This window comes from Gilliamella sp. CG22 (assembly GCF_046635725.1).
Lineage (GTDB): Bacteria > Pseudomonadota > Gammaproteobacteria > Enterobacterales > Orbaceae > Gilliamella > Gilliamella apicola_I.
This window is the reverse complement of record NZ_JBIDFK010000007.1, coordinates 1-104,009: the sequence shown is the minus strand read 5'-3', so window position 1 is coordinate 104,009 and position 104,009 is coordinate 1. Positions and strand designations below refer to the sequence as shown.

General features: G+C 34.5%; 105 protein-coding genes, 3 tRNA genes and 1 pseudogene. 60 read left to right on the top strand and 49 right to left on the bottom strand.

From position 1 onward, the window contains the following. The first annotated feature begins 176 nt into the window (after positions 1-176). The 6 genes and pseudogenes from ACGH46_RS08080 (at position 177) to ACGH46_RS08055 (ending at position 5,041) form a co-directional block, all read left to right on the top strand. Entirely contained in the window at positions 177-740 is a 564-nt protein-coding gene (locus ACGH46_RS08080) for a pseudouridine synthase (protein WP_411605196.1), read from the top strand. A gap of 161 nt (positions 741-901) precedes the next feature. Beyond that, positions 902-1,825, top strand: a pseudogene (ftsY, locus tag ACGH46_RS08075) (signal recognition particle-docking protein FtsY); the annotation flags it as partial. Positions 1,826-1,834: 9 nt separating this feature from the next. Next, positions 1,835-2,488, top strand: a complete 654-nt coding sequence (ftsE, locus tag ACGH46_RS08070; protein WP_411605194.1) for a cell division ATP-binding protein FtsE — start codon at positions 1,835-1,837, stop codon at positions 2,486-2,488. Between the two features lie 5 nt (positions 2,489-2,493). Then, positions 2,494-3,456: a permease-like cell division protein FtsX gene (gene ftsX, locus ACGH46_RS08065; RefSeq protein ID WP_411605192.1), complete on the top strand. Its 963-nt coding sequence runs from the start codon at positions 2,494-2,496 to the stop codon at positions 3,454-3,456. 197 nt (positions 3,457-3,653) lie between these two features. Beyond that, a complete protein-coding gene (rpoH, locus tag ACGH46_RS08060; protein WP_065558060.1) occupies positions 3,654-4,514 on the top strand; it encodes an RNA polymerase sigma factor RpoH in 861 nt (286 codons plus the stop codon). Positions 4,515-4,735: 221 nt separating this feature from the next. After that, positions 4,736-5,041 (top strand): hypothetical protein, encoded by a 306-nt coding sequence (locus ACGH46_RS08055; RefSeq protein WP_267350052.1) that lies wholly within the window; start codon positions 4,736-4,738, stop codon positions 5,039-5,041. A 214-nt stretch (positions 5,042-5,255) separates the two neighbouring features. On the opposite strand, the gene ACGH46_RS08050 is transcribed toward ACGH46_RS08055, so the two are convergent. Continuing rightward, positions 5,256-5,957: an aspartate/glutamate racemase family protein gene (locus ACGH46_RS08050; RefSeq protein ID WP_267350050.1), complete on the bottom strand. Its 702-nt coding sequence runs from the start codon at positions 5,955-5,957 to the stop codon at positions 5,256-5,258. Positions 5,958-6,104: 147 nt separating this feature from the next. On the opposite strand from ACGH46_RS08050, the gene ACGH46_RS08045 reads away from it, so the two are divergent. Genes ACGH46_RS08045 through cobB form a run of 3 tightly spaced genes read left to right on the top strand, consistent with a single transcriptional unit; the run spans position 6,105 to position 8,478 of the window. Continuing rightward, positions 6,105-6,944, top strand: coding sequence for a VanW family protein (locus tag ACGH46_RS08045; RefSeq protein WP_267350048.1), 840 nt, complete (start codon positions 6,105-6,107; stop codon positions 6,942-6,944). Continuing rightward, positions 6,928-7,743 (top strand): hypothetical protein, encoded by an 816-nt coding sequence (locus ACGH46_RS08040; protein WP_267360513.1) that lies wholly within the window; start codon positions 6,928-6,930, stop codon positions 7,741-7,743. Before ACGH46_RS08045 ends, ACGH46_RS08040 begins: the two co-directional genes overlap by 17 nt. Positions 7,744-7,788: 45 nt before the next feature. Next, a complete protein-coding gene (gene cobB, locus ACGH46_RS08035) occupies positions 7,789-8,478 on the top strand; it encodes a Sir2 family NAD+-dependent deacetylase (RefSeq protein WP_267360511.1) in 690 nt (229 codons plus the stop codon). Between the two features lie 507 nt (positions 8,479-8,985). On the opposite strand, the gene ACGH46_RS08030 is transcribed toward cobB, so the two are convergent. The 3 genes from ACGH46_RS08030 to ACGH46_RS08020 all read right to left on the bottom strand — a co-directional run bounded on the left by ACGH46_RS08030 (position 8,986) and on the right by ACGH46_RS08020 (position 12,443). Then, positions 8,986-9,834 (bottom strand): HNH endonuclease signature motif containing protein, encoded by an 849-nt coding sequence (locus ACGH46_RS08030; protein WP_267360509.1) that lies wholly within the window; start codon positions 9,832-9,834, stop codon positions 8,986-8,988. 5 nt (positions 9,835-9,839) lie between these two features. After that, positions 9,840-10,712: a phosphorothioated DNA-binding restriction endonuclease gene (locus ACGH46_RS08025; RefSeq protein WP_411596978.1), complete on the bottom strand. Its 873-nt coding sequence runs from the start codon at positions 10,710-10,712 to the stop codon at positions 9,840-9,842. Between the two features lie 1,655 nt (positions 10,713-12,367). Then, positions 12,368-12,443, bottom strand: a tRNA-Phe gene (locus tag ACGH46_RS08020). Positions 12,444-12,600: 157 nt separating this feature from the next. Here ACGH46_RS08020 and ACGH46_RS08015 point away from each other — a divergent pair. The 3 genes from ACGH46_RS08015 to groL all read left to right on the top strand — a co-directional run bounded on the left by ACGH46_RS08015 (position 12,601) and on the right by groL (position 15,169). After that, positions 12,601-13,038: an FxsA family protein gene (locus ACGH46_RS08015; RefSeq protein ID WP_411605189.1), complete on the top strand. Its 438-nt coding sequence runs from the start codon at positions 12,601-12,603 to the stop codon at positions 13,036-13,038. Between the two features lie 146 nt (positions 13,039-13,184). After that, positions 13,185-13,478: a co-chaperone GroES gene (locus ACGH46_RS08010; protein ID WP_034915350.1), complete on the top strand. Its 294-nt coding sequence runs from the start codon at positions 13,185-13,187 to the stop codon at positions 13,476-13,478. Between the two features lie 47 nt (positions 13,479-13,525). Next, positions 13,526-15,169 (top strand): chaperonin GroEL, encoded by a 1,644-nt coding sequence (gene groL, locus ACGH46_RS08005; protein WP_065558075.1) that lies wholly within the window; start codon positions 13,526-13,528, stop codon positions 15,167-15,169. A gap of 197 nt (positions 15,170-15,366) precedes the next feature. Here groL and ACGH46_RS08000 read toward each other — a convergent pair whose 3' ends face one another. The 3 genes from ACGH46_RS08000 to ACGH46_RS07990 are packed head-to-tail and all read right to left on the bottom strand — an operon-like array spanning position 15,367 to position 17,829. Next, entirely contained in the window at positions 15,367-15,942 is a 576-nt protein-coding gene (locus ACGH46_RS08000; RefSeq protein WP_411605187.1) for a manganese efflux pump MntP family protein, read from the bottom strand. A 59-nt stretch (positions 15,943-16,001) separates the two neighbouring features. Then, positions 16,002-16,616 carry a hypothetical protein gene (locus tag ACGH46_RS07995; RefSeq protein ID WP_411596979.1) on the bottom strand — a complete coding sequence of 205 codons (615 nt, stop codon included), beginning with the start codon at positions 16,614-16,616 and terminating at the stop codon, positions 16,002-16,004. 31 nt (positions 16,617-16,647) lie between these two features. After that, positions 16,648-17,829, bottom strand: a complete 1,182-nt coding sequence (locus tag ACGH46_RS07990) for a bifunctional tRNA (adenosine(37)-C2)-methyltransferase TrmG/ribosomal RNA large subunit methyltransferase RlmN (protein WP_411599394.1) — start codon at positions 17,827-17,829, stop codon at positions 16,648-16,650. Between the two features lie 91 nt (positions 17,830-17,920). On the opposite strand from ACGH46_RS07990, the gene ACGH46_RS07985 reads away from it, so the two are divergent. Further along, positions 17,921-18,667: a M15 family metallopeptidase gene (locus tag ACGH46_RS07985; protein ID WP_411605185.1), complete on the top strand. Its 747-nt coding sequence runs from the start codon at positions 17,921-17,923 to the stop codon at positions 18,665-18,667. Between the two features lie 25 nt (positions 18,668-18,692). Here the strand turns inward: ACGH46_RS07985 and ACGH46_RS07980 are convergent, their stop codons facing one another. Together ACGH46_RS07980 and ACGH46_RS07975 are read right to left on the bottom strand one after the other, a co-directional pair. Beyond that, the gene (locus ACGH46_RS07980) at positions 18,693-19,994 is read right to left on the bottom strand and encodes an ATP-binding protein (RefSeq protein WP_267350021.1); all 1,302 of its coding nucleotides are present in this window, start codon (positions 19,992-19,994) and stop codon (positions 18,693-18,695) included. A gap of 18 nt (positions 19,995-20,012) precedes the next feature. Next, on the bottom strand, positions 20,013-20,693 hold the full coding sequence (locus ACGH46_RS07975) for a response regulator transcription factor (protein WP_065558131.1): 681 nt from the start codon (positions 20,691-20,693) through the stop codon (positions 20,013-20,015). A 333-nt stretch (positions 20,694-21,026) separates the two neighbouring features. Here ACGH46_RS07975 and ACGH46_RS07970 point away from each other — a divergent pair, with 333 nt between their 5' ends. The 3 genes from ACGH46_RS07970 (at position 21,027) to ACGH46_RS07960 (ending at position 22,634) form a co-directional block, all read left to right on the top strand. Next, positions 21,027-22,331: a serine dehydratase subunit alpha family protein gene (locus ACGH46_RS07970; protein ID WP_411605183.1), complete on the top strand. Its 1,305-nt coding sequence runs from the start codon at positions 21,027-21,029 to the stop codon at positions 22,329-22,331. A gap of 124 nt (positions 22,332-22,455) precedes the next feature. Then, positions 22,456-22,531: transfer RNA gene (locus ACGH46_RS07965), tRNA-His, on the top strand. A 26-nt stretch (positions 22,532-22,557) separates the two neighbouring features. Further along, positions 22,558-22,634 (top strand) — tRNA-Pro (locus ACGH46_RS07960). Positions 22,635-22,730: 96 nt separating this feature from the next. Here ACGH46_RS07960 and ACGH46_RS07955 read toward each other — a convergent pair. Beyond that, on the bottom strand, positions 22,731-23,591 hold the full coding sequence (locus ACGH46_RS07955; RefSeq protein WP_411605182.1) for a hypothetical protein: 861 nt from the start codon (positions 23,589-23,591) through the stop codon (positions 22,731-22,733). Between the two features lie 403 nt (positions 23,592-23,994). Here ACGH46_RS07955 and ACGH46_RS07950 point away from each other — a divergent pair, with 403 nt between their 5' ends. The 9 genes from ACGH46_RS07950 (at position 23,995) to asd (ending at position 31,450) form a co-directional block, all read left to right on the top strand. Further along, entirely contained in the window at positions 23,995-24,717 is a 723-nt protein-coding gene (locus tag ACGH46_RS07950) for a GntR family transcriptional regulator (protein WP_411605180.1), read from the top strand. Continuing rightward, entirely contained in the window at positions 24,714-25,397 is a 684-nt protein-coding gene (locus tag ACGH46_RS07945) for a GntR family transcriptional regulator (protein WP_411605178.1), read from the top strand. The genes ACGH46_RS07950 and ACGH46_RS07945 overlap by 4 nt, the downstream gene beginning before the upstream one ends. An 11-nt stretch (positions 25,398-25,408) precedes the next feature. Next, entirely contained in the window at positions 25,409-25,876 is a 468-nt protein-coding gene (locus ACGH46_RS07940; protein ID WP_411605177.1) for a PTS sugar transporter subunit IIB, read from the top strand. A 17-nt stretch (positions 25,877-25,893) separates the two neighbouring features. After that, the gene (locus ACGH46_RS07935; RefSeq protein WP_411605176.1) at positions 25,894-26,730 is read left to right on the top strand and encodes a PTS mannose/fructose/sorbose/N-acetylgalactosamine transporter subunit IIC; all 837 of its coding nucleotides are present in this window, start codon (positions 25,894-25,896) and stop codon (positions 26,728-26,730) included. Further along, positions 26,711-27,532, top strand: coding sequence for a PTS system mannose/fructose/sorbose family transporter subunit IID (locus ACGH46_RS07930; RefSeq protein WP_411599405.1), 822 nt, complete (start codon positions 26,711-26,713; stop codon positions 27,530-27,532). The genes ACGH46_RS07935 and ACGH46_RS07930 overlap by 20 nt, the downstream gene beginning before the upstream one ends. Before the next feature lie 13 nt (positions 27,533-27,545). Continuing rightward, positions 27,546-28,631 (top strand): SIS domain-containing protein, encoded by a 1,086-nt coding sequence (locus ACGH46_RS07925; RefSeq protein WP_411605174.1) that lies wholly within the window; start codon positions 27,546-27,548, stop codon positions 28,629-28,631. Beyond that, positions 28,628-29,626 carry an SIS domain-containing protein gene (locus tag ACGH46_RS07920; RefSeq protein WP_411599408.1) on the top strand — a complete coding sequence of 333 codons (999 nt, stop codon included), beginning with the start codon at positions 28,628-28,630 and terminating at the stop codon, positions 29,624-29,626. The genes ACGH46_RS07925 and ACGH46_RS07920 overlap by 4 nt, the downstream gene beginning before the upstream one ends. Before the next feature lie 12 nt (positions 29,627-29,638). Then, the gene (locus ACGH46_RS07915) at positions 29,639-30,073 is read left to right on the top strand and encodes a PTS sugar transporter subunit IIA (protein ID WP_411605172.1); all 435 of its coding nucleotides are present in this window, start codon (positions 29,639-29,641) and stop codon (positions 30,071-30,073) included. Between the two features lie 273 nt (positions 30,074-30,346). Next, entirely contained in the window at positions 30,347-31,450 is a 1,104-nt protein-coding gene (gene asd / locus ACGH46_RS07910; protein ID WP_267350001.1) for an aspartate-semialdehyde dehydrogenase, read from the top strand. Between the two features lie 66 nt (positions 31,451-31,516). On the opposite strand, the gene ACGH46_RS07905 is transcribed toward asd, so the two are convergent. The 3 genes from ACGH46_RS07905 to nagB are packed head-to-tail and all read right to left on the bottom strand — an operon-like array spanning position 31,517 to position 34,743. After that, positions 31,517-32,746, bottom strand: a complete 1,230-nt coding sequence (locus tag ACGH46_RS07905) for an ROK family protein (RefSeq protein ID WP_267349999.1) — start codon at positions 32,744-32,746, stop codon at positions 31,517-31,519. A 36-nt stretch (positions 32,747-32,782) separates the two neighbouring features. Then, positions 32,783-33,925 carry an N-acetylglucosamine-6-phosphate deacetylase gene (nagA, locus tag ACGH46_RS07900; RefSeq protein WP_267349997.1) on the bottom strand — a complete coding sequence of 381 codons (1,143 nt, stop codon included), beginning with the start codon at positions 33,923-33,925 and terminating at the stop codon, positions 32,783-32,785. Between the two features lie 11 nt (positions 33,926-33,936). Continuing rightward, positions 33,937-34,743 (bottom strand): glucosamine-6-phosphate deaminase, encoded by an 807-nt coding sequence (nagB, locus tag ACGH46_RS07895; RefSeq protein WP_267349995.1) that lies wholly within the window; start codon positions 34,741-34,743, stop codon positions 33,937-33,939. 250 nt (positions 34,744-34,993) lie between these two features. On the opposite strand from nagB, the gene nagE reads away from it, so the two are divergent. Continuing rightward, positions 34,994-36,493, top strand: a complete 1,500-nt coding sequence (gene nagE, locus ACGH46_RS07890; RefSeq protein WP_267349993.1) for an N-acetylglucosamine-specific PTS transporter subunit IIBC — start codon at positions 34,994-34,996, stop codon at positions 36,491-36,493. 268 nt (positions 36,494-36,761) lie between these two features. Here nagE and tusC read toward each other — a convergent pair whose 3' ends face one another. Genes tusC through fkpA form a run of 3 tightly spaced genes read right to left on the bottom strand, consistent with a single transcriptional unit; the run spans position 36,762 to position 38,340 of the window. After that, the gene (gene tusC, locus ACGH46_RS07885; RefSeq protein WP_267349992.1) at positions 36,762-37,115 is read right to left on the bottom strand and encodes a sulfurtransferase complex subunit TusC; all 354 of its coding nucleotides are present in this window, start codon (positions 37,113-37,115) and stop codon (positions 36,762-36,764) included. Between the two features lie 17 nt (positions 37,116-37,132). Next, positions 37,133-37,498 (bottom strand): sulfurtransferase complex subunit TusD, encoded by a 366-nt coding sequence (tusD, locus tag ACGH46_RS07880; RefSeq protein ID WP_411597052.1) that lies wholly within the window; start codon positions 37,496-37,498, stop codon positions 37,133-37,135. An 8-nt stretch (positions 37,499-37,506) separates the two neighbouring features. Beyond that, positions 37,507-38,340, bottom strand: coding sequence for an FKBP-type peptidyl-prolyl cis-trans isomerase (gene fkpA, locus ACGH46_RS07875; protein ID WP_267349990.1), 834 nt, complete (start codon positions 38,338-38,340; stop codon positions 37,507-37,509). A gap of 221 nt (positions 38,341-38,561) precedes the next feature. Between fkpA and fabZ the strand changes: the two genes are divergently transcribed. Genes fabZ through rnhB form a run of 4 tightly spaced genes read left to right on the top strand, consistent with a single transcriptional unit; the run spans position 38,562 to position 41,601 of the window. After that, the gene (fabZ, locus tag ACGH46_RS07870) at positions 38,562-39,008 is read left to right on the top strand and encodes a 3-hydroxyacyl-ACP dehydratase FabZ (RefSeq protein ID WP_065558097.1); all 447 of its coding nucleotides are present in this window, start codon (positions 38,562-38,564) and stop codon (positions 39,006-39,008) included. 45 nt (positions 39,009-39,053) lie between these two features. Next, complete coding sequence (lpxA, locus tag ACGH46_RS07865) at positions 39,054-39,833, top strand: acyl-ACP--UDP-N-acetylglucosamine O-acyltransferase (RefSeq protein ID WP_411605169.1); 780 nt, start codon at positions 39,054-39,056, stop codon at positions 39,831-39,833. Continuing rightward, positions 39,833-41,017: a lipid-A-disaccharide synthase gene (gene lpxB, locus ACGH46_RS07860; protein WP_411599417.1), complete on the top strand. Its 1,185-nt coding sequence runs from the start codon at positions 39,833-39,835 to the stop codon at positions 41,015-41,017. The genes lpxA and lpxB overlap by 1 nt, the downstream gene beginning before the upstream one ends. After that, positions 41,008-41,601, top strand: coding sequence for a ribonuclease HII (rnhB, locus tag ACGH46_RS07855; RefSeq protein WP_411605167.1), 594 nt, complete (start codon positions 41,008-41,010; stop codon positions 41,599-41,601). The genes lpxB and rnhB overlap by 10 nt, the downstream gene beginning before the upstream one ends. Here rnhB and ACGH46_RS07850 read toward each other — a convergent pair. Beyond that, positions 41,598-42,203 carry a YiiX family permuted papain-like enzyme gene (locus ACGH46_RS07850; protein WP_411605166.1) on the bottom strand — a complete coding sequence of 202 codons (606 nt, stop codon included), beginning with the start codon at positions 42,201-42,203 and terminating at the stop codon, positions 41,598-41,600. The two genes, rnhB and ACGH46_RS07850, sit on opposite strands and share 4 nt — an antisense overlap. 125 nt (positions 42,204-42,328) lie before the next feature. Continuing rightward, complete coding sequence (locus tag ACGH46_RS07845) at positions 42,329-43,618, bottom strand: NAD(P)/FAD-dependent oxidoreductase (RefSeq protein WP_411590447.1); 1,290 nt, start codon at positions 43,616-43,618, stop codon at positions 42,329-42,331. Between the two features lie 335 nt (positions 43,619-43,953). Between ACGH46_RS07845 and ACGH46_RS07840 the strand changes: the two genes are divergently transcribed. The 5 genes from ACGH46_RS07840 (at position 43,954) to rraA (ending at position 48,899) form a co-directional block, all read left to right on the top strand. Beyond that, a complete protein-coding gene (locus ACGH46_RS07840) occupies positions 43,954-44,925 on the top strand; it encodes an HlyD family secretion protein (RefSeq protein WP_065558101.1) in 972 nt (323 codons plus the stop codon). After that, complete coding sequence (locus tag ACGH46_RS07835) at positions 44,907-46,046, top strand: ABC transporter permease (protein ID WP_065558102.1); 1,140 nt, start codon at positions 44,907-44,909, stop codon at positions 46,044-46,046. The genes ACGH46_RS07840 and ACGH46_RS07835 overlap by 19 nt, the downstream gene beginning before the upstream one ends. A 16-nt stretch (positions 46,047-46,062) precedes the next feature. Then, entirely contained in the window at positions 46,063-47,226 is a 1,164-nt protein-coding gene (locus ACGH46_RS07830) for an ABC transporter permease (protein ID WP_411605198.1), read from the top strand. Positions 47,227-47,421: 195 nt separating this feature from the next. After that, on the top strand, positions 47,422-48,318 hold the full coding sequence (locus tag ACGH46_RS07825; protein ID WP_267349975.1) for a 1,4-dihydroxy-2-naphthoate polyprenyltransferase: 897 nt from the start codon (positions 47,422-47,424) through the stop codon (positions 48,316-48,318). Positions 48,319-48,407: 89 nt separating this feature from the next. Continuing rightward, the gene (gene rraA, locus ACGH46_RS07820) at positions 48,408-48,899 is read left to right on the top strand and encodes a ribonuclease E activity regulator RraA (RefSeq protein WP_065558104.1); all 492 of its coding nucleotides are present in this window, start codon (positions 48,408-48,410) and stop codon (positions 48,897-48,899) included. 81 nt (positions 48,900-48,980) lie between these two features. On the opposite strand, the gene dprA is transcribed toward rraA, so the two are convergent. Next, complete coding sequence (gene dprA / locus ACGH46_RS07815; protein WP_411605165.1) at positions 48,981-50,084, bottom strand: DNA-processing protein DprA; 1,104 nt, start codon at positions 50,082-50,084, stop codon at positions 48,981-48,983. Positions 50,085-50,233: 149 nt separating this feature from the next. On the opposite strand from dprA, the gene def reads away from it, so the two are divergent. Further along, on the top strand, positions 50,234-50,746 hold the full coding sequence (def, locus tag ACGH46_RS07810) for a peptide deformylase (protein ID WP_267349971.1): 513 nt from the start codon (positions 50,234-50,236) through the stop codon (positions 50,744-50,746). 203 nt (positions 50,747-50,949) lie between these two features. On the opposite strand, the gene fliR is transcribed toward def, so the two are convergent. The 13 genes from fliR to fliF form a co-directional block, all read right to left on the bottom strand. Then, the gene (gene fliR / locus ACGH46_RS07805; protein ID WP_411605164.1) at positions 50,950-51,744 is read right to left on the bottom strand and encodes a flagellar biosynthetic protein FliR; all 795 of its coding nucleotides are present in this window, start codon (positions 51,742-51,744) and stop codon (positions 50,950-50,952) included. 5 nt (positions 51,745-51,749) lie between these two features. Continuing rightward, the gene (fliQ, locus tag ACGH46_RS07800) at positions 51,750-52,019 is read right to left on the bottom strand and encodes a flagellar biosynthesis protein FliQ (protein ID WP_065558107.1); all 270 of its coding nucleotides are present in this window, start codon (positions 52,017-52,019) and stop codon (positions 51,750-51,752) included. Between the two features lie 37 nt (positions 52,020-52,056). Further along, on the bottom strand, positions 52,057-52,809 hold the full coding sequence (fliP, locus tag ACGH46_RS07795) for a flagellar type III secretion system pore protein FliP (protein WP_411605161.1): 753 nt from the start codon (positions 52,807-52,809) through the stop codon (positions 52,057-52,059). 6 nt (positions 52,810-52,815) lie between these two features. Then, a complete protein-coding gene (gene fliO, locus ACGH46_RS07790; RefSeq protein WP_411605159.1) occupies positions 52,816-53,259 on the bottom strand; it encodes a flagellar biosynthetic protein FliO in 444 nt (147 codons plus the stop codon). Continuing rightward, on the bottom strand, positions 53,259-53,639 hold the full coding sequence (gene fliN, locus ACGH46_RS07785; protein WP_267360979.1) for a flagellar motor switch protein FliN: 381 nt from the start codon (positions 53,637-53,639) through the stop codon (positions 53,259-53,261). The genes fliO and fliN overlap by 1 nt, the downstream gene beginning before the upstream one ends. Beyond that, on the bottom strand, positions 53,632-54,669 hold the full coding sequence (fliM, locus tag ACGH46_RS07780; protein WP_267349963.1) for a flagellar motor switch protein FliM: 1,038 nt from the start codon (positions 54,667-54,669) through the stop codon (positions 53,632-53,634). The genes fliN and fliM overlap by 8 nt, the downstream gene beginning before the upstream one ends. Before the next feature lie 5 nt (positions 54,670-54,674). Beyond that, on the bottom strand, positions 54,675-55,142 hold the full coding sequence (locus ACGH46_RS07775) for a flagellar basal body-associated FliL family protein (RefSeq protein WP_411605156.1): 468 nt from the start codon (positions 55,140-55,142) through the stop codon (positions 54,675-54,677). Positions 55,143-55,321: 179 nt separating this feature from the next. Then, complete coding sequence (locus tag ACGH46_RS07770; RefSeq protein WP_411605154.1) at positions 55,322-56,470, bottom strand: flagellar hook-length control protein FliK; 1,149 nt, start codon at positions 56,468-56,470, stop codon at positions 55,322-55,324. Beyond that, positions 56,460-56,924 carry a flagellar export protein FliJ gene (gene fliJ / locus ACGH46_RS07765; RefSeq protein WP_267349957.1) on the bottom strand — a complete coding sequence of 155 codons (465 nt, stop codon included), beginning with the start codon at positions 56,922-56,924 and terminating at the stop codon, positions 56,460-56,462. Before fliJ ends, ACGH46_RS07770 begins: the two co-directional genes overlap by 11 nt. Positions 56,925-56,933: 9 nt before the next feature. Beyond that, the gene (gene fliI / locus ACGH46_RS07760) at positions 56,934-58,310 is read right to left on the bottom strand and encodes a flagellar protein export ATPase FliI (RefSeq protein ID WP_411605151.1); all 1,377 of its coding nucleotides are present in this window, start codon (positions 58,308-58,310) and stop codon (positions 56,934-56,936) included. A 1-nt stretch (position 58,311) separates the two neighbouring features. Continuing rightward, a complete protein-coding gene (locus ACGH46_RS07755; protein ID WP_267378486.1) occupies positions 58,312-59,079 on the bottom strand; it encodes a flagellar assembly protein FliH in 768 nt (255 codons plus the stop codon). Next, entirely contained in the window at positions 59,063-60,061 is a 999-nt protein-coding gene (gene fliG, locus ACGH46_RS07750) for a flagellar motor switch protein FliG (RefSeq protein WP_220216119.1), read from the bottom strand. Before fliG ends, ACGH46_RS07755 begins: the two co-directional genes overlap by 17 nt. After that, positions 60,058-61,800: a flagellar basal-body MS-ring/collar protein FliF gene (gene fliF / locus ACGH46_RS07745; RefSeq protein ID WP_411605148.1), complete on the bottom strand. Its 1,743-nt coding sequence runs from the start codon at positions 61,798-61,800 to the stop codon at positions 60,058-60,060. The genes fliG and fliF overlap by 4 nt, the downstream gene beginning before the upstream one ends. Positions 61,801-61,978: 178 nt before the next feature. Here fliF and fliE point away from each other — a divergent pair, with 178 nt between their 5' ends. Next, the gene (fliE, locus tag ACGH46_RS07740; RefSeq protein ID WP_267378490.1) at positions 61,979-62,290 is read left to right on the top strand and encodes a flagellar hook-basal body complex protein FliE; all 312 of its coding nucleotides are present in this window, start codon (positions 61,979-61,981) and stop codon (positions 62,288-62,290) included. Between the two features lie 92 nt (positions 62,291-62,382). Here fliE and fliT read toward each other — a convergent pair whose 3' ends face one another. Genes fliT through fliD form a run of 3 tightly spaced genes read right to left on the bottom strand, consistent with a single transcriptional unit; the run spans position 62,383 to position 64,570 of the window. Continuing rightward, positions 62,383-62,730, bottom strand: a complete 348-nt coding sequence (fliT, locus tag ACGH46_RS07735; protein ID WP_267349948.1) for a flagellar protein FliT — start codon at positions 62,728-62,730, stop codon at positions 62,383-62,385. A 13-nt stretch (positions 62,731-62,743) separates the two neighbouring features. Then, the gene (gene fliS / locus ACGH46_RS07730) at positions 62,744-63,124 is read right to left on the bottom strand and encodes a flagellar export chaperone FliS (RefSeq protein ID WP_065558120.1); all 381 of its coding nucleotides are present in this window, start codon (positions 63,122-63,124) and stop codon (positions 62,744-62,746) included. A gap of 12 nt (positions 63,125-63,136) precedes the next feature. Next, positions 63,137-64,570: a flagellar filament capping protein FliD gene (gene fliD / locus ACGH46_RS07725; protein WP_411590463.1), complete on the bottom strand. Its 1,434-nt coding sequence runs from the start codon at positions 64,568-64,570 to the stop codon at positions 63,137-63,139. A 333-nt stretch (positions 64,571-64,903) separates the two neighbouring features. Here fliD and ACGH46_RS07720 point away from each other — a divergent pair, with 333 nt between their 5' ends. The 8 genes from ACGH46_RS07720 to flgL all read left to right on the top strand — a co-directional run bounded on the left by ACGH46_RS07720 (position 64,904) and on the right by flgL (position 72,381). Then, positions 64,904-65,716: a flagellin gene (locus ACGH46_RS07720; protein ID WP_267349944.1), complete on the top strand. Its 813-nt coding sequence runs from the start codon at positions 64,904-64,906 to the stop codon at positions 65,714-65,716. A 181-nt stretch (positions 65,717-65,897) separates the two neighbouring features. Next, complete coding sequence (locus ACGH46_RS07715) at positions 65,898-66,614, top strand: RNA polymerase sigma factor FliA (RefSeq protein ID WP_267349942.1); 717 nt, start codon at positions 65,898-65,900, stop codon at positions 66,612-66,614. A gap of 191 nt (positions 66,615-66,805) precedes the next feature. Continuing rightward, positions 66,806-67,126 (top strand): flagellar transcriptional regulator FlhD, encoded by a 321-nt coding sequence (gene flhD, locus ACGH46_RS07710; protein ID WP_411590504.1) that lies wholly within the window; start codon positions 66,806-66,808, stop codon positions 67,124-67,126. A 13-nt stretch (positions 67,127-67,139) separates the two neighbouring features. Further along, positions 67,140-67,742, top strand: a complete 603-nt coding sequence (gene flhC, locus ACGH46_RS07705) for a flagellar transcriptional regulator FlhC (RefSeq protein ID WP_065558124.1) — start codon at positions 67,140-67,142, stop codon at positions 67,740-67,742. A gap of 59 nt (positions 67,743-67,801) precedes the next feature. Then, positions 67,802-68,686, top strand: coding sequence for a flagellar motor stator protein MotA (gene motA / locus ACGH46_RS07700; protein ID WP_065558125.1), 885 nt, complete (start codon positions 67,802-67,804; stop codon positions 68,684-68,686). Between the two features lie 2 nt (positions 68,687-68,688). Further along, the gene (gene motB, locus ACGH46_RS07695; RefSeq protein WP_267360993.1) at positions 68,689-69,585 is read left to right on the top strand and encodes a flagellar motor protein MotB; all 897 of its coding nucleotides are present in this window, start codon (positions 68,689-68,691) and stop codon (positions 69,583-69,585) included. Positions 69,586-69,766: 181 nt separating this feature from the next. Next, positions 69,767-71,410 (top strand): flagellar hook-associated protein FlgK, encoded by a 1,644-nt coding sequence (flgK, locus tag ACGH46_RS07690; RefSeq protein WP_411605145.1) that lies wholly within the window; start codon positions 69,767-69,769, stop codon positions 71,408-71,410. Between the two features lie 14 nt (positions 71,411-71,424). Beyond that, on the top strand, positions 71,425-72,381 hold the full coding sequence (gene flgL, locus ACGH46_RS07685) for a flagellar hook-associated protein FlgL (RefSeq protein WP_267349934.1): 957 nt from the start codon (positions 71,425-71,427) through the stop codon (positions 72,379-72,381). Positions 72,382-72,544: 163 nt separating this feature from the next. Here the strand turns inward: flgL and flgJ are convergent, their stop codons facing one another. From flgJ to flgB, 9 genes are read right to left on the bottom strand one after another with little or no spacing between them, the layout of a single operon-like run. Further along, a complete protein-coding gene (gene flgJ, locus ACGH46_RS07680; RefSeq protein WP_411605143.1) occupies positions 72,545-73,588 on the bottom strand; it encodes a flagellar assembly peptidoglycan hydrolase FlgJ in 1,044 nt (347 codons plus the stop codon). 16 nt (positions 73,589-73,604) lie between these two features. Continuing rightward, the gene (locus tag ACGH46_RS07675) at positions 73,605-74,714 is read right to left on the bottom strand and encodes a flagellar basal body P-ring protein FlgI (RefSeq protein WP_411605141.1); all 1,110 of its coding nucleotides are present in this window, start codon (positions 74,712-74,714) and stop codon (positions 73,605-73,607) included. Between the two features lie 11 nt (positions 74,715-74,725). Continuing rightward, on the bottom strand, positions 74,726-75,406 hold the full coding sequence (locus ACGH46_RS07670; protein ID WP_255556776.1) for a flagellar basal body L-ring protein FlgH: 681 nt from the start codon (positions 75,404-75,406) through the stop codon (positions 74,726-74,728). 21 nt (positions 75,407-75,427) lie between these two features. Next, positions 75,428-76,210: a flagellar basal-body rod protein FlgG gene (gene flgG, locus ACGH46_RS07665; RefSeq protein WP_267361001.1), complete on the bottom strand. Its 783-nt coding sequence runs from the start codon at positions 76,208-76,210 to the stop codon at positions 75,428-75,430. 15 nt (positions 76,211-76,225) lie between these two features. Then, the gene (locus ACGH46_RS07660) at positions 76,226-76,981 is read right to left on the bottom strand and encodes a flagellar basal body rod protein FlgF (protein ID WP_411605138.1); all 756 of its coding nucleotides are present in this window, start codon (positions 76,979-76,981) and stop codon (positions 76,226-76,228) included. A gap of 14 nt (positions 76,982-76,995) precedes the next feature. After that, positions 76,996-78,207, bottom strand: a complete 1,212-nt coding sequence (gene flgE / locus ACGH46_RS07655) for a flagellar hook protein FlgE (protein ID WP_267378592.1) — start codon at positions 78,205-78,207, stop codon at positions 76,996-76,998. A gap of 16 nt (positions 78,208-78,223) precedes the next feature. Next, on the bottom strand, positions 78,224-78,943 hold the full coding sequence (locus ACGH46_RS07650; RefSeq protein ID WP_220216102.1) for a flagellar hook assembly protein FlgD: 720 nt from the start codon (positions 78,941-78,943) through the stop codon (positions 78,224-78,226). A 13-nt stretch (positions 78,944-78,956) separates the two neighbouring features. Then, positions 78,957-79,361, bottom strand: a complete 405-nt coding sequence (gene flgC, locus ACGH46_RS07645; RefSeq protein WP_411605136.1) for a flagellar basal body rod protein FlgC — start codon at positions 79,359-79,361, stop codon at positions 78,957-78,959. A gap of 5 nt (positions 79,362-79,366) precedes the next feature. Further along, complete coding sequence (gene flgB / locus ACGH46_RS07640; RefSeq protein WP_267349920.1) at positions 79,367-79,777, bottom strand: flagellar basal body rod protein FlgB; 411 nt, start codon at positions 79,775-79,777, stop codon at positions 79,367-79,369. Between the two features lie 153 nt (positions 79,778-79,930). Here flgB and flgA point away from each other — a divergent pair, with 153 nt between their 5' ends. From flgA to flhA, 5 genes are all read left to right on the top strand, one after another. Next, positions 79,931-80,590: a flagellar basal body P-ring formation chaperone FlgA gene (gene flgA, locus ACGH46_RS07635; RefSeq protein ID WP_267349918.1), complete on the top strand. Its 660-nt coding sequence runs from the start codon at positions 79,931-79,933 to the stop codon at positions 80,588-80,590. 72 nt (positions 80,591-80,662) lie between these two features. Continuing rightward, entirely contained in the window at positions 80,663-80,959 is a 297-nt protein-coding gene (gene flgM / locus ACGH46_RS07630; RefSeq protein WP_220216098.1) for a flagellar biosynthesis anti-sigma factor FlgM, read from the top strand. Between the two features lie 26 nt (positions 80,960-80,985). Continuing rightward, positions 80,986-81,420 (top strand): flagella synthesis protein FlgN, encoded by a 435-nt coding sequence (locus tag ACGH46_RS07625; RefSeq protein WP_294827565.1) that lies wholly within the window; start codon positions 80,986-80,988, stop codon positions 81,418-81,420. A gap of 142 nt (positions 81,421-81,562) precedes the next feature. After that, positions 81,563-82,702, top strand: a complete 1,140-nt coding sequence (gene flhB, locus ACGH46_RS07620) for a flagellar biosynthesis protein FlhB (protein WP_411605133.1) — start codon at positions 81,563-81,565, stop codon at positions 82,700-82,702. An 8-nt stretch (positions 82,703-82,710) separates the two neighbouring features. Then, entirely contained in the window at positions 82,711-84,798 is a 2,088-nt protein-coding gene (gene flhA / locus ACGH46_RS07615; protein ID WP_411605130.1) for a flagellar biosynthesis protein FlhA, read from the top strand. 107 nt (positions 84,799-84,905) lie between these two features. Here the strand turns inward: flhA and ACGH46_RS07610 are convergent, their stop codons facing one another. Continuing rightward, positions 84,906-85,541: an NAD(P)-dependent oxidoreductase gene (locus ACGH46_RS07610; protein ID WP_411599454.1), complete on the bottom strand. Its 636-nt coding sequence runs from the start codon at positions 85,539-85,541 to the stop codon at positions 84,906-84,908. Between the two features lie 189 nt (positions 85,542-85,730). Between ACGH46_RS07610 and ACGH46_RS07605 the strand changes: the two genes are divergently transcribed. From ACGH46_RS07605 to ACGH46_RS07595, 3 genes are all read left to right on the top strand, one after another. Continuing rightward, on the top strand, positions 85,731-86,066 hold the full coding sequence (locus ACGH46_RS07605; protein WP_220216094.1) for a winged helix-turn-helix transcriptional regulator: 336 nt from the start codon (positions 85,731-85,733) through the stop codon (positions 86,064-86,066). 211 nt (positions 86,067-86,277) lie between these two features. Next, a complete protein-coding gene (locus ACGH46_RS07600; RefSeq protein WP_411605127.1) occupies positions 86,278-88,707 on the top strand; it encodes an McrB family protein in 2,430 nt (809 codons plus the stop codon). Continuing rightward, positions 88,704-89,795: a 5-methylcytosine restriction system specificity protein McrC gene (locus ACGH46_RS07595; protein ID WP_267378576.1), complete on the top strand. Its 1,092-nt coding sequence runs from the start codon at positions 88,704-88,706 to the stop codon at positions 89,793-89,795. The genes ACGH46_RS07600 and ACGH46_RS07595 overlap by 4 nt, the downstream gene beginning before the upstream one ends. Positions 89,796-89,970: 175 nt before the next feature. Here ACGH46_RS07595 and ACGH46_RS07590 read toward each other — a convergent pair whose 3' ends face one another. Continuing rightward, positions 89,971-90,519 (bottom strand): hypothetical protein, encoded by a 549-nt coding sequence (locus tag ACGH46_RS07590; RefSeq protein ID WP_411605124.1) that lies wholly within the window; start codon positions 90,517-90,519, stop codon positions 89,971-89,973. Positions 90,520-90,725: 206 nt separating this feature from the next. Between ACGH46_RS07590 and treR the strand changes: the two genes are divergently transcribed. From treR to ACGH46_RS07555, 7 genes are all read left to right on the top strand, one after another. Further along, a complete protein-coding gene (gene treR, locus ACGH46_RS07585) occupies positions 90,726-91,694 on the top strand; it encodes a trehalose operon repressor TreR (RefSeq protein ID WP_411605122.1) in 969 nt (322 codons plus the stop codon). 173 nt (positions 91,695-91,867) lie between these two features. After that, entirely contained in the window at positions 91,868-93,295 is a 1,428-nt protein-coding gene (treB, locus tag ACGH46_RS07580) for a PTS trehalose transporter subunit IIBC (RefSeq protein WP_411605120.1), read from the top strand. Positions 93,296-93,370: 75 nt separating this feature from the next. Further along, complete coding sequence (treC, locus tag ACGH46_RS07575; protein WP_411605118.1) at positions 93,371-95,077, top strand: alpha,alpha-phosphotrehalase; 1,707 nt, start codon at positions 93,371-93,373, stop codon at positions 95,075-95,077. A gap of 581 nt (positions 95,078-95,658) precedes the next feature. After that, positions 95,659-96,495, top strand: coding sequence for a PAAR domain-containing protein (locus ACGH46_RS07570; RefSeq protein WP_411605116.1), 837 nt, complete (start codon positions 95,659-95,661; stop codon positions 96,493-96,495). Beyond that, positions 96,482-96,919: a hypothetical protein gene (locus ACGH46_RS07565; RefSeq protein ID WP_411605199.1), complete on the top strand. Its 438-nt coding sequence runs from the start codon at positions 96,482-96,484 to the stop codon at positions 96,917-96,919. The genes ACGH46_RS07570 and ACGH46_RS07565 overlap by 14 nt, the downstream gene beginning before the upstream one ends. A 290-nt stretch (positions 96,920-97,209) precedes the next feature. Continuing rightward, positions 97,210-97,896 (top strand): JAB domain-containing protein, encoded by a 687-nt coding sequence (locus ACGH46_RS07560; RefSeq protein WP_411605114.1) that lies wholly within the window; start codon positions 97,210-97,212, stop codon positions 97,894-97,896. A gap of 164 nt (positions 97,897-98,060) precedes the next feature. Next, positions 98,061-99,689, top strand: coding sequence for a TIGR04141 family sporadically distributed protein (locus ACGH46_RS07555; RefSeq protein WP_411605112.1), 1,629 nt, complete (start codon positions 98,061-98,063; stop codon positions 99,687-99,689). A 200-nt stretch (positions 99,690-99,889) separates the two neighbouring features. On the opposite strand, the gene ACGH46_RS07550 is transcribed toward ACGH46_RS07555, so the two are convergent. The 3 genes from ACGH46_RS07550 to ACGH46_RS07540 form a co-directional block, all read right to left on the bottom strand. After that, a complete protein-coding gene (locus tag ACGH46_RS07550; protein ID WP_411605109.1) occupies positions 99,890-102,199 on the bottom strand; it encodes a helicase-related protein in 2,310 nt (769 codons plus the stop codon). Next, positions 102,169-103,065, bottom strand: coding sequence for a Hachiman antiphage defense system protein HamA (locus ACGH46_RS07545; protein WP_411605108.1), 897 nt, complete (start codon positions 103,063-103,065; stop codon positions 102,169-102,171). Before ACGH46_RS07545 ends, ACGH46_RS07550 begins: the two co-directional genes overlap by 31 nt. 506 nt (positions 103,066-103,571) lie before the next feature. Then, on the bottom strand, positions 103,572-104,009 hold a 438-nt coding region (locus ACGH46_RS07540), incomplete at its 5' end, for an EF-Tu/IF-2/RF-3 family GTPase (RefSeq protein ID WP_411599499.1).

Here is a 104,009-nt window from a genome sequence, read left to right as displayed (position 1 = left end):
AGAAGTGAAACGCCGTAGTGCCGATGGTAGTGTGGGTATTACCCATGTGAGAGTAGGGTGCCGCCAGACTTTTAAATAAGAGCGAGAGCCCAGCAGAGATGCTGGGCTTTTTTGCTATTTACAGAATAACAAATTAAAATCAATCAAACTGACGACTGAACGGGATATGATTTGAAATGAGCTCATTAATCGCTTTTAATAAACCATTTAATGTGGTGTCTCAATTTTCAGCACATGAAAAATATCCAACATTGAAAGATTTTATCTCATTACCCAAATTTTATCCTGCTGGACGATTAGATACTGACAGTGAAGGATTACTTTTATTAACAAACGATGGTAAACTACAAGCTAAAATTAGTTCACCAAAATTTAAGCTACCAAAAACGTATTGGGTTCAAGTTGAAGGATCAATTACTCAACAAGCAATAGATAAATTAAAGCGTGGTGTCCAATTAAAAGAATTTTATACTGCACCTGCACTAGCAACTATTTTGCAAGAACCAACACTCCTATGGCAAAGAGTGCCTCCTATTAGAGAACGTAAAACTATTCCGACATCATGGATAAGTATCACTATAACAGAAGGTAAAAATCGACAAGTTCGAAGGATGTGTGCTGCAGTTGGTTTTCCATGTTTACGATTGATTAGAGTCCAAATAGGTCAATATAATTTATTCAGCCATAATTTACCTTTAGGTGAATGGAAAACAATAAACCTAAATAATCTTTATCTATAAAATAACTAGCAGATAATTAAGTACTATTTTGTAGAGAATTTTTGAATAAACTAGATCAATATATTCATCTATTTGTACTGAATAAATTGGGCTTTATACTAAAATAAGATAAAATGATCTTTATCATGATCATAGGATAACTATTTATGGTAGAACAAAAAAAAGAGGGTTTTTTTTCTCGTCTAAAACAAAGTCTCTTTAAAACAAAACAAAATATTGGATCAGGTTTTTTAAATTTATTTAGAGGAAAAAAAATAGACGATGCTTTATTTGAAGAACTTGAAGAACAATTATTAATTGCAGATGTTGGTTTTGAAACTACGCAAAAAATTATTTCAGCTTTAACTCAACAAGCTTCTCGCAAAGCGTTAAAAGATGCTGATGCTTTACATGAACTATTAAAGCAAGAAATGAAATCTGTATTAAATGGAGTTGATAAACCGCTGGATATTTCAACTCATAAACCATTTGTGATATTAATGGTTGGTGTTAACGGTGTCGGTAAAACAACAACAATAGGTAAATTAGCTCGTCAATTTCAACAACAAGGTAAATCTGTTATGCTTGCCGCAGGTGATACATTTCGTGCTGCAGCGGTTGAACAATTACAAGTATGGGGAGAACGAAATAATATTCCGGTAATTGCACAGCATATTAATGCAGATTCGGCTTCAGTTATTTATGATGCCATTCAAGCTGCCAAAGCTAAAAATATTGATGTTCTAATAGCTGATACTGCAGGTCGTTTACAAAACAAATCACATTTAATGGATGAACTAAAAAAAATTGTTCGAGTGATAAAAAAACATGATGAAACTGCACCACATGAAATCATGTTAACAATTGATGCAGGCACTGGACAAAACGCAATTAGCCAAACTAAATTATTTAATGAAGCAGTTGGATTAACAGGCATGACCTTAACTAAATTAGATGGTACCGCAAAAGGAGGTATTATCTTTAGTATTGCTGATCAGTTTAATATCCCTATCCGTTATATCGGTGTTGGCGAAAAAATTGAAGATTTAAGACCTTTCAACGCTGATGATTTTATTAACGCACTGTTTGATGAAACAGATGAATAGAGAGAGGCTATGATCCAATTTCAACATGTGAGTAAAGTTTATTCGGGCGGAAGACCTGCATTGCAGAATATAAACTTTATATTATCAACAGGTGAAATGGCATTTTTAACAGGTCATTCGGGTGCTGGCAAAAGCACCTTAATGCGTCTTATTTGTGGTTTGGAAAAAGCGAATGATGGTAAAGTAATGCTTAATAACATTGATGTGTCAACGTTACGAAAGCAGGATATGCCTTTTTTACGGCGAAAAATAGGTATGATCTTTCAAGATCACCAATTACTTATGGATCATACTGTTTATGACAATGTTGCTATTCCTTTAATCATTTTAGGTAAACCAGTTGAAGAAATCCGACGACGGGTTTCTGCATCGCTTGATAAAGTTGGATTAATCAATAAAGCTAAATTCTATCCCATTCAGTTATCTGGTGGAGAACAACAAAGGGTAGGGATTGCAAGAGCGATTGTTAATCGTCCCAGTGTGTTATTAGCCGATGAGCCTACAGGTAATCTTGATGATAAACTTTCAAAAGATATCTTAAAATTGTTTGAAGAATTTAATCAAGCTGGCGTAACGGTATTAATGGCAACGCATAATATTGGGCTTATTCGTCGAAAACACCACCGAATACTTCATTTAAATCAAGGGCGTTTAGAGGGCTAATATTAATGATAAACGCTAATGTCAGATCAGCCAAAGCAACTTCTAAAAATAAAAGTCACTTTTTGGGTCGTTGGAAAAGACAAATAAGTTATGCATGGCAAAATGTTTTTAATCATTTTAAACAAAATATTTTAACATCACTACTGACAATTTTAGTTATAGCAATTTCAATAAGCTTACCAACAATTGGCTATTTATTATGGAAAAATGCGAATCAAGCTGCACATCGGTGGTCTCCAACGCCAAATTTAACGGCATATATAAGCAAGACATTTAATGCTGAACAAACTAACGAATTAATTGAAAAAATCAAATCTCTTTCAGAGGTGGAAAAAGTTAATTATCTTTCACGCGATGATGCTAAAGAAGAATTTATTTCATGGTCTGGATTCAGTAGTGCATTAGATTTATTAGAAGAAAATCCACTGCCGGCGGTAGCAATTATTATTCCTAAACCAGAAGCAAAAAAGACAGAAATACTTCATAAATTACAATCAGAAATTTTCAAAATTGATGGTATCGATGATGTAAAACTAGACGATAGCTGGTTTACTCGTTTGACTGCTTTAACTGATATGGTTAAGGCAATAGTTTGGGTTATTGCAATATTTATGATTATTGCAGTATCACTGGTTATTGGAAATAGTATTCGTTTAAGTATTTTTGCCCGAAAACAAACAATTATTGTCATGCAATTAATAGGCGCTACCGAAGGTTTTATTTTACGCCCTTTTCTGTATAGTGGAATGTTTATTGGATTTATAAGTGCTTTATTTTCTGTCGTTTTATCGGAAATATTTATTTTTCAGATAGAATCTATTATATTAAATGTTTCAAATGAATTTGGAACAGTATTTTCACTAGAAGGGTTATTGTGGGATGAAGTCTTGCTAATTGTATTAATTACAATTGTGATAGGATGGTTATCATCACTTATTACAACAAAAAGATATTTAAAAATTAGTTAATTAAGATAGTTCTTCTTAATAGTATTAAGTAGAAAAGATGATTAATATTTTTATAAATATTTTTTTATTTTAAACCCAATTGTGAACTAAATTACATTTTAACTGTCTAATATTAAAAGTTTAAAACTGTATAAAGTTTTATATTGTTGTAATCAAAAATAAATACAACAAAAAAGTTTAAATAAAGGGGGAATTAAATGAGTACTGATTTAAAAATGCAAGTAGGTGCTTTAATCCCACAAGGCAATATTGAATCTTACCTTCGCATGATTAATACCTATCCTATGCTAACTGCTGAGGAAGAAAAATCTTTAGGCGAAAGACTTTACTATCATGATGATGTTGATGCAGCAAGACAATTAATTTTATCGCATTTACGTTTTGTTGCGCACATCGCCCGTGGTTATTCTGGTTACGGTTTACCACAAGCAGATTTGATACAAGAAGGTAATATTGGTCTAATGAAAGCAGTACGTCGCTTTAATCCTGAAATGGGCGTTCGTTTAGTGTCATTTGCAGTACATTGGATTAAAGCTGAAATTCATGAGTATGTGTTAAAAAACTGGCGTATTGTTAAAGTTGCAACGACTAAAGCACAAAGAAAATTATTCTTTAATTTAAGAAAAAATAAACAACGTTTGGGTTGGTTTAATAGTGCTGAAGTTGATATGGTTGCTGATGAATTAGGTGTTAGCCGTAAAGATGTGCTTGAAATGGAATCGCGTATGTCTGCACAAGATATGTCCTTTGATGTTGATAGCGATGATGATGATAACGCAGTTGTTGCGCCGGCATTATATTTAGAAGATAGTAATTCAGATTTCTCTAAATCAATTGAAAATGATAATTGGGAAAATGATGCAACCGACAAGTTACATGATGCTTTATCACAATTAGATGAACGTAGCCAAGATATCATTAAAGCTCGATGGTTAGATGCTGATGATAGTAAATCAACGTTGCAAGTTTTGGCTGATAAATATAGTGTTTCGGCTGAACGAATCCGCCAACTTGAAAAAAATGCTATGAAAAAACTACGTGTTGCGATAGAAGCATAAGCTTTTTGTTAACTGCTACTTTTATAAGCCTTGCTGGAAAAGCAGTAAGGCTTTTTTTATGAATAAAATTTTTAAATTACAGTTAATAGGGGTTTAAAATACTGTTATCAAAATTCATCCAAAAAACATATAAATATGTTATAAATAAAAAACCATCTTTATTTTTGACCGTATTGCATAAATATATTTATGTAAATGACTTACTAATTTAGGAATAAGAAATGTTGAAAAAAATTACTAAAAGTATTTTATTAAGTTTTCTGTTTGCAAATCTTGTTGCTTGTAATGAAAAAAATAAACATGACCTAGGAACTATCAAAATAGATACTGGTGCAGTTGAATGTGATCGCTATATTGCATTGATTTTGGATTTACAAAATACATCACAACTGCCTGCCGAATCTGAAGAGTCAGTTAAAAAAAGTATTGAGGAGTTTAGACAGATGGTTGAAAAAAATCCAGATGCGATTAAAGGTGAATGTAATGCGGCCTATTCTGCGATGCGAGGCGCTATAGAGGAACGCTAATTTCAATGAAACATTAAACAAGGATTCTTTAGCGTATCCATTCAAAAGAATTTTTATGTGCTTATAATAACTGATTTCAAAGCGCACAATAAAAAGTTAATTAGTTTTTGTTGAAAATGCATATTATTCACATCAGTTAAAATCAAGAATTTTTTCGTAGCGATTTTATATTAAAGGCAATCGGTAAGTATTTAGATTGCCATCTGCTATAGGATTAAAAACAACCTTTATTTATTGCGCTTAATGCTGCTTCTTGAGCATGTAACAGAGCTGTATCAAAAAAAGGGATCTTGTGATCTGCTTGAGAAATTAATAAACCAATCTCCGTACAACCAAGTATCACTCCTTGGGCTCCTTTTATAACTAGCTTATCAATGATATTAAGATAGGTTTGTTTCGATGTAGGGTTAATGATACCATGGCAAAGTTCATCATAAATAATTTGATTGATGATCATTCTACCTTGCTCATCGGGAATCAGCACTTTTAAACCTCTATTAATCAGTTTTGATTTATAAAAGTCTTGTTCCATCGTATATTTTGTTCCAAGCAAAGCAACGGTTTGAATATTTTCTTTAATTAAGTGCTGTGCCGTAACATCAGCAATATGAAGAATGGGAATATCAATGGCTGCTTGAATCTGATCTGCGACTTTGTGCATAGTATTGGTACAAATCACGATAAAATCTGCACCAGCTTGCACTAACCTTTTCGCTGCATCAATTAAAATAAGCGCACTTTTATCCCACTCACCATTGGCTTGGCAATGTTCAATTTCTTGAAAATCGACACTATATAAAAGTGTTTTCGCTGAATGTAATCCTCCTAATGATTGTCCTACCTTTTGATTGATAACTTGATAATAAGTCACGGTACTTTCCCAGCTCATCCCGCCGATTAAACCTATTGTTTTCATTTTATTCATCCTTAACGTACTAAATCATAATATAACTTCTTTAAGATATCTTTTAGTTTATTATTAAAAGTTTATGTATCTCTTCTCTCAAAAAATAGTACTAATGTTATAATTTATCTTATTGGAATTTAAGATAAAAAACAATTAATGTCTAAACCGTTATCAAGTTATCATCCCTTACTTTATTGGTTAAGGGTAAATCAGCGTCGTTTGTTTCGTCATTTGTTCTGGTATTGTTCTTCGCGTCAATATAGCTTAGAACGTAGTCATGATTTACGTTTACCATATCGATATAAAAAACATACATCCAAATTAATACGTCGATTGGGTAACAGCGATATTCAGCTTCAATACAATAAAGTCACAAATCTAAAAATTGCAGTGGATTCGTTAAATGGAATCTTAATTAAACCAGGTGAATATTTTTCGTTTTGCCGATTAGTCGGAAAACCAACTAAAAAGCGAGGATTTTTGAATGGAATGGAACTTTCATTTGGTGTAGCTCGTTCCGGTATTGGCGGTGGTATATGTCAGATTAGTAATCTAATTCATTGGTTAGCTCTCCATTCAGAACTCCAAATAGTCGAACGAGCAAATCATAGCTTTGATCCTTTTCCTGATGATGGTCGAGTGTTGCCTTTTGGTTCGGGTGCCGCTATTTTTTATAATTATATTGATCTTATTATTTATAATCCTACCGATAAAACGTTTCAAATTATGCTTCATGTTGGAGAGCACCAACTAGAAGGTGAGCTATTATGTGATGAAGAAAGACAATACAGCTATCATGTTTATGAAAAGCAGCATGCCTTTATTAAAAGGCAAGGTGTTATCTATAGAAAAAATGAAATCTGGAGAGACACCATGACCAAAAACAATGTCGGTGGCGCCCCGGCATGTATTCGTTCAGAAATGATGTATAAAAATAATGTAATTGTAAAATACGAAGTGAATGGAGAATTGATAACAAATGAAGAAAACGAGTAAATATCTATTATTAATGCCATTAATGTGTTTAGTTTTATCTTTTTCATGTTTTGCTGATCCCAAAGTGATTCATGTCGTTGTTGCATTATGTGATAATAAGTATCAAGGCATTGCACCAGTTCCGGCTGCAATCGGTAATGGTCAAGATCCAAAAAATAATCTTTATTGGGGGGCGGCCTATGGTTTTAAAACCTACTTTGGTAAACAAAAAGAGTGGCAAGTAGTACAAATCAATAAACCTGATGATGATAAAATATTAGAAGAGATTATATATAAGCATCGAAGCAAAGATGTTTATCTGATTGCTCAGGCATATAATGGCAAATACATAGATGATACTATTGATGATTTTATAGAATATTCAGCAGGCAAAAAACAATCATCATTTACGATAGATAACAAGAAAATAACGGCTGGAGGTAAAGCTGATTTAGTCGTTTATATTGGTCATAATGCTTTAATGGAATGGTCTTGGCATAAATTTTTGCCTGATAGCTGGCGTTGGGAAACACTTTCAAATGACGCACGAGAACAACAAAAATCGAGATATGCGGCCGTTTTTGCTTGTAAAAGTCAGAAATATTTTTCGAAGCCGTTATCTCGTTTGGGGATTTCGCCCTTGATTTTAACTATGCATCTTATGGCTCCGGAAGCATATAGTGTGCACGCTATGATTGACGCTTGGTTAAAAGGCGAAAGTAAAGCTAATATTCGATTGAAAGTGGCTACTGCCTATAGCAAGTATCAGAAATTAAACAAACCCGCGTTGAACATGTTTACTACGGAATATAGTCAATAGCATCGTAGTTAAATCGGCTTAATTTTGAATACTAGAGTCTAAAATATGATCAAAACACCTAAAATTGTTATTTTAACTGGTGCCGGTATTTCGGCTGAATCTGGGTTATCGACATTCCGTGCGCAAAATGGATTGTGGGAAGGGTATGATGTTAACGATGTTGCAACCTATGAAGGTTATAATCGTAATCCCATTGCGGTTCATTCCTTCTATAATATGCTACGAAGAAAATTACAAAGTCCTGATGTAAAACCGAATTTAGCTCACTTTGCTTTAGCTGAACTGGAACACAAATTGGGCAGTGAAAATGTATTAGTGGTCACACAAAATGTAGATAATCTACATGAAATAGCAGGTTCTAAAAATATTATTCATATGCACGGAGAATTACTTAAAGTGCGCAATGAACAAACAGGGCAGATTATCGATTGTCTGGAAGATGTCGATTATCAACAAAATAAATTTATTCGCCCTCATATAGTATGGTTTGGAGAAATCCCATTACAAATGGATAAAATCTACGATGCACTTTCACAGGCTGACTATTTCATTTCTATTGGGACATCTGGTAATGTTTATCCTGCCGCAGGATTTGTAAAAGTTGCCAATCAATCGGGAGCTAAAACTGTTGAGCTTAATTTAGAGCCAAGTTTAAGAGAAAGTTTATTTCAAACCAAAATTTACGGCCCAGCAAGTCAAGTTGTGCCTGAATTTATTAAAAAATTTATTGTTTAATTTATGTTTGAAAAAAATTAAATAAAGAATTTTTAATCTATAATATCATTTAAAGAGCTTAATTGCAAAAAAAGAATAAGTGGTTATTTGGAAAAAATAGATTTTTTATATTAAATTTATCGATAAAATACTATTTTTGTAATTTAATCATATGATTTAAAGCATTAATCAATTCCGATTATTTTAATCTAAGCTTTCTTTTAAGATAATTGACAGAGCTTCTTTCATATTCTTAATATATTTAAAAATTTTTTACTAATGCCATTTTAGTTTAATATTATTTATTTTAAAAAGTGCTATAGTTTAGAAATTTATGTGGGAGAAATGTTTTATTGGTTTCTTAACTATTCTCTTTATTAAAACTTAGTAATCAGCTTATTGAACACATAATCGATATCAAATTAGATAATGCTGCTAGTAATCTACTTTTTTAATTTCACATTACCAGGTTGAGCAAAAAAATATTTCCCTTCACTGGTAATTACGGAAGCAATAATATGAATAAATTTATTTGTGTTTAGTGGCTGCTTTTGCTCTTAATTTGGCAATTTTTTTTAATTTTGTAATATCGTTATCATTTTTAACAATATGCATTTTACGGTGGCAGTTAGGACATAATGCAACCGTATTTTCTATTGAATCTTCGCCACCTTCAGATAACCAGATTATATGATGACACTCTAGATAAGGAATATTATCCTTTGTCAAGAAAGGTGCTGGATTGTCACAAAGATCACATTTTCCTTTAGCTTTACGTTTTGTAAATTCAGCTAACTCAGCACTTCTTATATATTGAGGCGTAACAATGTCTCGTTTACCTGGTTTTTTATTTTGCTTAATTATTTTACTGAGTAACTTATCTACTTTGTATTTGTGAACTTGTTCTTCTTTTGCTTTTTTATAATTAGAAAAAATTCTATTTGGTAACTTATTCTCAGTAAGTTTTAGTGGAAAAACCCAAACTTTACGTAATACTTGATTAGCATCGTGTTGCTGAGTTTGATAGGGTGAAGCAGCTTTAATTAAACGTCCTGAATAGGTATATTCTTTTTCCTTAAACACTTCAAAATAATGTACACTAATGCCATTAGATTCAATTTCATTAAGTGTTTTATTTTGCATAAAATCTAAACTTTGATCACCTGTTTGTCCCATTCCTGTATAATGAAGTACATCATCATTCCAAACATCAGAATAAACTGACTCTACATGATTCGTAATTAGAACTAGAGTATGAGTAGTATTAGATTTTCGCATTCCACCTTGTGGACTACATTTAAAAATATCACATAATTGTTGATTATTTAAAACTGTACCAGGTATTAATTGTTTAATTTGATTGTCGATTTTGGCCATCGTTATTAGTTCCTAAACACTTCTCTCAAATGCCATTCAACAAACCGATCATGTAAATAATCTTCCTTCGATCTAGGTTGCTTAATATCTTTTCCGTCAAAATCCCAAAATAGTCTCTCGACAATTTGATTACCGTTAATACCATTCGATATTTTAATTTTTAAACTACTATCAAGCCCAATTACTCCCATATCAAAAGCCGAATGATGTAATGAACAAAGCGCTAAACCATTATTGATAACACAAGGACCGCCATGCTGTTTCCATTTTACATGGGCTGCTTCAAGACCAATGGATACTGAATCATACCTTAAATCAAAACCACAAATTGCACATTGGTAATTGTAAGCTCGTAAGACTAACTGTCTGAACTTTGGATCGCGTTGGCGATGAAAATCGGTTAAACTAAAATCAAGTCGATTGATTAAATTTTCTTGCACACTTTCAGGAAAATGCTGACTTAAAATCTGTTCTGCTATTTGATCGATAGCAGATGGATTTTTTATAAGACATTGAAAGGATGGTTCATCAAATCCCCCATAAACTTGTGATGAGGCTAGCTGTTTGCTGGTTGGCTCTTTACTTGGATTATTGATATTTATGCAATTTTCAATATTGGTTAATTGCCAGAATCCATCATTTTTCAATCGCCAAAAAGGCATATTAGGATAGTAATGTGTACGCTGAGGACCAAAACGCATCAAGAGATCATGCAACGGTTCCTCAATTTCAGTTTTATAATTAAATAAACGTGTATGACTTTGTTTATATTTTGATAAGACATACAGAAGTAATAAAGGTTTATGTGGTGCTCGTTGTTCGCCTTTTTTCCAAATGGTGATATCAATGATTTTTTTCTGTAATTGTTTGCAATCCATTATTTTTGATAAATTAATGTAAAGATAAAGATTGGACATTATTATAAAAATAAAATTATTTTTGTGATCTAGTTCACAAAAATATGAAACATACTGTAAAAAATTAGTTTATTACAGAACAAATAAGAATATTTACTTCCAAATCGTATTTGATAAAAAGCTAGGAATAGCCGGCTTTATTTTTGGATACTAAATTAGATTACACAGTTTGTTAATTCCATATTATTCTTACAGAACGTTAATATAACGGGTCTTAAAGTATCGCCATGTATAATTTCAGGGGGGGACATTTGTTTTGTTCGCAGATTGAATCAATGTGTTGGTAATAGCGAATGTAATTTTAAATTTATATCAAACGTTCAAGATAGATTTCGCATCCACGTTATTTCCGGATAATTATAGTCTTTGTAGGGAGATATATACATACCTTCATTGGGATATACTTCTATGAAACACCCTTATATCAATTTTTTTCTCAATGCTGGCTAAGTCTTCACCAATATAGAATTGTATGCCTTCGAAGGAGATCCAACAAATGGGGTCTTTATCAATATCGACATGTTTAGTGGGATTTAGGTTATTATCTTCATTACATGAAAATAGCAGCATGAATAATAAGAACAGGATGAACTTCTTTTTCCCTTTTAATTTTAATTTTAATTTATTTCCGCAATATTCCCATATTCATTTATTTTAAATTTTGTCTTTTGAGAACATATATTCTAATTATCATGCGTGTCAAAAAATTATTGTTTTTTAAAACAACATATTTATAAATTTTTCAATTCCTGCAATCCTCTGTTATTGCTGATTCCTCAATCTTTTTTACAGGATATTCCAAACCATTGTAAAATAAATAAAACGTTTTTTAGGTAAGACAATTTCATGCGTAATACACGCCATAATCATTTACCAGAGCTATTCGATTTACATTTTTAAAACAATTAGGTCGACATAACCATGAGTCATACTACTTCCCAATATTATATTACGATCATAGATATGAATGTTATGTGCGTACCTTTGATCATTCTCAACTGAAAGTTCAAACATGGGGAGATTATTAACAACGGGTTTTAATTTATCATTTTGTTTAACGTAGAGATTAATATATTCTGCGCTATAAGGAGAGGAAGTTGATCTGATTCTATATTGAATACGAACACCAAAAGCCAAAGTTTAAGGATTAAGTTGATAACGATCTGTATCAATTTCAAAATCAACTAATTCTTTGGCATAACTTTTAAGTGCATTAAGTTGCCAACTATGTAGTAAGGGTAAAACGACAATAGATTTGCTTTCATCTGCTGGTCAAACTTTGCAAATTGTTATCACGAGAATGGTGTCGTTCATTGAGCAATATATCAATCCATTTTTTACCATCTTCGTGACTAACAATAGGTAAACATAATAGTGTTAATAACAACGAATTTTTTAACCAATCATTTGATTATACTTTTATAAGCCTTTTCTATTGGGATTAGAATTTATATTTTATTAATATAGTTATTTTTTATTTTAACGTGAGGATTGTTTTAAATTTCAGGTCAATAAACATATTGATTCATCGATATTAATAACGATTTTTTAAAGTTTTTAATTTGCTGGAATTTCAGACACAAAAAAACCAGCTTTCGCTGGTGTTCTTTTAGGATTGGTGCCCGGACGCGGAATCGAACCACGGACACGGGGATTTTCAATCCCCTGCTCTACCGACTGAGCTATCCGGGCAACAATGGAGGTGTATTAAACACGATCTGTGATAATTCGTCAATTCTTTTTGTGATATATTTTTAAAAAAATAGTTTGTTTGGTTGAAAAATAACTTATTAGCTTTATATTATTACTAATATATAACAATATCACGTTATTTTAAGGGAATTGTTACATGCGATATTTCTTGTGTATTCTTTTTTTCATTTATGCTTATTGCGAAATTAGTTTTTTCATAAAGGTTGCTGATTCAATTGGAGTATTCCTTGCGCTAATTTGTATTATTGCTACTTCCTTTATTGGGTTTTCTTTAGTTAAAACACAAGGTTTAAAGAATTTTAGTATTATGCGACAAAAAATGGCTAATCATCAAAGTTTGAAAAACGAAGTAATTAAAAATGTCGCTTTGCTATTTGCTGGTTTTTTCCTGCTGATTCCGGGATTTTTGACTGATATATTAGGAGTGATTTTATTAATTCCTTACGTACAAAATTATTTAGTGAAATTAATTGTAAAAAAAATGCCTATTCAATCTAGCGTTGATTCATCAAGATCCTTTAATCAATCTGATGAGATTATTGAAGGAGAATTTATTCGGAAAGATGATGAATAAATAATCAATTGATCATTTTTTTGAAATTCCTCACTTGAAGAATATAAAAAAGACCCCCATGTAAACTTCACTACATTTTAAAATCATAATTTTATGATTTATTTTTAATTATCATCTATTTAAATATTAGTGCTAGGAGATAACTAATGAAAATTCGTCCATTGCATGATCGTGTGATCATTAAACGTAAAGAAGTGGAATCAAAGTCAGCTGGAGGTATTGTTTTAACAGGTTCAGCTGCAGGTAAATCAACACGTGGTGAAGTTTTAGCTGTTGGTAATGGTCGCATTTTAGAAAATGGTCAAGTACAACCGCTAGATGTTAAAGTTGGTGATATCGTAATTTTCAATGAAGGATATGGCGTTAAAACAGAAAAAATCGATAATGAAGAAGTACTTATCCTGTCTGAAAGCGATATTTTAGCTATTGTACAAGCATAACTGGCAACTAATTTAAATTATATACAGAATTTAGGAGAAATACGAAGATGGCCGCTAAAGATGTAAAATTTGGTAATGACGCTCGCGTTAAAATGCTTCAAGGCGTGAATGTATTAGCTGATGCAGTAAAAGTGACTTTGGGTCCTAAAGGGCGTAACGTCGTTTTAGATAAATCATTTGGTGCTCCAACTATCACTAAAGATGGTGTTTCAGTTGCTCGTGAAATCGAATTAGAAGATAAATTCGAAAATATGGGTGCACAAATGGTTAAAGAAGTGGCATCGAAAGCTAATGATGCTGCTGGTGATGGTACAACAACGGCAACTGTACTTGCTCAAGCTATTGTTAACGAAGGCTTAAAAGCTGTGGCTGCAGGAATGAATCCAATGGATTTAAAACGTGGTATCGATAAAGCAGTCGTTGCAGCTGTTGAAGAGCTTAAAAAATTATCAGCTCCATGTGCAGACTCTAAAGCAATTGCACAAGTTGGTACTATTTCTGCTAACTCAGATGAAACTGTGGGTACTTTAATTGCGCAAGCAATGGAAAAAGTAGGTAAAGAAGGTGTTATCACTGTTGAAGACGGCACGGGTTTACAAGACGAACTTGATGTGGTTGAAGGTATGCAGTTTGATCGTGGTTATTTATCACCTTATTTCATCAATAAACCAGAAACAGCAACGGTTGAATTAGATAGTCCATATATTTTATTAGTTGATAAAAAAATCTCTAATATCCGTGAATTATTACCGGTATTAGAAGCGGTTGCAAAAGCGGGTAAATCACTATTAATTATTGCTGAAGATGTTGAAGGTGAAGCATTAGCAACATTAGTTGTGAATACTATGCGTGGTATTGTTAAAGTTGCAGCCGTAAAAGCACCAGGCTTTGGTGACCGTCGTAAAGCAATGTTACAAGATATCGCTATTTTAACAGCTGGTACTGTTATTTCAGAAGAAATCGGTTTAGAGCTTGAAAAAGCAACGTTAGAAGATTTAGGTCAAGCTAAACGTGTTGTTATCAATAAAGACAATACTACTATCATCGATGGTGTGGGTGAAGAGTCTTTAATTAATGCTCGTGTTGAACAAATTCGTAAACAAATTGAAGAATCAACTTCTGATTACGATAAAGAAAAACTTCAAGAACGTGTGGCTAAATTAGCTGGCGGTGTTGCAGTAATTAAAGTTGGTGCAGCAACTGAAGTTGAAATGAAAGAGAAAAAAGCACGTGTAGAAGATGCATTACATGCAACTCGTGCTGCTGTTGAAGAAGGTGTTGTTGCCGGTGGTGGTGTAGCGTTAGTTCGTGCTGCTTCAGCGATTGCTGAGCTAAAAGGTGCGAATGAAGATCAAAACGTAGGTATCAAAGTTGCACTTCGTGCAATGGAAGCACCATTACGTCAAATCGTCACTAACTGTGGTGAAGAAGCATCTGTTGTTGTTAACGCAGTTAAAGGCGGTAAAGGTAACTATGGTTACAATGCTTCAACTGAAGAGTATGGTGATATGATTGCAATGGGTATTTTAGATCCAACTAAAGTAACTCGTAGTGCATTACAATATGCTGCATCTGTTGCTGGTCTTATGATCACAACTGAATGTATGGTTACTGATTTACCTAAAGATGATAAAGCTGATTTAGGTGCTGCTGGTATGGGCGGCATGGGTGGTATGGGCGGAATGATGTAATTCTTTCCTTACACACAAACTAAATATTTGAAAAAACTATCCGTTTACGCGGGTAGTTTTTTTATATTCACAAATCAATTTTTTCCCTTTATCATTTTTTATCAAAAAAACTTTTTTCATTGACAAGTTTGAATAAATTAACAAATTAAAATTAAATGTATGTTGGAATATGAAAAAGAGTATTGAATTTTGCGAATTTAATTTGAAAGATGCTGATAAAGTGTTATTACGCCAATCGCAATTAACACCAATCCGCCTAAAATCTCGGCTTGTTTTCCGATAAAACAACCAATTTTTTTTCCTAATAATAAACCTATAGTCACCATGACACAGGTTGCTAATCCAATCATGCTTGCTGCGATATAAATATTGACGCTAGCTAATGCTAAACTAATTCCAACAGCAAATGCATCCAGACTTGTCGAAATAGCGGTAAAAATTAGGATAAGAAAAGATTTTTTGGAAGAGGCTATTTCTTTTTCAGAAAAATCTTCGTCGCTTTCTTTAAGGCTATTATAAATCATATTAACGCCTAAAAATAACATGACAGCAAATACTACCCAGTGATCCCAACGCTCTATATAGTGCAGTGTCAAAATGCCTATGAGCCAACCTAGCAATGGTGTGATTGCTTCAACGACACCAAATAAAATACCAACTTTTAAGGCGCCAATAAAGGGAGTAGTTTTAAATGAAATTCCACGACAAACAGCAACCGCAAAAGCATCTGTAGACATTGCCATTGCTAATAAAAATATCGTCAAAAAACTCATGACATATGCTCTTGTTTATAATTATTTGGATAAACGATTATTTAATATAGGGTTGTACTTTATTGTTCAACAATTGATAATAAATAACTCGCTATTCTTTTATCACCTTTATTTTGATAAAGATCAGCTGTTTTTAAAACCGTTTCACGACGTTTTGCATCATATTGGAAAAGTTGTTTAAACATTAAGTCAGCTGTTTTTTTATCATCATTTTGGATTGCACAATATCCATATTGTTCATAGGTATCGGCTTTCCAATTATGGCGATCGTATTCAAGGCTTTTTTCAAACTCCTTTTGTGCTTCCTGATAACGTCCAAGACCACATAAAAAAGATCCATAATGTACATGATATAAGCCATTACCTGGTTGCATAAGGGTAATGCGTTTATAAATCATTTCTGCTTCATTGTATTCGCCAACGTGCTGATCAAACATTGCCATAGCTAGCATAATTTGTGGGTTATTGGGTGAATATTGATTTGCTAATTTGAGATTATAGTGTGCAGCTTTAATGTTATCTTCCGATTCATTTGCTTTGCTTAGATATCCTAACCCTAATTGCATTCTTGCAAAAGCTGCCGCTTCGGGATCGAACTCTTCGTTACCATTTATTTGGCAGCCTGATAGTGTTAATAATGCTAAACAGCTTAGTAATATGAGTATTTTTTTCATCAACTATTCCTTTATTAATTTACCTTGATCGTTATGCTGTTTGTTTAATAAGATTTTGCTTTTTATATAAAGTCCGTTTAGTACGATCAACGACGTCACCGGCCAACTGACCGCAAGCCGCATCAATATCATCGCCACGTGTTTTACGAACAATCACTGTAAATCCATATCCCATTAACGTTTTCATAAAACGATCGATACGTGTGTTTGAGCATTTTGAAAAAGGAGCACCAGGGAATGGGTTCCAAGGTATTAAATTGATTTTACTTGGAACGTTTTTTAAGAATTTAGCAAGTTCATGAGCATGTTCAACACTATCATTGATTTGATTAAGTAATACATATTCAATCGTTACTTTTCCATGATTAGCGTTTGATGTCGACAGATAACGTAAAATTGAGTCGCGTAACATTGCCATATTATATTTTTGATTAATTGGCATAATTTCGCTACGTATATTATCATTTGGCGCATGCAATGAAATAGCTAAGGCGACATCAATCATACCTGCTAATTTATCTAAAGCAGGAACAACACCAGAAGTCGATAGGGTTACTCGTCTTTTTGATAAGCCATAACCAAAATCATCTAACATGATTTCCATTGCTGGTACGACATTCGATAAATTGAGTAAAGGCTCTCCCATACCCATCATGACCACATTAGTAATAGGTCTATCTGCTAATTTACCGGTTACACCAATGACTTTCGATGCTCGCCATACTTGACCTATAATTTCAGATACCGTTAAGTTACGATTAAAGCCTTGTTGTGCGGTTGAACAGAATTTGCACGCTAAAGCACAGCCAACTTGTGATGAAACACAGAGGGTTGCACGATCTCTTTCTGGAATATAAACAGATTCAATCATCTGGTTATCACCAACATCTAACGCCCATTTTATTGTACCATCGGATGAGCGTTGTTCCATTGCAATTACTGGTGCTTTGATTTCAGCGATTAATTTTAGATGTTCACGTAACTTTTTGTTGATATCGGTCATCTGATCAAAATCATCTACCCCAAAATGATAGATCCATTTCATGACTTGATCGGCTCTAAATGGTTTTTCGCCCAATGAAATAAAAAACTCTCTCAATTGTTGACGAGTTAAATCAAGTAAATTTATTTTTTCACTTTTAGGATTAGTTGTATTAAGATTGGATGCATCTGCACAATTAACAGACGTATTTGGTGTAGCAGGTGTTAACATATGGCCTCGTTTTTACACATTATGGCTATTTAAAAATTTAAGGAAAGGATTATACTGTTTTTCCCTTTATCTGGCTAATAGAATATTAATAATGAAAACAAATTCAGCAAAATATATCCATATTTTCTGTTTAACATTAACCCTATTTTTATATTCAACGTTTACTATGGCACAACCTATACCTTTTAACAAACTAATTGGACAGTTTGATGAAAAGATTGACAATAATTTTGTCGTATTAGATTCTACCATGTTACCTGTCAATAAAAAGGGCATGTATCTTCAAAAGGAACCCACTCAGCAGCTTATAAAAGCTTATCAAGCTTTTAAAAAAGCACATCCTGATATTCCGTTTATTATCGTAAGTGCTACACGTAATTACACCTATCAAAACTCAATTTGGCAGCGTAAATGGGATAAATTGTCCAATCAGTTTAATGATCCAGAACAAATTGCTGAAGAAATACTAAAATATTCATCAATGCCCGGTACATCTCGTCATCATTGGGGAACGGATATCGATATTACCAGTGTTTCATCAGATTATTTCAAAAATGATAAAAAGGGTAGAATTTTATATCAATGGCTTCAGGACAATTTACCTAAGTATGGCTTTTGCCAAGCGTTTAACGAAGGAAGAAATGGAGGCTATCAGCCAGAAGAGTGGCATTGGTCCTATAAGCCTATCGCTAGCCAATATATAGCACAATATAAAACACTATTAGAAAATGAACCAAGCACCATCACACAAGTCTTGAATTTCATCGGTCACGATAAAATTGATTTAGAAAGATTAGTGAAAGAATTTGTCTTAACGGTTAATACTGATTGCTATTAATCCGTAAATGAATATGCATGGTTGATTAATGCTTTCGCCAATAAGGTAAGCGAATTGTCACCGTAAGTCCACCATGATCACGGTTTGTTGCTTGAATAGTGCCATTATGCATGGTGAACGTCTTTCTGGCTATTGCAAGACCAAGACCGTAACCCTTACCTAATTGAGGCGATTGAATGCGAACAAACGGTTCAAAAATACTCGATAGTTTATTTGGATCGACACCAGGACCACGATCTTTAACTTCAATTTGTAGGTATTTACCGACTTCTTTTAAAGATACATTAACTTCTTGTCCCGGCTTTGAAAAACGAATTGCATTACGAATAATATTTTCAACTGCACGGCGAATTTGTTCCGAGTTACCTTTAACAATAGAATGAATAATTGCTGATGAAATGAAGTGAACATTTATCGATTGGTGATTCGCTTCATAATTTGCATCATTAATGACCACACGCAATAAATCTTTTAGATCAAAATATTCATCTGTGCGATTATTCATTTCAGCACGTGAATAATTTAATATTTCACCAATAAGTTGATCTAATCGTTCAGATTCTAATTCTATTCTTGCTAATGCGGTATCAATATTTTGCTTATTTTGTTGAGCTAATCCGATGGCTAATTGTAAGCGAGCAAGTGGCGTTCTAAGCTCATGTGATACATCATGCAAAAGAGCTTGGCGGTCTGAGATTAAAATATTGAGTTGTTCAACCATCATATCAAAATCTTTGCCTAATTCGCTAAGCTCATCATGGCGTGGTTTAAGTTTATTGAATAATCTAACCGAGAGATCACCTTGAGAAACTCTGAAAAAGCCTTGCCTTAATAGTTTCATTGGTCTGGTTAAGTTCCAAGCCAAAAAGAGACTAAAGACTAATCCCACACAAATTCCCATTAACACAATTGGCATTGGCATATTAAACAGGGCTTTTTTGACTTGATCGTCTTTGTCTTTATCTTCCCTAAATGAAACCGCATAAAGTGTTCCATCAGGCGCAACTGCTGTACGTTGATAAATATAATTTGGCGGTTCTAATTCATCCGTAATGATATTGATTTGATCGTTTTGAGGAGAAATCAATTTTATTGATAATAAAACTCGCTCGCGTTCAGGCAGATGAGCAACAAAATTTAACGTTTCATTTTCACCTGCTACATGTAATAATTGAGCGATCATATCGACTTTTGTCGGCATATGATTGAGAAATCGTTGGTTTTTATTTTCTATATAATAAGAAAATGCAATCCAGGTTAACTGAAAAGTAAGATAGAAAATCACCCAAAATATAATGAGTATTTTCCAAAATAATCGACGATTCATCTCAAGCCTATTCTCACATTAACGGATTCGGTAACCAACAGCTCGAATAGTTTCAATAGTTACTACATTTTGAGCAACTTGATGAAGTTTTTGGCGAATATTACTGATATGTACATCGACGCTACGATCATAAAGTTCACGAGCTCGACCAAGACCTATTTCAGATAACTCTTCTTTAGTGACCACGCGCTCACTGTGTTTTACCAATAATACTAATAAATTAAACTCGGTTGATGTCAAATCTATCACTTGGCCATTCCAAGTACATAAACGTTGCGGTAAATCTAATACTAAGCCATTAAAATGGTATTTTTTATCATCGACCAACTCAACAGAACGTTCATCAAAACGACGTAAAACAGCACGCAGTCTTGCTAATAATTCGCGTGGATAACAAGGTTTTGGAATATAATCATCTGCGCCCAATTCTAACCCTAAAACACGATCAATATTATCGCCTTTAGCGGTTAACATAATAACAGGCATATTACATTGCTGACGAATACTTTTAAGAACATCAATTCCATTAATATCGGGTAACATTACATCCAAGATTGCAGCTCGATATTTGCCTGATAAGGCTTCTTCAATACCATCTTTACCTAAATAAACACTTTTGATATTAAAGCCTTCATTAGTCAGATACTCACTTAGCATCTGTGATAATTCAATATCATCATCAATTAATAAAATATTTATCATAATCGCCATTATTATATAATTATAGGTAGTTATATTATTGCAATAATAAAAAAAATGTCAGGTAATTTTACTAAAATATTACATATTTTGAACGATTGCTGTTTATTTAATTTACTACCTAATTGTTTAAAAAATGTTAGTTTAGCTATAGCTTTAATCAAAATTTAAATGAAATTGAATAACACTTTATTTTGATTAATCTAATTTGCTATAAAATTGCACTATTATATAGAGATTGTGTCATATCATCATTCAAATATAGCTTAAGATATAATAAAATATTGATAAATAAATTGTTAAATTTTCAACTAATAACATTAAGATTGATGAATGGAAGAATCTAAACAGCAAACACAATGGCAAGCATTAATTCAATTAATAAAACATGAAGTTTTACCAGCACTTGGTTGCACTGAACCTATTTCTTTGGCATTTGCTTCAGCGGTTGCTTGTCAATATCTTGACAAAAATAACATAAAAAAAATTGAAGCTTATGTTTCGCCAAATTTAATGAAAAACGGAATGGGTGTCACTGTTCCTGGTACCGGTATGGTTGGCTTACCTATTGCCGCTGCGATTGGTGCAATAGGCGGTGATGCAGATGCTGGGCTTGAAGTGTTAAAAAACATCACTTCAACGCAAATTATACAAGCAAAAGAAATGCTCACTAATGGTAAGGTACGTGTTCAAATTGCAGATAATCATAAAGCAATTTATGCAGAGGCTAATGTTTACACTGAAACAGATCATGTCAAAGTCTGTATTGAAAACACGCATACTCATTTGATATTGATTGAAAAAAATGGTGAGCTTCTTTATCAAACCGATTCAGTTAATCAAGCGTTATCTCACGATGATCTTATCATAAAGCAAATGACGGTTAGATTAATCTATGAATTTGCCAGCTATGCTAATTTTGACGATATAAAATTTATTTTAGAGGCAGCAAAATTAAACGATGCTTTATCTGAAGAAGGATTAAAACAGGCTTATGGTCTAAGTATTGCGACCACTTTACGTGAGCATACTAAAAATGGATTAATGGCAGATGATTTATTATCTAAAGTAATTATTCGTACAACTGCAGCATCTGATGCTCGAATGGGCGGTGCAACATTGCCTGCGATGAGCAATTCAGGTTCAGGCAATCAAGGTATTACAGCGACCATGCCAGTAGTTGTGGTGGCTGAACATTTAAATGTCACGCAAGAGCAATTAGCTAGAGCGCTTATTCTATCGCATACCATTGCAATTTATATACATAGTAAATATCCGCCGTTATCTGCGCTTTGTGCCGCTTCAACCGCTGCTATGGGGGCAGCGGCAGGAATGGCATGGTTACTAGGCAAAGGTGAGTATGAACCGGTAGATATGGCAATTTGTAGTATGATTGGTGATTTATCAGGTATTATTTGTGATGGCGCATCGAATAGTTGTGCTATGAAAGTTTCGACATCCGTATCCTCTGCCTATAAAGCGGTATTAATGGCTTTGAGTCGTATTCGGGTGACGGGTAAGGAAGGGATTGTGTGTGATAGTGTTGAAACATCAATTAATAATTTAGGGGCAATTGTCAGTAACAGCATGAAAGCTACCGACACACAAATTATTCATATTATGTCTCACAAAGCATAAATTTTTCAAATATTCTAGTGAGTTAAACACTGTTGCGGTTTTTATATAACCAATTGGTCAATTTTTTTAAAAATATACTGGACAATATTATTTTTTATGCGTAATATTTCGTCCTACTTCAGCGGTGGCTATAGCTCAGTTGGTAGAGCCCTGGATTGTGATTCCAGTTGTCGTGGGTTCGAGTCCCATTAGCCACCCCATTTATGCCATGCATAAGTAAATCTAACGGCGAGTAGCGCAGCTTGGTAGCGCAACTGGTTTGGGACCAGTGGGTCGGAGGTTCGAATCCTCTCTCGCCGACCAATTTAGATATAAAAACCGACTTATTTAAGTGGGTTTTTTTATTATCTGCGTTTTAGTAAAATAAGGACTAATATGCGGTTTTCGTCCAATAATAGATTAATTACTCGATTCTGTTTTAAACGGTTTAATCCATAATTTTTTATTTTTGAAATCTATTTTAATTAAATGACTTTGTAGTACATCAATACCTAAAAGCCCATCTGATTGGAATTCAGGTGGAAGAGAATCGAGAATAATCGCTTCCACTTTATCCGATGAAACGTAGCTCACACCAAGTTCAACAAATTGATAATCACTATTTTCATCCTTAATTTTAATTGATTCAGGTGAAAGGGATTGAGCTTTAATCATAGATAAGCTTGCTCCGGTATCTAATATCATTTGGTAATTTTTATAATCATCTGACATTTCAATAACTAAACCTTCATCCATTAAACGGAAAGGTAATTCAACCCATGTGTTATCTAAACTTAAATTTATATCGTCTGAAATAATAATTTCACTTTTAGGAAAATTTAAGGTTAAAACATATTGATCAAATAAACCTAATCCAATAGCAGGGAAATCATCACTTTCTTCTTTTTCATTGTTACTTGATATGGCTAAACCCCATGGTTTATATTCAATAACATTAACTTTTTTAAATATTAGTGAATTGATGACTAAATTATTCGCAATAAAAGATCTTGTTATATTTATATTACCAGATAAATCAATACTTTTTTTGTTTTTAGAAAGTTCAATTTTATCAACGATATTATCAATAAAATCTAATGGTAAATATAATCCTTCTTTACCACCTGTGTCTAAGGTAACCTCAATATCTTTACCATCAATGTTTAAGTTCAGATGAGGAATATTAAACTTTCCATCAAAATTTATTTTCCAAACAAACTCATCACTTTTGGCTAATGCACTAAATAAACATAGAATTAAGAAAATTATTTTTTTAATCATCCTTTTCCCCTTATTAAAGCAATGATAAAACAGATTATCCTATCGGCATATTTTATAATGTTAAAAAATAGTCATTTCTGCACAAAATTCTTCATCATACTTATGTTTATATAATAAATTCATGAACTTTATAACACAATCATTTCTATTTATTATTTAAAGTATTACCTATCTCATCATAATTATCCGTAGTTTTTCAATTTTAATGATTCAACATATTCGTTAATGCATATTACGAGTTATTATCTTGATTTTATGTCGATAATAAAAAATATTGTGATCATGACAACACTTTTGGTACTTAAAATTGACGGCATGTATTTTTTTAGATAATTTTTAATCAGAAATTGGTTGTTAAAGATATATCTATTGGATAAAAAAGCCCAAATATGGAGCGTGATCTTTGGAATACCGTGATATTGCAGTCAAAACTGAAGTCGAAGAAAAAATTAGAGCAAATCCTAAAATAATCAGTCAAATAAAGACAGAAAGAGGGCTTGCCGAATATTTTGGGGTAAGCCGAACGACAGTTAGAAGAGCATTAAATGATTTAATGATGGAAGGTGATGTTTTTCAGGAAGATCACCATCTCCCTAATCATACTGTCTTTGAAATGAATATGCTAAAAATGTCTTCGTTTACTGAAGAGTGCCAAAAAGAAGATGATGTTCACATCAAAATTAAAGTACTCTCTAATGATATCATTCCAATGCCTACCGAATTAAACACCTTTTTTAAATCAAATCAGCGATTAATCAGAATAGCAAGACAACGTTTATTGAATAAAACTCCGTTATCTTATGAAATAAGTTATCTTCCTTCTAAAAAATTTAAAGATTTAGTTAAACAAGATTTAAATGATGTTTCGCTTTATGAATATTTAAAAACACATTTTCATGTTATACCCAGTCATGGTCGAGAAGAGATCGCATACGAAGTCGCTCTCAACGATAAAGCCAAATATTTAGCAATTACTGAAGGCACACCTATCTATAAAGTATCAAGTTACAGTTATGATCATGACTTTGAACCGTTTGAACACACCGACCAGTACTTAATTGGTAATCGATTTAAATATCACTTATCTGCAAAAAATATCTTTAATTATCAGGAAGAATACAAATGAAGTTATTTGAAAAATTAGCACTCCAATTAATGGAGCAGATAAGTACAGGACAATATAGTGTGGGTGCAGAGTTACCGCCAGAAGGTCAGTTGCAAAAAGATTATGAAGTCAGTCGAACCACAGTCCGTAAAGCGATTGATCGTTTAGTTGAAAAAAATATGGTGGTCAGAAAGAAAGGGGTTGGATTATTTGTCGCTCCTACACTTTCAACTCAAACAATTTTAAAAATGACAGGCATAATTAAACCTCAAGCTTATTCAAATCATAAAAAACAGATCAAAGAAGCCTATCTCAGGCAAGCTGGTTGTTATTACAGTCAATTATTAAAAATAAAATCAACGGAACTTATCTACTTTATTGGTTTTTTGGAAATAGCAACAAATAGCGTAACGAAAACCATTTTTTTGCTACCGTTAACTAATTTTCCAGACTTTCAGCTTTCCATTATCAAGGTACTATCAGCACTTGAAATAATTAATTCGGGAAAGAAAAAAGTCGATAGATTAGAGCAAGATTTGCAATTGATGGTAGCCAATGCTGAACTTTCCAAACAATTACGTATCAATATTAACGCCCCATTTTTTAAAACTACTAATCACTATTTTGATATTAATAACGAACCGATTGCGCTTGAGTACAAGTTTGCTAGTAATACTAAATATGTGGTCGATTTCACCTAGGAGGTATATCAATGATTAAATTATTACGTGTAGATCACCGTTTATTACATGGTCAGGTAGTTGTTTCATGGTTCGAAAATGTTGGTGCAAACACTATTTTAGTGGCTAATGATGTCGTGGCTAATGACGAATTACGTAAATCTGCTATTCGTTTAGCTAAACCAGAAAACGCAAAATTAGTGATGAAGTCAATTGATGACAGTATTGAGGCGATCAATTCAGGCGTAACAGATAAATATCAAATGTTAATTGTCGTTGAATCCGTTGCAGATGCTGAAAAACTCATACGAGCCACGCGAGGAAAAGTCACTAGCCTAAATTTAGGTGGTACTAAACCTCGAGAAGGGACAAAAAATTACTCTAAAACAATCAATTTAACTGATACTGAGGCGGATTTATTAACAGAATTACAACAAGACGGCATTGAGATCTATATTCAACAAGTCCCAAGCGAATCAAAGCAAAAATTTGAAAAATAGTTAAGAGGGACAAAAATATGAGTATCGAATTAACAGCTGTTGTTTTAGCTTTGATTGCGATGTTAGCCAATGGTGAATACTTATTAGGTTCATCAATGTTATCCAGACCACTTGTTACTTGTACTTTAGCTGGTTTAGTCATGGGCGACATCACACAAGGTATTGTTATTGGTGCTACATTAGAACTCGCATTTGTCGGTTCGTTTTCTATTGGCGCTTCTATTCCACCCGAAATTATATCAGGCAGTATATTGGGTACCGCGTTCGCCATTGGGGCAGGTAAAAGTACCGAAATTGCTTTGGCGTTAGGTATTCCTATTGCTTCATTAGTTTTATTGGTTAAAAACTTATGTTTTCTTTTTATTCTTCCTTACTTTGTTCATAAAGCGGATAAATACGCCAGTGAAGGCAATGGTAAAGGTATGGATCGAATGAATTTATTAGGTGGATTCTTTTCAATCAATCTGCCAATCGGTTTAGTCGTAGGACTTTCTTATCTATTTGGCAGTTCTGCGGTGAATGGTCTATTGGAAATGATACCTAAATTTATTATTGATGGACTAGGTATTGCAACTGGTTTACTACCGGCATTTGGATTTGCGATGTTAATGAAAATCATGATTAAAAAGACCAATGTTACCTTCTTTATTTTTGGTTTTTCACTTGCCGTTTATATGAAAGTACCTGTCACCGGTGTGGCAATCTTTGGGGGATGTCTTGCGCTTATTTTAACGGGTTATTCGGCATTTAATGGCAAAAAAATGATAACAGAAGAAAGCGGGCAAAAACTCAGCACCAATACAGGCAATACGGTAGCTGCACAGGAGATCGATTATGAAAATGAAGAGTTCTAAACTAATAACCAATAAGGAGTTATCCAGAACGTTTTGGCGTTCATTTACAGCTGAATGGTCATGGAATTATGAACGACAAATGAACTTAGGTTATTCCTATGCGATGCGACCAGCTTTAGATAAGATTTACAGTCATAATAAAATCGAACTCACTGATGCCTATCAACGACATTTAGAATTTTATAACGTCACACCATGGTTAATCACCTTTCCACTAGGTATTTGTATTGCCATGGAAGAACAAAATGCCACCGATAGTGATTTTGATAAAAGCGCTATCAATGATGTCAAAATTGCACTAATGGGGCCTTTAAGTGGTCTGGGGGATTCGTTCTTTTGGGGAACATTACGCGTTATTGCAACAGGTATTGGTACCTCTTTAGCACTGGAAGGTAATATTCTAGGTCCACTTCTTTTTTTACTTATCTTTAACGTACCTGCCATTTTAGCCCGTTATTTTGGTTTACTTATAGGCTATAACATTGGCGCATCTTTTATTGAAAAGGTTCAAAAGACAGGTTTAATGGATAAGTTATCTTATGGAGCATCAGTGTTAGGGCTATGTGTGGTTGGCGCCATGGTTGCTACTATGGTGACATTAAATATGCCGTTAAAAATTGGGTCTGGCGATGATTCAGCCTCACTACAAGATATCTTTAACGGAATTGTACCGCAAATTTTGCCTTTGATGTTTACGTTATTCATCTTCATGTTAGTCAAAAAAGGGATCAAAGCGCATTGGATACTTCTGCTTATTGCCGCAATCGGGATTTTAGGGGCATGGAGTGGATTATTGGGATAATTAGGAAATAAAAATGAAAAGTATCGCAGACTATGTCGCCTTAGAGCCAGAATTTTATCAAAGCATATTAGATCATTATCAATCGTTATTTGCTGATCAGATTGATTTAAATACTGATAAGTCACTTCAATCGATTGTCATTTTTGCCACAGGATCAAGTGTCAACGCCGCTTATGGTGCCAGACCATTGATGAGTAAAATATTAAAAATCCCTGTTTATATTGAAGATCCTTCAATGGTAGCGAATTACTTACACTATAATGACGCTCATACGCTCTATTTTGCCATATCACAAGGTGGGGAAAGCTATTCTACCATTCATTTGGTTGAACAATTTATTAAAGAAAATCGAACTATTTATACCCTCACTAGCAATTCTAACAGTCCGATATATAACATCAGCAATCATGTTTTATCAATGGGGATGCCTGTTGAAGAAATGCCCTATGTCAGTGCTGGCTATAGTGTCATTATTCTTGATTTAATGTTGATAGCGTTAATTATTGGTCAAAAAACAGGGGATTTGGATAAGCAACAATTTGAAAGTTATCTTAAACAAATACAGGATATTACGACATCATTGCCACAAGTTATCCTACAATCACAATTATGGGTAAATCATCATCTCAGACAATTTAATCACGCTAAACGAGTGATTTTTATTGGCTATGGGGCAACTTATGGTGTCGCCCGTGAAGGAGAAACTAAATTCACCGAAACGGTTCGTAACACGGCGTTCGGAAAAGAGTTGGAAGAGTACATGCATGGCCCTTATCTTGGCTTACATCCTGATGATTTCATCATATTTATTGAACCAAAAGGGTTATTAGAAGCAAGAGCTGTAGCATTAAAAACCTTTTTGAATCGCTATGTAAAACAGGTAATAACCCTGTATGCACAGCACTCGCATTCTATTACTGAGCACGATCTAAACTTTGATATCCATTGTGATGAATTATTAACATCATTATTTATGACTATTCCTATTCATCTACTCAGTTACCAACTATCCCAGTTAAAGGGTCATAATCTAGAAAAATCAACATATCCAGAATTTGATGAAATCACTAAATCCAAAATTAAGAGGGTCACCGTATGAGAAAATTTGACGAACAAAAAGAGCTTAACAGTATGAATGGCGCATTAAAATTACGTCCGTTTATTAATCAGTTTATTGATCAGATTCATGAACGAGGTTATCGTAATATCTGTTGGTTAGGCATTGGTGGCACTTATGCTTCATCAATGCAAGCCGTCGTTCATATGAAAGAAAAATCTGCACTAGAAACTTTTGTGCAACATGCTGCGGAATATTTGGTAACTGGCAATAAGCGAATAACCAAAGATTCTTTAATAATCATCTCCTCAGTGACTGGCTCAACACAAGAAGTCGTTGAGGCTATCGATAAAATTCAAAAAGAAGTCGGCTCAACGGTATTAGCCTTTTTAGATAATGCTGATTCACCATTAGGTAAAATGGTAGATCACGTTATTTCTTATCCGATGAATGAACAGTTAAAATTCTTTATGACCGCAGACAGACTGATGTATTTAGCCGGTGAATTTCCAGACTATGATGAATTTTATCAACAAATGGATCAACATTTTGCCAAAAATATTGTTGCTGTTGCCAAAAAAGCCGATGCCTTTGGGCAAGAAGTTGCGCAAAAACATCACGATGATGCCATGCATTACTTTGTTGGAGCAGGTAATCAATGGGGAGCAACCTATTCACATGCTATGTGTTATTGGGAAGAACAGCATTGGTTACGTTCAAAATCAATCGAATCTGCTGAATTTTTTCATGGAACATTAGAAATTATAGACAGGGATACGGCTGTTACTGTTTACGTTGGTGAAGATAGTCAGCGCTCACTTAGTGAAAGAGTAGCTAGATTTTTACCACAAATTTGCGCTAATTACACCATAATCGATACTAAAGATTATGAATTGCCGGGTATTTCGGAAAAATATCGGGGGCACTTATCTCCATTTGTTTTTCGTGCTATTAATAACCGAATTGATGCTTATGTTGAACACCTCAATCGTCATCCAATGTCAATCCGTCGTTATTATCGTTGCTTAGATTACTAAAAGGAGTCGTGCATGATTGCAGTATTAGTAAGTACTCACGGCACAATGGCTAACAGTTTAATTGAAACAGCTGAAATGATATGCGGTAAGCAAACTCAATGTGAAGCCGTTCCTTTTTTAATGGGACAATCGCTAGATGATTTTCAAGAGCAAATTGAACAAAAGTTAGCAATGTTAACTAAATCGGGATCAGCCATTTTATGCTTAGTTGATTTAAAAGGCGGTACGCCTTTTAATACTCTTGTTAAACTGATCCCAAATTATCCGATGATGGAAATTATCACTGGCGTTAATATTCCAATGCTATTAACCACATTTATGCTTAGAACGGATAAAAATGATCTAATTGATTTATTGCCAGAAGTCATCGAATCATCAGTACAATGTATTGAGCGATATAATTTAATTTCAATTAGTAACAATAATATTCAAGATGAGGAATTTTAATTATATGATTAAAAAATAATAATTGAGGCAAATCTATTTTAGTATGCTAAAAATATATTTGCCTTAACTCATTGCTACCTTTTCAAGTTGGTTATAATTAAAATATCTTTATTCTTCATATAAATGTATTCATCTCAAAACGAGTTTAATATAACACTGTGTTATTATTTTAAAACCTACAAAAATAATTCTTATCTTGCTTGTTTTATGATGATATTTTGCTTTAATAGTAAAAAAGTCTCTTGGTATAACATCTACTTTTGGAAATAAAATATGAAAAATGTTGGTTTTGTTGGATGGCGTGGAATGGTGGGGTCGGTTCTGATGCAACGTATGGTTGAAGAACACGATTTTGATTATATTAATCCTATTTTCTTTTCGACTTCACAAGCAGGGCAAGCTGCACCTAGTTTTGGCGGTAAAACAGGAACATTGCAAAGTGCCGATAATATTGAAGCATTAAAGGCGTTAGATATTATCGTGACTTGTCAAGGTGGAGATTATACTTCCGAAATTTATCCAAAACTACGTGCTTCGGGGTGGCAAGGATATTGGATTGATGCAGCATCTACATTGCGTATGGAAGATGACGCCATTATCGTATTAGATCCTGTCAATAAAGCGAATATTCAAACTGCATTGGACAAAGGTATTAAAACGTTTGTCGGCGGGAATTGCACAGTCAGTTTAATGTTAATGTCACTGGGTGGCTTATTTGCTGAAAATTTGATTGATTGGGTGTCCGTATCAACTTATCAAGCGGCTTCTGGTGGTGGTGCTCGCCATATGCGTGAACTTTTAACGCAAATGGGGATGTTAAATGCCGAAGTTGCCAAAGAACTACAAGATCCTCACTCTTCAATTTTAGAGATTGAACGTAAAGTAACCCAAAAAATGCGTGATGGAAGTTTGCCAACCGATAATTTTGGTGTACCACTTGCTGGGAGTTTAATTCCTTGGATCGATAAAGCATTGGATAATGGACAAAGTAAAGAAGAGTGGAAAGGGCAAGCTGAAACCAACAAAATATTAGGTACCAATCAAATTATTCCTGTAGATGGACTATGTATTCGTATTGGTGCTTTGCGTTGTCATAGTCAGGCATTTACCATCAAGCTGAAAAAAGACATTAGCGTGCCGGAAATTGAAAAAATACTTGCTGCACATAATGATTGGGTAAAAGTGATACCCAATGATCGAGAATTATCCATGAGAGAGTTAACCCCAGCAGCCGTTACTGGTACATTAACCACTCCTGTTGGTCGTTTGCGTAAACTAAATATGGGTAAAGACTATTTATCAGCATTTACCGTTGGGGATCAGTTGTTGTGGGGGGCCGCAGAACCGTTACGGAGGATGTTACGCATCTTAGCATAATGGTTAACCGATGGCATGATAAAACAGCTCGATTTTTTCGGGCTGTTTTTGAACTTAAAAAGTTATTTATGCTACATCATGTTCGAGCAAAATCATCAAAAGTGATCCATTAAATAACGCTTGTTGTACTAAAGCAAATGCACCAATTGCCGAGCGGTCATTGAGTGAAGAGCAGTTGATTGAAAGATTCTTTCTTAAATCTTCTAAACTCAGTGAGTTTAAAGCGCTAGTTACTGTATCTAAAAGTATTTCTGTCGCTTTGGTGAGTTCACCTGCTAATACAATTCGTTGTGGGTTAAAAATATTGACCATAATAGCTACTGCTCGACCTAGATTTTCGCCTGCATCTTTGACTAACTTAATGGCAAGCTCATCCCCTTGATTGGCTAATTGGCAAATGTTGACGATATCACAACAATCTTTTGTTAATTTAGTCGTATAACCTTGATCAATCATCTGTTTTGCTCGTCGTTCAATGGCATCATTAACAACTCGGTTTTCCAAACAACCAAAATTACCACAATGACAGCGTTCACCTAACGCATCGACTTGAATATGTCCCACTTCGCAAGCACTTTGATTATGGTTAGTCAGTAATTGTTGATTGACAATAACACCTGATCCGACACCACGATGAACACGAATCAAAATTGAATCATCGACATCTTGCGTAGAGCCAAAATAATTTTCGGCTAATGCTAGACTTTGGATATCATTACCTAAAAAAATAGAAACATTAAATTGTTTCTGCAATATATCGGCTAAAGGCCATGCGTTAACTTGAATATGAGGTGTATATCGAACAATTCCTCTTACAGAATCAATCAATCCAGGTAGAACCACCGATATAGCAATAAGATGCTTAATCTTTTTACTATTTTTTTGAATAAATTGTTCAATTAATGTAATTAAATATTCTTGTGCTTGTTGCTGTATAAAAACGGTAAGAGGATACACTTCAGAAACTAAGCTGTTTGCTCCAAGATCATAGAGTTCAATGGTGACATGTGAACGACTTAATTGAATAGCAATGGCTTGATAATAGTCAAACTTGGCTTGAATGGAAACCGCTGGTCTTCCACCAGTTGATTGCTGGGCATCAACTTCTTTTATTAGTTTATTCTTAAGTAGCTGTCGGGTAATTTTGGTAATGCTGGCTGGAGCTAAATGACTGATTTCGGCTAACTGGATACGAGAAATGGGAGCTTGCTGAACAATTAAACGATAAATCATAGCATAATTTAATTGTTTAATTAGTTCAGCATTTCCAACTAAATTCAGATAATTAAATGTCATATCTTTTCTCAATACTATCATTAATTATCTGATATTCTAACGGGTGATTTCTCCATTAACAACCGTTTTAGTTATCGTAAAGTCTCGATTAAAAACAACTAAGTTAGCAATTTTACCTTCACTAATACTACCAAGTTGTTTATCCACACCGATTGCTTTTGCTGGGTAAAGTGTCGCCATTCTTAAGGCTTCATCTAAAGCAATACCCACATATTCAACAGCATTTTTAACTGCATCAATCATGGTTAATGCAGAACCGCCAAGCGTGCCTTTATCGTCAACGCATAGCCCATCTTTATAATAAATGGTTTTACCTGCAAAAACAGCAGAAGACAAATTAGAACCGGCTAACAACATTGCATCCGTAATTAAAATTAAGTGATCTTTCTTAATTTTATGGCTATTGCGAATGTTTGCCCAACTTACATGATGTCCATCGGCAATAATACCAACATATACTTCTGGTTCATCATATATTGCACCAACTACGCCTGGTTCACGTCCTGAAATATAAGGCATAGCATTAAATAGGTGAGTGCCTAATCGAATTCCATCATTGAAGCCACGACGACAGTCATCGTAATGACCATTGGAATGACCGACAGAAACATGAATTCCTGCATTAACTAATTGTTTAATAAAATGGCTTTCAACTCTTTCTGGCGCAAGAGTAATGATTTTAATTACATCAGCATTTTCACATAGAAAATCAATCATTTTTTGCGAAGGTGAACGAATAATGTTTTCGTCATGAATCCCTTTCTTTTCAGGACTAATATAAGGACCTTCAAGATGTAAGCCTAATGCTTGATTAGGATGTCGAGCTAAATATTCACGCATGACCGCGACCGCTTTTATCATAAATTCATCTGTTGATGTGATTAAAGTCGGTAAATAGCTCGTACAACCATAAATAAGATTGGTCGCTTGCATCGCTTCTAATGTTTCAACACTTAATGCGTCGAGTGTCTCATTAAATTGCACACCGCCACATCCATTGACTTGAATATCAATAAATCCAGGCGCAACGATCGCTCCTTGTAGATCTTCAATTTTGATATTGTCGGGTAAATTATCTTGTTTACAAATTTTGTCAATTTTATCACCGTCGATAATAACAGCATGATTTTCAAGAATCTCATAACCGGTATAAATACGACAATTTGTTAATGCATACATTGAGTTATCCTTTATAAAATGGTCACGTTAAGATTGTCTGCTTCCATTTGTTTGAAATATTTTAATGTTTTTACTTTAAGGTCATCAGTGCTTGGTTCATCACAAACAATAATAGATGCTGGGTGCATTTGTAATGCTGATACTGTCCATAAATGATTAATTGAACCTTCAACGCCGGCTTGTAATGCTAAACTTTTGTTATGACCACAGACTAATAAAATCACTTCTTGCGCATCCATTAAAGTAGCGACACCAATAGTTAATGCATGCTTTGGAACTTGATTCACATCATTATCAAAGAAACGTGAATTGGCAATACGTGTATCTTCAGTTAGCGTTTTAATACGTGTGCGTGAACAAAGCGACGAACCCGGTTCATTAAAAGCAATATGTCCATCTTGACCAACACCACCAACAAAAATATTGATTTTGCCATAAGATTTGATTTTTTCTTCATATTGGCGACACTCTTGAGCAATATCAGTTGCATTGCCATTTAATATATGGATATTGTTTTTATCGATATCAATATGATTAAAAAAGTTTTCATGCATAAAAGTGTGATAACTTTGTGGATGATCTTCAGGAATACCAACGTATTCATCCATATTAAACGTTACCACATGTTTAAAGCTAACATCACCTGCTTGGTAGTGTTTGATCAGTTGTTGATACATCACTAATGGCGAGCTACCGGTTGGTAAGCCTAACAAAAACGGACGATCCGCTGTCGGTTTAAATTGGTTAATTTTATTCACAATACGTTGTGCAACCCAAGCGCCCACTTCTTGAGCATTTTCTAAAGGAATAAGCCTCATTCGATACCACCTTTTCTGATATAATTAGAACCACTTCTTTTTTTTTGAAGTAAAATATGTTGACTGTATTTTACTATATTAGAGCAATTAATCAAAAAAAAGCGTGATAAAAATCACATATATTGAATAATTAATTTGCGAAGTAAAATAATATAATATGAAATAGAATGGATCGTTTACTGATATCTGAAGATGCATAACAAATCATCATGTTTAGATATAGTTTAAATAAATATAAGAGGTTAAACTTATGGGAATTTTAGCTTATATGCAACGTATTGGGCGCTCATTAATGGTGCCAGTTGCAGTTCTACCTGCTGCAGCAATACTTCTAGGGATAGGATATTGGATCAATAGCGTTGAATGGGGTGCAAATAGTATTGCGGCAACATTTTTAATAAAATCTGGTGGCGCTATCATTGATAACATGCCAATTTTATTTGCTATTGGTGTTGCATATGGTATGTCCAAAGACAAAGACGGTGCAGCTGCACTTTCTGGGTTGGTCGGATTTTTGATTATTACAACATTATTATCGCCAAATTCAATTGCACTTTTTGAAGGTGTTGATACCAGTGTTGATGGTTGGCAAACGCAAATATCTCCTGCATTTGCGAAAATCAATAACCAATTTATTGGTATTTTAGTGGGTATTATCTCAGCTGAACTCTATAACAAATTTAGTACGGTTGAGTTACATAAAGCGTTAGCTTTTTTTAGTGGCAAACGACTTGTTCCGATTATTGTTTCTATCGTGATGCTACTTATCTCTGTCATCTTTTATTTTATCTGGCCAATTATTTTTGAAGCATTAGTAAAATTTGGTGAATCGATTAAGAATTTAGGTGCAGCAGGTGCAGGGGTGTATGGCTTCTTTAACCGTATATTAATTCCAGTTGGTTTACATCATGCTCTTAACTCAGTATTTTGGTTTGATGTTGCTAACATTAACGATATTCCAAATTTCTTGGCTGGTCAAAGTGCGATAGATTCTGGTAAAGCTGTTGTAGGTATTACTGGACGTTATCAAGCAGGATTCTTCCCAATTATGATGTTTGGTTTACCAGGTGCTGCTTTAGCCATGTATCACACAGCGAAAAAAGGCAATAAAGATAAAACCGCATCAATTATGTTAGCAGCTTCTTTTGCAGCATTCTTTACGGGAATTACAGAACCGCTTGAATTTGCGTTCATGTTTGTTGCACCAGTACTTTATGTTATTCATGCAATTTTAACAGGCATTTCACTCTTTATTGCTGCAACGATGCAATGGATATGTGGATTTGGTTTCAGTGCCGGTTTAATCGATATGTTACTGCAATCTGGAAATCCTCTTGCAGTGCAGTGGTATATGCTCATTCTTCAAGGTTTAGTGTTCTTTGTGGTTTACTATGTTGCGTTCCGCTTTATCATTGTTAAATTTAACCTTAAAACCCCAGGTCGTGAAGATGAAGACAGTGCGGCACAATCATCGACAACTGATACCGCTAAACCAGCGCAAACGACAGCTGATACCACAGCGCTTGCTGAACAATATTTAGCTATTGTTGGCGGTAAAGAAAACCTGACTAATATTGATTCTTGTATCACTCGATTACGTTTGAGTGTGAAAGATTCTGATTTAGTTGATGAAGCAGCCGCTAAAGCATTAGGTGCAATGGCTGTGATTAAATTAGGTAAAACAGGTGTGCAAATTGTTGTTGGTCAACAAGCTGAAAAGATTGCAGATCAAATGAAAAAATTAGTTTAAACGATAACTACTTAAACTATAACTATTAATTAATCCGCCTTATTCGTCATACTTAACGACAAAATAAGGCGGTTTTTTATTTTTCTTGATTACTTATTACCCTTCGATATTCTTATTTCTTTCCGTTGTGTTTGATTTGATAATCAGTTATTGCGTTTCTAAATATGGCTTAGTCTAATGTTAATCAGACTAGATTAATCTTAATTGAAAGGATGATGTGGGCGAAACAATTTTTAATAATGAAGCAGATTAAAAATTTAATATTAAATTAGAATGTTAAAATGACATCTTGCTCATCAAGCAATTGATTTAAATCGTAATGGTTAATCACTTTAGTGGTAATATTAAAGGTGAAATCAGAAAGATTATGCGATTTTAATGCTGACTCACTCACATAAACATCTTCAATATCATAAAGTTCAAGCATATTGAATGTGGCGATATAGTCACGCATCAAAATGAGATCGGGTTGCTGTTCAGGTAATAAATGAAAAATGCCTTTATCGGTAAAAATGACCGTAATATGATTTAAAGCAGATAATGCTAAAGCCAAATCAAGTGCTTCTCGACCTTTGGCACTACCATGAGGGGAAGAATGAATAATAATGGCAATTTTCTTCATATCATTAACCGTCATATTTAAAATTGAATAACACGATCTGATAAAGTGATTGATTCAGTTAGCTCACCTAAACCGGTTAATTGAAAATAATCGGCAATATTTTCTTCGGTTATTCCACGTCTTAGCGAAGCTGCAACACAAATTGTTAAGGGTAGATCATATTTTTTTGCTAATTCTTGCCAAGCGCTGACTAAATCAAATTCATCATTGGCAGGGTCGGTATATCGATTACCATTATAAACACCATCAGCGTAAAAAAAGATATTTTTTATGGTGTGAGATGTATTTAACAATAAGGCTTGTGCAAATTGATACGCACAATAAGCAGATTGGGTCCCATAAGCAGGACCCAAAACAACGAGTGTATATTTCAATGAAGTAATCAATTTATTTATCTTATTTGCTTAAATGAAGATTGTTGATTGTTCCCATTGTTATCTCCATCAATGCCCAATAGCGAAATTTCAAAAACTAAAGTTGATTCTGGTAAAATCGCTGCTTTGTCTCCTTGAGCTGGATAATATTGACTACCATATGCTAATTCTGGTGGAATGACTAATTTGATTTTACCACCTACTCCAATTAATTGAATTCCTTCAGCCCAACCTTTAATTACTTCATCAAGTTTAAAGCTAACGGTTTCACCACGATCATATGAACTATCAAATTTACGTCCGTCAACGAGTTTACCTTCATAATGAACAATAACGTTACTATCTTTTGTTGGATGATGAGAAGAACCTTGATTAATTATTTGATAAAGTAAGCCCGACTTAGTTTGTTTTACACCACTTTGTTTAGCAAATTCTGAACGGAATTTCGAACCTGCTTCAATATTTTCTGCTTTTTCTTTTTCAAAACGCGCTTTGGCTTTTTCCATCACACGTTGACGAATAGCACTTAAAATAGCGTCAGTTTCATCATTTGATAATTGTGATTTACTGTTAAATGTTTCAGTGAGTCCGCTGATAATATAGTCAGGATCGATATCAATTTCGCTTTCTTTTAAAGAAGACGCAAATGAAGAACCTAATGCATAAGAATCTTTTTGTGTTTGAGTAGTTAATGTCACTTTATTCGGATTGGCTGATTGTTCTGCCGACGTGATAGTTTGTTCAGCATGGGTAGTTGTTTGCTTATCCGTCGGATTACTTTGGGTATCACATCCAGTTAAAGCTAACACAATTGCGCTACTGATAAGCGTCATTCTTAAAAATAACTTCATTTTAATTCTCCATATTGAAATTTTTTTATTATTATTAATATTATAACTTATTTGATATTAGATAATACAGTATTTACAAACCATTATTAGTAAAAAATTTGCCTTAACAAATCATTAACATTGTCATTAATCCTTTCTTGATGATTAAATCATTCTTGAGTGCAAGTGGCATCCTCAGTTATAATGTAAAAAGTTTATATTAATATATAAGGATAGCTATTTTGACTACCGAACTTAATACCCTTGATATCGAAGAAATTATTAGTTTATTACCACATCGATATCCTTTTTTAATGGTTGATCGTGTGATTAGTTATGAAAAAGGGAAAACGCTAAAAGCAATCAAAAATGTAACGGTCAATGAGCCTTTTTTTCAGGGACATTTTCCTAATAAACCCATTTTCCCCGGTGTTTTAATTTTAGAAGCGATGGCCCAAGCAACGGGTATTTTAGCTTTTAAAAGTATTGAAGAATTATCACCCGGACAATTGTACTATTTTGCATCTATTGATAAAGCTCGTTTTAAACGACCTGTTGTGCCTGGTGATCAGATTGTACTGGATGTGGAATATATTAAAGAGCGTCGTGGAATTGCATTATTCCATGGTGTAGCAACTGTTGATGGAAAGTTAGTTTGCGAAGCCGAGATGATGTGTGCTCGTAAATAGTATTGATTTGTCTAAATATCCCAAAAACAGTATGAAGGAAATGCTATGGCAACGGAAATACATCCAAGTTCAGTGATAGAAAAAGGCGCCAAAATTGGTAACAATGTTAAAATTGGTCCTTTTTGCTTTATTGGTGAAAATGTTGAAATTGGTGAAGGGACTTTTTTAAAATCACATGTAGTCATCAATGGCCACACTAAAATTGGTAAAGATAACCAGATATTTCAATTTGTATCGATTGGTGAAGTTAACCAAGATTTAAAATATCGAGGCGAACCAACTCGCACTGAAATTGGTGATCGTAATATGATTCGCGAAAGCGCGACTATTCATCGCGGTACTGTTCAAGGTGGCGGAATTACTAAAATTGGCAGTGATAATCTATTAATGATCAATGCGCATGTTGCGCATGATTGTCGAATTGGGAATCATTGTATTTTGGCAAATAATGCAACACTTGGTGGACATGTTGAGTTAGATGATCATGTTATCATTGGTGGTATGACTGCGGTACATCAATTTTGTGTCATTGGATCACATGTTATGGTTGGTGGTTGTTCAGGCGTTGCGCAAGATGTCCCACCTTATGTGATAGCACAAGGAAATCATGCCACACCACATGGCGTGAATTACGAAGGTCTAAAACGTCGTGGATTCAGTAAAGAAGCTTTGCAAGCTATCCGCAATAGTTACAAAATTCTTTATCGAAATGGGCTATCGTTAGACGAAGCGAAAGCAGAAATTGAGGCTATTGCAAATCAATATCCTGAAGTCAAATTATTCAATGATTTTTTTGCACGTTCAACACGTGGCATCATTCGTTAATGACTAGTCAACCAATCACAAGCCAGACAGATACGAATAAATCATTAACCATTGCTTTAGTCGCCGGTGAAACATCTGGCGACATTCTGGGCGCTGGATTGATTCGTTCTCTCAAAAAGTATCATCCTAATATTCGATTTGTTGGTATTGCAGGGCCTTTAATGCAAGCTGAAGGGTGTCAAGCTTGGTATGAAATGGATGAGCTTTCTGTTATGGGGATTGTAGAAGTGTTGGGAAAATTACGTCGTATTTTAGCAATACGTCGTGATATTACTAAGCGTTTAATTGAATTAAAACCCGACATTTTTATAGGAATTGATGCACCTGATTTTAATCTTTCCTTAGAAGGTAAGTTAAAGCGAGCAGGGATTAAAACAATTCATTATGTGAGTCCTTCGGTATGGGCTTGGAAGCAAAAACGTGTTTTCAAAATTAAACGTAATACTAATCTCATATTAGCTTTTTTACCTTTTGAAAAAGCGTTTTATGATAAGTTTAATGTCCCTTGTCGTTTTATTGGTCACAAAATGGCAGATGATGTGCCATTGATGCCTGACCAAGTCGCAATGCGTCAACAATTAGGCATTCCGCTCAATGGTCGGTGTTTAGCAATATTGCCGGGAAGTCGTCATGCGGAAGTCACCTTATTGTCTGCCCCTTTTTTACAAGCAGCTCAGCTTTTACGTGATCGTTACCCTGATTTGCATATAGTCGTACCTTTAGTCAATGAAAAAAGACGACAAGAATTTGAGCAGATTAAAACGCAAATAGCACCAGAACTGAAAGTTCAACTATTAGATGGTCATGCCCGTGAAGCAATGATTGCCAGTGATGCTGCGATTTTGGCATCCGGAACAGTAGCACTAGAATGCATGCTAGCCAAATGTCCAATGGTGGTGGGTTATAAAATGAAGCCATTCACTTTCTGGTTAGCCAAAAAATTAGTTAAAACCCCTTATGTTTCATTACCCAATATTTTAGCTGGTAAAGAAATTGTACCCGAGTTATTACAGCAAGACTGTACCCCTGAAAATATCGCTAATCATATTATTCCTTTTTTAGAAGGGGATAATAGTGAACTTAAAAAAACATTTTTATCATTACATCAGCAAATTCGTTGTCACGCTGATGAACAAGCAGCTCAAGCTGTACTTGATGTATTAGAGGATTCACCTTGTTGTTAGAATTTAGTTATCCTGATGCCACCTTAATTGCTGGAGTTGATGAAGTTGGGCGGGGGCCGCTTTGTGGTGATGTTGTGACGGCAGCTGTTATTTTAGATCCTAATAAACCAATCAAAGGATTAACGGATTCTAAAAAACTTTCCGAAAAAAAACGAGATCAATTATTTGACGTTATTAAAGAAAATGCACTAGCTTGGTGTATTGCAAGAGCTTCTGTTGAGGAAATTGACAAATTAAATATTTTGCATGCTACCATGTTAGCTATGCAACGAGCGGTGACTGGACTTGCGATCCAACCTGATTTTGTTTTAGTCGACGGTAATCGTTGCCCTGAATTTGGTATTCAAACACAAGCCGTTGTCAAAGGCGATTTGCGGGTGGCAGAGATTAGTGCTGCGTCGATTTTAGCAAAAGTGACGCGTGATCGTGAAATGGTAGAATTAGACAAATTGTATCCCCAATATGGACTGGCAAAACATAAAGGATATCCCACCAAAGATCATTTAATGGCAATTGAGCTGTATGGTATCAACCATTTATATCGTAAAAGTTTTGCTCCAGTTAAAAAGTTATTATTTATTTAATGCGACCAATTTTTGTCTACTGTTATTAATAACGGTGAATTAAACATAGCGACAGGCGAAATAACGGTTTCTTGAAAGGGGATTTTATCGCCATAACGCGCTTTTAATTTTTGCTTTACGAGTGCTGATGAAAGATTGAAATCTTTGATGTTCTGTAATTGACCAATTTCTAATTTAAGTGCTCTATTATAAATTTTCCTAACTAATTCAGAACAATAGATATAATTGTCATTCCAACCAAACCAGATATCATAAGGTTTATTTTCAAAAGTTTTTGCAACTAGCTTTAATTTATTGGTTTCCTTAACAGATAAATTATGATCTTTGAGACGTTTGATTACATAATATCTATTTTTTCCTCTTTCAATAAAGCTTGTTAAAGGTGTATAAGCGACTTTACTCCCAGCTTCAAATACATAAGGTTTACCATTTTTTATGAAAATGATTCCCATATGGCTATAGGGCGAATTTGTTGCTTGTTCAACGGCTTTACTTTGACTGGATTGAGACGATTGAAAAATAATATCGCCATCTTTTGGCTGATAATTTGCTTCACAGATAAAACAGGAAAATAACAATATAAAAATTAAAATAAATCGCATAATTTCCTATTATTCCTATGATTACATTTTGAGTTGAAAAGTATTGTCTAAATACCTTATATAAAAAAACAGCTACTGAAGATTATTTATTATCAAGTAGCTGTTGTTTATTTTTCGGTTAATAATTAATCTTGCTGACTAAAAATAGACGCAAATTTACTTTTATACTTCGCTTTGCAATCACGAGCAAAACGGATGGTTTTAAAGATACCCAATAAACTAGCTTGATGCATACGATATAGCAAACGATGGATCATTAACGCAAACCAACCTTTCACACTCATTTCTTTATTGCCAATCATCTTAACCACGCCTTGGGCGGTATCATGTAAAGAAATAATGGTTCCTTTATCGGTATAGACAAATGACTTCATGGCTTGATTGTTAATCAGACTAACGATATTTCGAGCGCAAATTTTTGCCATTTGATTAGCTGCTTGTGCTGTGGGTGGAGAAGCTCGTCCGCTATCTTGCATCGCATAAGCACTATCACCAATAACAAAGATATTATCGTCTCGTGTAGTTTGTAATGTCGGTTTAACGACTAATTGATTTGAACGACTTGATTCTAAACCAGCTATGTCTTTCAGATAATCAGGTGCTTTAACGCCAGCAGTCCAAATCATAATATCGGCTTTAATGGTTTCCCCTTCTTTAGGATAGAATCCATCACTTTCGGCCTTAGTAATCATGGTATTCGTTAAGACATGAATACCGCGTTTTTCAAGGGTTTTAGTAATGCTTAATGCCGTTTTTTCGGGTAATGCTGGTAAGATACGATTGGTTGCTTCAATAACGGATACATCTAAGAAATCAGCACACATTTTGTTTTTTCGACATACGCCAAACGTTTCAACCATATGAGGTAGTTCAGAGGCTAACTCGACACCTGTTGCGCCACCACCAACAATAGCAATGCGAAGTTTTTCCCCTTTAGTGTCAGCGTCTTTATCGAGCGTTGAACAGAAATTTGTGAATTTTGATAGCAGTATTTCACGTAGGCGAATAGCGGCATTTTGATCATCTAAAAATATACAATGTTCTTTAACACCAGGCGTACCAAAATCATTCGAAGTACTGCCTACTGCTATAACCAAAATATCATACGATAGGGAAATATGATTATCATTTGTATCATTGATCAGAACTTGCTTATTCTCACGATCAATATTGGTAAAAGTACCTTGAGTAAACTCAAAATGATGTTGCTTTGCTTGTTCAGAAAAGAAGATGTTATCAACTTGTTCATACATAGCACCTGTTGCAACTTCATGCAGTAGTGGTTTCCAAATGTGGTAACTATTTTTATCGATCAGCGTTATTTCAGCTTGTTTATTTTTACCTAGCTTATCACCAAGATTAGTTGCCAACTCTAATCCACCTGCACCACCACCAACAATAATTATTTTTTTCATATTTAATACCTTACAATCCTAATTTAAAATATCATACTAAATAAGTAGGTTTTTATCTATATTCTTTTGACTAATATCAATTATAAATAAAATCTATTAATATATTGATTTACAATGATTGAAAATAATTTATTTTATTAAAAATAAAATGTTTAATATTTATTAAATAGAAGACAATTAATGCCTTTATTTGGAATAAAGTGAAGGTGAACTTGTACGAATAAAGCACTTTTCGTATAATGAGTAAATAAGTTTTTACGTATGTTATCCTATTAATATTTATCTAAACATCTTGATATCTTATCCATTTAACATCACACTTTAAAAAAAATTATATGAATAAAAAAATATTTATTAGTATTGCGTTAATCGTTATTTTAATTTCAATGACGATTCTAATACGCTCACACAATAGCCAGTTAATTCTTCAAGGTGAGGTTGATGCGCCGAATGTCAGTGTGGCTTCAAAAGCCAAAGGGCGTGTTCAGCTTATTCACGTTAATCGGGGTGATGATGTAAAGCCTAATGATATTCTAATTACGCTTGATAGTCCTGAATTATTAGCGCAAGTGAAAGCGGCTGAAGCCGCACGAGATCAAGCTAAAGCTCAGGTAGCACTTTCCGAACATGGTACGCGTGAAGAAAGCATACGTTATTACGAAGCATTACTTGAACAAGCAAAAGTCGCTTATGATAATGCATCAAAAGAATATGACCGTAATAAAGCAATATCTGCCAAAGGGTTTGTATCACAGTCAATATTGGATAATGCATTAAAAACACGTGATGCTGCTTTTCAACAGGTACAATCTGCACAGGCTAATTTAGATCAAGCTAAAAATGGTGATCGTATAGAACAGCGTGAAATTTATGCAGCCAAATTAAAAGAAGCAGAAGAGCAACTCAAGCAATTACAAATTCAATATGATGATCTTCAAGTTAAAGCCCCTGTTGGTGGTGAAATTGGTTCAATACCGGCTGAGGTAGGGGAATTATTTAATGCGAATAGTCCGCTATTAACAGTGATTCGATTACCGGATGCCTACTTTGTGTTTAATCTTCGAGAAAATATTATGCCGAACGTTCACAAAGGGGATCGTATTAAGTTAGAAGTGCCGGCACTAGGAAATAAAGAAATCGAAGCAGAAGTTCGTTACATTGCCCCAATGGGAGACTATGCAACCAAGCGTGCAACTCGTGCAACGGGCGATTTTGATTTGAAAACGTTTGAAGTCAGATTATATCCAATTCATCATGTAGAAGGTTTACGTGCGGGTATGAGTACTTTATGGAAATTGGACAATTAATGTTGGACTTTTGGACACGTTTTAAAGATGCATTTAATGACGAAGTGCCGCAAATATTCAAGCGGTTCACTTTTCATTGGTTAATGTGGATCTTACCACTGATTATTTTTGTCTTAATCAGTAGTATCTTTTATCGCGGTGTTTTGTTCGATTTACCCGTTGGCTATATCGATCAGGATAAAAGTGTTTTATCACGTGAAATTGTGCGTAATCTTAATGCGGGTGCGCATGCCAACCTGATTAATTACGATAGCCAACTTTCCGAGGCTGAACGGGATTTACAAGAAGCAAAAATTTATGCCATATTGTATATTCCACCCAATTTTGAAGCGGATGTTTTATCTGGTCGTCAACCTACCCCAATGCTTTATTATAATGCGTTATATTACAGTGCAGGGTTATACTCCATTATGGATTATTCGGGGTTAATTGCGGCGTTAAATACTGAATATCGAACAACGTTAGCGACCAGTGTCGGGTTACCAGTTCCCCCACTTGCCAAAGTGAATTTCAATTATGATGGGCTATTTAATGCTAGCGGTAACTCAATGTACTTCCAACAGTTTTCGGCGGTTGTACATTTATTACAATTATTTGTTGTTACTACAACAATCTATATCCTGTCGCAATTACCTAAGCGAACCCGCCCTAATTATCCCTTTGTGCTTGGAAAATTAGCGCCGTATACCATTTGGTATACCATGTTACTCATTTTCGAAATTGCGATGTTAGTTCTGTTTTCGCATGCCAGGGTATCAGGATCCCCATTTGCGATGATGACGGTGGTGTTTTTTTATGTCATAGCGGCACAAAGTATTGGTATTTTACTGTATACCTTTACGAAAACGGCTATTGATGCATATACCTATATCGGTGTGCTAGTCGGATTGGCATTAACTTACTCTGGTATTGTTGTACCCGAACTTTCAATGCCGTGGATAGCCAGATTTATCTCATCCCTTGAGCCACTAACTTATGCGCTAAATAAGTTATTTGACCTTTTTTTACGGCATTCAAGTTATCTTTCAGTATTAAAAACCTGCGGTATTTTAATGATCTATCCAATAATTATTACCGTGTTAGTCAGAAAACGTTTAGTGAAACGTTTGCATTCACAGTAAGAGGATAAGTAAGATGATTAAAATATTTTGGTCTTCGTTTATAAAAATATTCTTTTACATGTTAATGCGACCGATGTGGTTATTATTACTTTTATCGGTTTCTTTGATGAGTTTAGTTTATATTAATGGCACTATTACAAATTTGCCGGTAGCAATTGTTGATCAAGATCATACGGCGACTAGTCGAAGCCTAATACGTTCTTTAAACACCAGTTCAAAGATTGAAGCCATTACTTATGAAAATTCATTACAAGCGTATGATGATATCAATAATCGTAAACTGTTTGCGGTATTTACTATTCCAAGAAATTTTGAAAAAAAGATCTTAAATGGTGAAGAAGTCACAATACCAGCCTATGGTGATGCTTCAAGTCGTTTAGCTAATGGTTTGATACAGGTGGATATTCGAGGAATCTATCAGCAAATATTAACTCAATATAATACACGGATTATGCGAAATGCTGGATTTGCCGATAAACAGATCGACATCATACTATCGCCAATTAAAGGTCAAACAGAACCGCTATACAATGCTGGCATAAGCTTTGCAGCCATCACTTTTCCTGGCTTATTAGTGATGTTATTGCAGCACTCATTTTTAATCGCTGCAACACGCACTAACATTACGTTAAACTCCTTGCCACAAGGAAAACCGCCAAAAATTGTAATTTTTGGTAGCTTATTTGGTTTATTACCAATCTGGCTTTTTTTATCCATCGTGCTTTTTGGATTATGGCCTTGGGTACTTGGTTATCGTCAGTTAGCTAGCCTTACTGAAATACTAATCATGACATTTCCACTATTACTTGGTGCTTTGGGTTTAAGTAAATTGTTGACTGAGTGTTTGCGCAAAACTGAAATGATATATCTGACATTGGCATTTTTGACGACGCCTGTGTTTTATCTATCCGGTACCATTTGGCCAATTGATGCTATGCCTCATTGGGTTCAATTTGTCTCATATTTATTGCCGTCAACATGGGCGACTAACATGATTGCAGGTGTGAATCAAATGGGACTTGGGCTAGCAGATAATTGGCACAATATATTGATGATACTCTTATTAGGTGCGATATACAGCATAATGGGCATTCTTATTGCTGCATTAAGAGAAGGTCGAATACGTAAATTTTTCAGAAAGAGAAAAGCGAAAATACAATCTAAACGGCAGTTGATTTAATCTTATTGAACTTTTTATTTATCAAACCGCTTCCAATAATTCGTTAATTGTCTTAGTAGTTAGGATGACAATTAACGAATGTTAAGTTGCGTAATGTATTACTAAAAAAGATTTTCATTATCAAAGTCGAATTATTCGTTTTTCCTGTTATGATATTTTGCTAATGTTTTAGATAGATATCTTGTGTTGTAGTGAATGAAATATTATCCATGGATTATTAGCCTACGCTTAAAAACGTTACCTCTTTCTTTATGTGCGATATTAGTCGGTAATGCGCTGGCTTATTGGCAACAACAATTTGATTATCGGATTATGTTATTATCTATTAGTACTGCCTCGTTGTTACAAATTCTGTCAAATTTAGCTAACGATTACGGTGATGCAGTTAAAGGAAGTGATAAATGTAATATAACCGCTCATACTCGTGGTATTCAATTGGGGTTAATCACATTAAAACAGTTAAAAATAGCGTTAATCATCAATATAATTTGTTGTATTTTATCCGGGCTATGTCTATTACACGTTGCTTGCAACAACCGATATGAATTATTCAGTTTTATATTATTAGGCTTGCTATCTATTATTGCTGCTATTACCTATACTATTGGCAACAAGCCTTATGGCTATAGTGGCTTTGGCGATTTATCCGTTTTAATATTTTTTGGGCTAGTTGGTGTAATAGGAAGTTACTACCTGCAAACAAAATCATTATCAAATTTAATTATTCTACCTGCTTTAGGTTGTGGATTGTTGTCAGTGGCCGTACTCAATATTAACAATTTACGTGATATTGATAGCGATCGAAATTGCCATAAGCGTACGTTAGTGGTGTTAATGGGACAAACCAAAGCTCGCTTTTATCATCTATTTCTAATTGTGACTGCATTTATTTTATTGGCACTTTTTGCTAGTCATCAGTTACATACCATTTGGCGGTGGTTATTTTTGATAACGCTACCGCTATTTATTTACCATATTTATGCTGTTTTTCGATTTAAGGTAGCTAAGGATGCTATCCCTTTATTATTACAGATGGTCAAACTTGCATTATTCACTAATTTACTTTATTGTTTGGGAATTATTTTGAACTAGCTCACGTTTATTTAAATTCGGTATCTTGTAACGCTATGTAAGCGTTATACTAGATAAACTAAAATATAAAGGCTAAAGGAGGCTTGGCAATGGAGTTTGATACTTCAATTCTTTGTGATTATTATCCGGAAGATGTTAACGTAGTAGAACCAATTTTCACTAATTTTGGTGGGGTTGCATCATTTTCAGGTCAAGCCGTAACAGTTAAATGTTTTGAAGATAACGGATTATTATACGAAATCTTGCAATCTAATGGTGCAGGTAAAATTCTAGTTATTGATGGCGGTGGATCGGTTCGTCGAGCATTGATTGATGCAGAACTGATTGATATTGCTGTTCAAAATCAGTGGGAAGGCATCATTGTTTATGGCGCGGTTCGACAAGTAGATTATCTGGCAGAAGCAGATATTGGTATTCAAGCGTTAGCGGCGATACCCGTAGGTGCAGAAGATCAAGGTATTGGCGAAGTAGACATTAGAGTCAATTTTGGGGGGGTGACCTTCTTTTCTGGTGATTTTGTTTATGCCGATAACACCGGAATTATTTTGTCGGAAATTGCCTTAGAAATCGACGAAGAATAGCTTATAACTTGTGTTCATCCGCTGATCTTAATCGGCGGATGTTTGATGTTAAAAATAGTATGGCTGTAAAATATAACTAAATTAAACCGTAACGTTACGAATATACCCACCTGTTACCGTCTTAATTAAACCAGCAAGCTCCATATCTAACAATTTAGTTGCCAAATCAGGAATCGATAAATTTAACTGTTGAGCAATAATATCAACCGGAATAGGTTGATGACGAATTAAAGCAAAAATTTCAGGATATAACATAGTTTCAACGGATTTTACAGGTTGCGACGTTAATGGCTTGGTAGTTGATAGATAATGAGAATAATGCTCTAAGATATCAGTTGGTTTTGTGACTAAATAGGCTCCTTGCTGAATTAAAGCATGCGTACCACGACTGTTTTCGTTATTAATTTCACCGGGTAAAGCAAATACATCTCGATTTTGTTCTAAGGCATAACGCGCAGTAATCAATGAGCCACTTTTTTCCGAAGCTTCAACCACAAAAGTACCCAGACTTAATCCGCTTATTATCCGGTTTCGTCTTGGAAAATATTCTGATCTTGCTGCTTCAAAGGGCAAAAATTCAGAAACTAAAGCGCCATTTTGCGCCAATATGTCATGGGCAAGTTTTAAGTTTGATCGTGGCGCAATTTTAGCTAGACCGCTACCTAAAACAGCTATAGTGTGTCCTGATACTTCAAGTGCGCCTCGATGACAAATTGCATCTAGTCCCAACGCTAAACCGCTAGTTACTGTTAAACCATTTATTGCCAATTCCCCCGCAAAATAGCGTCCCCATTGTGCACCATATTCACTAAATTGACGGCTACCGACCATGGCAATTTGAGGTGTTTGTAGTAACTGTTTATTCCCCATAACAAAAAGTAATAAAGGCGATGCGCTAATTTGTTTGAGTAGTGGTGGATAATCAGGATCACAATAGGTAATAAGCGTTTTAGGCATACCATCACTATTGAGCCAATTAAGCACAGGTTCAAAATGAAGGTATGAAATAGCCAAAAAGCGTTCTTGTTGCGTTTCATTCAATCCAAGCTTTTCGAGAAAAAATGCAACATTATTGATTGTATTTGGCATTCCATTTTTAAAAAACTGACTCATTTTTTTAAAAATGGCACGTTTTTCTTGTCCCAGCATTGAAATTCGTAATAAGAACTCATATTTACTCATCATTGTTTTATCATTTTATAAAAGTGTGGTTTCGTGAATTGGTGAGATATATTTTATCAATAGCTAACAAATGCTATTCACCAGCATCATAAATGTTTACAATGTATTTAAATCTGAAAAACCTGACAATTGAGGAGTAGATCGAAGAAATTATGGCTATTTTACCGGTATTACGTTTTCCTGATGAGCGATTACGCAAAGTTGCAAAACCAGTGACAGCATTTACACCCGAACTACAAACCATTATAGATAATATGATTGAGACCATGTATGAGCATAATGGTATTGGACTTGCCGCCACTCAAGTTAATGTGCATGAACAAATTATTGTCATTGATGTAACAGAAGATCGTAGCAATGTTTATGTAATCATTAACCCAGAAGTGATTAGCCAGGAGGGGGAGACAGGCATAGAAGAGGGTTGTTTATCCATTCCAGATTGTCGAGGATTTGTACCAAGAGCTGAAAAAATTAAGATTAAAGCGCTCGATCGTAATGGAAACCCTTACCAAATTGATGCCGATGAACTTCTTGCGATATGCATTCAACATGAAATGGATCATTTAAAAGGTAAGCTATTTGTTGACTATCTTTCTCCTTTAAAACGTCAACGAATCGAACAAAAAATGAAAAAAATGGCTCGAGAAGAGCTTAAAAGTAGATAAAAATAATGATAATTTATGTGGTAATTTAACTGAAGATACCGATTCAATTTGTTAAACTACCGCATAAATATTTTTTATTTTAACCAACCGTCAAAAGGTTTCTCTCCGAGAGTTTTATTACTTAGAACGATCTTTCATCTGTATAAATTACAATATGCAATAACTGTTTTATCGCCCCTTTTAGGATACTTTGCTTAAATTATTTAACCGGCTAATGCTATTAGCATTGTTGATATATATTCAAATATCTGTTCAAACACAAACTCGGCAAAAGCGGGTAACATCGACATTAAATATGTGAGCATGATTAACCCTAATAATAAGGTTAGGGGATAACCAATAACAAAAATAGATAGTTGAGGAGTCATTCTATTTAACAGCCCTAACGCCATATTGATAATTAACAACAAAGCCATTAAGGGTAATGCTAACATTATCCCATTAATAAATAGTAATCGGCTGATATCAATCAAAGTAAGAACGCCATTTGCTTTTAACGGCAAAGTTGTTATTGGAATGATGTCAAAACTATTGGCTAGTCCATACAATAACCATAAATGACAATCTAAACTAAGAAAAATTAACAAAGCGATGATATTGATGAAACGTGATAATACCGATGTAGATGGCCCACCAATAGGATCAAAAAACGTAGCCATACCTAGCCCCATTTGCATACCAATTAATTCACCAGCTACTCTCATGGTCATAAAGGCAAGTTGCATAGCAAGACCCATTAATACACCGATGATAACTTGCTGCGCAATCATCCAAATAGCCATTAATGAATAGAGTGTTACAGGCTCATCGGTCGGGGGTAATGGTAACAAAAGTGCAATGAGTAAAGCCAAACCAATTTTGACGCGGTTAGGTACTTCTTTTTCGCCAGTAATGGGAGCAACCATTACTAGTGCTAAAATACGTACAAACGGTAAAAACGAGTTTTTAACCCAAGAAAAAAAATCAATATCAAATAGATAATTAATATCAAATTCCATTAAATTTAGCTGGTTAGATTTGGAATGTTGGTAATAACAATTTTAATATAGTCAGTCATTGTCGATAGCATTGATGGCCCTAAAACAATTAAGACGACAATCACCGCTAAAATTTTAGGAATGAAAGATAAGGTCATTTCGTTAATTTGTGTTGCAGCTTGTAATAAACTAATAATCAAGCCGGTCACCAATGCAGCTAAAAGTAAAGGGCCAGCAAGTGAGGCTGCGACTTTGACAGCTTGAATGGCAAGCGTACTAATCGAATCAGGTGACATAATTTTCCTTAATTTAAGAATCTTGAGTTTATGTTTTTCAACTAAAAAAGCTCTGTGCCAGTGAACCTAGTAACAAATGCCAACCATCCGCTAAAACAAACAACATTAATTTGAATGGTAGAGATACGGTTGCAGGTGGTACCATCATCATGCCTAATGCCATTAACGTACTTGCAACAACTAAATCAATGACCAAAAAGGGAATAAAAATCGTAAAACCAATTTGGAAGGCTGTTTTTAATTCACTGACGACAAAGGCAGGTACTAGTACATTCAATGGCACTTGTTCTCGTGTTTCAACTTCGTTGACATGAGACATATTCATAAATAAGGCAAGATCATTTTCCCGTGTTTGGCTTAGCATAAATTCGCGTAATGGTTTTGCAGCTGTTGTTAAGCCTTCTTGCATCGTGATTTGATTTTGTGAATAAGGAATATAAGCATCTTGATAAATTTTATCGATCACCGGTGACATAATAAAAAATGTCATAAATAGTGCAATGCCCAAAATAACTTGGTTGGGTGGGGCTGATTGCGTGCCAAGCGCATTGCGTAATAATCCCAATACAATGATGATTCGGGTAAAACTGGTCATCAAAAGTAAAATAGCAGGTATAAACGTGAGTAACGTTAAAAATACCAATGTTTCAACAGGTAATGACCAACTATGTTCACCATTTTGTATTGTTTCAGTCATAAATGGGAGTGATGAAGGATCAGCAAAACAAAATCGGCTAAAAAACAATAAGCTTAATAATTTCGTTAGCAATATAAAAATTTTTAACCGCACAAGGCATCACTCCTTTTTCGTTTTTAACGCTGATTGCAAGATTTGCTTGAACACATTGTTATCAGCTGATTTAGCAACGGGTGTTGATTGTGATAATAATTTTTCGGCACGTTGTTCATCAATGGTATGTAGCAACGTCATATGATGCGAAGTGATACCGACAACCAATAATTGCTTATCCACCTCAACTAACATGATTCGTTCTTTTGGACTAATGCAATGCGTTGCTTTAACATCAATAAATGCATTACGTTTCTTATTATGACCCAGACGTTTAACTATCCAACCTAACAATAGAATCATAAAAATGACACCAATTAGCGCCGTGCCAATTGATGTGCCCATTTGACTGTAAAGATTTAATTCAGATGATGACGATACAGTATTGCTCGTGATAGTTTGGGTACTTGAGGTTGAGATCTTCGTCATATTTTTTAGGTTTATCGCCATTAACGGCTCAGTCTGCGCACACGCTCGGAAGGAGTAATAATATCGGTAATACGGACACCGTAATTATCACCAACAACGACAATTTCGCCTTGAGCAATTAAATAACCATTGATCAAAATATCTAAAGGTTCGCCAGCAAGTCCGTCGAGCGCAATCACTGATCCTTGAGTAAGATTGAGTAAATCTTTGATTGTCATTTTAGTTCGACCAAGTTCGACACTTAAATGAACAGGAATATCTAAAATAAGATTGATATCTTGTTTTTTATCTTCTGTATGATTAGGTGAAAGTGTTTCAAAAATGGCTTCTTTGGCGATGAGTTCATCATTGAGCGTATCATTCGCTTGGTTTTCGTCATTATTTTGTTTGTTATCAGTCATTGAATTCCCCTTCATTCAATTGTTCTAATACAGGATTAATTACTTGTTCTACTTGAATAGCATATTGTTTATGGGTTTTTCCATAGTGACCTTTTAATATAGGTACACCCCCGACAGTAACATCAAGAAGAGTTGGTTTTTCGATTACTAAAATATTATCTACTTTGAGCGCAAGTAGTTTGTCTACTGTTGTTTGAATTGTCGTAAAGTTAGCAACTAACTCGACGGTAGATTGTTTGATGCCACTGGTTAAAGAACTCATCCAAATGTTATCATCTTGATGCGTTTGTTGCTCAATGGGTGGTTTTATCAGTAACTCTTTAATGGGTTCAACCATTGAATAAGGAATACAGATACTGAATGTTGTTTTAGAATTACCAATTTCAACTTTAAAGTTTGATGTTAAAACGACATCATCCGGTGAACTTGTGATATTGGTGAATTTGCTCTGTATTTCTGAACGAATGTATTCAGTTTCAATTGAATATATATCTGTCCAGGCATTTTGATAAAACGTTAACGCTAGTTCGAGTACGCGTTTAATAATTTGCTGTTCGGTATGGGTAAATTCCCGTTCTTCTGTATCGAGTTGCGAAGCATGGCCATCACCACCAAATAAAGTATCAACCACGGTATAAACAATCTCAGGCGAAAACGCAAATAAGCTTGAACCTCGCAATGGATTGAGGTGCACAAGATTTAAATGGTTAGCCGCTGAAATCTGTGAAAACTCTTTAAAAGTTTGAGGTTCAATCGGTGAGGCAATGACATCCGTATTTCGTCTTAATAAGTTAAATAAACCTATTCTAAATTGACGAGCAAAGCGCTCATTCACAATTTCTAACGCAGTTAAACGTTCAGGAATAAAACTATGTTTGACAGATAAATCATAAGGTTTAACTTCAATTTTTTTTGATGATATATGATTGTCAGGATCTTTCTTATTTGTTGTCATTGGTTTGTCTTCAGACGGTGGTAAGCTATCAGAAGACTTATTCATATTGGGCGTAGGCGCTTGCTTATCCGGCATGATAATCACCGTATGATAAAATCGGTAAACAATACTTCATCAACCTTCACTGAATGTTTAGGATCGTATTGTCTGGATAGAGCGACTTTTATTTGTTCTTGTAAATCGATCTTGCCTGTCTCTTGCTTTAAGTTATTCACATATTGTTTAGAGGTTAACAGCAATACATCGCTTCTGACTTCTGGTAAATACTCTAAAAGTACTGATTTTTGTTCTTCATCTGCCACGCGTAATACCATACCAACATAAAGAATTTTATTAATTTCAGCACTATCTTCTGAAGTTGGTAATGAAATTGTAAATGGTTTTAGTGTTAAAAATACCGGTGATAAAACAGGTGGCTCTTCTTTAGCTTTAATTGTATTTTTAGACTGATTTTGGAACCATAAATAGGCAGTTGTTGCTAATGCTAACATTGTAATGATAATAAGTATTAGGTTTAAAATACTCACTTTTTTCTTGGAAGTTGGCATGTTTATTCTTATCTCAGTTAAAATTTGGAAAAATAATAACCAATTGAATGGTTAAAAATACAAGAATAATAGATCAAGCTGACAGAATTGATTTGAAGAATAGGCGATAAAAATATCACCTATTCAGCCTTTTTATTTGCTCATCATTTAAAAAAATAAATGCAATGCCTTACTCAGCTTTACGCAAATATACTCAACCCCGATTTTGCCAAATGGTGACTAACCTGACTAGGTTGATGAATTTCCTCAATGACATTTGAATGTGCGATTATTGGTGTTTGACGATTCTTTGATTGTTGATATTGCGCCGACTGATCAGCATCGTTCATCATTGAAAAGTCACTAATATCGGCTTGCTCTAGTGTGATACCTTGCTCTTCAAGCGAACTTTTCAAATAGGGTAAGGCAGATTCTAAAACGCTTTTGACTACGGCATGAGCAGCCATCATATGCAAGTTCATTTTATCTTCCAACATATCCAATTTTATATGTAATGAACCTAGCTCTTGAGGATTAAGTTTAATATTCGCCGTTTGAATCCCTTGCCGGTTAAACATGATGATCTGCTCAGTCAGTGATGACGGCCATTGTTGATTTGTGACTGCGACAGGCAAGTTTATCGACGTAGTGATTTTTGCAGGCGTCAACATTACTCCTGTTGGATCTTGTCCATGCGACGATGTGGTTATTGCTGTCTCTTGATGGATAGTCATATCGCTTGTGAACTGCTGTATCGAAACATGACGTTGTTGGTTTTGTAATTCTGCTCTAGCATTATTCAACGGAAAACAATTATTTGCGACGGCTGATAATTGACGATTTGAACTCTTTTTCAAAGTGGCTATTTCAGTGTTATTTAAGTTCGCACTAAAATGATGTGGGTTACTTCCCTTTATTGCCATATTGTTTTGCAATGAACGTTCATCGATTATTGCTTCACGCTCATCAAGGCTATTAACGGGTAATCGTTGCTCGTCATCAGTGATGTCTGATGCGAAAGAATTTAATCTATTGATTGCACTATTAAGATGATATGAAAGATGACTTGCCGGTAATTTGTCACGCATTTCCGATTGAATCATACTGGTATCATAAGGGAAAACAGGGAAGATTAATCCATCAAGACTATTGTTTTGATCATCAAATTCACATCCCTCATAGTCAATTTGATTTAGGTTATTTGGCTGTTCTGGATGCGATAACGGCTTTTCATTGTCAGCCAATAACTGCTGAAAAAGATTCGCATCATTCACATTAGCTTCCTCATCAAGTTGTTTAGATAGATTCGTTGATATTAATTGCATATCACTATTTAAATTAATATTCATGTAATACTCTCCTTGATAACTGTTGCTGGGCAAATTCATCCGTCATTTTTTGCTGTATTCGATTTTGAAGTTGTAATTGCTTTTTGTGCTGTTTTTCTAATAACGTGGTATAGGTATTCAAACTTTTATTGGATTGATTAAGTTCGTTGGTTATCTGTTGTTGTTTAATCGCTAATGTGAGTAGCAATTTTTTTTGTTGTTCGATACCTTGCTCAATATTGGCTATAAATGCGGTAAAATTAGTTAATTCGCATCCTTTAATACCATTCGATAAAGCGCTATTTAATTGCTGTTGATATTCAGCGTAATAATCATTAAGTACCTTAAGTTGTGATTGTGCTTGTTGATGACTTTCGTTTGCTTTTTTTAATCGAATTAAACTATCATCAATCGATTTTTGTGCTAACTGTTTTAAGGTTAAAAAAGCATGTTGTGTCGAATTTTTATTGTTCATGATACTTCCTTACGATCCCATGGTGTTAGGATCAACAATTGCAACTAGCTGTTGATAGGCTTCTTGATAACTACAATATTCATTAATCCCTTGCTGTAAAAAGGTTTGTATAGCCGGAAATAGCGTAATTGCTTTATCTAATAAATGATCAGTACCGGCGACATAAGCACCAACATTGATTAAATCACGATTACGTTGAAAGCTCGAAAACAGTTGTTTGAACAGACGTGATTTTTTCTCATCTTCAGGCGCGGTGAGATCCGTCATAACACGGCTAATGGAGGCTTCTATATCAATAGCTGGATAATGACCCGATTCAGCAAGTGAGCGTGAAAGTACGATGTGCCCGTCTAAAATAGCCCGGGCTGAATCAGCAATCGGATCTTGTTGATCATCTCCTTCGGTTAAAACGGTATAAAATGCGGTAATCGCGCCTTTACCATGATTATCATTACCGGCTCTTTCAACCAGAGCGGGTAATTTAGCAAATACTGAAGGGGGATAACCTTTCGTCGCTGGTGGCTCACCGATAGCTAAGGCAATTTCACGCTGTGCCATTGCATAGCGAGTGAGCGAATCCATAATTAAAAGGACATTTAATCCTTGTTCACGAAAAGATTCCGCAATTTTGGTGGCGTAAGTCGCCCCTTGTAAACGTAATAATGGTGATACATCCGCAGGCGCTGCTACCACGACAGCGCGTGACAGTCCTTCTTCGCCTAAAATATTTTCGATAAAGTCTTTAACTTCTCGTCCCCGTTCGCCGATTAAACCAACGACAATAACATCTGCTTGGGTGTAGCGTGCCATCATACCGAGTAACACACTTTTACCGACGCCCGAACCGGCAAATAACCCCATTCGCTGTCCTTGCCCAACGGTGAGTAGAGCATTGATTGCTCTAACCCCTACATCGAGCACTTGATGAATGGGCATACGTTGTAATGGATTGAGTGTTTTACTCGATAAGCCTTGATACTCGACATTTTCCGGTAAGGGTTTTCCGTCTAACGGTTTTCCCATTGCGTCAACAACTCGCCCCAATAACGTCATACCAACCGGTAATAATTTGTGACTAAAATGGGCTAAATCGTATTGTGCGGTGTACACTCTTGCGCCCAGTAAAATACCGTCAGTGGATTCGAATGGCATTAGGTAAAGTGTATGTGCATTAAACCCTACCACTTCGCATTCAACGGCATCGATATGACCTTGGCACTGTCTTTCAATATAACAGTTGGAGCCTAATGGTAATTTTAATCCGACTGCTTCAAGGACTAGCCCAGACGCTTTTACTAATCGACCATAATGACGAATCAATGATAAATCTTTAAGCTGGTTTGTTGCTTGAAGGAGTTTGGTTGACCATTGACTTGAGTATCGCACGTTAATGGTTCTCGCCTTGTAAGTGATCAGACATCATTTGCCAATGTTGATTAATATTGCTATTCACTTCGTTGGTATCTGTCAATAATTTACATCCGCCTTCTTCAACATTTGCATCAGCAATAAATTGCCATTGGTGTGGATTAATATCATCATTTAACATCGGTTCTAACCAGCGTAAATCAGCAGGGTTAAGGTGTAATACGATTGGATCAGATAACATAGAACATTGTTCAACTAATTGATTAATCGTGTGCATTAATTGCTTTTGTTTAACTTTAGATAGGCTACCAACCGTTTTTTGTGCTGCAACTAATGCCAAATCAAATAATTGAGGCACAATTAATTCGTCAATCTCTTTAATGGATTGCTCAAAATTGTTGATTAAGTGTGTGATAGCTTGAACAGCTTGCTTTTTTTCATCATCAAGTTGTTGTTCAATCTGTTCACGACCTTGCTGTTGACCAACTAAATATCCTTGGTCATACCCAGATTGTTTGCCATTCTCAAAGCCCTCTTTATGACCTTGTTCGAATCCTTCTTGATAGGCTTGTGATTTTGCTTCTTGCTTTAACAGTTCTAACTCTTCTTCACTGATAGAGGGAGCCGGTACAACATCTATGTGTTCTGGCTCAGGCTCACTTTCTACTTCGTCAACCTGAGTAGCCATAGATTGTTGCGTTAATGGTGAAAAGTCTGATGACGATAAATCCTGAAAACAGAGCGGTTCCCAGCTTAATTTATCTGAACTATTACACATATTCGTCATCACCGCTACTTAAGATAACTTCACCGGTTTCAGCTAAACGACGCGCAATAACCAAGATTTTCTTCTGCTCCGTTTCCACTTGTGATAAGCGCACCGGCGGTCTGTTTTCAAGATCTTCACGTAAAATAGAGGCTGCGCGTTGTGACATGTTGCTAAGTAACTTATCACGTAATGCAATTGATGCACCTTTTAAGGCAATAATGAGCGTCTCGTTATCGACATCTTTAAGTAGACGTTGGATGCTTCTATCATCCACTTCAACCAGATTTTCAAACAAGAACATTTCATCAATAATTTTCTGTGCAAGTTCATTGTCGTAATCGCGTAATGCGTTGATAACCAACTCTTCTTGTTGGCTCTTCATTAAGTTAATGATTTCGGCTGCGGTTCTGATTCCGCCTAAGTTATTAAGTTTAATATTTTGTCCGTGTAATAATGTTGATAATGACGTAGATAATAATCGGAGTGCTGAAGGTTCAACACCACCAAAGGTGGCAATACGTAACATTACATCATTACGTAAATCGTCATCAAATAGATTAAGAATTTCCGCCGCTAAATCTCGGTGTAAATGGACTAAAATAGTGGCAATAATTTGTGGATGTTCTTTTTTAACCAAATCAACAGCTCGAGCAGCATCAACAAAATTAAGCATTTCAAGACCGTCGGTGGCTTCTTCAATATCTTTTCCTAACAGCTCATCGAGTAAACGACCAGCTTTTTCACTACCAATAGATTTTTCTAATACTGAACGTAAGTAGCCATTGGTATCTGTATTAAGTACCGCACACTCTTCTAGTGTTTTTTGGCATTCATTAAGAATACCTTTTAACTGTTCTTGTGAAAGCTGTGGCAAAGACATCATCGCACTACTGATTTGTTGCACCTCTTTAGGATTGAGATATTGCATCACTTGTGCAGCGATTTCTTCACCTAACACCATTAAAACTGTTGCGGCTTTTTGTGATTCATTTAAATTCATTCGTTGCTGTCCTCTTTACTGATCCAGCTGCGAATAATTAACGCCATAACACGTGGATCCTTCTCAACAATTTTACGGATGTACTGCTGTTGTTGCATATTATCTTCAAATATCTTCTGCTGTTGTTTACTGTGCGCTTTGTAATCTAATTTTTCATCAATACTTGTTTGGGTATCTAATGTATTATCTGGTGTACTAAAGTATTGTCGTTGTAACTTCATCCAAACATTACGTAATACTTTGCGCCAAATTATCCACGCAATGAAAATATAGATCAGATATTTAATGCCTGTTTTAGTGTTTTCATAAAATTGGTGAGTTTCCCAAAATGCCAATCCGTCATTTTCATCATCAAGTTGATCACTAAATTTTAAATTAGCTACAGTTAAGGTATCGCCGCGTAAATCGGAATATCCCATTGCTTGACGAGCTAACGCTTCAATATTTTTTAGCTCTTCATTATCCAGTTTGACCCATTGTGGCGTATTGTTGTTGGCTTCATTTGGTTTTTCGTCTGTTTCAGATGTTGCAGACACATTATTCACATCGGAATCTGAATGATTAGCATCTGGATCGACATATTTATAATTGACTAACACGGCAACCGATAAACGTTTGATTCTGCCTTCGGGTATCTTACTGTGAACTACTTGCCGGTTAACTTCGTAATTTAAAGTGTTATTTGACTGTAAATTATAGATTTTTTGTTTATCATCTTGTTCTTTTGATTCAGGTTGTTCATCAATTGATGCACTTGCGGTTGGCGTAGGTTGATTAGATAGTGCACCGGGCACGCCGCCTATGCCCGCATTATTACCCACTTGCCGATTTTCGATTCGCTGTTTACTGCGAATAGTTTGGTTAGCGATATCACTATTTGGATCAAAGGTTTCCGATGTCGTTTCTTGTCGACTAAAGTCAATATCAGCATTGACTTGTACCATGACATTTTTTTTACCTAAAATCGGAATAATAATTTTTTCCACACGCTCACGAACGCTATTTTCAATGCGTTCACTAAATTCTAAATGAGCAACATTAAATGTTTTATCACGATAATTTTCACCCGTAAGTAAATTACCATGCTGATCGATAATGGTAACTTTATCGGCTTGTAATTCAGGTACACTACTTGAAATAAGGTGAATAATGGCATCAATTTGACGTTGTGATAGACTACGACCAGGTAATAAGGTTAATGCGACAGAAGCTGAAGGAAATTTTCGTTCTCTGACAAATAATGAGGGTTTAGGCATAGCTAAATGCACTCTGGCATCATCAATACTACTAATGATTGAAATTGTTCGGGATAGTTCACCTTCTAAAGCACGTTGATAATAGATCTGCTCGTTAAATTGGCTCATCCCAAAACTTTCTTTATCAAGCAATTCAAAGCCAACGGCGCCCCCTTTTGGTAATCCAAGTTGAGCAATGCGTAAACGCGTATCGTAAACTTTTTCTTCAGGAATTAAGATGGTTGAACCAGATGATGTGAATTTATAAGGAATATTCATCTTATCCAATTGACTAATGATTTCACCGCCATCTTTGTCGCTTACATTACTAAACAAAACCCCATAATCGTCATTTTTCATCCATAAGTAAGTCATACTTAAGATGGCTAATATCACCACGCCGGCAATAAGTAGCAGCATTTTTGGATTTTGTTTTAATTGATTGATAAAAGGTAACTTATTTAATATTGATTCGCCTTTTTTACCGACAGTTTGGCTAGTCATAAATATCCTAATTCTAAACTAATTAGATGAATTCTAGAGTTTATTATCTGTGTATTTAGAAAAATCAATAGCTAAAAAAGAAAAGGATTTTCCCCTTACTTGTGGCATTTAAATTTTTTGTTGTATGGTAAATTGAGGATTAGTTGAGCAATTTAAATAAGATTAAAATTTTAACCACATGAATACTTTAAATAATTTTGATAATAGCGTTCTCTCATCGATAAAATCCCCCAATCTGCTTGAAAAGAAACAATCAATTTCCAATCAATCCGGTTTTGCCACTGAACTAAAAATGGCGTTGGATTCTATTAGCCAAACGCAAATACAGGCTCAAAATCAAGCAAAAGCGTTTGAACTGGGTGAACCCAATATTGCCTTAAATGAAGTTATGGTGAATATGCAAAAATCGACGGTTTCACTTCAATTTGGTATTCAAGTTCGTAACAAACTTGTTGCGGCTTATCAAGAAATCATGAATATGAATGTTTAAGATGCATTAAACATTGATATAAGTGCAAGATCGTTAATGTCTAGTCATTATTTTCAATCTTGCACTTAGCAAATATTTAATAAATTTATCTGTTAAATTAAGTTAGCGACGTGTTGGTAATTTTCAATTTTACTCTGTTGACGGACTTTTTCTCCGATTAATTCCCCTAATTCAGCATGCCGTGTGGTAACTAATTGGCTGATTTGCTGTTGATAACTTAAGATATTTTGAATATACATTCGTACTCTATCTTTACATTGCGTGGGAACGTGTTCGGTAGTTAAGGTACCGTCAAGTTCTATAATATTTTCAGATAATTGTGAGTATTGATTTTGCCAACTCAGTAACGTATTCCAATCTTCCTTATGTGCGCTGATTAACATTTGTTCTGTCACATAATCAAGTTGTTCATAGTGTTTTAATAATGTTGTTCCTTTCATAACCATCTCTTTTTTATTTTGCAATTTCACGCCAAGATTCAGCAATATTGTTGAGTAGGTCAAAACAGTTTTGTAGCTTATCTTGATCGTTATATAAATTAGCCAGTACTAATTGTTGGCTGATATAGTGATACAAGCGCTCTAAATTTTCGGCAATTTCGCCTCCTTTTTCTAAATCTAAACAGCTTTTTAGTCCGTTATCAACGATATTGATTGCTTTTGATATCGCCATTCCTTTACCTGCTATGTTTCCTTTTTGAATGTATAATTTGGCAAGTTTGATCGCATTTAGTGCGCCATCATAGAGCAATACGATCAATTGATGTGGTGAGGCTTGGCTCACACATGTTTCTAAATTAACTTGCTCATAAGCTTGAGATCCTAATTTATACATTGTTGTTAATCCTTATTTTTTCATGTTTGCCATCATTTCGAATTGGGTTGTTAAATAATTACTCATACTGTCTAATGAACTAATTAAAACATCTAATTTAGTAAATTGGACTCGATAGCGTTCGACGGTTTGCTCAATTGAATTGTTCACTTGTTCATATCGTTTATCTAACGATTTCAATGTTGAATTTAATCCTGTGGTGGCTGAATCAATCATGCCTTCACTATCTATAAATCCACTGACTTTATTAAATACTTCATTAGCAATACCGGTGGTCTCACCGTCACCGGTAAATAACGTAGCAACAGCATCACTATTTTCACTTAGCGCTTTTTTTAATTGATTTTCATTGATAGTAAGTGAACCTTTGTTATCCATGTTAACGCCAATTTGGGCAAGAACAGAAAACTCACCTGATTGACCCTTAGCAAAGATTGAACGAATACTTTGATCGATATTACGTAGTGTAGAATCACCAATTAGTGGGCCATTATTGTTGCTTAACTCGTCAGAATTGGTCTCTTTAGCGGTAAATTGAGTCAGGCTTGAAATGGTTGATTGTAATTGATTAAATGCCTCAACCCATTCTTTTATTGCCGTTTCTGCTTTTTCATTATCAGCAGTAATAGCTAAATTTTGACTGGTCGTGGTGGTTGCTTTTAAGGTGATATCAACACCTTCAATCACTTCTTTAATGGTATTTGAAGCACTTGTTATAGCAACACCATTAAATGTTAATTTAGCATCTTGCGCTTTAGCAACTTCTACCATATTACTTGTGTCGGGTTGCTGATGATTAAATCCAATAATCTTATTGAGTTTTTCATCGTCCGACGAAATTGACGTAATGGCTTGTTGTTCACCAGTTTCTTTCGATGTGATAACTAATTGATAACTATCTGAACCACTGCGAACAATCGCTGCACTCATGGTTGAATGACTAGTTGTCCCATCTTCATTAACCACTTTGGCATTATTAATGGCGTTGGCAATGGATTCTAATGATGTTTCGTCCTTAGACAGGTTAACTTCAAGTTTTTGACCATTAGCTTGTTCAATGGTAATGGTTCTTGTTTCATTGTCATTACCTAAATTAGTATTCTTATCATTAATGGCTGATGTTGCAATACTGTGTGAAGTCGCCAACTGATCAACAGTCACCGCATAATTACCCAATGCCGCTTTATTATTGACTGTTGTGGTAAAATAATTGTCATTACCTGCTGATGCTCGACTATAAAAAAGTTCTTTTTTTTGTAGTTTTTCAGTCGCAGAATTAAACGAGCTCAACGCATTTTTTAACTTACCGAAGCCACTGATTTTGGCATTAATCGCTTTTTGTTGAGCGGTGATCGGGGTTAAACGTGTTTTTTCAACGGATTCTAATTGACTTAATACTTCATTAAGATCGATACCAGAACCAATCCCTAAAATGCTCATTGCCATAATTTTTTGCCCTTATTTAATCACTATTTATCAACCATAACTTATCTAGCTGTTATATCGGCTTTTGGCATAAAAAGTTTAGAAGAAATTTGTGATTGATTGCTGGTTTTAAAAAAATTAAAAAATAAAATATCTTTCTTATTGATTTAATAAACTGAATTATCAAAAGATATTTTAACTATGGGGTTTACTTTTAGTTTGATAACACAACAAAAAATAAAAATTATTAAAGTTTCCTATTTTGCTACCGATAAGTTAATTATCAGCAAATATATTGGACATCTTGCTTCAATATGCCGTTGATTTGACTAATCATATTAAGGAGATAAAAAAATGGCACAAGTAATTAATACTAATACTATGTCTTTAATGGCAAAAAATAACCTGAATAATTCACAAAGCGTTCTAGGTACAGCAATTGAACGTTTATCATCTGGTATGCGTATTAACAGCGCAAAAGATGATGCGGCAGGTCAAGCTATTGCTAACCGTTTTTCATCAAATATTCGTGGTTTAACTCAAGCTGCTCGTAATGCTAATGATGGTATTTCACTTGCACAAACTACTGAAGGTGCATTAAACGAAATCAATAACAACGTACAACGTATTCGTGAGTTAACTGTTCAAGCTGCAAATGGTACTAACTCTCAAAGCGATTTAGTATCAATCCAAAACGAAATCGATCAACGTTTACAAGAGATCGACCGTGTTTCTAAACAAACTGATTTCAATGGTTCAAAAGTATTATCAGAAGATAAAACCCTTAAAATTCAAGTAGGTGCAAACGATGGTGAAACCATTGAAATCAATTTGAAAAAAATCGACAGTACTGAGCTTGGTTTAGCGGGTTTCAATGTTTCTGATAAACCAACTGCCGATCCATTAAAAACCCTTGATGCAGCGCTATCTAACATTGATGCATTACGAGGTCAATTAGGTGCGGTGCAAAACCGTTTTGAATCAACTGTGACTAACATCAACAACACAGTAAACAATTTAAGTTCTGCACGTAGCCGAATTGAAGATGCGGATTATGCAACTGAAGTTTCAAACATGACTCGTGGTCAAATCTTACAACAAGCAGGTACTTCAGTTTTAGCACAAGCAAATCAGGTGCCACAATCTGTACTTTCTTTATTACAGTAAGAGTTAAATCTATCTGATATTCTACTCAATTGAATTGTACAACATAGTAATAACGGTATTTTTGATATCGTTATTACTAATAATCATAATTACCTCTTTTTTATATCTTTATTCATCAAATTAAATCCATTTGTTAAGGACATAATAGTATTAAGCATATTTTTAACCTTGGCTCCTAAAAATGGATGATAGCTTATATAACTCGCAAGGCATAATTAATCAAGTCGACTGGCAACAGTATATCCATTTAGTTCGTAATGAAGCATTAAAATTAGCCGTTCGTCTGCCTACCACAATTGAACTCGATGATTTACTGCAAGTTGGTTACATCGGCCTGTTAGATACGATAAAGCGTTATGATGTATCTCAAGGCTATACGTTTGCCACTTTTGCAATACCGAGAATAAAAGGGGCAATGTTAGATGAACTCCGTAGTCGGGATTGGCTACCAAGACAAACTCGGAAAAAGATTAAAGATATTACTCAAGCCATTAATCAACTGGAACAGAAACTCGGTACCACGCCCAATGATCACCAAATTGCAGAATATTTGCAATTATCGATTTCTGAATATCGTAAAGCGTTGTTGGATTCAAATTGTAGTCAAATCTGTTCTTATGACGAAATGCAGAAAAAATTAGGGGACAACATCGATGCTATTGTCGATCATGGTGAAGATAGTGATCCTTTTTCGACTATTATCAATGACGAAATTCGTGACCAAATCGCTCGACAAATTGATAAGTTACCCGAAAAAGAAAAGATGATTTTAGCCCTGTATTACCAAGAGGAACTGAATTTAAAAGAGATTGGAAAAGTCATGGATATTAGTGAGTCACGAGTCAGTCAACTACATAGTCAAGCGATAAAAAGAATACAAAGTAAAGTGAAACCATAGAAAAATAAAAATAAACTGCGTAAAACAAAGCGTAATTAAACGAAAATAAATTGAAATGATTTTTTTATTGACCTTTCTCGTTTAAAAATGTAATTTTATGTGTAAAAAAACAGTTAATAATAAATTTTGATTGTTTTTTGTTTTTTTACTGCGAAATAAAATAAATAGGATTGGTGATTAAATTGGGTAATATACTAGAAGACGATATTCTTAAATGTATACATCATTTAAATCTTTCAACATTATTGTTATGCCAACGAATGCTTGAAAAAGACAAAGCGATGGCGATGTTTAGATTAGGTATTGATGAAGAAACTGCTGACGCAATAAGTAATTTAACTACATCACAAATGTTAGTGTTATCTGAAACAAATCAATTAACATTTCAATTACGATTTGAAAATTCAGAAATGATTAAAAAACTAACTGAAGATTCTCGGATTAGCGATATTAAACAGATGCATACAGGGATTCTTTTATCTAGTTTACTGTTAGATTCAATCAATAAGTAGGTAGGTAATTAAGATGAGATGTACAAGTATCGTTCAATCATATAAAGAAGTCCAACTCGCTATTCGTTTAATTTCACTCGGCGCCAGAATTCAAATGCTTGAAAGTGAAACAAATCTTAGTCGTGGTAAGTTGATAAAACTGTATAAAGAAATTCAAGGTTGCCCGCCACCGAAAGGATTGTTACCGTTTTCAACAACATGGTTTATGACATGGGAACCGAATATCCACTCAAGTATTTTTTATAATGCTTATCATTTTTTAGTGAAACATGGCACCAAACCCGGAATACAATCGATTTTAAAAGCTTATCAGCTTTATCTTGAACAATGTCCGGCTTACAACGAAGAACCAGTATTAGGATTAACTCGAGCTTGGATATTAGTTAAATTTGTTGAAAGTAAAGTGATGCAACAATCATGCTGTAAAGAGTGTAAGGGGCGTTTTATCACGCATGCATACCAACCACACAACAGTTTTGTTTGTAGCTTATGTCAACCACCATCACGGGCAGAAAAAAATCATAAGACACATCAAGAAAATCAGGCTAAATGTTTGCAAGTGCTATCTGTCGCTCATGGTTTTAATTCAGAGGTTGCAAAGCAGTTAGCAAGTTAAATAAATATTAGGAATATCAGTCCTATTTACTGTTATTTTATGGAGAAAGAAGAAAGCCAATGCTAATCATTATAGGATATATTGTTGTTATTGCCTCTGCTTTATTAGGTTATGTACTTAGTGGTGGTTATTTAGCAGTACTTTTTCAGCCATTAGAATTTTTGATTATTGGTGGTACGGCTATCGGCGCTTTTATTGTCAGTAATGAAAAAAAAGTGATCAAAAAAACGCTCAAAGCATTAGGGCAGTTATTTAAATCATCCAAATACAATAAAGCATTATATTTAACGCTAATTAATTTAATGTACACCATTTTAACTAAAATCCGTCAAAGTGGCGCACTATCGATAGAAGGAGATATTGATAATCCACATGAAAGTGAATTGTTTAAGCAATATCCGCTTATTTTAGCCAATCCTCGAATTTTAGATTTTATCACTGATTACTTGCGTCTAATGATTAGTGGCAATATGGATGTTTATGAAATCGAAGCCCTAATGAGTGAAGAAATTGAAACTTATGAACATGAACTCGAAAAACCGGTTAGTGCGATTTCAAGTATTGGTGATGGCTTACCAGCTTTCGGTATTGTTGCTGCCGTTATGGGGGTCATTAACACTCTAGCTCAAGCCGATAGACCAGCAAGTGAACTGGGTGAACTGATAGCACATGCGATGGTAGGAACGTTTTTAGGTATTTTATTGGCTTATGGTTTTGTTTCGCCTTTAGCTGCATTGTTAAAGCAACGAAATTCAGACACGGTCAAAACTCTTGAATGTACCAAAGTGATATTGATCGCCAGTATGCATGATTATGCGCCACAAATTTGCATTGAATTTGGTCGCAAAATGATATTTTCTGATGAACGACCATCTTTCTTTGAATTGGAAAAATATATTCAAGACGTGAAAGATAAAAATGCCAACTCAACCGAAAATAATTAACAATGAAAGATAACTCAATAAGAATTATTACTCGCAAAAAGTCAGGGCATGGAGAAGGGCATCATGGTGGTTCGTGGAAAATCGCTTATGCTGACTTTATGACCGCCATGATGGCGCTGTTTTTAGTTATGTGGTTAATCGCAAAATCAACGCCGCAGGAACTACAAGGAATTGCTGAATATTTTAGAACACCGTTACTTATGGGGCAAAATGGCGGTCAAAATATCAGTGATAGTGAAAGCCCGATTCCTGGCGGTGGTGATGATGTCACTCAGCAACTGGGTGAAGAAAAAAACGATATTGCCAATCAACAACAACAAAGCGAATTTGAAAAAAAACAACTCGAAAAGATCCAGCTGATTGAAACAGCACGTAAAATTTTTGAAATGTTTGAACTCGATCCTCGTCTAAAAAAATTAGCGCCTAATTTAATTATTGAACTCACTGAAATGGGGTTACGTATTCAAATTCTGGCATCAGATGATAAACCGATGTTCAATGTAGGCAGTGCGGTTATACATCCTGATATGCAAAGCATTTTGCATGCCTTAGCACCTATTTTAAATTCATTACCTAATAAAATAACCTTATCGGGTCATACCGATGAACGTCAATATGTCACTGGTGATAGAGGTTATAGTAATTGGGAGTTATCAGCTGACCGAGCCAATTCATCAAGACGAGAACTTATTGCAGGTGGATTGGATAAAAATAAAATTATTCGTATTGTTGCGCTTGCTGATACCGTGGGATTAAACAATCCACATTATAGTAAAGATGCCAATCGACGAATCAGTATTTTAATTTTAAATAAATCGGCACAACAATATATTGAGGATGAAAACAATATGACTGGCATTGATTTTTTAAAACAGGCTAAGCCAGTTAAACAAAATTAATCCTATCGTTATATTATGACAGGCATGAATCAAAAAAAATCTACTGAATTGAAAATAAAAAAATAAAAATTCAAAAAAAATAGCAAAAATGATTAAAGCTTTAATGAATTGTGCCGATATAAAAATTAAGTTTACAAATAATCATGATGTTATTAACTAAGTTATATTAAGGAGTTTTTTAATGGCAAATTCATTGATGAATACCGGAATTAGTGGATTAAATGCAGCGCAAAATATGCTTAATGTAATTAGCAATAATATCAGTAATGCCCACACCGCAGGCTATAATCGCCAACAACAGATATTAACGCAGGCAAATGGTACTCATCATCATTTTGGTTTTGTCGGTAATGGGGTTTCAGTGACAGCGGTAAATCGTGCATTTAATCAATTTGTTGTTGGGCAATTGCGACAATCGCAATCACAAAATGGATCGATTAAATCATATTATAATGAATTATCAAAAGTTGATAATCTTTTAGCTGAAAATGAAAACAGCATTTCATCGCAAATTAATAATCTTTTTTCTAGCTTAAATAAGCTTACGTCAAATGCGGGTGATGCCTCGACAAAACAATCGGTTATCAGTAATTTGACGTCGTTGGTTGGACAATTTAATAAAACCGAAAATAATCTTAAAAATCAAATTGCCAATATCAATACTGAATTAACGAATAATGTCGATCAGGTTAATACTTATTTAGAGCAAATTGCCGAATTAAATCAAAAAATTTCAAAATTACAAGCCGTTAGTGGTGGTAATGAACCTAATGCCTTGCTTGATCAGCGTGATCAGCTGGTCAATGAATTGAGCGAAATTATAGGAATTACCGTGACGGAGCAAAATGGACAATATAATCTGTCGTTAGCTAACGGTTTAAGTTTAGTGCAGGGATCGTCGGTGAACTTACTATCTGTTCAACCGTCACAACAAGATCCTGCAATAAATACAATTGTTTACACGCATAATTCTGATGCGACTCAAGAACTGACAAGTCAAAATATCGCATCAGGCCGATTAAATGGATTATTAACTTTTCGTGATGGACCACTTTCTCAAGCTCGCAACCAATTGGGCTTAATTGCACTTAATTTAGCTGAGCGTTTCAATGAAGTACATATGTCTGGCGTTGATATCAATGGTCATGCCGGTGAAAAAATGTTTGATTACCGTCAACCAAGTAGTATCACCAATGCTAAAAATCAAGGTAATGCTAACGCTAAAATCAATTTTGATTCAGTCACCGAAGTTAAAGCCTCGGATTATAAAATTGAATTTAATGGTACTGATTGGGTTGTGACAAGACTGTCTGATCATCAAACTATTACCCCTCAAATTGAAGATGGCAAACTAATGTTTGATGGTTTATCAATTGAAATAACGGGTAATGCGGTGAAAGGGGACTCGTTTTTAATTAAACCTGTTGCTGATATTGCATCGTCATTAGCGTTGTTAGTGACAGATGTGAACAAATTGGCAACCGGAATTAATGATGAAGAAAACGGTGCGGGTGATAACCGCAATGTGAGCAAATTATTAGACATACAAAATGAAAAATTAATTAACGGTACAACGACCTTAAACAGCGCTTATACCACGTTAGTTAACTATATTGGTAGTGAAACTCAAACCGCTAAAATTTCGGCACAATCAAGCCAAAATATAACGCAGCAGATTGACGAACAAAATCAATCAATATCGGGCGTAAATATTGAAGAAGAGTATATCTCTATGCAAGTTTATATGCAGTATTATCAAGCAAATGCCAAAGTTATTGATGCTGCAACAACGCTATTTGACACTATTTTAGGTTTAGCGAAGTGATAAAAGGATAAAAAATGCGTGTAAGTACCAATTCAATGTATCAAAAAAATTTAAATAGTATTTTAAATACCAACAATAAATGGCAAAAATCGGGATTACATTTAGCAACGGGTAAAAAGATTTTATCGCCTTCTGATGATCCTATGGGCGCATCACAATCATTAATATTAAAACAAGCGCAATCTCGAAACGACCAATTTCAAGCCGCGCGTGAAAGTACCGATAAGTCACTTAGTCGTCAAGATACTATCTTAAAAGAGGTCAATACTGTCATACAAAGTATTCAAGAAACATTGGTTTATGCCGGTAATGAAACGTTAAATGATGAAAATCGACGTGATTTGGCAAATAAATTACAAGGTTTGAAAGATCAGCTTGTCGCTTTAGCCAATTCAAAAGATACTAACGGCAATTATCTGTTTGCCGGTAATAAAAATGATACGCCCCCTTTTGTGGTTAGTGAATCTGGCGAAGTGAGTTATGTCGGTGGTACCACCACAATTAATATTTTTATTGATGATTCACGCGAAGTCCCACTCAGTTTTACCGGTCTTGAAGCCTTTATGACAGGCTCTACCGTTAAGTTGCCAGACGGTTCGCCAGCAGAAAGTAATCTATTTGCGAGTATCGATTATGCGCTTGACGCGTTAAAGCTCGATTTAGATGACAATAATGAAGATACCATTAAGCAATATCGTGAAGGCTTATCTAAAGCAAGTTGTGGTGTTGATAACTCATTTGATAATGTTTCGACCCTTAGAGCAAAAGGCGGAACAGTATTACAAGAAGTCGAAAGATTAACAACACTAGGTAAAACGCTAGATATTGAGTTTGAAACGCAAATTAGCCAACTTGAAGATGTAGATTGGTACGATGCCATTTCAGAATACGTTATGCTTCAAGCTAATTTACAAGCAGCACAGTATACTTTTATGAGCATGCAAAGCATGTCACTGTTTCAAATGAAATAGTCGAGTGAAAACAGATAATAGTATTCATTTCTACTCATTATAACTAGAATATATATCCAACACGTTTAGGAGGCTTAAGCCTCCTTTTTTATGTCTATTTTTTAATGAGCCAAAGCCAAAAATCAGACATTAGAATTGAAGTGTTTTACTGGCAAAAACAGAATTAATTAAACGCTATTTTTCTGAAACCTGAAACGGTCGTTATCGGATTTTGTTGAGCAATTTGTTCTATACGCGCAATAATTTGTATGAGTTTGTCACTGTAGTTGGGATCGGTTGCGTATTTGGCTGCTTGTAATGCTTTGGCGGCGGTTCTTGCATCAGGTGCTTTGACCACCGCTTGGTAGCGAGGGCTTTGGGTTAATAGATTAATGTAGTCGGTTAATGCATGTTGTTTACTGGTATAGACTTTAAAATTATCTTGGATTTTTATCATTTGGTTATTGATAAATTCTTGTGTTGTTAAGCGGGCCGCATTACCTTGCCATGTTGGCGTGGCTTTGATGCCAAAGTAATTATGGCTTGATTGGTTATCTGCGGTTTTAATCAGTTTTTGTCCCCAACCTGTTTCTAGTGCAGCTTGCGCTATGATAACTTCGTAAGGTATACCTGAACTTTTAGAAGCTTGTTGAGCAGGAATAAGCCATTCTTTGATAAATGCGGTTACATGATCTTGATTTGCTTTATCGGTAGGTTTTAACGATGTGATTTCAGATGCATTTATTTTTGAAGCATTATCGATTTTATGGCTATGATAAAGCATTTGTCCTAATGCTTCAGGCGTAACAGTCGCTGATGCGTTGCTAAATAAAGATTGTGCAAGTTTAAGGTTAGGTTGTTGCGACGATTTTTGGGGTTGAATAGGAATAGTGCCCGATGACGATACATTGGGTGACAAAGGTTTGCCATGCGTGAGTTGCTTGGTAATGATATTAGCAAGCCCCAACCCTTTACCTGCTGCTTGCTGAGCAATTTGCTGATCAAACATCGAGGTAAAGAGTTGTGTTGCAGGTTGATTGAATAATCCACTGTCCGGCACTGCTTTACGCATTGATTGCATCATCATATTAATAAATAGCGTTTCAAATTGTTCAGCAACTTGTTTAATGCTTTGGTTAGTTCCTTTTGCCACATTGCGCTTTAATTGATTTAGTCCATTTACATCATAGGCAAAACGGTGAACAGATTGATTAATCAGATTATTCATATTCTATTTTTTATATCTAAATGGTTTCTAACGAAGCATGTAAGCAATCGGCTTTTTTAAGTGCTTCAAGGATTGACATTAATTCGGTCGGATTGGCACCCAGTAAGTTGAGCGATTTAATTACACTATTTAAATTCACCCCTGCAGTGACTTTTTGCAATGCACCACCTTGCTCTTCAACTGCAATTTGTGTTTCAGGTGTGACCGCTGTTTCCCCACCCGCTAAAGGTGTATTGGGTTGGTTAACTTTGAGTCTATTATTGACGACAACCGATAAGTTACCATGCGCGACAGCGCAGTTATCCAACTGGACTTTTTGATTCATGACCACAACCCCAGTACGAGTATTAATGACGACTTTGGCTGAGATCGGCGTTGCACCAATTTCAAGATTTTGTATTCGTGATAATAATTTAACCCGTTCTTGGCTGGTAACAGGCATTTTGACTGTCACCGTCGTACCGTCCAGTGCCACCGCGGTGTTTTTTTGTAATTTATTAATTGCTTCGGAGATTTTTAAGGCACGAGTAAAATCGAATTGATTCAGATGTAGGTGAATAATGTCTTGTTCATCTAATCGCATGTCTAATTCACGTTCTATCGTTGCACCATTCGGGATTGTCGCGCCAGCTAATTGATTGACACTTACACTACTTCCGCCACTACTTGCGCCCATTCCGCCCAGAAAAAGATTACCTTGAGCAATCGCATATACTTGGTTATCTGCGCCTTTTAACGGCGTCATAATTAATGTGCCCCCTCGTAAACTTTTGGCATTACCCAGTGAGGATACCACGACATCTATTTGTTGTCCTACTCGTGCATAAGCGGGTAATTTTGCTGTGACCATAACGGCGGCAACATTTTTAAGTTGCATATTGCTACCTGTTGGAACAGTAATGCCTAATTGAGATAACATATTGGTGATACTTTGAATCGTAAACGGTGTTTGCGAGGTTTGGTCGCCTGTTCCATCAAGTCCCACCACAATGCCATAACCTACTAACGCATTATCACGTACCCCTTGTATGGTGACTAGATCACGGATGCGCTCAGCGTAACTATAAGGTATCGTTAAAATCATCATTAAGATAAAACAGATAAGAGTAGGTAATTTTTTTATCATGCTAAGACTCGTTAAAACGGTGAAAGATTGAGAAATAAACGCTGTAGCCAACCCATAGTTTGTGCTTCATCGATGTAACCATTTCCGACATATTCAATACGGGCATCGGCTACTTGTGTTGAGATAACGGTATTATTGCCGCTAATTGTTCGAGGGTTAACTACACCTGAAAATCGTATAAATTCCGTTCCTTGATTTATCGCAATTTGTTTTTCACCAATGACTTTTAAATTGCCGTTTATCATGACATCTTGTACGGTGACAGTAATAGTACCGCTAAAGGTATTTTTAGCGTTTGCTCCTCCAGATCCTTTAAAATCATTACCGCCAGACATGTCTGTTTCGACTTTTCCACGTCCAACCAGTCCATCTAAAAAAGTGGGCACAGCTTTTAGCCCTAAATTCAGTGAACTGTTACGTCCGGCATTGATTGATGAGCTTTTGCTGGCACTGACGTTTTCTTGTAATACTATGGTTAACACATCACCAATATTGCGTGGTCGGCGATCTTCAAACATGGGTTGGTAACCAAAATTACTTGGTTGTGCTGCTTGATAGATAGAGCCGCTGGTGTTAACAATTTCTGGCATTTGCGGAACAATGCTTGTTTCACCTTTGACTAATGGCTTTTTCGGTAACTGTGCGCAATTCACTAAGCACAGCGCAGCGATCACGATATACAGGGATTTCATCACGTTTATCATGGTATTAATTTATAACTGATTTAATCGTTGTAGCATCTGATCGGATGCCGAAATCGCTTTACTGTTAATTTCATAAGCACGTTGTACTTGAATCATATTTACCAGCTCTTCGGCAACATTGACATTCGATGTTTCGGTATAACCTTGGTATAGCAATCCTGCACCATTTAGGCCGGGGGTGTTTTCAGTCGGCGCACCAGAACTTTCGGTTTCTAAGTAAAGATTTTCCCCCATGCTTTCAAGTCCTGCATCATTAATAAAGGTGTGTAATGTCAGTTGACCTACTTGTACTTGCGAGGATTGATTGGCAAGGGTGACATTGACAATACCATCACGCGCGACCGTCATTTTAATCGCATTTGCGGGAATATTAATGGTTGGTTGAATTTCATAACCGTTGGCGGTGACGAGTTGTCCATTTTGGTTAACTTGAAATGCGCCACTACGGGTATAAGCTTGGGTTCCGTCGGGTAATAGCACTTGGAAAAAGCCTTGTCCATTAATAGCAATATCACTACTGTTGTCGGTTAATTCTAAATTACCTTGGCTGTGAATTCGTTCGGTGGCAACCGGTCTTACCCCTGTGCCAATTTGTAAGCCTGACGGTAAGGTAGTTTGTTCTGAAGATTGTGCGCCCGGTTGGCGAACAGTTTGATATAGCAGATCTTCAAATACTGCTCTTTGCCGTTTAAAACCACTGGTACTGACATTGGCTAGATTGTTGGAAATAATATCCATATTCATTTGTTGTGCGGTTAAACCGGTTTTGGCAATCCAGAGTGATTTAATCATTGGTGATACTCCTAATTAAGTCAGTGATAATATTTGATTCGCTTTTTGAGCATTTTCGTCAGCGGTTGTGATCCCTTTCATTTGCATTTCAAAATGGCGAGAATGGCTGATTAAATCAACCATTGAGACAACGGGATTAACATTACTGCCTTCCAATACGCCCGACATCAATTTGGCATTGGGATTATCGGGTAATACGGCGCCACGGGCATTACGTGTTTGTTCAGTCAATTGAAACAAGCCATTATCACCGCGAGTTATTTCGTTGGGTTTAAGTTGGACTTTTTTAATTTTACCCACTTGGGCTATGGTGGTCGGTTTATCGCCTGCGCCTAAAGCTGATAAAGTCCCGTCTGAACTGATACTGACTTTTGATTGTTGCGGAACAGTTAGTACACCGCCATCACCCATTAAAGGGTATCCTTGAACACGCAATGTACCTTCTTCATCAATTTGGATCGCACCATTACGGGTATAAGCCTCACTACCATCGGCAAGTTGTACCGCTAACCAGTTATCTTCGGCTAAAGCAACATCTAATTCTCGACCAGTATAATTAAATGCCCCCATACTGGCATCAAATGTGGGGGTGGTTGCCGTGACCATTGTTCGGGTTGGCATAGTGCTGCCAACAATAGGTATCGCTTTCATTGCGGCTAATTGGGCACGAAAGCCTGATGTTGAAACATTGGCTAGGTTATTACTGGTTATTGCTTGCCGATGAAGAGTCTGACTTGCTGCCGACATGGCTGTATAAATAACGCGATCCATAATTTATTCCTTAATTAACGCAAGTTAACCAATGTGTTAAGTATCTGATCCTGCGTTTTTATGGTTTGTGAATTAGATTGATAATTGCGCTGGGCAACAATCATGTTGACTAATTCTTGACTCATATCCACATTGGATGATTCCACTGCACCGCTGGTCAATGCGCCCATCGTGCCTGAGTTTGCGATACCTAATACTTCAGCGCCGGATTGAAGTGTTGAACGCCAATTGTTATTGCCTGCTGACTCTAGTCCGTTAACATTGGCAAAATCCGCCATCGCAATTTGACCTAACAACATGGTTTGTTGGTTAGAATAGATACCGTAAATCGATCCATCATTATTGATGTTGTACCCGACTAAGTCACCCGGTGCATAACCATCAACGACAGGGGTTTTGATACTGCCCACTTCTTTGCCCATATTTTGTTGAGAACTATTAGCCAGTGATAGTGTAAAGGTGTTGTCAGCCGAGCCATTAATACCGTTAATATTTATGGTCATTTCTGGATCACTGATTAATTTACCGGATGAATCAAATTCCATTTGCCCCATTTTTTGTAATGTTGCATTCGGGTCGCTGCTGTCGAGATAATGCACATCCCATTGATTATCGGCCGTTTTGACATAAAACAGTTGTACATTACGTTGATTACCGAGCGAATCGTAAGTTGTCAGCGTTGTTGAGTAGTTGAACGTATCGGCATCAAGTGCATTAATAGGCTGTTTTTCAGGTACCGTACTATTTGAGTTTAAGTTAGTTTGTAATGATGCTTTTGTTGTAGCAGCAGCATTTAACATTTCTTGCGAAATTTTAAGAGGTCCCGGTGCTGCACCTTGTGCAATTTGTGGCGGTGTGCCGGTGGCTAAGTAGCCAGTGAGTTGCAAACCATCCGCCGAAATGATGTTGCGCTCGGCATCTAATTGAAATTGACCATTACGGCTATAATAAATTTGTCCACTACTATCCACTAAGCGAAAAAAACCATTGCCAGAAATAGCAACATCTAAACTATTGTTAGTGGCGGTTGTTGTTCCGTCACCAAAATTTTGCATGACGGCTGCAACTTTCACACCCATACCAACTTTTGATCCGGCATACATGTCGGCAAATGAGATACTCGCACTTTTAAAGCCAACGGTTGCAGAATTGGCAATATTATTACCAATGACGTCTAATTGTTTTGATGCAGCATTCATGCCGCTAATTGCTTGAGAAAATCCCATTTGAATTTCATCTCCCTTAAAGAATTTGACGTACTTCGTCAATACTAATTGAACCAAGTATTCCTAAATCGAGTAATACTTTATTATTAACTTTACTGTTTATCACACCATAGACAACCGAATAGCCAAGTGACGTTGAGGATACTTTTTGCCCATCGTAACTGGCATTGACCGAAAAGGTATAACTGCCATCAGGTGCGGTGGTGCCATCGTTTAGCTGACCGTCCCAAGTGAAGGAGCTAACCCCAGCAGGAATCGAACCTAAATCGACTTCACGTACGACATTACCATTTTCATCTAAAATCGTAATGATGACTGAATCAGCATCACGCATTAGCTCAAAACCAAATGGTGTGGTAATGGTTTCGGTTTCGTTATCAGTACCTTCAAGCTCAGAAGTCGCCACTAAAATTTTATTGCCAGGTACCATTACCCCTTTACCAATCATGTTGCTGGCATTGACCGATAAGCTATCGTCAATTTGCCCAGACACCATGCCTAGCGTGGTATTTAATCTTTCAATCCCCGCTAATGTGTTAATTTGAGCAAGTTGCGAGGTTAATTGGCTATTATCCATTGGATTGGTTGGATCTTGATTCTTCATCTGAGCAATCAGTAACGTTAAAAAGTTATCTTGTAATTCTTTACTCGAATTGCCATCAGTTGTACTTTTTTGTTTGGTTTGAACACCGTTTACGCCTACCGATTCGGATACAGACACATTTGTTACACCCATCTATCACTCCTTGCTATTGACCTAATGTCAATGTTTTTAACATTAGGCTTTTGGCGGTATTAATGACTTCGACATTGGCTTGATAGCTGCGTGATGCTGATATGGTGTTGACCATTTCGGCAACAACATCGACATTGGGTTTTTGGATGTAACCTTTATCATCTGCTAATGGATGATGTGGCTCATAAACTAAGTTCATGGGTGACGGGTCTTCAATCACTTGGGCGACTTTTACGCCAGCAATACTATTTTGCTCCCCGTTATTATCCACCTGAAAAATAACTTGTTTTGCTTGGTATGCTTTTCCTGATGTGCTGGTGATGCTGTCAGCATTCGCTAAATTACTGGCGCTGACATTCATTCGCTGAGTTTGTGCCATTAAGGCCGAGCCAGAAATTGCAAAAATTGAAAAACTCATATTGATTATCCTTGCTGTAATACAGACATTACATTTTTAAATTGTTCACCTAAAAAAGTTAAATTGCTTTGATAGTGGATACTGTTATCCATAAATGCTGTGCGTTCTTGATCCATTTCGACCGTATTACCGTCCGCTGATGCTTGATAAGGAATACGATAAAGCATATTTACATTTGTCATAGCAGGTGCATTGATCTGTATATGTTGATTCGACGTTACGTTAAGTTGTAGGTGATGGCGACTATTCTGATGAGTTAGTGCTTTTTTCAATTCGGCATTAAAATCAATATCACGCGCTTGATAATTCGGTGTATCACTATTAGCAATATTTGATGCTAAGATAGTTTGTCTTTTTTCACGTACATTTAATGCTTGTTGATGAAAATTAATAAAGGTGTCTAATTTATTCAGCATAAAATCGTCTCACTTTGTTTGATATTTAAAATTTTATGTGAATCAAAAAAAACTCATCGTATAAATAACAACAAAAATTGTCCTTATTTCAACATTCAATAAAATTGTTCATACAGTAAAATCGGCTTACAAATAATTTTAAAACAAGCAAATATGATTAAGGTTATTAGATTAATACAGCTTATTTCACTGTTATTGGTGACCAATATGGCGATGGCTGATTCATTTGAAAGAGCGGTGAATGATTTAGTTTCAAAACATATAACGGTTCCTGTCGATAATATTTCGATATCTTATATATCGCCTAAACCGCAGTTAATGTGTGATGAGCCCAAAATTACGCTACTGAATAATAAAAAACAGTGGGGTACAATGACCATTGGCGTTAAATGCGGTAATAAAACCCAGTATTTGCAAATAAAAGTCAGTGCTGAGGGACGTTATTTTGTCGCTGATAAACCTATAAGTGCAGGAACGATCATTACTGATGCACTGATACGGTCAAAATTGGGACGACTTGATCTTCTAGCCAATTCGGTAATTTTAAATAAACAGCACATTATTAATCATATTGCATTACGTAACATTGAGCTTGATGAGCCAATTCGAACTTCAATGTTGCAACAAAATTGGCACATTAAGGCTGGTCAAATGGTGAAAGTCTTGATTAATGGAGAGGGGTATGTGATTGCAACAAAAGGTAAATCTCTTAATAACGGCGCCTTAGATGATCATATTAGTGTAAAGCTTAATTCTGGCAATATTGTTGAAGGTATTGTTACGCAAGAAGGTGTGACAATTTTCGATAAATAAAATTAATGATTTTTTTATTTTTGCCGATAATTAGACTAAACAAATCATTAAATTTTTGATCAAAGGTATTTTATGAGTATAGAAGCGACTAAATCGGTAACGACAATAGCAGGATTACTTAATCGTGATGTTATCAATGAGCAACAAAAAAGCCCACGATCATCTCAGCAGACAGAAAATAGCCTGACCAGCAGTGCTAATGTGACATTAAGTCAAAATACCTTATCGCTTTTACAGTCTACGCATAATGACATTGACATGGAAAAAGTTGATAACATAAAACAGGCTATTACTGAAGGTAAATTAGTGATAAACACCACAAAAATAGCTGATGAACTTATCAAACAGATGATTGAAAATATTGAATAGTTAGTAAAGTTTGAAAGGAAATAAAAATGTTAGAATTAAATGACATCTTAAATAAAATAACCGTCATGTTACAAACACTTTCAGACATTTTGCAGACCGAGCAACAAGTGCTTATTGAAAACAGTTCTATCAATCAACTCAATGAAATCATCAATAAAAAGAGTCAATTACTTATTGAATTAAAATTATTAGATGAAAAACGAATAAATATTAGTAAACAACTCAATCTATCTTCCCCTTATAGTGAAAATCCAGAACTGGCAGAGCAATGGCAATCCATTACAACCACTACGCGGTTATTAGCGAATATCAATCGTGATAATGGTTTGATTATTCAAAATCGTATGCATCGTACTCAGCAAACTATCGATCATTTAAAAAGTATTCATAATCCGGTTGTTTATACCAATAATGGTTATCAACAAACTGAAACAATCTCATCAAAACGAGCAAAAGTTTAATGATAATTGCGGTGTGTTCAGTGTAAACGCGTTAAATACACCTTAATTTGTCGTTTAATCAAGCCAATAACTTTAGTGTGTTCAGTACATACTGTGACTATTTTATTTCTATTTAGACAGTTAGATACTATTAACCCCTATCATGGCTAATGAAAGTGATGTAGATAAAAGCGAACGCCCCACCGATAGCAAACTAAAAAAAGCTAAAGAGAAGGGACAGATACCCCGTTCACGAGAATTGACTTCCGTCATTATTTTGTTGGTGGGCATTATGCTTTTTTGGTTAATGGGTTCTGCATTAGTCCAGAAGTTAATCATCATAATAAAAACTGCGATGCAGGTCTCTTTTCGTGTAAATGATGAATCTCGTATTCTGACCAATTTGATTGAGTTAATGACCGCAGGTTTTTGGGCTATTGTTCCTCTGTTTTTTGCCTTGGCTATCTTTGCTATTGTGGCACCGCTTTGTGTGGGTGGCTTGTTATTTAGTTGGCAATCAATTAAACCCAATTTTAAAAAGTTGAATCCGATTTCTGGTTTTGGGCGGATGTTTAGTCGCCGAATTTTAGCGGAATTATTTAAAAGTATGCTAAAAGTCATATTAATCACGATAGCTGCTTCATTGTTATTATTCGACTTATTTCCAAATCTGCTTTCTCTTCCAAAAATGTATTTAAATAGCGCATTAACAAAAGCAATAGATCTTATTTTGATTTGTGGATTATTCATGGTGTTGTCACTTATTCCGATGGTCGGTTTTGATATCTTTTATCAGATTTGGAGTAATTTAAAAAAATTGATGATGTCAAAACAGGAAATTAAAGATGAGTTTAAAGAGCAAGAGGGGAATCCTCAAATAAAAGGCCGTATTCGGCAGATGCAGCAAGCCATGGCAAGGCGTCGCATGATGAAAGATATCGCTAAAGCAAATGTCATTGTAACCAACCCGACTCATTATGCGGTTGCTTTACATTATGATGAAAAAACCATGATAGCCCCTAAAGTATTGGCAAAAGGAACCGATCAAATCGCTTTACGAATCAGGGAGATAGGCAATCAACATCATATTCCACAATTAGAAGCACCACCACTGGCTAGGGCTTTATATCGTTATGGTGAAATTGGTGAGACCATTCCAACCGAATTATATACAGCTGTTGCGCAAATTCTTGCTTGGGTTTATCAATTAAAACGGTGGCATAAATTTGGCGGTGATAAACCGATTACACCTAACAATTTGCCGGTACCTGAGTCATTAGCAGAAAATCAACCAAGGCGGTAATTAATTACATGATTAAAAATAAAATAGTTTCGTTTTTATCAACCAATGGGCTTAAAAAAGGGCATTATCAAATTTTAGCAGGTCCACTGCTAATTTTATTGATTCTTTCAATGATGGTATTACCGTTACCTGCGTTTATTTTAGACCTGTTTTTTACCTTCAATATTGCGTTATCAATTATTATTTTGATTGTGGCATTGTTTACTAAGCGTGTACTTGATTTTGCTGCTTTCCCAACCGTGTTATTGTTTGCGACTTTATTACGTTTATCATTGAATGTTGCCTCAACGCGGGTTGTTCTGTTAAAAGGTCATACTGGCAGTCATGCCGCAGGTCGGGTGATTGAAGCCTTTGGTCATTTTCTGGTAGGTGGTAATTTTGCGATAGGTATTGTGGTTTTTATCATTTTGGTGATTATTAATTTTATGGTTATTACCAAAGGGGCAGGGCGAATAGCCGAAGTCGGTGCTCGTTTTGCATTAGATGGTATGCCCGGTAAGCAAATGGCAATTGATGCGGATCTAAATGCTGGATTGATTGGTGAAGACGAAGCCAAAGCACGCCGAGCCGAAGTCACCCAAGAAGCCGATTTTTATGGTTCAATGGACGGAGCAAGTAAATTTGTTCGGGGGGATGCGATTGCTGGCTTATTGATAATGGCAATTACCATTATCGGTGGGCTGTTAGTAGGGGTTGTACAACATGGTATGGCACTAGCGGATGCGAGTCAGACGTATGTATTATTAACTATTGGTGATGGTCTGGTTGCTCAAATCCCTTCTTTAATTATTTCAACGGCTGCTGGCGTGATTGTGACAAGAGTGACATCACAAGAAAACATCAGTGAACAGATGCTAAACCAGTTGTTTAAAAATCCACAAGTATTAATCTTGACTGCGGTAGTCATTGGATTATTGGGTTTGATTCCGGGTATGCCAAATCTAGTGTTTTTACTGTTTACTGCGATATTAGTTGTGTTGTCTTGGTGGCTTAATAAGCAGAAGAAATATGATACGACTGCCAGCACTAAGCAAGTTGATACGCAAGCAACGACACCGAGTAATATTGAAGCATCTTGGTCGGACGTCAGTATTGAGGATATTTTAGCAATGGAAGTGGGGTATGGATTAATCCCTATGGTAGATCAGACTCAGAATGGTGAATTATTGGGTCGGATACGCAGTTTACGGAAAAAGTTTGCTCAAACGTTTGGTTTTTTACCGCCTCAAGTTCATATCCGAGATAATTTATCGCTCGCACCTTATCAATATAAATTATTTATTAAAGGTGGGGAAATAGGAAAAGGTGAAATTGTTAATAACAAATGGTTAGCGATTAATCCGGGGAATGTGGCAGAAACCATTGACGGAATACCCACTACCGAGCCTGCGTTTGGTTTGCCTGCGGTATGGATAGACGCAAGTAATAAAGAAAATGCTCAAATCTTAGGTTATACCGTTGTTGATACCAGCACCATGATTGCGACCCATTTTAATCACCTATTACAACAGTTCGCCAGTGATTTATTAGGACGAGTGGAAACACAAGAGTTATTGGATCATGTTAAACAAGATATTCCTAAATTGGTGGAGGACTTTATACCGGGCGTCATTACGTTAACGACATTTCATAAAATACTCCAAAATTTAATCGCCGAAAAAGTGTCAATACGTGATATGCGCACAATTATCGAAACCATAAGCGAACATGCACCGAATCAAAACGATGCTTATCAATTGCTTAGCCTAGTGCGAATAGCATTAGGAAGAGTGATAACACAACAATGGTTTCCGGGGAATGGGGCAATTAATGTCATTGGTTTAAATGTGAATTTGGAGCGGTTGTTGCTACAAGCACTCCAAAATACCAGTAATGTTGAACCGGGACTGGCGGATCATATAATTCAACAAGTGAAGCAAGCTTTAAATCAGCAAGATGCCATTGGTGCACCGCCTGTACTCTTGGTTAACCACACATTAAGACCGATGCTATCACAATTTTTAAGACCCCATTTTCCACAGCTAGTGGTGTTGTCAAACTTAGAAATCACGGATAATCGAGAAATTAAAATGACTTGTCAAATTGGTGCAGAATAGTACCAGAAATTTGATTAATAAAACTCAAATTGAAAGTTTATCTATAAAAAGCGCTATGAAATAGTGAACAGGCATTAGCTGTTCACTATATAAAATAGATTTTTATCCTATTCTGTCACAACCGTAAAACGTTGTTTAATGTGTTTGGCATTTTCTGCTTCATCAACCATGGCAATGGCATAATCAGCATAGCTAATTTGGCTTTTTCCTTGAGTATTGAATAAGACCTGTTCACCGCCTGCTTTGTAGTGACCTGTTCTTGCGCCATCGGCAATAAACTCAATAGCTGGGCTTAAGTAAGTCCAGTTCACATCCTGACATTTTTTTAATTCATCAAGTGCTTTAGCCATGTTATTAGCTAATGGTTTGAATTCTTCTGGAAACTCGGGTGTATCAACTAAACGAACAGTATGTTCAGGATTGACATATAAACTACCTGCACCACCAACAACTAATAAACGGTTAGGTTTACCTTTTAAAATGTCAGTTAAATGTTTTAAACTTGTTTGATGTTGAGGCAGTGATTCAAGGCTCCATGTTGCAAATGCATCAACAATCACATCAAAAGGTTTCAAATCTTCATAAGTCAGATCAAACAAATCTTTCACTAAAACTTTCGCCTTGGGATCGACATGCGCATTTTGATGACGAACAATTGCTGTCACGTCATGCCCACGCGCAATTGCTTCTTTAACTATCAGACTGCCTGATTTACCACTTGCACCAATAACAGCTATTTTCATCTTTTTGACTCCTTTATTCTTTATTAATTTAATAATATTGTTGGATTCTGGTTTTAGGTTTTGTAAACAAAAATCGTTAAGTAATGAATGTTTTTAGATTAATATTCTAAGTATCTATTGTAAAGTAGGTACTAAACAGTAATATAGTTACCAAATTAATACTATAATTGAATTTAAAGGATTTTTACTATGTCTCTCAATGAAAATTTACCCCCTTGTCCCGTCGAAACTACGCTTATGCTCATGGGCGATAAATGGAAAGTATTAATTGTTCGTGATTTATTAACGGGCACAAAACGCTTTGGCGAATTAAAAAAATCCTTAGACGGAATATCACAAAAAGTCTTAACCCAGCACCTACGTGCAATGGAAAAAAACGGATTAATTCATCGCAAAGTCTATGCCCAAGTACCACCTAAAGTGGAATATACACTGACCGAAGTCGGACAAAGTTTAAAACAGGTTCATGATGCTATGTTAGCGTGGGGAAGTGCTTATAAGTTAAGGCAGTGTGTTAAGAAATAGGTTTTTAACATGAATAAAAAGCTATTTTTTGCCAATTATATTTAATGATCGTTTTGTTAATGATATTAATAGTTATTTAAGATTTTTTTGAAAATTTGACCTGTATCACATATTTAATTAGATTTGTTCACTTTTTTATCTTGTTTTAAGTTAAACTTCGTTTCAAAAATTTATCTTTACAATAGATTATCTACTTTTGAAAGGAAAAACATTGGAAGCAATAAAAACATATTGGTTTTTAAGCGCTAAATTTAATGGTAGTGAAGACCAAACAGAACGTTTTGTTAAATTAGGTATTTGGGAAAATGGTTACGATAATAAATACTTAAATACCGTACGAACCATTTCAGTTGGTGATCGAGTTGCGATCAAATCCACTTATAATTTAAAAAAGAATTTACCCTTTGATAATAAAGGTCAAGCTGTTTCGGTCATGGAGATTAAAGCGACCGGTATTGTGACAAAAAATTATGGTGATGGAAAGTTATTAGAAGTTAATTGGCAAAAAAAGAATTTGAATAAAAAATGGTTTTTTTATACCAATATGGCTACTATTTGGAGTGTTAAAGATGATGAATGGTTATCAAAACAATTAATCAATTTTACTTTCTATAATGAACCACAGGATATTGACTATTTTCGGAATGCGCCTTATTGGCGATCTCGTTATGGTGATGTTGCCAATCGTACCCAATTGTTCAGTTGGGTTCGTTTTTATGAAGCTATTGCAGATAATTTATTAATTTATCTAGATAAAAACAAACGTTCAATATTAATGGAATTTGTCAATCAGCTGGCCACCGAGTTTAAGCTGTCTTATTTACTCGATAAAGGTTTACAGGATATTTGTCCATTTACTGTATTAGGAACATTTAATCGTCATATTAAAGAAACGACAAGAATAGAAATCGCTAAAAAGTGGGCTGAATTTCTTAATATTGAAGAATCTGTCCCTAACTCTTTTGAGGGGATACCATTACTTAATAATCAACTATCTTGGTTTTTTACCAACTCCGAAAATCAACAACAAGAGATTGATAATTTGTGGGAATTTTATGCTACTGCACTGAAATTTTCTAATGTTGATGAAAACTATCAAGATGAGTTTGAACAAAAATTTGACTTAGTCATGTCGCAATCATATTTTCCATGGCAATTAACTAGTGGTTTATTTTGGATTCGTCCTCATGCCTATGTCGTATTGGATAAAGCTTCAAAAACTTATCTTACTGATGAATTGGAGTTGATAAAAGATGATCGATTATCTAAAGAGCATTTTAATGGTAATGTTTACCTAAAATTACTTGATGATTTAGCAACGAGATTTAACGAAGATTACTTTCCTATTCACTCTTTTCCTGAGCTTTATTTCACTGCATTACGTAAATATGAAAATCGCACATTAATTAATGAAAATTTAGCATCTAATAATCAATGGCAAATTATATTATTACAATTCATCCAAGAACTTTGCCAAGATAACGGAAGTAATGTTTTTAATTGTAAAGAGTTGCTGGATAAATACGGACAACAACTTGAGGAGGAATTTCCAAATAATAGAGTTACAAGTAACTTGTTAACTTACACTTTACAACGAATGAAAGATAAAAAATTTTTTCAGTTTTTGGGGAATGGTAAATATCGGTTACTTAATCATAATATTGATGGAAAAAGAGGAGAAATCATGGAAAATGAACCAGATATTGATGCACCATTAACTGATGATCCATTATTTGTTAAGCATCCTTATACATTAAAAGATTTAATTCAAGAAGATTGTTTTATCGATAAACAGCAATTGCAACAAATGATATCCAGTATAACAAAAAAGAAAAATATTATTTTACAAGGTCCCCCTGGTACGGGTAAAACTTGGTTAGCTAAAAGATTGGCTAATATTGTAATTGGCTATAAAGATTCAAATAATATTCGAGCAATTCAATTTCATCCTAATCTATCTTATGAAGATTTTATTCGTGGTTTTCGTCCCGCTAGTGATGGTAAGTTAGCACTGATCGATGGTCCTTTTTTGGAGATAATTCATCAAGCCAGAAATGATCCTCAATCTAAATATGTTATGGTTATTGAAGAGATTAATCGAGGTAATCCCGCACAGATTTTTGGTGAAATGCTAACACTGCTTGAAGCTGATAAGCGAACACCGAGTGAAGCATTAGAATTGACCTATCGCCGTGAACAAGAAAACGGAATATATATTCCCGATAACTTATATGTTATTGGTACAATGAATATAGCGGATCGATCTTTAGCATTAGTCGATTTTGCACTACGTCGACGTTTTGCGTTTTTTACTTTAGATCCTAATTTTTCAGAAAAATGGTTACGCTATATGATTAAAAAAACAGGGCTCAATAGTAAGCTTCTAGAAGAAATAAAAGAAAGAATGAATGAATTAAATGAATTCATTGCTCAAGATAGAATGTTAGGAAGTGCTTTTGCTATTGGTCATAGTTATTTAACTCATCATAGAGCTATACCGAAAAGTGAAGGTTTAGTGTGGTATCAAAATATTATTGATACAGAAGTTAAACCATTATTGGAAGAGTATTGGTTTGATGAAAAAGATCAACTTAACAAAGCTATGAAACTTATTACGATTGCATATAAACAATCTCAATGAATACTAAATCGACAACAAAACAAAATACCACATTAAATAAAATACCTATTAGAAACATATGGTTACTTTTATTGTATGCATCAGATTATTATAAAGAGCTTGATAAACAGCAGCGAATAAATTTTGAAGAAAATCCTGAAAAAATTGTTGAACTGGCTGCTGAGATTTATTGCAAGGCAGTGCACAAAGGATTGCGTTATTCATTATCTAATAGTTATCAACCTGAAAAGCAGGTTTTAACACGTGTTAGAGGAAAAATTGATTATTTAACCACCACACGTAAATTATTACTTGAAAAAGGTAAAATCCATTGTCGATATGATGGATTAACAAATAATACACCCAAAAATCAATATATTCATGATGCTGCTCATGTTTTATTAAGGCAATTAAATAATGATGAATTGATTAAGCAATGTAAACAAATAACCAATCGTTTTAAAGAGTTAAAAATCGGTAAATCTAACTATTACAACCCTGTTATCGATCAGTTCAATCGATCAAATCCTCATGATAATCTATTAGTTTCGGTGGCTAAATTGGTTCATAGTTTGTCTATTCCAACAGAATTATTCGGTAAAGAAACACTTAATCAGTTGGAAAAAACAGATCAGTGGTTAAGATTATTGTTTGAGAAAGCGGTAATTGGTTTTTATCGGGTTAATCTCAATCCAAATGAATGGCAAATCGAGTCGGGAAAAAGGTTTAAATGGCAATGTACCCAATCGACGGACAACATTGGACAGTTTATGCCAGAAATGATTACCGATTTAATTATAGAAAATAACAAAACAAATTCTCGCTTAATTGTGGATACTAAATGTACCTCAATTTTTAATCATAACAGTTTTTCTTTTAAGACAGATCATTTGTACCAACTTTATGCTTATGTAAGAAGTCAAGAAAGAAGTGATGACCGATTATCCTATTCTGCATCAGGTATGCTGTTATATCCAACAACAAATCAATCGATTAATGAAAATACCACCATTCAAAATCATCAGCTATTTTTTTGTACGATTGATTTAAGTCAAGCAAACATGAGAATTAGAGAGTGTTTGCTGTCTTTATTAGCTCAAAGTACATAAGCAATTTACATCAAGATTAGATACCATTAGAATGCATTGATGCATTCAATCGAAAAGTTTATAACCAAGCACCACCTAATATGGAATTCACACATTACCAATGTTGCTCAATGTTTAAGACAAGAGCATACATAAGATAAATAAATTAATAGGATAATATTGATTAAGCAAAGAATTATGGTTCATTAGCCTCAACTTTAGAACAAATAACATAAAATTCATTCGGCTTTGAGTCTTTATCCTGACCAATAATTATTGTATCAGGGTAAAGTTTATTGTCCGTAATAGGGGTAATATCTTTTCGGTATATGTCTGTATCATTCAAAGGAATGGGTTCTTCACAGCTACGCAATATAGCGTTAGCACCAATCAATTTAGCGAACTTGTGCATATCACCTTTGGCTTTAGCATAAAAAGATGTGACGAAATTATCGCTTTCATAACGAATCATATTAACCCATACATTCTTGATTTTGATAGGTTGCTCAAAATGATATTCGATTTCAGTGATATTATCTTGTTGTTTGTTTTTTATGGTAATTTTTTGTTTTTCAAGTTCAGCAATAATTTTTTTATCTTCGATGGCAAAAGGCTTTGATTGACATAATAGAGCAGTTTTAAATTGTTCTGTAACGGTAGCTATTTTGGTGACATCACTTGATGCGTGTCCGGATAAACTGACAAAAAATAAGATATAACCTAACAGTAAATATAATTTTTTCATGTTTAATAGCTTGTCGTAAAGTGAAATATTGAGTTAAACAGTACTACTAATGACCTGTTAAATTTTAATCTGATTCTACCATTAGACATTAAATTAGGTATATCAATATTGCATGATTTTTAATATCATCCAAGCAGCTACCATATCGCAATTTTGTTGAAACTATATTACTATAATTTTATTGATATTTATTCAGCAAAATTATTATGAGCAAGTCATCGAGCCACTTAACCATTAAAGATATTGCCAAACTAAGCGGAGTAAGCAAATCAACGGTTTCAAGAGTAATTAACCATGACCCAATGGTGAAAGAAGCAACACGTAATAAAGTCAATGCTATTATTGAACAATATCAATTTACGCCGTCTAAATCTGCAAGAGCAATGCGAGGTTATGGCAATAAAGTGATTGGTATTATTGTCACTCGTCTCGACTCGGTGTCTGAAAATCAAGCTGTCAGTAGCATGCTGCCAATATTTTATCAACATGGCTATGATCCGATTATTATGGAAAGCCAATTTAATGTTGTAAAGGTTGAAGAACATTTAGCCATGTTGAAAGATAAGCAGGCTGACGGTGTCGTAGTTTTTGCCTTTACAGGATTGGATAAGGGGGTATTGTCTTTCTGGCAAAATAAGAGTGTGGTTATTGCACGTTCATTCCCTAATCATATGTGTGTTTGTTACGATGATATCGGTGCAGTAACTCACTTACTTGAGCATTTATATCATCAGCAAAAACAGCGTAATATTGCTTATATTGGTATTGAACAGCAAGACCAAACTACCGGTGCGCTACGTTATCAAGCTTATCTGGATTTTTGTCAGCTTCATCAAATAACCCCTAATGCTTGTTTAGGAAAATTAAGTTATTTATCTGGCTATCATCTTGCTCAAACAGTCATTAAATCATCACCTTCTGCCATTGTTTGTGCGACTGAAACGCTTGCTTTAGGCTTACATAAATATCTTCATGAAAAGCAATATAAAAATATCATTGTTGCGAGTATCGGGCAGAGTGAATTGCTCCGTTTCCTTTTTCCACAAACGTTATCTGTGGAGTTAGGTTTTGATAAAGCTGGAACTTATACCGCTCATGAATTACTCCGAATGTTAACCAATGGGGTGGAACTTAAAACGGTGACGATTCCTTGCCAACTGGCTGTTAATAAATAGTAATAACAATCTAACAGTATTATATTTTTTATTAATTATGTGAGATCTATCACAAATAGGGAACGTTCCCATTTATTGTTTGTCTTTTTCAATCTATGCTAAATCCTAATTCAAACATAGCCAATGTATTAATAGCTAATTCGGCTAAATATTTATGATAGGGAGACTTGGAGATGGCTAAAGATCCTAACATCACCTCAGAATCGATAACCGCATTGATTGATTGTGTGGGTGGAAAAGAAAATATTGCGAGTGTTACCCACTGTTTAACTCGATTAAGATTTGCACTGTCTGATCCCAAATTAGCCGATATAAAAGCCATAGAGGAATTACCTTTTGTAAAAGGTTGTTTTAATAATGCTGGGCAATTTCAAGTCATTATTGGTACCAATGTGGATAGTTATTATAAAGCTTTAACTCAGCATTTAAATCTTGATGAATCAACTAAGGAGCAAACTAAAGCTGCTGCGAAACAAAATATGTCTTTTTTTGAAAGACTAATTTCGAACTTAGCAGAAATTTTTGTACCCTTGCTGCCTGCTTTAATTGCAGGCGGTTTATTATTGGGGTTACGCAACATTATTGGAGATATGCCCACTATTGATGATAAGCCATTAATTGCAACTTATCATTGGTTAGCGCCTATTTACAATATACTTTGGCTACCTTGTGAAGCGATTTTCCATTTTTTACCGGTTGCCATTTGTTGGTCAACAGTCAAAAAAATGGGTGGTTCACCTGTTTTAGGTATCGTATTAGGCATTACTTTAGTTTCCCCACAATTGATGAATGCTTACGATCTGGGCAGTAAAATACCTGAAGTGTGGGATTTTGGGTTGTTTTCTATCCAAAAAGTAGGGTATCAAGCACAAGTGATTCCATCGATTTTTGCTGGTTTAGCGTTAGGGTGGATCGAAACTCGATTACGTAAAATTATACCTGATTATCTTACGTTGGTGATTGTTCCGATCGTATCGCTACTGCTTGCTGTTTTTCTGGCACATTTTTTATTAGGTCCTTTAGGGCGAATGTTAGGTAATGGTATTGCCTATGGGGTTAGATATTTGATGACTGGAGACTATGCTTTTATCGGATCAGCTATTTTTGGTTTCTTATATTCACCATTGGTAATTACCGGTATTCACCATACGACATTAGCCATAGATATGCAGATGACCCAAAATATGGGGGGAACACCTATTTGGCCAATTATTGCGTTATCAAACATTGCTCAAGCCTCGGCGGTGGTGGGGATTATTTTAGTCAGTAAAAAACATAACGAACGTGAAGTGTCTGTTCCTGCTGCCATATCAGCTTATCTGGGCGTGACTGAACCGGCGATGTACGGTATCAATTTGCGTTATAAATTCCCTATGCTATGTGCCATGATTGGTGCGGCCTTTGCTGGCTTAATTTGTGGTTTGTTTGGGGTATTATCTAATGGTATAGGTGTGGGTGGATTACCTGGCATTTTATCCATAAAACCGATTTATTGGGGAATTTATGCATTAGCCATGGTTGTGGCAATTGTCGTACCTATTGTTTTAACATCAGTTGTTTATAAAATAAAATTGAAAAAAGGTACGTTAGATATTCGCTAAACACGATTTAATAACCGTTAACCGTTCTATTATGGAACGGTTAATTTATAACAGATGAATAATTAAGAGCAAACAATGAATACGAAAGAAATCCCTTGGTGGCAAAATGGAACTATTTATCAAATCTATCCCAAAAGTTTTCAAGCCAGTGGTACTGGTTCAACGGGGGATTTATTAGGCATTATCAGCCGATTGGATTATCTTAAAAATCTGGGCATTAGTGCGATTTGGTTAACGCCAATTTATCCCTCTCCGCAAGTTGATAATGGTTATGATGTATCGGATTACTATAATATTGATCCGGCTTATGGCACGATGGAAGACTTTGAATTATTGGTTAAGCAAGCGCATGAACGTGATATTCGTATTATGATGGATATGGTATTTAACCACACGTCAACAGAGCATCCATGGTTTAAATCCGCCTTAGATAAAACCAGTCCTTTTCGATCGTTTTATATTTGGAAAGATGCCAACGCTGACGGATCAGAACCCAACAATTGGCGGTCAAAATTTGGCGGTAACGCTTGGCAGTGGCATGAGCAATCAGGACAATACTATTTACACCTGTTCGCAAAACAGCAAGCTGATCTCAATTGGGAAAATCCAACCGTTCGCCAAGAGATTAAAAATGTCTGTCAATTTTGGGCGGATAAAGGCGTCGATGCATTAAGGCTGGATGTGATTAATTTGGTCTCTAAACAGCAAGATTTTCCAGATGATATCCAAGGGGATGGACGAAAATATTATACAGACGGCCCCAAAATACACGAATTTTTACAAGAGTTAAGCCGAGATGTTTTTCAACCTAATGGTTTAAAAACAGTGGGCGAAATGTCATCAACTACATTAGAAAACTGTCAAAAATATGCCGCATTGGATGGCAAAGAGTTGACCATGACGTTTAATTTTCATCATTTAAAAATTGATTATCCAAATGGGGAAAAATGGACGCTGGCTAAGGCCGATTTACTTGAACTCAAAAAAATACTTGGCTATTGGCAAAAGGGTATGCACGGAAAGGCGTGGAATGCGATTTTCTGGTGTAATCACGATCAACCTCGCATTGTGTCACGTTTAGGTAATGAAGACCAATACCACAACGAATCGGCCAAAATGCTGGCGATGATTCTTTATGGACTACAAGGCACGCCGTATCTTTATCAAGGTGAAGAGATCGGGATGACCAATCCCCATTTTACCCATATTTCGCAATATAAAGATGTGGAAAGTCTTAACATCTATCAAGAAAAAATTGCCGAAGGTATGTCAGAGTCTGACATGTTAGCGATTCTTGCCAGTAAGTCACGCGACAATAGCCGAACGCCAATGCAGTGGGATAACACCGCCAATGCCGGATTTAGCCAAGGTAAACCTTGGATCGAGGTGGCAAACAATTATCCAAAAATCAATGTTAAGTCAGCGCTTGACGATCCCAATTCCATTTTTTATTGCTATCAAACTTTAATTAGATTACGCAAAACCTATCCGATCTTTATTTTCGGAGACTATAAAGATCTAACGCCTGATGTTGCTAATTGCTGGTGCTATGTCAGACATTGGAATAATCAAACGTTACTTGTAATAGCCAATCTGACCGAAAATACGATTAAATGGCAATTACCTAAAGCGTTAGAAAATCGTCATTGGCAAAGATTGCTAGGTAATTATGAAAACCAAACTGTATTAAAGCCAGAAATGGTGTTACAACCTTATGAGGCAATGTATTGGTTGCATCTAAATAGTGAATCGGTTGTATCAGGTTACAAGGATATACACTAAATAATTTTGTTTTATTGAATTAAAAAATATTGGGCAAATTGAAAGTAAGAAAATGCCAACCCTTGTGTTGGCTTTTTGATTGAAACGCCATAATAAGTTGTTTATTGAAAGTTGTGGATAGTTCATATGGGGCATCAATTCCGTTATGTTAGTTAATCAATAGACATTCTAAATCACGTTAAATAATTGGTAATATGTGTAAATCTAGCTTTCCTGTTATAAAAAACGGGTAATCAGAACGTCAACTATACCCACTTTAGCAGTAATTAATTAGCATAAGTGATGAATAACAATATTTTTTAATTTGTTGGGATAAATTTTGCAAAAATAATTCAGGAGTATATACCGTTATAGTTTATTTTTCGGAGAATTAAATCTTCATGCGATTTAAAATTAAAAATTAGCTATTTTTTTAGCTGTCAGCCATATTAGATGGTAACGTTTGCATCGCTCTACTTAGCAATAGTTTACTAATGTCGCCTATCCTTATCCTCTATTAACCCAATAAAATAGTGTTGCCATTTGGTTAATTAATACAATATAATCAATTATATGTTTAAATATTCAACAGATAAATCATTATGAGTAAACGGATAGCTGTTCTAGGTGATACCACTACGACTGGTGGCAAAATCATCTCAGCATCGGATCAAAGTTTTTGTGCAATTGAAGGTGTAGCTTGTCTTGGGGATTATGCCTACTGTCCTAAATGTAAAAGTACTGGAAAAATTATAGAGGGTGCTGATAATTTTATCGTAGCGGGTAAACCTGCTGCTTATGATGGTTGTATGATTGCATGTAAATGCTCTCCAGTTGGTTATAATAAGATTATAGCAACAAAAAGTACTATTTTTGTTGGTGTAAAAAATCCAAGTAGTCATTTTGCTACAATGACAAATACCTTTGTAAAAAATGACCTAAATAATAATTTAAGCAATGAAGTGGAAAAAAATAGTCAGCAAGATGTAGAGGCTTATTTATTTACTACAAGATGGGACAATTTCACACAACTCGGTAAACATTCTGCACTTTATATTCATATCAAAGGTGAAACTCCTTTAATTTTTGATCCTAATGGCGATTACATGCGACAATATCGAGGACAAGCAGAAGCTTTTTATGATGATGGAGACATCCCTTTTTCAATAGAACAATTTATCAAATACCATGCGGAAGATGGTGATTATGTTTCTCAACGTGAAATCACATTAACACGAGAGCAAGCGCTGAATATTGAAAAAAGAATTATTAATGGTAATTATGCAATTGCTCCTTTTTATTTCCCATATTGTGCGTATGCCATTTCATCTGTTTTAGATGAATATGGTCTACAAGAACTTTATTTATTACCTGGCTCTTTGGAAGAAGCGGTAAAAGAGATTGAAGATAAAAAAGGACAAACTTGTGAAAATAATTAATTTAGTAATTATTGTTTTATTTAATTTTATCGGTGCCTATCTAAGTTACCAATGGTGTTATCGAATGATTATCGCAAAACATCGTACGCCAGAATTATATTATTTGATATGTTATGGTTTGTGTTATTTCTGTTTTATTCTGATTTCAATCTTTCTTTTAAATAAAATAAAACGACCGATGACTTTAGTGATTTTCGGCGTGCCAATTGGTTTTATCATTACCTTAATGTCACCAATTTTCTTCATATTAATTATGGAAGATGATTATAAATCGATTTTTAATCTAGATTTTATTATGGGGATGTTAGGTATCACATCAATGATAACCCTTAATTTTATAATCTATCCGGCAATATTATTATGCTGTCATTATTCTATTGGTGGGATACAAAAAATATCAAGTAAGCTTGCTTTGAAGCAATAATCAATTGTCCGAACTAGCAAAAAAATCGCCCAACTATTTTATACAGTCGAACTTATTAGATTGGATTGTTGATATTGAATTATCTGCTGTTATTTTAGGCGTTTCCTAATAAAAATTAGCAAAATTAGAATCAAAACTAAAATGCTAAATGATTTTTATTGCAGTTTACGATAAACCTATCAGGCAAGCATAAAATAGTTATCAAAGGTATGAACAAGATTAATTAACTACTGCTAAGTCTAAGAAAAATATGCTATATTATTTCTTAAGTGATTTTACAAGGCGATAAAATGGATATAAAACTAACCAAGCATGACAAACGCTATATTGAAAGCACAGACGATGTCTACAGCATTATGCAACGTGTGTTATTGCGTGATAACCAAATCGACCAAGAAAAAGAACATCTTTGGATGATTGGCATGAATCAAGCTGGTTATATCCTGTATATCGAACTGATTGCGCTTGGCAGTTATAAATCGGTCGATGTTGAACCGATGAATGTATTTCGTGTTGCGGTAATGAAAAACGCCTCACGGGTGATATTAGTTCATAATCATCCGTCAGGATCGCTGACGCCGTCGGATGCCGATAAAAATATCACCGATCGCCTAATACAAGTCGGCCGTATTTTAAATATCGACCTAATCGACCACCTAATCATCACCCCAAAATCCTATATCAGCTTTCGCAGTACTAAACTTATGGACGAGTTAGAGCAAAGCCTAAAATATGTCCCAACTTATCAAGTGGTTGAACGCATCCGTAAGGAAGAAAAGTTGATTGCTAAAGAGAAGTTGGCGGTTGCTAACAGCAAAGCGAAGATAGCAAAATTGGGAGAGAAAAAAGAAAGAGAACAAAAAGAACGATTGGTTCAAGCTTTAGTCCAAAAAGAAGTATCCGTTGAACAAATTGCGATCATCATGAAAATTGGTGTAAAAGAGGTTCAAAAGATTTTGAAAAAGAAAAATAGTTAAAATTAAAGAATAATTAGATTTATAAAATGTGAAGTAACTCGCATTTTTTATGTTTATAATTTAAGTTTTGCGATCTAACTAGCCTAAAATCAAAAAGAATTATAAATAAAAACAGATAATCAGAACAGATATAAATATCGACACAAAAAAGAAGTGAAATTGCCATGAATAACGTCTCAAAAATAAAAAAGCCATATCTATGTCTTAATGCTATGCTAGTAGAAAAAAAATACAATACATTAGATTTCAGTAATTTTCTTAAAAAAGAAATCAAAATAAATAGCTATGATTTAGATGATAAATATAAATTAGATGGTAAGTTTTACGTCAAAATCTCAACCGACAAGAAACCAGAATGGCATAAATTTACAGAAAATATTACAGGAAAATCTCTAGATGAATTAATGAACAGATCTAGCTCGGCAGTTTTATTTATAAAAAACCAAGATGTCATTATTGCTTTTACATTCGGATATGGACGTTTTTTAATTGATACAAAATATTTTGTACAAGATTTTGGTATCAAAACTGCTTTAAACACACTTAAACATGATAGTTTACGAAGTATTGATTTACATACATTAGATGACCAATCTATCCAAAAGAGATCTCAAGCATCAAGAAATTCTGGTGTTACCGCATTCGGTATAGATATATCAAAAGATGTTTTACGAGCAGTTACAGGCACTGCTAAAAAAGGTATTAATTTTAAAAATATATCAGGAGGAGATGCCGTTTATTCTTTTAGTGTCGAGATAAACATAGAAGAAATTCCCAATTTAATTACAAATTTATTTACACATTATAATAATGACTCATATAAGATTGAGTTTTCATGGGTTGACAATATAAGAAAAATAAAAGAAAAAACACGTGTAGACGCTCTCGATAACAAATTAATAGAAAATATACAACAAGAATCTACGGGGGTTATGATTACAATTCCTGAGATAATTCAATGGGATTCTGTATATGGGTTTAGTTTTACCAGATCAAAACACATAATTAAGCCCACAATTGAAACAAAAGAATATCTTGATAATATTGATCCATCAGCGGTTAATATAAAATCAATTAAACGAGATCGGCTTCATGTTTTTGATATAAATGAAAATGAAACAGAATATCCAATTTATAATTGTATTTATTTTGAATACAAAAAAGGAAGTAAGACTTTTATTCTTTTCTCTGGACAATGGTATGAAATTGATAATAATTTTATAAAAAGAATTAATAGTGTATTGAATCAAATTGATATATCAGAACTTCAATTTCCTACTGTGTACGACTGGTCAAATGGTAATAAACCAAAACTTGAGGCAGAACAAGAATACAATAAAAGAGCCGCCAAAGAACTTGATTGTTATTTATTAGATAAAAGATTAATAAAAAGTAATAGAACTACAACTCCAATTGAGGTGTGTGATTTATTGACTAAAGATAAAAAGTTTATTCATGTAAAACATCGAAAAGGTGGTTCAGCAGGATTAAGCCATTTATTTTCCCAAGCTAAAGTCTCATCAGAGGTCTTATTAGGGGATAAAGAATTTAGAAAAGCTGTTTCTAAAGAATTAAAAATTTCTTTTCCAAAATTAAAAGAAATTATTCCCATTAACCAATTCAAAAGTGATGGTGTTGAAGTCATTCTTTTAATTTTAGGAGAGAATTCTTCAACATTAAAAAATAATTTACCATTTTTTAGCAAAGTAAATTTGGCAGATACATATCAGAATTTAACTCAAAAAGGATTTAAAGTTACTATTGCAGGTGCAGAAAAAGAACAGAAAATATAAATTGTTATATATAAGTTTAATATTTATTCTATAAGCTATATACTATATTAGCGATCTAGAGAAAATAAAGCTGTTGATAAGATTGTTTATAAAAATTAAATAGATAATCAATATTTGTATGAGATAAAATCAGTATTTTTTCATTATAAATTGTATCAACGACATAGTTATATACCAATTTCCTGACCATATTAAAAATATTAATCTAATATTTTTGATATTTGTTCAAACTTTTCTTTCTCAAATTCATCAAAATTATTTCTAATATTCTTATTTTCTTCCTTTTCATAATATTCAATGATTTTTTGTGGTGCACCGTAATCACTTGCTAATCTCCCTTTTTCGGTAAGTGCATTATATTCAAGTTTAATTAAAAGTTTATCAATACCATGTTCTTCATCTAAATTTGTGTTGTTTAAAGTTGTTTGATGATATTTATACATGATATTAAACACTCCTAAATATTTAACTAATTGATATTTAAATTTGTTAAAGATTACATCAGCCGTTATTCTAATAGCTTCATCAATCTGCTTATTCTTTTTCTCTAACTGATATTTTACACATCCTAAAAAACCATTATTGATGTAGGCAGATAACATATACGTAATAATAGGGTAAGTACCAGACTCTATTTTAGTTTCCGATTCTACAATACGTTTCAGTTGAGGGTTAGTTATAATAGGTTTTATTATATATAAAATAGTTTTTAATCCATCATAATGGATATTTAATTTTGGAGAATTAATATATTGAATTAGTAGCTTTATATTTTTCTTTTCTAAAGTAGTTAATTTTTTAATTCGTTTATAAATATATAGTTTATCTTGATAAGACACAGCTTTGAACATCGATATAATTTCATTTGGAATATTTTCATTTTTTAATTCTGCTAAAATTTTTAATTTACGCATTTTCTCATGCAAATTTAAAAATTTATTATCTGTTATAAATAGATCTATATCATCTTTTCTAGCTTCTTCATCATAGTTTTTGTACTTTATAACATCTCCCTTACTTTTTAGAATATCTACAAATTCTGGTGATAAAATTAATACTCTACCACTATAGTGATGTAAAAAACGTCCAGCTCTACCAACGATATTTTTTGCATCAAATGATTTTAATGTTTTTTTTCCTTTCGAGGCACTTAAAACAACAAGATTTTTTGCAGAAGTATTAACCCCTTCAGTAATTGTTGTCGTTGATATCAATACATTCAATGAGCCTTCATTAAAAAGATCAACAATTTCTTTTTGGATATATTTAGGAATACGGCCATGATGAATACCTATTTTATTTTTTAACGCTTTAATTAATATCCAAGTATTATTTTCTTTATCTCTTAAATTATAATTTTTCTCTAAATGTAAAATAAATCTTTGTAACCTCTTTGATTTGTGATTATTTTTTTGAAAAGATGATAATTTTAAAAGGTTATTGATTGTTTTTTCTGCTTTTGCGGGACCACTGGTATATAAAAGAGCATTTTCTTGAATATTTAAAATAGAAGCTATAATAGAGTATACTTTTTCATTACTTTTATCCGTACTTTTTATGGTTATTTCTAATTCTTCAGTAATTTTATTTAACCCATTTGTCAATGAAATTATTTTCTTTGAGACTATTTCATATTTATTAAAATCAATTACTTTAAACCTATTATCTTTTAAAAAAACATTAAACGATTGATTAATTTTGTTATTTTTCTTTTCTGGAAATTCAATATAGGGACCAACTAATAAAATATCACTCGTTTTAGGCAAAATTTCATGTAAAGTAATACGATAAGCTGTATCTCTTTCGTTTTCTTTATTCTCTGAATCAATCAGATATTCATTATCGATTTTATATATTTCATCAATAAAAACAAAATCTAATGAAAAATTTCTATGTTTATCAATAAAAGATAAATATCGTTCGGGTGTATAGATAAATAGGTTTTTATCACCTAACACAGGGACATCGCTAAGAGTATGAATAGAAAAGTTACTAAAATAATTATACTGAGGATCTGAAATCAATTTTTCATAATTTTCAGACAAAAGCGCTATTGTTGGAAATATTAATGCTACATTTTTGTATTTAAGTTTACGTATTATTTCATATACTAAAAAAGTTTTCCCAAAAGATGTTGTTGCAGATAGAAAATAACGATTTTTTTTATCTACTGAAAACTTATTTAATATTTCTTTTTGATATTTATGTACTTTAATATTTTCATCAACATACAATGATGATTCATATAATAGAGAGGATAGAGTATTAAGGCTTATATCTGATAGTTTATTATCATGATTAAATTTTGCTAACAAATCATAATAATGTGGTATACCTGCAGCATTGGATATATATTTCAGAAATTCTAAATCGGATGATGACAATTGTTCATCTTTAATATAATCAAAATAATTACACACTTCTGAAATAAAATCGTAAGCTTTTAACTTTTTAGCTTTATAATCGTTGAGACTTTTTATTAAATTAGCGGTTTTCTCGATTCGATACATTCAATCACCTTTTGTTTAATCTGCTTTATTTGATCTAAAGGCATTAATATAAAAAATAATTTATAATCAATCGATAATGAAAAATTTTTATCCATAGAATTTTTATCAATACAATCAATTGCTTTAATGATTTTTTGTTCAAAATTAGATTTTTTATCTGAATAAATTAATAAGATAGGATAAACAAGCGTCATATTGTATTTCTTTATTTCATCAATAATTTTAATAGAAGGATTATCTCGCCAGCTATTAAGAATAGCTTCAATTTTAGAACCTTTTATACTAAACTTTTCACTATAATCATCAAATTCTAAAACATTTGTTGATAAATAATCATCTGAAAGAGCTTTATTTAATCCCTTTAAGGCGCTTTTCACGCATGAAGCGAGTGATTCTCTAAATTTAACTTCTCCAAACCATAAATAAATATCATCCTTATGTTGGGCTAAATGATAGGAGTCATAACCTGACGTTTCCGCTTTTGCAAGAGGACTATAAAAATAACCTCTTGATATGATCGGCTTTGCTTGGAAAAAATAGTATAAAATTGAGTACAGCAAAACTTCACCATAAAAACCATACTTTATCTTTGTATCTAGATCCTGATCTGGTGAATACTTAATTTTTTTCTGTATAGCCTTATCTAAAAGATTTTCGTATGAATATCTATCAATCTCGAATTGATTGAATGAGTAATCAATAATTGAATTATAAATTAGATCTATTAGTTTTTCATTTGAATAGCAGATAAAAACATGATCATTATGATTGCTAATATCTGTTTTTTTTAAACCAAGACTTTCATTAGGTAATTGATATTTTTGTGATAATGTTTGTTTAACTAATTTTTGTAACTCAATTCTCAAAACAGCCCTTATTTAATATATTAAACTATATATGAGTATTATTATATCACAGTATTATAATTTTCTTAATATAAAATTTACAATTAGCTATTACTATTATGCATAAATTAACATTTTAGGTTAATATTTGTTAGGGAGCGGCAAATAATTTTTAAAATTAAAAAGTAAATTAAAATATATTACATATTTTAAGTGATATTTATTTAAGGGCTAGCCTATCTACTATTAACTGATCACTCATTTATTTTTTTAAAATTATCAATATATTAATTGAATATAAAATAAACAACTAATCTAGGTGAAAAATGGATAATTAATATTTATAAAATCTATTTCTATAAATAAAAAAGGTTATCATTATTAATTGGAAGAATAAAAGGAATATAATTAATTTAACACCAAGATAATAATACTGTTTCAAAGTTGCTTAAAAAGTACAATAAAAAAGGCGCACAATGTACGCCTTTTTTACTTGTTTGCATCGGTGATGCGATAAAGGTTATAAATTATTTAATAACCTTAGCAACAACACCCGCACCAACAGTACGACCACCTTCACGAATCGCAAAACGTAAACCTTCTGCCATCGCGATTGGGTGAATTAATGATACTGACATTTTGATGTTATCGCCTGGCATTACCATTTCTACGCCTTCCGGTAATTCGATTGTACCAGTCACGTCAGTTGTACGGAAGTAGAACTGTGGACGGTAACCTTTGAAGAATGGAGTGTGACGACCACCTTCATCTTTACTTAAGATATACACTTCTGATTCGAAATCAGTATGTGGAGTGATTGAACCTGGTTTTGCTAATACTTGACCACGTTCGATTTCTTCACGTTTAGTACCACGAAGTAATACACCAACGTTTTCACCAGCACGACCTTCGTCTAGTAATTTACGGAACATTTCAACACCAGTACAAGTTGTTTTTGCTGTTGG

Excerpts from the sequence above, each read along its gene's own strand:
- ACGH46_RS07915 (WP_411605172.1), top strand. The coding sequence starts at position 29,639 with ATGATTGCAGTATTAGTAAGTACTCACGGCACAATGGCTAACAGTTTA.
- groL (WP_065558075.1), top strand. The coding sequence starts at position 13,526 with ATGGCCGCTAAAGATGTAAAATTTGGTAATGACGCTCGCGTTAAAATG.
- fliQ (WP_065558107.1), bottom strand. The coding sequence starts at position 52,019 with ATGTCACCTGATTCGATTAGTACGCTTGCCATTCAAGCTGTCAAAGTC.
- ACGH46_RS07930 (WP_411599405.1), top strand. The coding sequence starts at position 26,711 with ATGAAAATGAAGAGTTCTAAACTAATAACCAATAAGGAGTTATCCAGA.
- fliM (WP_267349963.1), bottom strand. The coding sequence starts at position 54,669 with ATGCCGGATAAGCAAGCGCCTACGCCCAATATGAATAAGTCTTCTGAT.
- ACGH46_RS07625 (WP_294827565.1), top strand. The coding sequence starts at position 80,986 with ATGTTAGAATTAAATGACATCTTAAATAAAATAACCGTCATGTTACAA.
- motB (WP_267360993.1), top strand. The coding sequence starts at position 68,689 with ATGAAAGATAACTCAATAAGAATTATTACTCGCAAAAAGTCAGGGCAT.
- rpoH (WP_065558060.1), top strand. The coding sequence starts at position 3,654 with ATGAGTACTGATTTAAAAATGCAAGTAGGTGCTTTAATCCCACAAGGC.
- nagB (WP_267349995.1), bottom strand. The coding sequence starts at position 34,743 with ATGAGGCTTATTCCTTTAGAAAATGCTCAAGAAGTGGGCGCTTGGGTT.
- flgB (WP_267349920.1), bottom strand. The coding sequence starts at position 79,777 with ATGCTGAATAAATTAGACACCTTTATTAATTTTCATCAACAAGCATTA.
- ACGH46_RS07775 (WP_411605156.1), bottom strand. The coding sequence starts at position 55,142 with ATGCCAACTTCCAAGAAAAAAGTGAGTATTTTAAACCTAATACTTATT.
- ACGH46_RS08015 (WP_411605189.1), top strand. The coding sequence starts at position 12,601 with ATGCGATATTTCTTGTGTATTCTTTTTTTCATTTATGCTTATTGCGAA.
- fliT (WP_267349948.1), bottom strand. The coding sequence starts at position 62,730 with ATGAAAGGAACAACATTATTAAAACACTATGAACAACTTGATTATGTG.
- flhB (WP_411605133.1), top strand. The coding sequence starts at position 81,563 with ATGGCTAATGAAAGTGATGTAGATAAAAGCGAACGCCCCACCGATAGC.
- asd (WP_267350001.1), top strand. The coding sequence starts at position 30,347 with ATGAAAAATGTTGGTTTTGTTGGATGGCGTGGAATGGTGGGGTCGGTT.
- ACGH46_RS08050 (WP_267350050.1), bottom strand. The coding sequence starts at position 5,957 with ATGAAAACAATAGGTTTAATCGGCGGGATGAGCTGGGAAAGTACCGTG.
- fliE (WP_267378490.1), top strand. The coding sequence starts at position 61,979 with ATGAATACTTTAAATAATTTTGATAATAGCGTTCTCTCATCGATAAAA.
- ACGH46_RS07985 (WP_411605185.1), top strand. The coding sequence starts at position 17,921 with ATGAAAACAAATTCAGCAAAATATATCCATATTTTCTGTTTAACATTA.
- fliN (WP_267360979.1), bottom strand. The coding sequence starts at position 53,639 with ATGACTGATAACAAACAAAATAATGACGAAAACCAAGCGAATGATACG.
- fliJ (WP_267349957.1), bottom strand. The coding sequence starts at position 56,924 with ATGAACAATAAAAATTCGACACAACATGCTTTTTTAACCTTAAAACAG.
- flgA (WP_267349918.1), top strand. The coding sequence starts at position 79,931 with ATGATTAAGGTTATTAGATTAATACAGCTTATTTCACTGTTATTGGTG.
- fliS (WP_065558120.1), bottom strand. The coding sequence starts at position 63,124 with ATGTATAAATTAGGATCTCAAGCTTATGAGCAAGTTAATTTAGAAACA.
- ACGH46_RS07940 (WP_411605177.1), top strand. The coding sequence starts at position 25,409 with ATGATTAAATTATTACGTGTAGATCACCGTTTATTACATGGTCAGGTA.
- ACGH46_RS07990 (WP_411599394.1), bottom strand. The coding sequence starts at position 17,829 with ATGTTAACACCTGCTACACCAAATACGTCTGTTAATTGTGCAGATGCA.
- fliO (WP_411605159.1), bottom strand. The coding sequence starts at position 53,259 with ATGGCGATAAACCTAAAAAATATGACGAAGATCTCAACCTCAAGTACC.
- flgE (WP_267378592.1), bottom strand. The coding sequence starts at position 78,207 with ATGGGATTTTCTCAAGCAATTAGCGGCATGAATGCTGCATCAAAACAA.
- ACGH46_RS07650 (WP_220216102.1), bottom strand. The coding sequence starts at position 78,943 with ATGGGTGTAACAAATGTGTCTGTATCCGAATCGGTAGGCGTAAACGGT.
- fkpA (WP_267349990.1), bottom strand. The coding sequence starts at position 38,340 with ATGAAGTTATTTTTAAGAATGACGCTTATCAGTAGCGCAATTGTGTTA.
- ACGH46_RS07840 (WP_065558101.1), top strand. The coding sequence starts at position 43,954 with ATGAATAAAAAAATATTTATTAGTATTGCGTTAATCGTTATTTTAATT.
- ACGH46_RS07720 (WP_267349944.1), top strand. The coding sequence starts at position 64,904 with ATGGCACAAGTAATTAATACTAATACTATGTCTTTAATGGCAAAAAAT.
- ACGH46_RS07770 (WP_411605154.1), bottom strand. The coding sequence starts at position 56,470 with ATGAATATTAATTTAAATAGTGATATGCAATTAATATCAACGAATCTA.
- ACGH46_RS07845 (WP_411590447.1), bottom strand. The coding sequence starts at position 43,618 with ATGAAAAAAATAATTATTGTTGGTGGTGGTGCAGGTGGATTAGAGTTG.
- flgJ (WP_411605143.1), bottom strand. The coding sequence starts at position 73,588 with ATGAATAATCTGATTAATCAATCTGTTCACCGTTTTGCCTATGATGTA.
- flgK (WP_411605145.1), top strand. The coding sequence starts at position 69,767 with ATGGCAAATTCATTGATGAATACCGGAATTAGTGGATTAAATGCAGCG.
- ACGH46_RS07675 (WP_411605141.1), bottom strand. The coding sequence starts at position 74,714 with ATGATAAAAAAATTACCTACTCTTATCTGTTTTATCTTAATGATGATT.
- lpxB (WP_411599417.1), top strand. The coding sequence starts at position 39,833 with ATGACTAGTCAACCAATCACAAGCCAGACAGATACGAATAAATCATTA.
- nagE (WP_267349993.1), top strand. The coding sequence starts at position 34,994 with ATGGGAATTTTAGCTTATATGCAACGTATTGGGCGCTCATTAATGGTG.
- treB (WP_411605120.1), top strand. The coding sequence starts at position 91,868 with ATGGCTAAAGATCCTAACATCACCTCAGAATCGATAACCGCATTGATT.
- treR (WP_411605122.1), top strand. The coding sequence starts at position 90,726 with ATGAGCAAGTCATCGAGCCACTTAACCATTAAAGATATTGCCAAACTA.
- ACGH46_RS07555 (WP_411605112.1), top strand. The coding sequence starts at position 98,061 with ATGAATAACGTCTCAAAAATAAAAAAGCCATATCTATGTCTTAATGCT.
- dprA (WP_411605165.1), bottom strand. The coding sequence starts at position 50,084 with ATGATGAGTAAATATGAGTTCTTATTACGAATTTCAATGCTGGGACAA.
- lpxA (WP_411605169.1), top strand. The coding sequence starts at position 39,054 with ATGGCAACGGAAATACATCCAAGTTCAGTGATAGAAAAAGGCGCCAAA.
- ACGH46_RS08045 (WP_267350048.1), top strand. The coding sequence starts at position 6,105 with ATGTCTAAACCGTTATCAAGTTATCATCCCTTACTTTATTGGTTAAGG.
- ACGH46_RS07570 (WP_411605116.1), top strand. The coding sequence starts at position 95,659 with ATGAGTAAACGGATAGCTGTTCTAGGTGATACCACTACGACTGGTGGC.
- ACGH46_RS07560 (WP_411605114.1), top strand. The coding sequence starts at position 97,210 with ATGGATATAAAACTAACCAAGCATGACAAACGCTATATTGAAAGCACA.
- ACGH46_RS07590 (WP_411605124.1), bottom strand. The coding sequence starts at position 90,519 with ATGAAAAAATTATATTTACTGTTAGGTTATATCTTATTTTTTGTCAGT.
- ACGH46_RS07850 (WP_411605166.1), bottom strand. The coding sequence starts at position 42,203 with ATGCGATTTATTTTAATTTTTATATTGTTATTTTCCTGTTTTATCTGT.
- ACGH46_RS07660 (WP_411605138.1), bottom strand. The coding sequence starts at position 76,981 with ATGGATCGCGTTATTTATACAGCCATGTCGGCAGCAAGTCAGACTCTT.
- ACGH46_RS07935 (WP_411605176.1), top strand. The coding sequence starts at position 25,894 with ATGAGTATCGAATTAACAGCTGTTGTTTTAGCTTTGATTGCGATGTTA.
- ACGH46_RS08040 (WP_267360513.1), top strand. The coding sequence starts at position 6,928 with ATGAAGAAAACGAGTAAATATCTATTATTAATGCCATTAATGTGTTTA.
- ACGH46_RS07715 (WP_267349942.1), top strand. The coding sequence starts at position 65,898 with ATGGATGATAGCTTATATAACTCGCAAGGCATAATTAATCAAGTCGAC.
- flgG (WP_267361001.1), bottom strand. The coding sequence starts at position 76,210 with ATGATTAAATCACTCTGGATTGCCAAAACCGGTTTAACCGCACAACAA.
- flgL (WP_267349934.1), top strand. The coding sequence starts at position 71,425 with ATGCGTGTAAGTACCAATTCAATGTATCAAAAAAATTTAAATAGTATT.
- def (WP_267349971.1), top strand. The coding sequence starts at position 50,234 with ATGGCTATTTTACCGGTATTACGTTTTCCTGATGAGCGATTACGCAAA.
- ACGH46_RS07670 (WP_255556776.1), bottom strand. The coding sequence starts at position 75,406 with ATGAAATCCCTGTATATCGTGATCGCTGCGCTGTGCTTAGTGAATTGC.
- ACGH46_RS07825 (WP_267349975.1), top strand. The coding sequence starts at position 47,422 with ATGAAATATTATCCATGGATTATTAGCCTACGCTTAAAAACGTTACCT.
- ftsE (WP_411605194.1), top strand. The coding sequence starts at position 1,835 with ATGATCCAATTTCAACATGTGAGTAAAGTTTATTCGGGCGGAAGACCT.
- cobB (WP_267360511.1), top strand. The coding sequence starts at position 7,789 with ATGATCAAAACACCTAAAATTGTTATTTTAACTGGTGCCGGTATTTCG.
- ACGH46_RS07550 (WP_411605109.1), bottom strand. The coding sequence starts at position 102,199 with ATGTATCGAATCGAGAAAACCGCTAATTTAATAAAAAGTCTCAACGAT.
- nagA (WP_267349997.1), bottom strand. The coding sequence starts at position 33,925 with ATGTATGCATTAACAAATTGTCGTATTTATACCGGTTATGAGATTCTT.
- flhC (WP_065558124.1), top strand. The coding sequence starts at position 67,140 with ATGAGATGTACAAGTATCGTTCAATCATATAAAGAAGTCCAACTCGCT.
- ACGH46_RS07920 (WP_411599408.1), top strand. The coding sequence starts at position 28,628 with ATGAGAAAATTTGACGAACAAAAAGAGCTTAACAGTATGAATGGCGCA.
- ACGH46_RS08055 (WP_267350052.1), top strand. The coding sequence starts at position 4,736 with ATGTTGAAAAAAATTACTAAAAGTATTTTATTAAGTTTTCTGTTTGCA.
- ACGH46_RS08080 (WP_411605196.1), top strand. The coding sequence starts at position 177 with ATGAGCTCATTAATCGCTTTTAATAAACCATTTAATGTGGTGTCTCAA.
- ACGH46_RS07925 (WP_411605174.1), top strand. The coding sequence starts at position 27,546 with ATGAAAAGTATCGCAGACTATGTCGCCTTAGAGCCAGAATTTTATCAA.
- ACGH46_RS08030 (WP_267360509.1), bottom strand. The coding sequence starts at position 9,834 with ATGGCCAAAATCGACAATCAAATTAAACAATTAATACCTGGTACAGTT.
- ACGH46_RS07605 (WP_220216094.1), top strand. The coding sequence starts at position 85,731 with ATGTCTCTCAATGAAAATTTACCCCCTTGTCCCGTCGAAACTACGCTT.
- ACGH46_RS08025 (WP_411596978.1), bottom strand. The coding sequence starts at position 10,712 with ATGGATTGCAAACAATTACAGAAAAAAATCATTGATATCACCATTTGG.
- ACGH46_RS08010 (WP_034915350.1), top strand. The coding sequence starts at position 13,185 with ATGAAAATTCGTCCATTGCATGATCGTGTGATCATTAAACGTAAAGAA.
- motA (WP_065558125.1), top strand. The coding sequence starts at position 67,802 with ATGCTAATCATTATAGGATATATTGTTGTTATTGCCTCTGCTTTATTA.
- ftsX (WP_411605192.1), top strand. The coding sequence starts at position 2,494 with ATGATAAACGCTAATGTCAGATCAGCCAAAGCAACTTCTAAAAATAAA.
- ACGH46_RS07970 (WP_411605183.1), top strand. The coding sequence starts at position 21,027 with ATGGAAGAATCTAAACAGCAAACACAATGGCAAGCATTAATTCAATTA.
- fliF (WP_411605148.1), bottom strand. The coding sequence starts at position 61,800 with ATGACTAGCCAAACTGTCGGTAAAAAAGGCGAATCAATATTAAATAAG.
- ACGH46_RS07995 (WP_411596979.1), bottom strand. The coding sequence starts at position 16,616 with ATGAAAAAAATACTCATATTACTAAGCTGTTTAGCATTATTAACACTA.
- ACGH46_RS07610 (WP_411599454.1), bottom strand. The coding sequence starts at position 85,541 with ATGAAAATAGCTGTTATTGGTGCAAGTGGTAAATCAGGCAGTCTGATA.
- ACGH46_RS07980 (WP_267350021.1), bottom strand. The coding sequence starts at position 19,994 with ATGAATCGTCGATTATTTTGGAAAATACTCATTATATTTTGGGTGATT.
- flgC (WP_411605136.1), bottom strand. The coding sequence starts at position 79,361 with ATGAGTTTTTCAATTTTTGCAATTTCTGGCTCGGCCTTAATGGCACAA.
- flgM (WP_220216098.1), top strand. The coding sequence starts at position 80,663 with ATGAGTATAGAAGCGACTAAATCGGTAACGACAATAGCAGGATTACTT.
- ACGH46_RS07945 (WP_411605178.1), top strand. The coding sequence starts at position 24,714 with ATGAAGTTATTTGAAAAATTAGCACTCCAATTAATGGAGCAGATAAGT.
- tusC (WP_267349992.1), bottom strand. The coding sequence starts at position 37,115 with ATGAAGAAAATTGCCATTATTATTCATTCTTCCCCTCATGGTAGTGCC.
- ACGH46_RS07595 (WP_267378576.1), top strand. The coding sequence starts at position 88,704 with ATGAATACTAAATCGACAACAAAACAAAATACCACATTAAATAAAATA.
- treC (WP_411605118.1), top strand. The coding sequence starts at position 93,371 with ATGAATACGAAAGAAATCCCTTGGTGGCAAAATGGAACTATTTATCAA.
- fliG (WP_220216119.1), bottom strand. The coding sequence starts at position 60,061 with ATGAATTTAAATGAATCACAAAAAGCCGCAACAGTTTTAATGGTGTTA.
- fliD (WP_411590463.1), bottom strand. The coding sequence starts at position 64,570 with ATGGCAATGAGCATTTTAGGGATTGGTTCTGGTATCGATCTTAATGAA.
- flhA (WP_411605130.1), top strand. The coding sequence starts at position 82,711 with ATGATTAAAAATAAAATAGTTTCGTTTTTATCAACCAATGGGCTTAAA.
- rraA (WP_065558104.1), top strand. The coding sequence starts at position 48,408 with ATGGAGTTTGATACTTCAATTCTTTGTGATTATTATCCGGAAGATGTT.
- ACGH46_RS08000 (WP_411605187.1), bottom strand. The coding sequence starts at position 15,942 with ATGAGTTTTTTGACGATATTTTTATTAGCAATGGCAATGTCTACAGAT.
- ACGH46_RS07905 (WP_267349999.1), bottom strand. The coding sequence starts at position 32,746 with ATGACATTTAATTATCTGAATTTAGTTGGAAATGCTGAACTAATTAAA.
- ACGH46_RS07955 (WP_411605182.1), bottom strand. The coding sequence starts at position 23,591 with ATGATTAAAAAAATAATTTTCTTAATTCTATGTTTATTTAGTGCATTA.
- fliR (WP_411605164.1), bottom strand. The coding sequence starts at position 51,744 with ATGGAATTTGATATTAATTATCTATTTGATATTGATTTTTTTTCTTGG.
- ACGH46_RS07755 (WP_267378486.1), bottom strand. The coding sequence starts at position 59,079 with ATGACGAATATGTGTAATAGTTCAGATAAATTAAGCTGGGAACCGCTC.
- ACGH46_RS07835 (WP_065558102.1), top strand. The coding sequence starts at position 44,907 with ATGGAAATTGGACAATTAATGTTGGACTTTTGGACACGTTTTAAAGAT.